General features: G+C 60.2%; 121 protein-coding genes and 1 pseudogene (1 of these 122 cut by a window edge). 75 read left to right on the plus strand and 47 right to left on the minus strand.

Going from position 1 to position 111,523, the window contains the following annotated elements:
- Positions 1-208 precede the first annotated feature (208 nt).
- From IE095_RS06805 to IE095_RS06815, 3 genes are all read right to left on the minus strand, one after another.
- Positions 209-796 carry a 7-cyano-7-deazaguanine synthase gene (locus IE095_RS06805; protein WP_189410894.1) on the minus strand — a complete coding sequence of 196 codons (588 nt, stop codon included), beginning with the start codon at positions 794-796 and terminating at the stop codon, positions 209-211.
- Positions 793-1,983 (minus strand): carbohydrate kinase family protein, encoded by a 1,191-nt coding sequence (locus IE095_RS06810; protein ID WP_189410895.1) that lies wholly within the window; start codon positions 1,981-1,983, stop codon positions 793-795. The genes IE095_RS06805 and IE095_RS06810 overlap by 4 nt, the downstream gene beginning before the upstream one ends.
- A gap of 365 nt (positions 1,984-2,348) precedes the next feature.
- Positions 2,349-3,107: an 8-oxoguanine DNA glycosylase gene (locus tag IE095_RS06815; RefSeq protein WP_189410896.1), complete on the minus strand. Its 759-nt coding sequence runs from the start codon at positions 3,105-3,107 to the stop codon at positions 2,349-2,351.
- Positions 3,108-3,127: 20 nt separating this feature from the next.
- On the opposite strand from IE095_RS06815, the gene IE095_RS18720 reads away from it, so the two are divergent.
- A complete protein-coding gene (locus tag IE095_RS18720) occupies positions 3,128-3,415 on the plus strand; it encodes a helix-turn-helix domain-containing protein (RefSeq protein WP_189410897.1) in 288 nt (95 codons plus the stop codon).
- 197 nt (positions 3,416-3,612) lie between these two features.
- The gene (locus IE095_RS18580; protein WP_189410898.1) at positions 3,613-4,188 is read left to right on the plus strand and encodes a VUT family protein; all 576 of its coding nucleotides are present in this window, start codon (positions 3,613-3,615) and stop codon (positions 4,186-4,188) included.
- 36 nt (positions 4,189-4,224) lie between these two features.
- Here the strand turns inward: IE095_RS18580 and IE095_RS06830 are convergent, their stop codons facing one another.
- Positions 4,225-5,205 carry a hypothetical protein gene (locus IE095_RS06830; protein WP_189410899.1) on the minus strand — a complete coding sequence of 327 codons (981 nt, stop codon included), beginning with the start codon at positions 5,203-5,205 and terminating at the stop codon, positions 4,225-4,227.
- A gap of 161 nt (positions 5,206-5,366) precedes the next feature.
- Positions 5,367-5,963, minus strand: a complete 597-nt coding sequence (locus IE095_RS06835; protein WP_189410900.1) for a hypothetical protein — start codon at positions 5,961-5,963, stop codon at positions 5,367-5,369.
- 794 nt (positions 5,964-6,757) lie between these two features.
- On the opposite strand from IE095_RS06835, the gene IE095_RS06840 reads away from it, so the two are divergent.
- Complete coding sequence (locus tag IE095_RS06840; protein ID WP_189410901.1) at positions 6,758-7,564, plus strand: DNA adenine methylase; 807 nt, start codon at positions 6,758-6,760, stop codon at positions 7,562-7,564.
- A 236-nt stretch (positions 7,565-7,800) separates the two neighbouring features.
- Positions 7,801-8,169, plus strand: coding sequence for a hypothetical protein (locus IE095_RS06845; protein WP_189410902.1), 369 nt, complete (start codon positions 7,801-7,803; stop codon positions 8,167-8,169).
- A gap of 498 nt (positions 8,170-8,667) precedes the next feature.
- Here the strand turns inward: IE095_RS06845 and IE095_RS06850 are convergent, their stop codons facing one another.
- On the minus strand, positions 8,668-9,258 hold the full coding sequence (locus IE095_RS06850) for an SMI1/KNR4 family protein (protein ID WP_189410903.1): 591 nt from the start codon (positions 9,256-9,258) through the stop codon (positions 8,668-8,670).
- Positions 9,259-9,381: 123 nt separating this feature from the next.
- Here IE095_RS06850 and IE095_RS06855 point away from each other — a divergent pair, with 123 nt between their 5' ends.
- The 3 genes from IE095_RS06855 (at position 9,382) to IE095_RS06865 (ending at position 16,932) form a co-directional block, all read left to right on the plus strand.
- Positions 9,382-9,585, plus strand: coding sequence for a hypothetical protein (locus tag IE095_RS06855; protein ID WP_189410904.1), 204 nt, complete (start codon positions 9,382-9,384; stop codon positions 9,583-9,585).
- Between the two features lie 290 nt (positions 9,586-9,875).
- Positions 9,876-12,212 (plus strand): calcium-binding protein, encoded by a 2,337-nt coding sequence (locus IE095_RS06860; protein ID WP_189410905.1) that lies wholly within the window; start codon positions 9,876-9,878, stop codon positions 12,210-12,212.
- A 565-nt stretch (positions 12,213-12,777) separates the two neighbouring features.
- On the plus strand, positions 12,778-16,932 hold the full coding sequence (locus tag IE095_RS06865) for a cadherin domain-containing protein (RefSeq protein ID WP_189410906.1): 4,155 nt from the start codon (positions 12,778-12,780) through the stop codon (positions 16,930-16,932).
- Between the two features lie 47 nt (positions 16,933-16,979).
- Here IE095_RS06865 and IE095_RS06870 read toward each other — a convergent pair whose 3' ends face one another.
- Positions 16,980-17,213, minus strand: a complete 234-nt coding sequence (locus tag IE095_RS06870) for a twin-arginine translocase TatA/TatE family subunit (RefSeq protein WP_373295399.1) — start codon at positions 17,211-17,213, stop codon at positions 16,980-16,982.
- On the opposite strand from IE095_RS06870, the gene IE095_RS18585 reads away from it, so the two are divergent.
- Entirely contained in the window at positions 17,206-17,334 is a 129-nt protein-coding gene (locus IE095_RS18585) for a hypothetical protein (RefSeq protein ID WP_268247714.1), read from the plus strand. The genes IE095_RS06870 and IE095_RS18585 overlap by 8 nt on opposite strands.
- 75 nt (positions 17,335-17,409) lie before the next feature.
- Here the strand turns inward: IE095_RS18585 and IE095_RS06875 are convergent, their stop codons facing one another.
- Both IE095_RS06875 and tatA read right to left on the minus strand, forming a co-directional pair.
- Positions 17,410-17,715, minus strand: a complete 306-nt coding sequence (locus IE095_RS06875; protein ID WP_229804595.1) for a YciI family protein — start codon at positions 17,713-17,715, stop codon at positions 17,410-17,412.
- 191 nt (positions 17,716-17,906) lie between these two features.
- Positions 17,907-18,107, minus strand: coding sequence for a twin-arginine translocase TatA/TatE family subunit (tatA, locus tag IE095_RS06880; protein ID WP_373295400.1), 201 nt, complete (start codon positions 18,105-18,107; stop codon positions 17,907-17,909).
- 163 nt (positions 18,108-18,270) lie between these two features.
- On the opposite strand from tatA, the gene IE095_RS06885 reads away from it, so the two are divergent.
- Together IE095_RS06885 and IE095_RS06890 are read left to right on the plus strand one after the other, a co-directional pair.
- Entirely contained in the window at positions 18,271-18,894 is a 624-nt protein-coding gene (locus IE095_RS06885) for an HAD family hydrolase (protein ID WP_189410908.1), read from the plus strand.
- On the plus strand, positions 18,894-19,793 hold the full coding sequence (locus tag IE095_RS06890) for an ornithine cyclodeaminase family protein (protein WP_189410909.1): 900 nt from the start codon (positions 18,894-18,896) through the stop codon (positions 19,791-19,793). Before IE095_RS06885 ends, IE095_RS06890 begins: the two co-directional genes overlap by 1 nt.
- Positions 19,794-19,809: 16 nt before the next feature.
- Here the strand turns inward: IE095_RS06890 and IE095_RS06895 are convergent, their stop codons facing one another.
- Positions 19,810-20,151: a TFIIB-type zinc ribbon-containing protein gene (locus IE095_RS06895; RefSeq protein WP_189410910.1), complete on the minus strand. Its 342-nt coding sequence runs from the start codon at positions 20,149-20,151 to the stop codon at positions 19,810-19,812.
- A gap of 229 nt (positions 20,152-20,380) precedes the next feature.
- Here IE095_RS06895 and IE095_RS06900 point away from each other — a divergent pair, with 229 nt between their 5' ends.
- The 3 genes from IE095_RS06900 (at position 20,381) to IE095_RS06910 (ending at position 24,898) form a co-directional block, all read left to right on the plus strand.
- Positions 20,381-21,586 (plus strand): M24 family metallopeptidase, encoded by a 1,206-nt coding sequence (locus tag IE095_RS06900; RefSeq protein ID WP_189410911.1) that lies wholly within the window; start codon positions 20,381-20,383, stop codon positions 21,584-21,586.
- 154 nt (positions 21,587-21,740) lie between these two features.
- Positions 21,741-23,888 (plus strand): esterase-like activity of phytase family protein, encoded by a 2,148-nt coding sequence (locus IE095_RS06905; RefSeq protein WP_189411232.1) that lies wholly within the window; start codon positions 21,741-21,743, stop codon positions 23,886-23,888.
- 176 nt (positions 23,889-24,064) lie between these two features.
- Entirely contained in the window at positions 24,065-24,898 is an 834-nt protein-coding gene (locus IE095_RS06910; protein WP_229804597.1) for a L,D-transpeptidase, read from the plus strand.
- 69 nt (positions 24,899-24,967) lie between these two features.
- Here IE095_RS06910 and IE095_RS06915 read toward each other — a convergent pair whose 3' ends face one another.
- Together IE095_RS06915 and IE095_RS06920 are read right to left on the minus strand one after the other, a co-directional pair.
- Complete coding sequence (locus IE095_RS06915) at positions 24,968-25,591, minus strand: YbjN domain-containing protein (protein WP_189410913.1); 624 nt, start codon at positions 25,589-25,591, stop codon at positions 24,968-24,970.
- A 65-nt stretch (positions 25,592-25,656) separates the two neighbouring features.
- Positions 25,657-25,992, minus strand: coding sequence for a cupin domain-containing protein (locus IE095_RS06920; protein ID WP_189410914.1), 336 nt, complete (start codon positions 25,990-25,992; stop codon positions 25,657-25,659).
- Between the two features lie 131 nt (positions 25,993-26,123).
- On the opposite strand from IE095_RS06920, the gene panB reads away from it, so the two are divergent.
- The 14 genes from panB to IE095_RS06985 all read left to right on the plus strand — a co-directional run bounded on the left by panB (position 26,124) and on the right by IE095_RS06985 (position 41,983).
- Positions 26,124-26,957 carry a 3-methyl-2-oxobutanoate hydroxymethyltransferase gene (gene panB, locus IE095_RS06925; protein WP_189410915.1) on the plus strand — a complete coding sequence of 278 codons (834 nt, stop codon included), beginning with the start codon at positions 26,124-26,126 and terminating at the stop codon, positions 26,955-26,957.
- Entirely contained in the window at positions 26,954-27,796 is an 843-nt protein-coding gene (gene panC, locus IE095_RS06930; RefSeq protein ID WP_189410916.1) for a pantoate--beta-alanine ligase, read from the plus strand. The genes panB and panC overlap by 4 nt, the downstream gene beginning before the upstream one ends.
- A 78-nt stretch (positions 27,797-27,874) precedes the next feature.
- A complete protein-coding gene (locus IE095_RS06935) occupies positions 27,875-28,948 on the plus strand; it encodes a coiled-coil domain-containing protein (RefSeq protein ID WP_189410917.1) in 1,074 nt (357 codons plus the stop codon).
- A complete protein-coding gene (locus IE095_RS18295) occupies positions 28,945-29,304 on the plus strand; it encodes a hypothetical protein (protein WP_229804599.1) in 360 nt (119 codons plus the stop codon). Before IE095_RS06935 ends, IE095_RS18295 begins: the two co-directional genes overlap by 4 nt.
- Positions 29,282-29,701, plus strand: coding sequence for a hypothetical protein (locus tag IE095_RS06940; RefSeq protein WP_229804601.1), 420 nt, complete (start codon positions 29,282-29,284; stop codon positions 29,699-29,701). Before IE095_RS18295 ends, IE095_RS06940 begins: the two co-directional genes overlap by 23 nt.
- A 161-nt stretch (positions 29,702-29,862) precedes the next feature.
- Complete coding sequence (locus tag IE095_RS06945) at positions 29,863-30,999, plus strand: hypothetical protein (protein WP_189410919.1); 1,137 nt, start codon at positions 29,863-29,865, stop codon at positions 30,997-30,999.
- A gap of 9 nt (positions 31,000-31,008) precedes the next feature.
- Positions 31,009-32,934 carry an AAA family ATPase gene (locus IE095_RS06950; protein WP_189410920.1) on the plus strand — a complete coding sequence of 642 codons (1,926 nt, stop codon included), beginning with the start codon at positions 31,009-31,011 and terminating at the stop codon, positions 32,932-32,934.
- Between the two features lie 68 nt (positions 32,935-33,002).
- A complete protein-coding gene (locus tag IE095_RS06955) occupies positions 33,003-34,502 on the plus strand; it encodes an AlbA family DNA-binding domain-containing protein (protein WP_189410921.1) in 1,500 nt (499 codons plus the stop codon).
- Positions 34,499-35,848, plus strand: a complete 1,350-nt coding sequence (locus tag IE095_RS06960; RefSeq protein ID WP_189410922.1) for a DUF6638 family protein — start codon at positions 34,499-34,501, stop codon at positions 35,846-35,848. Before IE095_RS06955 ends, IE095_RS06960 begins: the two co-directional genes overlap by 4 nt.
- A complete protein-coding gene (locus IE095_RS06965) occupies positions 35,845-36,123 on the plus strand; it encodes a hypothetical protein (RefSeq protein ID WP_189410923.1) in 279 nt (92 codons plus the stop codon). Before IE095_RS06960 ends, IE095_RS06965 begins: the two co-directional genes overlap by 4 nt.
- A gap of 16 nt (positions 36,124-36,139) precedes the next feature.
- Positions 36,140-36,805, plus strand: a complete 666-nt coding sequence (locus IE095_RS06970) for a DUF1523 family protein (protein WP_189410924.1) — start codon at positions 36,140-36,142, stop codon at positions 36,803-36,805.
- A 115-nt stretch (positions 36,806-36,920) separates the two neighbouring features.
- Positions 36,921-38,402, plus strand: coding sequence for a calcium-binding protein (locus IE095_RS06975; protein ID WP_189410925.1), 1,482 nt, complete (start codon positions 36,921-36,923; stop codon positions 38,400-38,402).
- A gap of 111 nt (positions 38,403-38,513) precedes the next feature.
- Complete coding sequence (gene deoC, locus IE095_RS06980; RefSeq protein WP_373295405.1) at positions 38,514-39,497, plus strand: deoxyribose-phosphate aldolase; 984 nt, start codon at positions 38,514-38,516, stop codon at positions 39,495-39,497.
- A 146-nt stretch (positions 39,498-39,643) separates the two neighbouring features.
- Positions 39,644-41,983, plus strand: a complete 2,340-nt coding sequence (locus tag IE095_RS06985; protein ID WP_189411233.1) for an aldehyde dehydrogenase family protein — start codon at positions 39,644-39,646, stop codon at positions 41,981-41,983.
- On the opposite strand, the gene IE095_RS06990 is transcribed toward IE095_RS06985, so the two are convergent.
- The 5 genes from IE095_RS06990 to IE095_RS07010 are packed head-to-tail and all read right to left on the minus strand — an operon-like array spanning position 41,984 to position 45,186.
- Complete coding sequence (locus IE095_RS06990) at positions 41,984-42,586, minus strand: pyridoxamine 5'-phosphate oxidase family protein (protein WP_189410927.1); 603 nt, start codon at positions 42,584-42,586, stop codon at positions 41,984-41,986.
- The gene (locus IE095_RS06995) at positions 42,586-42,915 is read right to left on the minus strand and encodes a TfoX/Sxy family protein (protein WP_189410928.1); all 330 of its coding nucleotides are present in this window, start codon (positions 42,913-42,915) and stop codon (positions 42,586-42,588) included. The genes IE095_RS06990 and IE095_RS06995 overlap by 1 nt, the downstream gene beginning before the upstream one ends.
- Positions 42,915-43,643, minus strand: a complete 729-nt coding sequence (locus IE095_RS07000) for a lysophospholipid acyltransferase family protein (protein WP_189410929.1) — start codon at positions 43,641-43,643, stop codon at positions 42,915-42,917. Before IE095_RS07000 ends, IE095_RS06995 begins: the two co-directional genes overlap by 1 nt.
- Entirely contained in the window at positions 43,640-44,515 is an 876-nt protein-coding gene (locus IE095_RS07005; protein WP_189411235.1) for a cell division protein FtsX, read from the minus strand. Before IE095_RS07005 ends, IE095_RS07000 begins: the two co-directional genes overlap by 4 nt.
- Positions 44,515-45,186 carry a cell division ATP-binding protein FtsE gene (locus IE095_RS07010; RefSeq protein ID WP_189411234.1) on the minus strand — a complete coding sequence of 224 codons (672 nt, stop codon included), beginning with the start codon at positions 45,184-45,186 and terminating at the stop codon, positions 44,515-44,517. The genes IE095_RS07005 and IE095_RS07010 overlap by 1 nt, the downstream gene beginning before the upstream one ends.
- Before the next feature lie 197 nt (positions 45,187-45,383).
- Here IE095_RS07010 and IE095_RS07015 point away from each other — a divergent pair, with 197 nt between their 5' ends.
- The gene (locus tag IE095_RS07015; protein ID WP_229804603.1) at positions 45,384-46,457 is read left to right on the plus strand and encodes a zinc-ribbon domain-containing protein; all 1,074 of its coding nucleotides are present in this window, start codon (positions 45,384-45,386) and stop codon (positions 46,455-46,457) included.
- A gap of 54 nt (positions 46,458-46,511) precedes the next feature.
- Here the strand turns inward: IE095_RS07015 and IE095_RS07020 are convergent, their stop codons facing one another.
- The 5 genes from IE095_RS07020 to rsmI form a co-directional block, all read right to left on the minus strand.
- Positions 46,512-49,040: a DUF4175 domain-containing protein gene (locus IE095_RS07020; RefSeq protein ID WP_189410931.1), complete on the minus strand. Its 2,529-nt coding sequence runs from the start codon at positions 49,038-49,040 to the stop codon at positions 46,512-46,514.
- Positions 49,041-49,077: 37 nt separating this feature from the next.
- Positions 49,078-50,343 carry a diaminopimelate decarboxylase gene (lysA, locus tag IE095_RS07025; protein ID WP_189410932.1) on the minus strand — a complete coding sequence of 422 codons (1,266 nt, stop codon included), beginning with the start codon at positions 50,341-50,343 and terminating at the stop codon, positions 49,078-49,080.
- 326 nt (positions 50,344-50,669) lie between these two features.
- Positions 50,670-51,611, minus strand: coding sequence for a glutathione synthase (gshB, locus tag IE095_RS07030; RefSeq protein WP_189410933.1), 942 nt, complete (start codon positions 51,609-51,611; stop codon positions 50,670-50,672).
- A 69-nt stretch (positions 51,612-51,680) separates the two neighbouring features.
- The gene (locus IE095_RS07035) at positions 51,681-52,046 is read right to left on the minus strand and encodes a YraN family protein (protein WP_373295401.1); all 366 of its coding nucleotides are present in this window, start codon (positions 52,044-52,046) and stop codon (positions 51,681-51,683) included.
- Positions 52,043-52,930: a 16S rRNA (cytidine(1402)-2'-O)-methyltransferase gene (gene rsmI, locus IE095_RS07040; protein ID WP_189410934.1), complete on the minus strand. Its 888-nt coding sequence runs from the start codon at positions 52,928-52,930 to the stop codon at positions 52,043-52,045. The genes IE095_RS07035 and rsmI overlap by 4 nt, the downstream gene beginning before the upstream one ends.
- A 73-nt stretch (positions 52,931-53,003) precedes the next feature.
- Between rsmI and IE095_RS07045 the strand changes: the two genes are divergently transcribed.
- From IE095_RS07045 to murJ, 3 genes are read left to right on the plus strand one after another with little or no spacing between them, the layout of a single operon-like run.
- A complete protein-coding gene (locus tag IE095_RS07045) occupies positions 53,004-54,176 on the plus strand; it encodes a penicillin-binding protein activator (protein ID WP_189410935.1) in 1,173 nt (390 codons plus the stop codon).
- Complete coding sequence (locus IE095_RS07050; RefSeq protein WP_373295402.1) at positions 54,136-56,931, plus strand: [protein-PII] uridylyltransferase; 2,796 nt, start codon at positions 54,136-54,138, stop codon at positions 56,929-56,931. Before IE095_RS07045 ends, IE095_RS07050 begins: the two co-directional genes overlap by 41 nt.
- Entirely contained in the window at positions 56,928-58,466 is a 1,539-nt protein-coding gene (murJ, locus tag IE095_RS07055; protein ID WP_189410936.1) for a murein biosynthesis integral membrane protein MurJ, read from the plus strand. The genes IE095_RS07050 and murJ overlap by 4 nt, the downstream gene beginning before the upstream one ends.
- On the opposite strand, the gene IE095_RS07060 is transcribed toward murJ, so the two are convergent.
- On the minus strand, positions 58,467-59,156 hold the full coding sequence (locus IE095_RS07060; protein ID WP_229804605.1) for a rhomboid family intramembrane serine protease: 690 nt from the start codon (positions 59,154-59,156) through the stop codon (positions 58,467-58,469).
- Between the two features lie 82 nt (positions 59,157-59,238).
- On the opposite strand from IE095_RS07060, the gene trpS reads away from it, so the two are divergent.
- From trpS to IE095_RS07085, 5 genes are all read left to right on the plus strand, one after another.
- Positions 59,239-60,261 (plus strand): tryptophan--tRNA ligase, encoded by a 1,023-nt coding sequence (gene trpS / locus IE095_RS07065; RefSeq protein WP_189410938.1) that lies wholly within the window; start codon positions 59,239-59,241, stop codon positions 60,259-60,261.
- A 157-nt stretch (positions 60,262-60,418) separates the two neighbouring features.
- On the plus strand, positions 60,419-60,823 hold the full coding sequence (locus IE095_RS07070) for a Link domain-containing protein (RefSeq protein ID WP_229804606.1): 405 nt from the start codon (positions 60,419-60,421) through the stop codon (positions 60,821-60,823).
- Positions 60,816-62,255 (plus strand): hypothetical protein, encoded by a 1,440-nt coding sequence (locus IE095_RS07075; protein ID WP_189410940.1) that lies wholly within the window; start codon positions 60,816-60,818, stop codon positions 62,253-62,255. The genes IE095_RS07070 and IE095_RS07075 overlap by 8 nt, the downstream gene beginning before the upstream one ends.
- 156 nt (positions 62,256-62,411) lie before the next feature.
- Entirely contained in the window at positions 62,412-63,494 is a 1,083-nt protein-coding gene (locus IE095_RS07080; RefSeq protein ID WP_189410941.1) for a hypothetical protein, read from the plus strand.
- Between the two features lie 245 nt (positions 63,495-63,739).
- Entirely contained in the window at positions 63,740-64,225 is a 486-nt protein-coding gene (locus IE095_RS07085) for a VOC family protein (protein WP_189410942.1), read from the plus strand.
- A gap of 104 nt (positions 64,226-64,329) precedes the next feature.
- Here the strand turns inward: IE095_RS07085 and IE095_RS18725 are convergent, their stop codons facing one another.
- The 14 genes from IE095_RS18725 to IE095_RS07155 form a co-directional block, all read right to left on the minus strand.
- The gene (locus IE095_RS18725; protein ID WP_189411238.1) at positions 64,330-64,710 is read right to left on the minus strand and encodes a DUF429 domain-containing protein; all 381 of its coding nucleotides are present in this window, start codon (positions 64,708-64,710) and stop codon (positions 64,330-64,332) included.
- Positions 64,646-65,131, minus strand: a complete 486-nt coding sequence (locus IE095_RS07095) for a hypothetical protein (RefSeq protein ID WP_189410943.1) — start codon at positions 65,129-65,131, stop codon at positions 64,646-64,648. The genes IE095_RS18725 and IE095_RS07095 overlap by 65 nt, the downstream gene beginning before the upstream one ends.
- Positions 65,132-65,908, minus strand: a complete 777-nt coding sequence (locus tag IE095_RS07100; RefSeq protein ID WP_189410944.1) for a succinate dehydrogenase iron-sulfur subunit — start codon at positions 65,906-65,908, stop codon at positions 65,132-65,134.
- Positions 65,909-65,975: 67 nt separating this feature from the next.
- The gene (locus IE095_RS07105) at positions 65,976-66,266 is read right to left on the minus strand and encodes a hypothetical protein (protein ID WP_189410945.1); all 291 of its coding nucleotides are present in this window, start codon (positions 66,264-66,266) and stop codon (positions 65,976-65,978) included.
- Positions 66,263-67,492: a glycosyltransferase 61 family protein gene (locus IE095_RS07110; RefSeq protein WP_189410946.1), complete on the minus strand. Its 1,230-nt coding sequence runs from the start codon at positions 67,490-67,492 to the stop codon at positions 66,263-66,265. The genes IE095_RS07105 and IE095_RS07110 overlap by 4 nt, the downstream gene beginning before the upstream one ends.
- A complete protein-coding gene (locus IE095_RS07115; RefSeq protein ID WP_189410947.1) occupies positions 67,489-67,812 on the minus strand; it encodes a hypothetical protein in 324 nt (107 codons plus the stop codon). The genes IE095_RS07110 and IE095_RS07115 overlap by 4 nt, the downstream gene beginning before the upstream one ends.
- The gene (locus IE095_RS07120; protein WP_189410948.1) at positions 67,809-69,110 is read right to left on the minus strand and encodes a glycosyltransferase 61 family protein; all 1,302 of its coding nucleotides are present in this window, start codon (positions 69,108-69,110) and stop codon (positions 67,809-67,811) included. The genes IE095_RS07115 and IE095_RS07120 overlap by 4 nt, the downstream gene beginning before the upstream one ends.
- Position 69,111: 1 nt before the next feature.
- Entirely contained in the window at positions 69,112-70,914 is a 1,803-nt protein-coding gene (sdhA, locus tag IE095_RS07125) for a succinate dehydrogenase flavoprotein subunit (protein WP_189410949.1), read from the minus strand.
- Between the two features lie 16 nt (positions 70,915-70,930).
- Positions 70,931-71,302, minus strand: a complete 372-nt coding sequence (gene sdhD / locus IE095_RS07130) for a succinate dehydrogenase, hydrophobic membrane anchor protein (protein WP_189410950.1) — start codon at positions 71,300-71,302, stop codon at positions 70,931-70,933.
- 9 nt (positions 71,303-71,311) lie between these two features.
- Positions 71,312-71,695, minus strand: a complete 384-nt coding sequence (gene sdhC, locus IE095_RS07135; RefSeq protein WP_189410951.1) for a succinate dehydrogenase, cytochrome b556 subunit — start codon at positions 71,693-71,695, stop codon at positions 71,312-71,314.
- 163 nt (positions 71,696-71,858) lie between these two features.
- A complete protein-coding gene (locus tag IE095_RS07140) occupies positions 71,859-72,860 on the minus strand; it encodes a glycosyltransferase family 2 protein (RefSeq protein WP_189410952.1) in 1,002 nt (333 codons plus the stop codon).
- Complete coding sequence (locus IE095_RS07145) at positions 72,857-73,060, minus strand: DUF1737 domain-containing protein (protein ID WP_189410953.1); 204 nt, start codon at positions 73,058-73,060, stop codon at positions 72,857-72,859. The genes IE095_RS07140 and IE095_RS07145 overlap by 4 nt, the downstream gene beginning before the upstream one ends.
- Complete coding sequence (locus tag IE095_RS07150) at positions 73,057-73,614, minus strand: NnrU family protein (RefSeq protein WP_189410954.1); 558 nt, start codon at positions 73,612-73,614, stop codon at positions 73,057-73,059. The genes IE095_RS07145 and IE095_RS07150 overlap by 4 nt, the downstream gene beginning before the upstream one ends.
- Before the next feature lie 51 nt (positions 73,615-73,665).
- Positions 73,666-74,499 carry an HpcH/HpaI aldolase/citrate lyase family protein gene (locus tag IE095_RS07155; protein WP_189410955.1) on the minus strand — a complete coding sequence of 278 codons (834 nt, stop codon included), beginning with the start codon at positions 74,497-74,499 and terminating at the stop codon, positions 73,666-73,668.
- A gap of 112 nt (positions 74,500-74,611) precedes the next feature.
- On the opposite strand from IE095_RS07155, the gene IE095_RS07160 reads away from it, so the two are divergent.
- Positions 74,612-74,935 (plus strand): hypothetical protein, encoded by a 324-nt coding sequence (locus IE095_RS07160; RefSeq protein WP_229804608.1) that lies wholly within the window; start codon positions 74,612-74,614, stop codon positions 74,933-74,935.
- Here the strand turns inward: IE095_RS07160 and IE095_RS07165 are convergent.
- Positions 74,932-75,678 (minus strand): sulfite exporter TauE/SafE family protein, encoded by a 747-nt coding sequence (locus IE095_RS07165; protein ID WP_189410956.1) that lies wholly within the window; start codon positions 75,676-75,678, stop codon positions 74,932-74,934. The genes IE095_RS07160 and IE095_RS07165 overlap by 4 nt on opposite strands.
- Positions 75,679-75,837: 159 nt before the next feature.
- Here IE095_RS07165 and mdh point away from each other — a divergent pair, with 159 nt between their 5' ends.
- Both mdh and IE095_RS07175 read left to right on the plus strand, forming a co-directional pair.
- Entirely contained in the window at positions 75,838-76,806 is a 969-nt protein-coding gene (gene mdh, locus IE095_RS07170) for a malate dehydrogenase (RefSeq protein WP_189410957.1), read from the plus strand.
- A gap of 9 nt (positions 76,807-76,815) precedes the next feature.
- On the plus strand, positions 76,816-77,760 hold the full coding sequence (locus tag IE095_RS07175; RefSeq protein WP_189410958.1) for a glycosyltransferase family 2 protein: 945 nt from the start codon (positions 76,816-76,818) through the stop codon (positions 77,758-77,760).
- A 33-nt stretch (positions 77,761-77,793) separates the two neighbouring features.
- On the opposite strand, the gene IE095_RS07180 is transcribed toward IE095_RS07175, so the two are convergent.
- Positions 77,794-78,201, minus strand: a complete 408-nt coding sequence (locus IE095_RS07180; protein WP_189410959.1) for a DUF4345 domain-containing protein — start codon at positions 78,199-78,201, stop codon at positions 77,794-77,796.
- Positions 78,202-78,303: 102 nt separating this feature from the next.
- Here IE095_RS07180 and IE095_RS07185 point away from each other — a divergent pair, with 102 nt between their 5' ends.
- From IE095_RS07185 to lpdA, 14 genes and pseudogenes are all read left to right on the plus strand, one after another.
- On the plus strand, positions 78,304-78,897 hold the full coding sequence (locus tag IE095_RS07185) for a TetR/AcrR family transcriptional regulator (RefSeq protein ID WP_189410960.1): 594 nt from the start codon (positions 78,304-78,306) through the stop codon (positions 78,895-78,897).
- 68 nt (positions 78,898-78,965) lie between these two features.
- Positions 78,966-80,171, plus strand: coding sequence for a hypothetical protein (locus IE095_RS07190; protein ID WP_189410961.1), 1,206 nt, complete (start codon positions 78,966-78,968; stop codon positions 80,169-80,171).
- Positions 80,172-80,252: 81 nt separating this feature from the next.
- Positions 80,253-81,110 (plus strand): putative nucleotide-diphospho-sugar transferase, encoded by an 858-nt coding sequence (locus IE095_RS07195; RefSeq protein ID WP_189410962.1) that lies wholly within the window; start codon positions 80,253-80,255, stop codon positions 81,108-81,110.
- A 151-nt stretch (positions 81,111-81,261) separates the two neighbouring features.
- Positions 81,262-82,455 carry an ADP-forming succinate--CoA ligase subunit beta gene (sucC, locus tag IE095_RS07200; protein ID WP_189411240.1) on the plus strand — a complete coding sequence of 398 codons (1,194 nt, stop codon included), beginning with the start codon at positions 81,262-81,264 and terminating at the stop codon, positions 82,453-82,455.
- A complete protein-coding gene (locus IE095_RS07205; protein ID WP_189410963.1) occupies positions 82,452-83,069 on the plus strand; it encodes a hypothetical protein in 618 nt (205 codons plus the stop codon). Before sucC ends, IE095_RS07205 begins: the two co-directional genes overlap by 4 nt.
- A gap of 41 nt (positions 83,070-83,110) precedes the next feature.
- Positions 83,111-83,611 carry a hypothetical protein gene (locus IE095_RS07210; protein ID WP_189410964.1) on the plus strand — a complete coding sequence of 167 codons (501 nt, stop codon included), beginning with the start codon at positions 83,111-83,113 and terminating at the stop codon, positions 83,609-83,611.
- A 41-nt stretch (positions 83,612-83,652) separates the two neighbouring features.
- Complete coding sequence (sucD, locus tag IE095_RS07215) at positions 83,653-84,537, plus strand: succinate--CoA ligase subunit alpha (protein ID WP_189410965.1); 885 nt, start codon at positions 83,653-83,655, stop codon at positions 84,535-84,537.
- A 58-nt stretch (positions 84,538-84,595) separates the two neighbouring features.
- Positions 84,596-85,045, plus strand: a complete 450-nt coding sequence (locus IE095_RS07220; RefSeq protein ID WP_189410966.1) for a DUF805 domain-containing protein — start codon at positions 84,596-84,598, stop codon at positions 85,043-85,045.
- Positions 85,042-87,999, plus strand: a complete 2,958-nt coding sequence (locus IE095_RS07225) for a 2-oxoglutarate dehydrogenase E1 component (RefSeq protein WP_189410967.1) — start codon at positions 85,042-85,044, stop codon at positions 87,997-87,999. The genes IE095_RS07220 and IE095_RS07225 overlap by 4 nt, the downstream gene beginning before the upstream one ends.
- Before the next feature lie 19 nt (positions 88,000-88,018).
- A pseudogene (gene odhB, locus IE095_RS07230) lies at positions 88,019-89,245 on the plus strand (2-oxoglutarate dehydrogenase complex dihydrolipoyllysine-residue succinyltransferase); the annotation flags it as partial.
- 66 nt (positions 89,246-89,311) lie between these two features.
- Positions 89,312-89,725, plus strand: a complete 414-nt coding sequence (locus IE095_RS07235; RefSeq protein ID WP_189410968.1) for a hypothetical protein — start codon at positions 89,312-89,314, stop codon at positions 89,723-89,725.
- Positions 89,722-90,114, plus strand: a complete 393-nt coding sequence (locus IE095_RS07240) for an MAPEG family protein (protein WP_189410969.1) — start codon at positions 89,722-89,724, stop codon at positions 90,112-90,114. The genes IE095_RS07235 and IE095_RS07240 overlap by 4 nt, the downstream gene beginning before the upstream one ends.
- Positions 90,114-90,506 carry an MAPEG family protein gene (locus tag IE095_RS07245; RefSeq protein WP_189410970.1) on the plus strand — a complete coding sequence of 131 codons (393 nt, stop codon included), beginning with the start codon at positions 90,114-90,116 and terminating at the stop codon, positions 90,504-90,506. Before IE095_RS07240 ends, IE095_RS07245 begins: the two co-directional genes overlap by 1 nt.
- Positions 90,507-90,523: 17 nt before the next feature.
- The gene (lpdA, locus tag IE095_RS07250) at positions 90,524-91,912 is read left to right on the plus strand and encodes a dihydrolipoyl dehydrogenase (RefSeq protein ID WP_189410971.1); all 1,389 of its coding nucleotides are present in this window, start codon (positions 90,524-90,526) and stop codon (positions 91,910-91,912) included.
- 222 nt (positions 91,913-92,134) lie between these two features.
- Here the strand turns inward: lpdA and IE095_RS07255 are convergent, their stop codons facing one another.
- Both IE095_RS07255 and IE095_RS07260 read right to left on the minus strand, forming a co-directional pair.
- Positions 92,135-92,461 (minus strand): type II toxin-antitoxin system RelE/ParE family toxin, encoded by a 327-nt coding sequence (locus tag IE095_RS07255; protein WP_189410972.1) that lies wholly within the window; start codon positions 92,459-92,461, stop codon positions 92,135-92,137.
- A complete protein-coding gene (locus IE095_RS07260; protein ID WP_229804611.1) occupies positions 92,458-92,709 on the minus strand; it encodes a type II toxin-antitoxin system ParD family antitoxin in 252 nt (83 codons plus the stop codon). The genes IE095_RS07255 and IE095_RS07260 overlap by 4 nt, the downstream gene beginning before the upstream one ends.
- Between IE095_RS07260 and IE095_RS07265 the strand changes: the two genes are divergently transcribed.
- The 14 genes from IE095_RS07265 (at position 92,710) to IE095_RS07330 (ending at position 99,126) form a co-directional block, all read left to right on the plus strand.
- Complete coding sequence (locus tag IE095_RS07265) at positions 92,710-93,318, plus strand: DUF4279 domain-containing protein (protein WP_189410974.1); 609 nt, start codon at positions 92,710-92,712, stop codon at positions 93,316-93,318.
- A 276-nt stretch (positions 93,319-93,594) separates the two neighbouring features.
- Positions 93,595-94,122 (plus strand): DUF4304 domain-containing protein, encoded by a 528-nt coding sequence (locus IE095_RS07270; RefSeq protein ID WP_189410975.1) that lies wholly within the window; start codon positions 93,595-93,597, stop codon positions 94,120-94,122.
- A 248-nt stretch (positions 94,123-94,370) separates the two neighbouring features.
- Entirely contained in the window at positions 94,371-94,571 is a 201-nt protein-coding gene (gene rpmC / locus IE095_RS07275) for a 50S ribosomal protein L29 (RefSeq protein ID WP_189411241.1), read from the plus strand.
- A gap of 10 nt (positions 94,572-94,581) precedes the next feature.
- Positions 94,582-94,821 (plus strand): 30S ribosomal protein S17, encoded by a 240-nt coding sequence (gene rpsQ / locus IE095_RS07280; protein ID WP_189410976.1) that lies wholly within the window; start codon positions 94,582-94,584, stop codon positions 94,819-94,821.
- A gap of 53 nt (positions 94,822-94,874) precedes the next feature.
- Positions 94,875-95,243, plus strand: a complete 369-nt coding sequence (rplN, locus tag IE095_RS07285; protein ID WP_013066055.1) for a 50S ribosomal protein L14 — start codon at positions 94,875-94,877, stop codon at positions 95,241-95,243.
- Complete coding sequence (gene rplX / locus IE095_RS07290; RefSeq protein WP_189410977.1) at positions 95,243-95,548, plus strand: 50S ribosomal protein L24; 306 nt, start codon at positions 95,243-95,245, stop codon at positions 95,546-95,548. The genes rplN and rplX overlap by 1 nt, the downstream gene beginning before the upstream one ends.
- The gene (gene rplE / locus IE095_RS07295; protein ID WP_189410978.1) at positions 95,548-96,108 is read left to right on the plus strand and encodes a 50S ribosomal protein L5; all 561 of its coding nucleotides are present in this window, start codon (positions 95,548-95,550) and stop codon (positions 96,106-96,108) included. Before rplX ends, rplE begins: the two co-directional genes overlap by 1 nt.
- A 17-nt stretch (positions 96,109-96,125) precedes the next feature.
- Complete coding sequence (rpsN, locus tag IE095_RS07300; protein WP_189410979.1) at positions 96,126-96,431, plus strand: 30S ribosomal protein S14; 306 nt, start codon at positions 96,126-96,128, stop codon at positions 96,429-96,431.
- Positions 96,432-96,446: 15 nt separating this feature from the next.
- The gene (gene rpsH, locus IE095_RS07305; protein WP_189410980.1) at positions 96,447-96,845 is read left to right on the plus strand and encodes a 30S ribosomal protein S8; all 399 of its coding nucleotides are present in this window, start codon (positions 96,447-96,449) and stop codon (positions 96,843-96,845) included.
- 14 nt (positions 96,846-96,859) lie between these two features.
- Positions 96,860-97,393, plus strand: coding sequence for a 50S ribosomal protein L6 (gene rplF, locus IE095_RS07310; protein WP_189410981.1), 534 nt, complete (start codon positions 96,860-96,862; stop codon positions 97,391-97,393).
- Positions 97,394-97,405: 12 nt separating this feature from the next.
- Entirely contained in the window at positions 97,406-97,765 is a 360-nt protein-coding gene (rplR, locus tag IE095_RS07315; protein WP_189410982.1) for a 50S ribosomal protein L18, read from the plus strand.
- Positions 97,766-97,775: 10 nt separating this feature from the next.
- On the plus strand, positions 97,776-98,360 hold the full coding sequence (gene rpsE, locus IE095_RS07320) for a 30S ribosomal protein S5 (RefSeq protein ID WP_189410983.1): 585 nt from the start codon (positions 97,776-97,778) through the stop codon (positions 98,358-98,360).
- 5 nt (positions 98,361-98,365) lie between these two features.
- Positions 98,366-98,557 (plus strand): 50S ribosomal protein L30, encoded by a 192-nt coding sequence (gene rpmD, locus IE095_RS07325; RefSeq protein WP_189410984.1) that lies wholly within the window; start codon positions 98,366-98,368, stop codon positions 98,555-98,557.
- A gap of 131 nt (positions 98,558-98,688) precedes the next feature.
- A complete protein-coding gene (locus tag IE095_RS07330; RefSeq protein WP_189410985.1) occupies positions 98,689-99,126 on the plus strand; it encodes a GFA family protein in 438 nt (145 codons plus the stop codon).
- Between the two features lie 113 nt (positions 99,127-99,239).
- On the opposite strand, the gene IE095_RS07335 is transcribed toward IE095_RS07330, so the two are convergent.
- On the minus strand, positions 99,240-99,446 hold the full coding sequence (locus IE095_RS07335) for a cold-shock protein (RefSeq protein ID WP_189410986.1): 207 nt from the start codon (positions 99,444-99,446) through the stop codon (positions 99,240-99,242).
- 303 nt (positions 99,447-99,749) lie between these two features.
- Here IE095_RS07335 and rplO point away from each other — a divergent pair, with 303 nt between their 5' ends.
- The 8 genes from rplO (at position 99,750) to IE095_RS07375 (ending at position 106,432) form a co-directional block, all read left to right on the plus strand.
- The gene (rplO, locus tag IE095_RS07340; RefSeq protein WP_189410987.1) at positions 99,750-100,229 is read left to right on the plus strand and encodes a 50S ribosomal protein L15; all 480 of its coding nucleotides are present in this window, start codon (positions 99,750-99,752) and stop codon (positions 100,227-100,229) included.
- A gap of 103 nt (positions 100,230-100,332) precedes the next feature.
- Entirely contained in the window at positions 100,333-101,694 is a 1,362-nt protein-coding gene (gene secY / locus IE095_RS07345) for a preprotein translocase subunit SecY (RefSeq protein ID WP_189410988.1), read from the plus strand.
- A 27-nt stretch (positions 101,695-101,721) separates the two neighbouring features.
- Positions 101,722-102,300, plus strand: a complete 579-nt coding sequence (locus IE095_RS07350) for an adenylate kinase (RefSeq protein ID WP_189410989.1) — start codon at positions 101,722-101,724, stop codon at positions 102,298-102,300.
- Between the two features lie 172 nt (positions 102,301-102,472).
- Positions 102,473-102,841 (plus strand): 30S ribosomal protein S13, encoded by a 369-nt coding sequence (gene rpsM / locus IE095_RS07355; protein ID WP_189410990.1) that lies wholly within the window; start codon positions 102,473-102,475, stop codon positions 102,839-102,841.
- Between the two features lie 12 nt (positions 102,842-102,853).
- Positions 102,854-103,243: a 30S ribosomal protein S11 gene (rpsK, locus tag IE095_RS07360; protein ID WP_189410991.1), complete on the plus strand. Its 390-nt coding sequence runs from the start codon at positions 102,854-102,856 to the stop codon at positions 103,241-103,243.
- A gap of 120 nt (positions 103,244-103,363) precedes the next feature.
- The gene (locus tag IE095_RS07365) at positions 103,364-104,380 is read left to right on the plus strand and encodes a DNA-directed RNA polymerase subunit alpha (RefSeq protein ID WP_189410992.1); all 1,017 of its coding nucleotides are present in this window, start codon (positions 103,364-103,366) and stop codon (positions 104,378-104,380) included.
- 141 nt (positions 104,381-104,521) lie between these two features.
- On the plus strand, positions 104,522-104,938 hold the full coding sequence (rplQ, locus tag IE095_RS07370; RefSeq protein WP_189410993.1) for a 50S ribosomal protein L17: 417 nt from the start codon (positions 104,522-104,524) through the stop codon (positions 104,936-104,938).
- Positions 104,939-105,061: 123 nt separating this feature from the next.
- Complete coding sequence (locus IE095_RS07375; protein ID WP_189410994.1) at positions 105,062-106,432, plus strand: trypsin-like peptidase domain-containing protein; 1,371 nt, start codon at positions 105,062-105,064, stop codon at positions 106,430-106,432.
- 135 nt (positions 106,433-106,567) lie between these two features.
- Here IE095_RS07375 and glpK read toward each other — a convergent pair whose 3' ends face one another.
- The 5 genes from glpK to IE095_RS07400 all read right to left on the minus strand — a co-directional run.
- Complete coding sequence (gene glpK, locus IE095_RS07380; protein WP_189410995.1) at positions 106,568-108,052, minus strand: glycerol kinase GlpK; 1,485 nt, start codon at positions 108,050-108,052, stop codon at positions 106,568-106,570.
- A 101-nt stretch (positions 108,053-108,153) separates the two neighbouring features.
- Positions 108,154-109,875: an ABC transporter substrate-binding protein gene (locus IE095_RS07385; protein ID WP_189410996.1), complete on the minus strand. Its 1,722-nt coding sequence runs from the start codon at positions 109,873-109,875 to the stop codon at positions 108,154-108,156.
- Between the two features lie 70 nt (positions 109,876-109,945).
- A complete protein-coding gene (locus IE095_RS07390; protein WP_308428882.1) occupies positions 109,946-110,227 on the minus strand; it encodes a DUF2160 domain-containing protein in 282 nt (93 codons plus the stop codon).
- A 119-nt stretch (positions 110,228-110,346) separates the two neighbouring features.
- Positions 110,347-111,150, minus strand: a complete 804-nt coding sequence (locus IE095_RS07395; protein WP_189411242.1) for a carbohydrate ABC transporter permease — start codon at positions 111,148-111,150, stop codon at positions 110,347-110,349.
- On the minus strand, positions 111,150-111,523 hold the final stretch of the coding sequence (locus tag IE095_RS07400; RefSeq protein ID WP_189410998.1) for a carbohydrate ABC transporter permease. The gene runs 502 nt beyond the window's last position; the window shows 374 of its 876 coding nt (coding positions 503-876); the start codon falls outside the window, past its right edge; the stop codon is at positions 111,150-111,152. The genes IE095_RS07395 and IE095_RS07400 overlap by 1 nt, the downstream gene beginning before the upstream one ends.

The raw sequence follows: 111,523 nt of genomic DNA on the forward strand, positions 1-111,523 counted from the left end.
GCACCGGCGAGGAAGAGCTGCTCCCGATCTCTGACAACAAAAGGCACCCGACAGAGCGGGTGCATTTTGGGGAGGTGACGCTGATCGGGCGGGTGGCGTGGTGGGGGCATACGAATAGAGAGTGAGCCCTGCCCCTCAAAGCGAAAAATGTACTCTTGATCAGCATTGACTCTTAAAGAGTTGGCAACGAAAGTCTAAAAAACTCAGATTATTCGTTCGGAAGTTCCGAAAATAGTTGAATGGTTTTGTTGCAGCCTCTGCAATTTCCACATGCCACTGTCGCGCGGTGACAGGAAAACGTCCAACCGAGGAGATCTCGAGGCACGCTGCTCTGCTTTACCAACGTAAGTGTGTCTATGGCTATAGCGGGCGCAGTAACTTGAAGTGATGGAAGTTCACACTGAAGAAGGTCTTGAATGCGGGAAAGGAAGGTCGGTGTTCCGTCTGCATGAACTGCATCCGTTGCGACAGTGCCGATCATTATCTCTTCGAGATCATTTCCTGCGTAACGCATCGCTGCCAAGGTTATGAGAAATTGATTGCGAAAAGGCCATGCCTCGGCGACCTTCGAATGGCTAGCAGCTGCCCGAGCCACCATGTCACCAGCGCCAAGCGCAGATATGTCGGCGGCTATCTGGTCTAATGGCAACCCAAGCCTGTCGGCAAGAAAGACAGCAGATCGTCGTTCTCCGGCTGCTGGAATCTGGCCGTAATCAACAAATGCTAGACGATCAGGTCGATAACTCCAAGCCAGAGCTGTTGACTCCACTCCACCAGAAAACAAGAGTACTTTCATGATCTAGCTGCCCACGCTACGTGATAAATTGCTGTTGAGAAGTCGTCGCAGATTTCCATTTCGGGAAACGTCGATAGCGAATGCGCTATGCTAGGAGATCCTTGCGAATATCCAACGATGGGCAATTTCGATCGAAATGCGTCAAATATCCAAAGCATGGTAGCCGTATCCAATTGATCGAGAAGCGCCAAAACCGCTGTTGGAGAAATCGAGGCTTTGCTCGCAGTTGATACGAACGGATCACCGCGTTCCATAGAGGAAGTCCCCGTTCTTGGCGAGATAGTTACGCCCATCCGGCGAAGAGCATCTCTTGCCTCATGAAACAACCAAGCACATGGCATCGACGACGTCGATCCCAATACGAGCACAGCGCCTGTGGTGCCGATTGGCGCAGGTAAGAAGTTCCCTTGAGACGAGGTTTCCGAGGTGCTCACGTGCCGAGTTTCCGCATATCGGGACACACAGCGAGACGCATGATCTGCCGCATCGGCGGGGCGGCGACCGTCACAAAGCCAGGCGCCCGAAAAAGCGGCTGTAAATATGTCTCCGGTGCCGATCTTATAAACTCGATCCGAACGATAGGCCGGAACAGTAGCCGTTAATTTGCCATTCTCGTAAACTCGACAGCCGTCGGCACCTGACTTGACGAGAATGACCGAAACATTGGAGCGAGCAGCGATTCGTTTGACCGCTTGCTCTTCGTCAGGCGCTCGAGAATAACTCAGCACTTCCTCTTGATTTAGGACGACAGCGAGCCGATCTGCGTGGGATCCGTTGGCTTCAAATGGAATAGGGTCTAAGCTTTGCGGGTCATACACGCAGGAATTTGCCGTGACGATTGCGTCTCCCTCCATCATTCCAAAGCGGAGCACAAACGCCGCATTGATTGTAATGGGCGGAGAAATCGAAATTTTGCCGGGGCTATAGATAGGCCGAGAAAGTGGGTGCATGTAGGAAAAATGGATTTGGTCGTTGCTGCTATAAGCAAAGTGCGTAATCCGAGGTGTGGCCATTATGGTTCGCGCCTCTTGCTGTAGATGAGGCGGGCAATAGTAGTGCCAACGAATTTCTTGTCCGGCATCAGCAAGGGCAATCGCCGCTCGGCCGCCGGAGCCAAGTATCTCCTCAACCTTGGGAAAACGGCAATTTTCTCCGTACAGACCGCCCGCCACATCAAGGGTTTTCATGCGTTCCTAACTTGGATAGTGATAGTCGACCCGGATATAGTCAGCACCTCTGCAACATATGCAACTCCGTTCAGCATGCATTCAATGACTTGAACCAGCACTTTTTTCCCGACCAATGACCCGACCTGCTCGTTCTCATTGTTACGAAGTTCAATCCGTGGCGGCGGACCTTGATTGTAGTGCAGCCTGAGGTGATCCCCTGTGGTAAGTTGAGCTACTAGGTCAGGAACGGGACCGAAAATCTTAGCTTCAAACACAATCTTGCACTTGGCGCCGTTTGATCGCGGATCGCGATCATCGTCGCTGATTACGGGATAGTTGCTCCCACCCATCACACATCTCCTGCATACGTGCATGAGCCGAGTTTAGCGCGGCACGTGTGATCTGACCAGTCTCGATCCTCCAGCGCGCATGTCGTCCCACATGATTGCATCCAAAACAGACGGAGGGTTGCCCAGAGCAGACGAGAACTCAAGAAACCGCTGTTCCAGGCGTGCATAGTCGCGCGGTAGACTGATTCCAAATTCAAACAGGCCCATGTACCAGCAGGCGCGGAGGATATGAATGTCGAGGATGGCCACCTCGTTCGATCTCCTCCAATTGCGGGTGATCCAACTTGCTGTTTTTGGGCCAATCCCAGGAAGGCGCGAAATCTTATCACGGAAATCTAAGTCAGACAGATCATCAAACTTGGTCGAAGAAAGTTGCTCAAGTGACGCCGACAAGCGAACAGCCTTCTGGTTTGGGAAACGATAGCGACGTTCATGCCCTTGAACAAGAATGGGTCCGCTCAACAAATCACGAAGGTGTTCCTTAGAAATGCGCTCGGAACTATCGAAGACACCATTTTCTCGCAGCAGCTGAAACGCTGCGGCATTCACTTCCATAGTTATTCCAAATCCGCCCAGGATGCAGAAGCCGATTTCCTCAAGAAGACTGCCACAGCTATCAGTGAAGTAGCCATGACCGGTGGCTTCACCTTCGGTGCATCGCATCTGCCAGTAAGCGGGCGTGAAAAACTGATCCACAGTACCGAAGGGGATGCCGGGAAGTATGTGAGCCCCCCCAACCTTCACCATAGCAGGCGACAAGACGTCGGAATTTTTCTCTTTCGCATCGAACATGCATAAAGTATGCATAAAGTATGCAGAATGGCAAGAAAAGAGTGAGCACCATTGGTGCTCGCATTAAAAGACACCGCCAAGACGAGGGGTTGGGACAAGCCGCTCTCGCCCTTCGCCTAGGGATCAGCCAGTCGGCGATCTCCCGCATAGAAAATGGAAGTATTTCAACAGGAAGAGCTCATGACCTGATCCGTGACTACTTGACGGAGGAAGATCGCAAGCATGGCTTGGACGAGATCTTGCAGAAGATATTTGCATCTCCCGAACTGCGAGATTTCGTTAGCAGAGTACTGCTAGAAGGGCACTAGGTCTGCATTTACTATGCACCTTCCATATCCATTCCGCGGTCGCAGTGCTGCATGTTGTCGGCAGCCAATCCGTCGAAGATCCATAAGGATTGGGTGAGAGAAACATCTGCTTGGAAAAGTGACAAATACGTGCCAGGAATGGTCTTGATCGCAAGCAGGAGCAGAACTTTGCACACCGGGAGGTTTGTTTAGCCGCCATGTCTCCAGGTCCCCTGAACATAGGAGCGCGCTCCTTTGGCGCGATTTTGTTCGTAGCGTTTGCGTCGACAATTCCTCTATCAAATTGGCTGATATCGAACGTGGGCACGACTTGCGTCCCCGATGGCCCATGTCTCATTCCTGTTGCACCAGGCATACTTGCTCCGAGCGGGGTGCTGACCATTGGAGCAGCTTTAGTTCTCAGGGATCTCATTCATAGGTATCTCGGCGCGAACTGGGCAATAGCTGCAATATTGGTCGGTGGTTGCGTGTCGTTGCTTACTGCGAGCCAAAATCTCGTAATAGCCTCTGTTGCCGCGTTCATGATTTCCGAAATGCTCGATTTTACCGTTTATGTGCCTCTCTCGCGGCGAAACCTTTCCCTTGCGATCCTAGTGAGCGGTGTAGTCGCAGCTATCGCGGACAGCGTAGTTTTCGTTTTACTGGCATTCGGATCTCTAGATCACGTGACGGGACAGATCATTGGAAAACTTTGGGCGTCAATAATTGTGGCAATGATCGTGTTTGCAGGAACTCGCCGAAGGGCTATCAGCAGAACAGACATCGGTGCCTAGAGCACAGCCCGGCGTTAAAGCTAAGCCTAGCTGGGTTCATATTAAGTCCCATACCGCTCGAATGCGTGGTCCACGCTCCCCAAAAGCCTGCTCGATCGACGCGCCCTCCACTAACTTGATCATCGATTTACGGAGAAGGTCTAGATCGATGAGATTCGCCAGCCGCCGTTTCCACATTACGTCTTCCAATTTAGTCATTGGATCATCGATTGATGAATAACTCTGATCATACAGACTGCCAGCTGCCGTGTAAGCATAGCGCAGCCAAGATAAACCATCGAAGATGTCTGCCCCAGCCATAAAGTAAAGAGCAGACATCGAGGGCTCCAACCCTCCAAATACATGGATAGGAATATGCAGATTCTCTGCGGTAAGGCAGTCTCGGAGTTCGCAGAGAAACTTCAGTCGTTCGCCCATTGAAGCGCCGATTTCTTTCTCAGTCACACCAATAATTGAGAATTCGGCCAGTTGCTTGGCGTATGGCGCGATTGCTGCAACGTCTAGGGAAGACTTCTTGCTAACCGGCTTCAGAAGGATGGTGACGGTAAGCCAAGGGAACTGCTTCGCCATTCCTTGTGCTCGCGCGATTTGCTCAGGCATAGGCATTTCGTGATCATAGGTGACCGCTACAAGTTCAGTTTTGCTGTCCCAATCAGCAAGAAGAGTATAGTAAAAATCCTCTGACCAACTCCGCGTACTGTCAGACTTAATGACGTCGGCAGCAACCCATTGTTGATTCCAAATTTCTTCATAGCCCCCGCTGTCTAACACTACCGCCGGGGACGGCGCTTCATCCAAGTGAGAGAACACGTCGTAGGGGATGTCAAGGCCAAGGCGATGATACAAGTCATACGCGCTGAGAAGGACTGGAGAGCAAATCTCTTTCAGGGTTTTATCTAAGAAGAGTTGCAGACGCTCTGGCGGACGCGCGCGACTTGAGTATGAAGGGATGAGGCAAGGCGTCTCGATGCTCCTGTTCCTCAATTTGATAGACCTTCGGCCCGCCCTGATTTTCATGCTAAACTCCCTTGGAAATCTCCGCTTTTGATCACTCAGCCAAGCGTTTTGCCGTTCATTGACTAGGGATGATGAAGAAAATTTGTTAGTCTCGCTGGTCTTCCATTCTATCGAATTCGTATGATGCGATCATGGCTTATACTTCAAAGGTGCGGTAAACTCTAAGGCGGCGTAGAATCTTCGAAACCTCTTTCTGCGGTTTCGACACTGCCGCCAGTCCCATTCAAACATAGGCCATACAACGACACCAGTACAACAATACAGCCAAGGGCCCCCATAACACTAAACATCGCCCGAAACACCTTGCCGTAAGTCCAGTGGCCATTGGGCGCTGCGTCTTTTGTCGAGCTAACCAGTTTTGCATCAACCGGTTCGTACGTGGCGATCACTCTCTCCGCCTTCTTTATGAGATCCGAGACCCGCTGATCCAGCTTAAAAAAGAGGAATGACAAGCCAGCAAGAATAAGGCCTAGGGCGGCAGTGGTGATTGAATTCATAGGAAAATTTTCGAATGCCTTCGCGATCCCTGTTATGAGGAGGCCAGAGAACACTACGTAGAAGTTGAACACGGTTATGCGTTGCTGTGCATGGAGATGGAAGTATTTCCAAGCATGATCGAGAGCTCTTCCATCATCCATGATCGCACGATCTCCTAGAATTTCCAGCCATTCTGCCCGGCGAATGGATCTCTGGTCAATCTTTACTTTGGCGGTACTGCTCGGCCCTACAAGTGTAGTCATGCCAACAGCGTACATCACCTTGAGGTGCCCCTAGGCTAGTAGACTAGGCTAGTAGACGTTTTGCTGCCTGCGGTGCCCTAAATTTGTCGACGCGCTGACAACTAACTTTGGATCAGGGCGACAACGACGTGACAATTGAGGCATCGGAAGCGCGCCAAGACAAGGCGTCTGGCGTTGTGGTAGGACTTCGATCGCAAGATCGAAATCTCACTCTATCACGGCATGCTCCTATGAGAGAAAACCCACCATTATCCTCCCGAGCTTGGGAGATGGTATCCTCTGCAGAGAAGTTACGCGACTTTGTTCGGCATGTCCGCGGACCAGAATCGATCTTCATCGATGCCGAGATTCCTTGGGGTTTCCATATCGCTCAGCCAATTCTCATGGCCCTTTCGATGGAGCTCGCGCTGAAGGCTTGGCGAATTCGAGAAGGTGCAACGAAACCGCAAATTAAGACGCACGATCTCCTGTCACTTTTTGAGGGTCTGAGCGAGGCCACGCAGCTACATTTGATACGAGCATGCCCTCGGTTTCTCGAGCAAGGTGCGGCGTGGCCCCCAACCTATACAAGGGACTTGAGGCGCATTCTGGAGATAAATCGCAATGTCTTTATCGAATGGCGCTATACGCACGAGCAGGATCATCTTGGCTTCGCCCCACTAGAGTTTGATGATGCCTTGTCAGTCGTTATTGCAGAGTATCGCAAACTCCCGCCCATCATACCCACTTCCTAAAAGTAAACTTGGCCCTCCATCTCCCACGACAAACCCCCGGCGTTCCTGCTACGTTCCTCATTCGCACGCGAGGAACAAATGCACCCACAACTTACCCCGATCTCCCCGATTTCCCCGGCCGCGCCATGGCTTGGTGGCAAACGAGCTCTTGCAAAGCGCATATGCGCCAAAATTGATGCCATTCCCTGCGAAACCTATGCCGAGCCCTTCGTCGGCATGGGCGGCATCTTCCTGCGCCGATCGGCGAAGCCGCGGGCGGAGGTGATCAACGACAAGGGTCGGGACGTCGCGAACTTCTTCCGGATCCTGCAGCGTCACTATGTCGCTTTTCTAGACATGCTGCGGTTTCAGATCACGGTCCGGGCGGAATTCAACCGTCTGGTCGCCACCGACCCAGAAACGCTGACCGACCTCGAGCGCGCCGCGCGGTTCTTGTACCTTCAGCGCTGCGCCTTTGGCGGCAAGGTGTCCGGCCGGAACTTTGGAGTTTCGGTCGGCCGGGCAGGGCGGTTCAACCTGACCAGCCTCGAGCCGATGCTCGAGGATCTGCATAGCCGCCTGGCGGGCGTCATCATTGAATGCTTGGACTACGGCGATTTCCTGACCCGTTACGACACGCCTCAAACCCTCTTCTACCTCGACCCGCCCTATTGGGGCTGCGAGACCGACTATGGCAAAGCGATGTTCGAGCGGGCGGATTTCATGCGGCTGAGCGGGTGTTTGCAGAGCCTTAAAGGCCGATTTATCCTCTCGATCAATGACGTGCCCGAGATCCGCGCGATCTTCGCCTGGGCCGCGATCGAGGAGGTCAACACGATCTACACGATCAACTCCAGTCTTGACGCGAGAGTGCCACGCGGCGAGCTTCTCATCAGTAGCATTTGAATCCCGGCTCGCTGTCTTCGCAAAATACACGAAGGTCTGAGCTGCTGCCCGGAAATTGCAAGAAAGTCTGCACTCGGACTTTTCAACTTTGGGGCATACTTGCGAAACCTTGGCAGCCGGAGCGAAATACATTGCCATCTATCGCGTCTAACTGTCAGAAAGGGCTTTTGACCCCTCGACACGAACTCTCTTGCCCATCAAGCTGGCGGTTGCGGCATTCAAAGAGGAGCAATGTGTTGCAGCCTTACACGTGCAAAAATGGTGAAGTCGTTCAGATCGCCATAGACGAGGATGATTCCTATGAGGCCAAGGTCTTCGGGCCCAATGGCGAGAAGATCGGCGGAATGGTGTTTCATTTGTATGAGGATTACGATACTTACCTCAAGTTGACTTGGATGTACCTCGACGTAAATAATCCTCGCTGGAAGCGCCAAGGGATCGGCCGTGAAATTTTATTGAGAGTTAAGGCTGCCTCCGACCTTCCGATCACAGCGAGTTCCAATGACGGTCAAAGGCGGGACGACGGTAGTCATCTGACCGGCGATGGTCCGGCTTTTGTTGCGAAGATGCGCCAAGATGGTATCATCGCGAACGATCATACTTAGCGACACTCGCTTGTCGGTCACAACCGGTCGGCCATCGCCAGCCACAACTCAAGAGGCCCACACGCTGAGCTTCTGATCAACCGGATGGCATAAAGAGTCCGATAATCCGTTGTATGTTGAGTGATCGAGATGGGCAGCTGCAGCTACGCCTTTCCTTTTGTATACAAAGACTTCTGCTGAACATGCAAATGGCGGAGCACCTTCCGACGCCATTTGCATGTTCGAGGTCTCAATTTGCCGAACCTCCTTTGGCACGCGCTGCGAACAGATGATCGTTATTGAATTAATTCAAATATTTAAACGTTTCGCGCCGCGAGCCTCCGACAACTAAGTTCGCTGTCCATAGGTGAGCCAATTGCCCCAACTAGAGCTGGCCTGCCGACTTAGAAAACGAGCGCTACACTTCGCCTAGATGGCCCAGAAAGGCCTTGTTTACATGATGTTTCCGCCTACTTCCACCATCGTCCGAGGCCTTCCGGCGTCCTGCGAGGCTTGGTGTCAAAGCACACGCACCAAGCTGCCATCCTGGGGCAGTTGGCGCTCAAGATCCGCATGGAACCGGTGAACTTTCGTGCAGTCCATGGCCGTCAGGCTGACGCCGTCGGCAGATTCCTTCGCGCAAAACGGTGGGTAGGCCAGAATAAGCTGCCCTTCGGGCAGATCGCCTTTTTCCTTGCGAAACTGGATCAACGGCTCAGCACTCAAGGTCGCAACAGGATCGGCCTCCACGGCTGCAAGAAACTGTTTCAGCGTCAGATTGGTGGCATGAACAGCACCGGTCTCGGCCTCCAGACGAAGGATTGTTCCGTCTGAGAGGAAAAACTGGTCACCAACGCAATCCTCGGCAAATGGCACCCAGTGGGCCGCGACAGAGGGATATAGAAGGTGGAAGGCATCTTTGCCATGCCAAACCTCTTCGAGAGAGTGCCAACGCGGGCTTTGGCAGAGGCCACGGACATGAAGCGCACCACCATACAGGATGAAGCCGTTGATCTGTTCCAGCAGCGCGCCCAAGTTGCTTGGCAAATGGTCCAGATTGGCTGAGCCATCCAATTCTGGCCCGATATAGGTAACGCCACTGAGGTCCATGTTTCACCTGCCAGGATCCGATCAAAGCAAAGGCTAGCTGGGTTGGCGGGTCGGCGCAAAGGCCAATGGGCATCGCGCCTTCAACTTTAAGGTCTCACAGTCCGCGACAGAGGGATATAGAAGGTGGAAGGCATCTTTGCCGTGCCAAACCTCTTCGAGAGAGTGCCAACGCGGGCTTTGGCAGAGGCCACGGACATGAAGCGCACCGGCGAGGAAGAGCTGCTCCCGATCTCTGACAACAAAAGGCACCCGACAGAGCGGGTGCATTTTGGGGAGGTGACGCTGATCGGGCGGGTGGCGTGGTGGGGGCATACGAATCGCGAATGACCCAAAAATGACGGTCTTGCACCGTTTGTCTTCCGCGAGTTTTGGGGCGTTCTGGCGTCAATCAAACCCCTACAGTGGCATTGTGGATAAGTCGGAAATCGGCTGAGCGGCTGTAGAATTTTTTTCTCTTGTTTTTCGCATTTTCATGAATCTGCCTCTTGCACCTCCCGCCCTGTGTTGCAACCTTATGTTGTATGTAGTCGCTTGAGTGCGCCCCGGAAGTGTGAAGACGGAGGTCGCTCAGGCAGTCACCCAACCTAACGGTCGTTCGGCCGAGAATGGGGGTAGCTATGTCGGAAACTTCACACCTGAATATCATCAACGTACAAATTTACGCCGAAGACCAAGCCGCTATCGACAAGGCAAATGGCACCTATGATGCCAATATAGCCTCGGATCCGAAGTACTATTTCTGGCACGGCGATCATCAAACCATTCCAGTCGGTATGTACGGAAAGCCCGAGCTTTTCGTCGACAAGATTGTTGCGGCTCTCCCGACGGTGAACTGCATCCGGGTCGGCTTTAACAAGAACAGCTTTAACGCAGACGGGAGCCTTCACGAGGACTTTGAAGCGTTCCTTGAGGCGGCTGCTGCCAAAGGGCTGCAGCTGATCCTCGTGCTGCAGGAAGGGGACGCGCAGCGCCTTGTGGGCACGGCGGAGACGCTTCGAGATGCCCTGACAGGCGAAGTTCTGGCCAACATGAAAGCCGGTTGGACCAAGATGATGCGCTGGATGGCCGAGCACAGCGATGTAAGGGATGCCGTCTACGGCTGGGAGCTCGTCAACGAACCTGCCACGTATATGAGCGCGATTGTGCGGCGCGACAACGCGAGCGCAGCGGAGAAGGCCGAGTTTGTCGGTCTGTATGTCAATCATATGAAGCAGCTGGCCGAGATCATCCAGCCGGAGGCTGACGAAAAGATCCTTGTCGATCTCTTTGGGTGGGCCGGGCAGAGTGAGATCTTGGCGGAAAAGCTTTTCGGGAACCAGTCGGCAATCGATCTGTTCAGGGCGGCGTTTGATGATGATCTTGTCTGGTCAGCACATTTCTATGCCGGTTGGCGCGAAACGGCCGAGGCCACAACGCCGTCTCAGATCATTGCCGAGTGGAAGAAAATGCTCGCGGCTTTGGGTGATGACGATGTTATCCTGACTGAGACGAATGCGCCGGGATCAGAGGTTTTCAATCCATACGCCGAGGGGCAAGACGTCACGGCCACAGCCTTAGCATTTGACTGGCTGGCCCAGAACGGGATCGGTATCGGATGGTTCCCAGGCGTCCAAACCGGGGCATCAAACCTGGCCACAATCTGGTCCAATGGCGCGATCAACTATCTTCACCAAGCCAGCTTGGCTGCAGCTCTCAACGCCTATTCCTACGGCGAGACCAATGATGCGGCAGGCAACGAGATCTATGATGGGCAAATTCGGCTCGTGGCTGCGAGACTAAGGAATGCGCCCACCGACGTGGACTATTCTAGCAGGTTGTTTGACCCCGTTGGCTATGCGGGCTTTGCCTTTGGTTCAGACGCATCTGACGCGATTGTTGGCAGCGGACTGGCGAACAACTTTCTTTATGGAGGGGCGGGCGGCGATACGATCACCGGTGCGGCAAATGACGACTTTCTATTCGGACAAAGTGGCAACGACACGTTGCACAGCAGAGCTGGGAATGACCATCTTTTCGGCGGTGCGGGCCGCGATGTCCTTCATGCCGAGGGTGGTTTCACCCGCATGTATGGCGGGCAAGGTTCCGACCATTTCATCTCGAGCGTCGAGGGGCATACTGAAATTGCAGACTTCAACCGTGTGGCTGGCGATTCATGGAGCTTGTCAGAAGGCGCAACGATCTGCAGCACCTATGCGGTTGATCTGAACGGCGATGGTCGGCGTGAACAGGTGGTAAACTTCTCAAATGGCGGGACGGTCACGATCTTTGTCGAGGGTGGATCTCCGAGCGCGAACAGACCGAGTGTCGACGCCGATTTCGAAAAGCTACCTTTGGGCTTGTTCGGCGGAGGTGCAGGCATCGTTTTTGGGATGGCCTCCGACGACAACCTCATAGCGGCGCAAGGACAAGCCACCCTCTTCGGTGGGGCGGGCGACGACTCCCTTATCGGTGGAACAGAAGCGGACGCTCTGTGGGGAGGCACACAGGATGATTTTATCAGCGGAAAGGCCCGCGGTGACCATCTGTTTGGCGATCAAGGGAATGATCTCCTCAGGGGTGACGGGGGTGCTGATACTCTCTATGGCGGTGGTGGAGCAGACCGTCTGCTTGGAGGTGCCGGGGCTGATAGGCTTTTTGGTGGGCAAGGTGCGGATATCTTGGATGGGAATGGGGGGGGCGACACGCTATCTGGCGGCTCTGGTGCTGACACCTTTGTTTTCTCGAAAGGTGGTGGCGCTGCCAGAGTTGTCGACTTCCAAACTGACGGAGGAGACAAGGTGGCTGTAGTCGGCTTTCCAGGGCTGAAGAGCCTTTCCGATGTACGAGAGAAGGGGACTGATACATCCGCAGGCTTTTTCTTGAAGCTGGGCGACGAGACCCTTTTGCTCCTCGGCGTGAAGGAAAAAGATCTGGCGGCAAGGAATTTCTTGTTCGGGGACAATGGCCTATTCTGAAGAGTGAGATACCCTGCAATGTTTGGACAGATTTCCGGCTGAGTTAGAGGACTCAGAAGGCCCTGTTTACATGATGCTTCCGCCTACTTCCACCATCGTCCGAGGCCTTCGGGCGTCCTGCGAGGTTTGGTGTCAAAGCGCAATCTGTCGCCCGCCCCGGCATGGTCGAGCGGCGTTGGCGTGGAGGTGGGGGCAGGTCAGGGGTGATTTCAGTAACCCGCCTGCGCGCAATAAGTTATTATGCACTTGCAGAAAAATACCCGATAATGTGACTAGTAAAATCGAATCGTGGATAATGTCCTCAAATTGGCGCAAGTATAAATCAATGATTGATTCAGATTACATTGATTCAATCTAGGGAGGAATCCCAGCCATCATAAAACCCAATTTGCTCCGTGTTTCTGATTTCTTTTGTCTTAATATCTGATTAACTGATTTGATCGAATCCGAGCCGAAGTGTCATGAGAAGAGTGTCGCGGTTGCAGCGATTTTTGCTGCAACTGCATTTTTTCCGCGATGCAGCGTGATTGGAAAGCGCATCGCCCCCAGCGTGAAAGGACAAGCTATGGCCACAATTACCGTTAATACCGAAAACCCGGTATCCGCGACGAACTTTCATACCATTCAGGCCGCTGTGACGGCCGCTGCGGTGAATGACACGATCCTTGTGTCGCCCGGCACCTATAACGAGAACGTCAACATCACCAAAAGCCTGACGCTGCTTTCCACCGGCGGGGCCGACGCGACCATCATCAACGGCAGCCAAGGCGGCGCGACGCAAGGCACCATCACTGTTGGCAACAACGTGAACAATGTGCGGATCGGCGATGCGGGCCAAGGCTTTACCGTCAATGGCATCGACGGGCCGAACCCAGGGACCACCTCGGCAGCCATTTATCTGAATGGCAACCACAACAACGTCACCATCGAGGGCAACACCGTCGTCGCCATGGGCGATGCCGGGCTTTATGGCACCGGTTCGAATGACAACATCACCGTGGACGGGAATACGTTTTCGGGCCAGACCTTCAACGGCCTTGCCCCCAGCGGCGGCAATCCGGCGCGGTCCTTGGTGCAGCTTGGCTCGAACGGCGGCACCAGCGACGACATTGATTTTGTGAACAACACGGTATCGGGCACCGCCGGGGGCGGGGCTTCGGGCAACTATCTGGTGCAGATTGACGCTGATGGCAGCGTGATCAGCGGCAACACTTTCACGGGCTTTACGACGGGTGTGAACGCGCAGGTGCGTATCCAGGAAGACGACACGGATGTCACCGGCAACACCTTTAGCCAGAGCGGCTCGGGTGCGATTGGCGTGGAGTTCAATCTGAGCGGCGGCGAAGATGAAGGCACCGTCACCGAAAACGCCTATCACTACAACGAAGGCAATGACACCTTCACCCTGGTGCGGGGCGACGATACGGTTGATGGCGGCGATGGCACCGACACCTTGCAACTGAGCAGCGGTGGTGGCGGGACGATCAATCTGGTCGATCTGGAATCGGGCTATGTCTTTTCCAACGTCACCGGCTTTGACACCGTTCTGAACATCGAAAACGTGCGGGGCAGCAGTGCCGATGACACGATCATCGGCGATGGCAACGACAACGTGATTTATGCGAGCGGCGGCACGGATGTCATCGACGGGCGCGGTGGGAATGACACATTCGACACCACGGCGACGAACAGCACCGTGGTTGTCATGCTGGAATTCGGCACGGCGACGAACGGCGTGGATGCGACGCTGGAAGGGATTGAGAACGTCACCACTGGCAATGGCGCGGATCTGGTGATCGGCGATGATGCGGCGAACGTTCTGAAAACTGGGGGCGGCAATGACGTCTCCAACGGGCGCGGCGGCGACGATTCGATGGACGGTGGCAGCGGCAATGATCGGCTGTTCGGCGAAGAAGGCGACGACACGATCACCGGCGGGTCGGGCAATGACCTGCAAGACGGTGGCGAGGGCGACGATCTGCTGATGGGTGGGTCGGGCGCGGACGAGATGGTGGGTGGCGAGGGCACTGACACCGTCGACTATTCTGCCTCGGGCAATGGGGTGAACGTCAATCTGGGCACGGGCGTCGGGTCGGGCGGCGACGCGCAGGGCGACAGCTATTCCGGCGTGGAAAATGTCATGGGCTCGGCCCACAGCGACACGATCACCGGCGACGAGGCCGACAACGAACTGTCGGGCGGCGCGGGCAATGACATGCTGAACGGCGGTGAGGGTGACGACACCATTGACCATGGCAACGGCAACGACGTCATTGATGGCGGCGATGGCGACGGCGATGTGGTGATCTTTGAGGGTGATTGGGCCGACTACACCATCACCCTGAACGACGGCACCTACACGATCACCGATGGCGTCTATACCGACACGGTGACGGGCGTTGAAAAATTCGTCTTCAATGGCGAAGAAATCGACGTCAGCGAAGACCCCTATGTCATCGTGACCGGCGAAGGGCCGGAGGTCGTTTCCATCGTCGAGGATGACGAAGACACCGATGATGGCTATGGCGAAGACGACGATGCCGAAACCATCGAAGTGGACGAAGATGCTGCCGAAGACACGGTGGTGGCGACGGTGACGGCAGATGATTCCAACCTGCCGATGGGCGATGAGTTGACCTTTGAACTGGTCGACGACATGGGCGATGCTTATGAGGGCCCGTTCGCCATCACCAAAACTGCCGATGGCACGGCGCAGATCACCCTGACCGGCGCTTTGGATTTCCTGACGGAAGACAGCTATGTGCTGACCGTCAAGATCACCGACACGCTGGGTCATGAGACGACGCAAGAGGTGACGATCAACGTTCTGGACATCAACGACGCGCCGACCGACATCGAGTTTGACGACGAAACCCCGTCGATCGACGAAAACGACGATGGGGCGGTGGTGACGGTTCTGGCGGGGGTCGATCAGAACCCGGCGGATACGCTGAGCTATAGTGTTGATGATACCCGGTTCGAGGTCGTTCTGGACGGCAGCGACTATGTTCTGAAGCTGAAGGACGGCCAAACGCTGGACCACGAAACCGAAGGCGAAGTGACGGTCGAAGTGACGGTGACCGACAGCAAGGGCGAGACCTATTCGGAAGATATCACGATCACGGTTGATGATGTGAACGAGGCCCCGACCGATGTCGAAGTCTCGCCAGAAGAGCCCTCGGTTGACGAAAACGACGATGGCGCGACGGTGGCCACGCTGGCGGCGGTTGACCCGGACGATGGCGACACCTTCACCTATTCGGTGGACGACGCCCGGTTCGAAGTGGTGATTGAGGGCGACAGCTATGTGCTAAAGCTGAAGTCGGGCGAGACGCTGGACTTTGAAACCGAAACCTCAGTTGACGTCGAAGTGACCGTGGAAGATGCGGGTGGGCTGACCTACAGCGAAACCGTGACGGTCAACGTGGATGATGTGAACGAGGTTCCGACCGACATCACCTTTGGTAACGATACGCCGGCGGTGGACGAAGCCTTGGATGGCGCTGAAATCACGACGTTGGAAATCAGCGATCCGGATGCGGGCGACAGCTTTACCTTTGAGGTGGATGACGACCGGTTCGAGGTGGTGGAAGACGAGGGCGAATTCGTTCTGCGTTTGAAATCCGGCCAGGTGTTGGACTACGAAGCCGCGACCACGGTGACGGTTGAGGTGACGGTGACCGACAGCGGCGGGCTGAGCCGTTCCGAAGAAATCACCATCACCGTGAATGCGGTGAACGAAGCGCCGGGTAATGGCGATCCGCTGGCGGATTGGACCCCGGCGACGGTGGAGACGGGCCGTCGCTCGGCTGTGCTGTTCCCCGAGGCCGTGGTGGTGGATCCGGAAGGTGACACCCTGACCTATACGCTGGAAACCGGACCGTCGGCGGGCACCTTGCTGCTGAACGGTGTGGCGATCACGGTGGGTCAGGTGCTGACCGAGGCCGAGTTCCATGCCATGACCTATCAGACACCGGCAGAAGGCGACTATTCAGCGCTGTTCACCGTGTCGGACGGCGAGAACGAGGTTGATCTAACCTTGGCGCTGGATGTGGGTGGGCCGGTTAGCGACGTCATTCTGGGCACCATTGCAGGGGAAATCCTGGATGGTGGGGCCGGCAATGACAATGTGAAGGGCGGTCTTGGCCGCGATCAGTTGATCGGCGGGGACGGCGACGATTCGCTGTTTGGTGGCAAAGGCATCGACAGCTTGGAAGGCGAAAAAGGCGGCGATATGTTGGCCGGTCGTCGGGGTGGTGATCTGCTGCAAGGCGGTGATGGCGACGATCTTATCTATGGTGGGGTCGGGGCCGATTTGCTGGAAGGCGGGCGCGGTAAGGACACGCTGCGTGGCGGTGATGAGGCCGACACGCTGGCGGGCGGCGGCGGCACGGATCGTCTGGTCGGTGGTGACGGGGCTGATGTCTTTGTCTTTGACATGATGGGCCTCGGCCATGCCGATACCATCGCGGACTTCCAAAGTGCGCGCGACTCGATCCATCTGTCACAGGCCACGTTTGCGGCCTTGGGTGGCACGGTGGGTGCTGGGGAGTTCCGTATTGGCAGTGCGGCGCAAGATGCGAACGATCATCTGGTCTATGAGCAGAGCACCGGGCGGCTGTTCTATGATGCCGATGGTTCTGGCGCGGGCGACAAAAAGCTGATTGCGACCCTGGAAGCGGGCACCGTGCTGACGGCGGATCATTTCGACATGATCTGACGAAGGCGACACAGAAACGAAGGGCCGGGCAATTTGCCCGGCCCTTTTTATGTGAAGGCCGAACCGTGGTGATGCTCTTGTATCAGATCTTTTCGATCAACCTGGGCGGCTGTGGGGGTGAGGGCTTCTGCTTTTGCGCCCTCTTGAAGACCTTTTTTGAAGGCACGAATGCCTATGCCGACCTCGCCCATCATGGACGAAACCTTGCCCCGGCCGAACAGGACAAGAACGACGGCGGCAATCAGCAAAAGTTGTGTGGGGCCCATCGGGTGCATGATCATTCTGCTGGTCGCGCGCTTGCGGCGATGGGCCTTTCTGGCAAAGGCACGGGGCTGGCGGAATGTGGGCGGCTTTCGTTGCCGACCGGAGATTGGCAATGTGTTGATCGAATGGAACCCCTAGCGGTTCTGTGATGGGCGTCTGGGGGCTGCGCGGAAAGGTTGTCTGTGTCTCGACGCAAGGAACCCGGCGCGGGCTTTAGTTGGCCAGTTGTGACGCTGTCCGTGCTGGCCGGAATTCGGTGATGGTGTATTGCGCCAAACCGTGTTGTTTGAAGGGATCGGCTTCCAATAGGCTTTCCAGCACCGTGCGGCTTTTGGCGGTGGCGATGATCACGCCGCCGGTTCGGGGAACCTTGGCCCCCGACGCAATAAAGCAGCCCGATGCGTAATGTTCTTCAAGAAAATCCAGATGCGGTTTGATCTGTGGTTCGACCTGATCCAGAGGCACCAGATAGTGAAGGTCGACGACGAACAAATTCTGTCCGGGCGGGATGAGAGGCATGGGATCTCGGATCTTTTGGCTTGGGTCATTTGCGCCGCCTTGGTTGCACCGAAGGGGTTGAATGTCCACTGGGCGCAGATAGTCCGCCTGGGGGCTTGAAACTGTCGAACGGGTTTGGCGGCGCTGGACTGCACGGCCTGTTCAGCCACTGTTGCTGTCAAAGCCCATCCGGTGCCTGGTCGGGGGTGGCCTTAGACTTTCTCTTTCTCGATCGCCAAGGTTGCGGGCTGTTCCGGGGTGCGGGTTTCCTCGCCGCCTTCCTTGATGCCCTTTTTGAAGGCGCTTATGCCTTTGCCGACCTCGCCCATCATGGACGAAACCTTGCCCCGGCCGAACAGGACAAGGACGACGGCGGCAATCAGCAAAAGTTGTGTGGGGCCCATCGGGTGCATGATCTTCTCTCCTGGCGCCGTGCCTTACGGCGATGGGCCTTTCTAGCAAAGGCGCGGGGCTGGTGGAATGTGGGCGGCTTTCGTTGCTGACAGGAGATTGGCGGTTGGGGGCTTGCGTGTCGGTGGCCGTGGCGCGCTAATGCGGAAAATGCAGGAGGCGGGATTGGCAGTTCAGGCAGTGGTTTTCGACATCGGCAATGTGTTGATCGAATGGAACCCCGAGCGGTTCTATGACGGGCGTCTGGGGGCGGCGCGGCGGCAAGAAATGTTTCAGGCGGTCGATCTTCATGGGATGAACGAGCTGGTCGATGCGGGCGGGCCGTTTCGGGAAACCATCTATGGCTGGGCAGAACGCTATCCGGCATGGCGCGAGGAAATTCGTTGGTGGTTTGACCATTGGATCGAGATGGCGAGCCCGCGGATTGAAGGGTCGATCCATCTGCTGCGGGCCTTGCGGGCCAAGGGGGTGCCGGTGTTCGCGCTGACGAATTTCGGGACGGACAGCTTTGCCTATGCGCAGACGCAGTATGATTTTCTGGGGGAGTTTGACCGGGCCTATGTGTCGGGGCGGATGAAGCTGACAAAGCCGGACCCGGCGATTTATGCGGCGGTGGAGGCGGATTGTGGGGTTCCGCCCGAGGCGTTGTTGTTCGCGGATGACCGGGCCGACAACATCGCGGCGGCAGCGGCGCGGGGTTGGCAGACGCATTTGTTCCGCGATTGGCAGGGCTGGGCCGGGCGGCTGGTGGCGGAAGGGTTGCTTTCGCGGGATGAGGCGGGTTTGTGATGCGGATCATCGGTTCTGAGGTTGAGGCGCATTTGTCCTGGGCGGGGCTGATGGATGCGCTGGAGGCAGGGCATCACCTGCCACGGGCCGAGATCAAGGACATGTTCCTGTATCGGGGGAAGGACACTTTGCTGGTGCGGGCGGCCTGGATTGATGGGCTGGGGCAGTTGGTGAAGGGGGCGACGGTGTTTCCGGGGAACGGGGCGCGGGGCCTGCCTGCGGTGAACGGGGGGGCGCTGCTGTATGACGATCAGACGGGGGAATTGCGGGCGGTGATTGATTTTCACCTGCTGACGAAATGGAAGACGGCGGGGGACAGTCTGCTGGCAGCGCGGCATCTGGCGCGAAGGGACAGTCGGCGGATTTTGCTGGTGGGGGCGGGGACGGTGGCGCGGTCGATGCGGGCGGCCTATGCGAGCCTGTTTCCGGACGCGCAGTTCAGTGTCTGGGCGCGGAATGTGGAGAGCGCGCGGGGAATGGATGCGGAGGTGGTGGCGGATCTGGAAGCGGGGGTGAGGGCGGCGGATGTGATCTGCACGGCGACGATGGCGACGGCGCCCCTGATCAAGGGGGAATGGTTGCAGGCGGGGCAGCATTTGGATCTGATCGGGGCCTATCGGCCGGATATGCGGGAGGTGGACGATCTGGCGTTGAAGCGGGCGAGCCTGTTTGTGGACAGCCGGGCGACGACGCTGGGGCATATCGGGGAATTGAAGGATCCCTTGGCGCGGGGGGTGATTGCGGAAAGCGATGTACGGGCCGATTATTATGATCTGGCGGCGGGGCTTTACCGGCGGTCGTCGGACGCAGAAATCACCATCGCGAAGAACGGCGGTGGGGCGCATCTGGATTTGATGACGGCAGGGTATATTCTGGGGGCGGCGGGTAGGGCGGGTTGAACCCGCCCTTTAAGCGTCAGAAATCAAAGATATCGCCAAGCCAGCTTTCGCGGCGTTTCTTATAGGGTTTGCCGCCGCGGTAGTGGTCGTCATCGTCGTCATAATCGCGGCGGCGGCGATCTTCTTCGCGCCGTTGTGGGGCATAGGGGTCTTGCGGCGGCTGTTGATAAACCGGGGCACTGGGCGGGGCGGGGGGGGCTGCGGGCACCGGCGCGATGGTGGGGCCACCGGCGCGTTCCAGGATCTTGTCCAACTCGCCCCGGTCCAGCCAGACGCCACGGCATTTGGGGCAATAGTCGATCTCGACCCCGTTGCGTTCGGTCATCACCAGTGTTTCGTTGTCGACAGGACAGCGCATCAGATCCTCCAGATTGCGTTTCGTTGCAGATGGGGTTTGGGGCGGGGGGCTGCAAGCGGGCGCGCGGAATTTCGCTTGCCCTTTGCCGCCCGCCCCGCCAGATTGCGGGCAAGCCGTGGCGATGGCGTCGCCACAGGGGGGAACCCCGATGCCTGCGGGAAACCGCTTTCGTCCTGCACGCCGGGATCTTTCGGGGTCCGGCGTGGCCCCATTTCTGAGGGGTCTGACGATGAACCGTCCTGAACAATACCGCTTTCACAACGGCGAAAAGGCCGCCTTGCCCTTTGCGGCCGAGGAATATGAGGACCGGTTGGCCGGTCTGCGCGACATTCTGGAGATGCACAGTCTGGATGCCATCGTGCTGACCTCGATGCACAATGTCGCCTATTATTCGGGGTTTCTGTATTGTTCGTTCGGGCGGCCCTATGCCTGTGTGGTGACACCCACCGAATGTGTGACGGTCAGCGCGGGGATTGATGCGGGGCAGCCTTGGCGGCGGTCTTTTGCGGACAACGTGACCTATACCGACTGGACGCGCGACAATTTCTGGCGGGTTGTGGCGGGGATCGTGGGGACGGGCCGTGCCGTGGGGGTGGAGGCGGACCATCTGACGATGGTGCAGGCCGAAAAGTTCAGCCATTTTCTGAAGCCCAAGCGCGGCATGGATATTGCGCCCGCGACGATGCAGCAGCGGATGATCAAATCCGAGGCGGAGATCGCGTTGATCAAGGCGGGGGCGGCGGTGGCGGATGTGGGGGGCTATGCCATCCGCGAGGTGATCCGCGAGGGCATCCGCGAGATTGACGTGGCGATGGCGGGGCGGGACGCGATGGAGGCGGAGATTGCGAAACGTTTCCCCGATGCGGAATACCGCGACACCTGGGTCTGGTTTCAGTCGGGGATCAACACGGATGGGGCGCATAATCCGGTGACGGGGCGGAAGCTGAAACGGGGGGATATTCTGTCGCTGAACTGCTTTCCGATGATCAGCGGTTATTACACGGCGCTGGAACGGACGCTGTTCGTGGGCGAAGTGGACGCAGCGAGCCTGAAGATCTGGGAGGCGAATGTGGCGGCGCATGAGTTCGGCATGGGTCTACTTCGGTCGGGCAATTCCTGTTCGGACATCACGGCCCAGATCAACGGGTTTCTGGCCGAACGCGACCTGCTGCAATATCGGACTTTTGGCTATGGGCATTCCTTTGGCCTGCTGTCGCATTTCTATGGGCGTGAGGCGGGGCTGGAGCTGCGGGAAGACATCGACACGGTGCTGGAGCCGGGAATGGTGATCAGCATGGAGCCGATGCTGACCATCCCACACGGCCAGCCAGGGGCGGGGGGCTATCGCGAGCATGATATTCTGGTGATTGGCGAGGATGGGGCCGAGGATATCACGACATATCCCTATGGGCCGGGATTCAATATCGTCGGTTGAGGCAAAAGCCGGGGGGCAGCCGCCCCCCGGACCCCCCGAGGTATCTTTGGCAAGATGAATAGGGGCCGTGGCTGTCACCCATTCGTCACGCCGCTGTCACGCCGATGAAACCAAAAGCGCGCAGGTGATCCTGAAATTCGTTCAGGAGACGACGATGCGCTTGCAGCTTATGACCTCGACCCTCGCCCTTTTGGCCGCGATGCCGGCCCATGCCGAGATGGTGTTCAACCGTGTCGCATCCATCGCCACGCCGCTGAACATGGCGGAGGGGGAAGATCAGGCGCGGGCGACGTCCGCCGAGATCATTTCGGTCAGCGAAGATGGCATGACGCTGATCTATACCGACAGCCCGCTGAAATCGGTGGGGTTGATTGATCTGACGGATCCGACGCAGCCCAAGCCCTTGGGCAATATCGCGATGGGGGGCGAGCCGACCACGGCGCAGATCATCGGGGGGATGGCGTTTGTCGGGGTCAACACCTCGGAAAGCAAGGCGAACCCTTCGGGCAAGCTGGTGACGGTCGATCTGGCCAGCCGGGCCTCGGTCGCGGAATGCGATCTGGGTGGGCAGCCGGATTCGGTGGCGAAAGCCAAGGACGGTTCGTTTCTGGCGGTGGCGATTGAGAACGAGCGCGATGAGGAATTGAACGACGGGGTGATCCCGCAGATGCCCGCCGGGTTTGTGGTGAAACTGCCGGTGAAGGACGGGGCGGTGGATTGCGCCGGTCTGGTGAAGATCGAATTGACCGGGCTGGCCGCGATTGGCGCCGAAGACCCGGAGCCGGAATATGTCGATATCAACAGCAAGGGGGAAATCGTCGTCACCTTGCAGGAAAACAACCATATCGTGGTGATTGGCACGGACAATGCGGTTTCGACCCATTTCAGCGCGGGTTCGGTTGTGCTGGAAGGCATCGACACGAAAAAGGACGGGGCCTTGCGCTTTGACGGCAAGGCCGAGGCTTTGCGCGAGCCCGATGGGGTGAAATGGCTGGGCGATGATCTGATCGTGGTGGCCAATGAGGGCGACTATGAGGGTGGGTCGCGCGGCTGGACCATTTTCGATGTCGCCGGAACGGTGGTTTATGAAAGCGGGGCCAGCTTTGAACAGGCCATCGTGGCGCTGGGCCATTACCCGGATGCGCGGAACAAGAAGGGGATCGAGCCGGAAAGCATCGAGATTGCCGAATTTGACGGTAAGCCCTTGGTCTTTGTGTCGTCCGAGCGCGCCTCGGTCATTGGGGTTTATGATGTGACGGACCCCGCGGCCCCGGTTCTGCTGCAAATTCTGCCCTCGGGTGTGTCGCCCGAAGGGATGGTGGCGATCCCGGCGCGGAACCTGCTGGTCAGCGCCAATGAGGTGGACCTGCGTGAGGACGGTTTGGCCCCGGCGCATGTGATGGTCTATGCGCGGTCGGAAGGGGTGGCCGCCTATCCGATGATCGAGGCGGATCAAGGCATCGGCTGGGGTGCGATGTCGGGGCTGGTGGCGGGGACGGAGCCGGGCCAGTTGTTCGCGGTGTCGGACAGCGTCTATGGCGCGACGCCGATGATTTACACCATCGACGCAGGCCAAACCCCGGCGAAGATCACCAAGGCGATGCTGGTGACGCGCGATGGGGTGGCCGCGCAAAAGCTGGATCTGGAAGGGATTGCGCTGGATGGTCAGGGCGGTTTCTGGCTGGCCAGCGAGGGGCGCAGTGACCGGCTGATCCCGCATGCGATTTACCATGTCGATGCCGAAGGGGCGATTGATCAGGAGATTGCCCTGCCGGAAGACCTGCTGCGCAACGAGGTGCGCTTTGGGTTTGAGGGGATCACGGTGGTCGGCGATACGCTGTGGCTGGCCGTGCAGCGCGAATGGAAGGACGATCCGGTGGGGATGGTGAAACTGCTGGCCTATAACACCAAGGAAGAAACCTGGGGGGCGGTGCATTATCCGCTGGATGCCCCGGCGGAAGGCTCTTGGGTGGGGCTGTCCGAGATCGTGGCTGCGGGCGATTGGGTCTATCTGATTGAACGCGACAATCAGGTGGCGGGGAAAGCGGCGGTCAAGAAGATCACCCGCGTCGCCCTGTCACAGATGGTTCCGGCGGAACTGGGCGGGGCGCTGCCGGTGGTGACGAAAGAGACGGTGCGTGATCTGCTGCCCGATCTGGATGTGCTGAAAGGCTATCGTGCCGAAAAGATCGAAGGACTGGCTGTGGACGGCGCTGGCAAGGCTTGGGTTGTGACGGACAATGACGGTGTGGCCGACAACTCGGGCGAGACGCTGTTCTGGTCGGTGGACATTCAGCCCTGATTTCAGGCCTTTCGAAGCAAACCCTCAAGCGTTTCAGCAACGCTTGGGGGTATTTTATGCTGTTTGGGGCGAATCTACTTGACCCTAGGGCCACCAAAGGCGCCTTTCAGCCCGATGCCCAATGTGCGGAGCCTGTCTTGCCTTCCTTGCTTATCCGATTCGCTGCTGTTCCCCTGATGTTGGCCCTGGCGGCCTGTGCGCCTGCCGTGAAAGAGCCTGAAGGCCCGCCGCCCCCCGTGCCGGGCTATGAGGCGATCCAGGATGGGGAGTTCCATATCAATCAGGTCGATCCGCATTACCTGCCGGAACATATGCGCCGCCAGTTGGTGCCGTGGAACGGGCCGCAGGGCGCGGGGTCGATTGTGGTCGATACGCATTCGCGGCGTCTGTACTATGTGATGGGTGACGGGACGGCGATGCGCTATGCGATTGCGGTGGGCCGTGAGGGGCTGGGGTTCCAGGGGGATGGGACGATCCAGCGGAAACAGGAATGGCCGAGCTGGACGCCGACGGCGAATATGGTGCGGTCGCGGCCGGATCTGTATGCGGCCTATGCTGGTGGTCTGCCGGGGGGGCTGATGAACCCCTTGGGGGCGCGGGCGTTGTATCTGTATCGCGGTGGGCGGGACACGATGTTCCGGATCCACGGGACGCAGGAAAATTCGTCGATTGGGCGGGCGACCTCGGCTGGTTGTATCCGGTTGTTCAACCAAGACATCATCGACCTGTTCGGGCGGGCTGACTATGGGACGCGGGTGCATGTGCGTTCGGCGGCGGAATCATTGGCCCTGGAAGGGCCGATGATCGAGGATGAGAACGGGCGCATGATGCCCTATAGCCCTGAAGCCGCCGCGGCGATTGAAGAGCGGCGTCTGGCGAAGGCCGAGGCTGAGCGTGAGGCTTTGCTGGAGGGGCAGCCTTTGCCCGAGGCGACGGTGGTGCCGGGAACGGCGGGTATGGTCGAGACGCCGACGCAGCCTGTTTCCTATTTTGACCGGCCGATGCAATAAGCAGGCTGCGACAGGCCTAAAAAAGCCCGCCATCCGTGTCGGATGGCGGGCTTTTGCATGGGCCGGACCCTACCAGTTGATCTGGGTCTTGAAGTCGCTGACGAGGCTTTCCCAAAGATAGATGTTGTCCTGGAAAGTGGCCGAGGTGATCCCGCCGCCATAAAGGTTAATGTCCATCGACAGCCAAGGATCCTGATTGTCGTCCAGATAGGCGCGGGTGTAGCGCTTTTTCGAATGCCAGTCGTTCATCACGTCCAGCCCGATGCCGTTTTCCAGATTGAAGCCGGAAGACAATTCGATGGAACTACAGGCTTGTCCGCTTTGGCAGCCGTAAAAATAGATCTGGTAGTTGACGCCTGCGATGGCGGATTCGATCTTGGGATTGCCCTCGCCATCATCGGTGAGCTTGGCTTTGTAGCCCCATTCCTGCAAAAGATCGGTGATCAACTGCGGGTCTTCGCCGGTGATGATGATTTCACCGCCACCCCCGGCCGGCGCGCCGGTCTGCTGTTGGGCGGGTGGGGCTTGTTCCGGCGGGGGCTGCTGCGTGCCCGGCGCGTTGCCGCCAGCCCCAAAGGGCGAGGTGCGGGTGCCGCCGCCATGAACGCTGCCGGTGGTCTGGGCCTTTGCCGTGTCAAAGGCCAGTGGCACCAGTGCAAGGCCCATGCCAATGGTGAGAATCCGAGCAAGCATGACCAATCTCCTTGAAAATTTCGCGCATGGTGCCAAGGCGCGGGCCTTGGGTCAACGGCTGGCGCTTACAACCTGATCACATAATCCTTGATCGTCGTTTCCAGCACCTCCCATGTGCCTTGAAAACCGGGGCGGATGATCATGCTGTCGCCTGCGCGCAGGGTGGTTTCCACCCCGGCGGCATCGGTAACGACCGAGACGCCTTGGGTGATAGAAAAATACTCCCATTCGTCATAGTGGACGCGCCATTTTCCCGGCGTGGATTGCCAGATGCCGCAGTACAGCCCATCGCTTTCCTCAAGGTTCCAAGTGGTGTGTACGGGGTCGCCTGCCAGAACCTTGGCCGGATCGGGGCGGGCCAGGTCGGGTTCCACGCCTTCGGGGGCCACGCGCAAGAGCATCGGTTTTCCTTTCGTTAGGTTGCCCAAGACTTTGCACCGGTGCCTTGGTCGGTCAAGCCGTGCTTTACGCTGGTGCAGCAATTCGCGCGCCGCTATAACGCCTGAACAATCCACCTGCCGAGGGGCCCCTGATGAGCGCATCTTCCCCCCAGCGTCCGGTTCTTCCCGCCGATATCATGGCGATGAAGGGTGGCGCGCCGATTGTCGTCCTGACCGCCTATACGACGCCCGTCGCCCGTCTGGTCGATCCGCATTGCGACATTGTGCTGGTGGGGGACAGTCTGGGCATGGTGCTGCATGGCCTGCCCTCGACCCTCGGGGTCACGATGGAGATGATGATCCTGCATGGTCAGGCGGTGATGCGGGGGCTGCATAAGGCGATGCCGGTCATCGACATGCCCTTTGGCAGCTATGAGGAAAGCCCGGCGCAGGCCTTTCGCAATGCGAGCCGCCTGATCGGGGAAACCGGGATTCCGGCGGTGAAGCTGGAGGGCGGGCAGCATATGGCCGAGACCATCGCTTTCCTGACGGCGCGGGGGGTTCCGGTGATGGCGCATATTGGTCTTACGCCGCAGGCGGTGAACACCTTGGGGGGCTATCGTGTGGTGGGCCGGGATGGCGAGGGTCAGCGTTTAATGGACGATGCCCGCGCGGTGGAGCAGGCCGGGGCCTTTGCGGTGGTTGTTGAAAAGGTACCCGAAGGGCTGGCGGGGCGTCTGACCGAGGCGCTGACGATTCCGACCATTGGCATCGGGGCAGGGGTGCGCTGCGACGGGCAGGTTCTGGTGGTGGATGACATGCTGGGGCTGTTCACCGATTTCCGTCCGAAATTCGTGAAACGCTATGCCGAGCTAGGGCAGGGGGCGTCAGAGGCGATTGCGTCTTACGCCGCCGATGTGCGGGCGCGGGTCTTTCCCGGCCCGGAACATGCCTTTCCCGACAGTTTGACGCCCAAAGCAAAATGACCGACATTCTGCGCGATCTGCCCAGCCTTCGCGGCCGCATCGCCCGCTGGCGGGCGAATGGCAAGACGGTGGGGGTGGTGCCCACCATGGGGGCGCTGCATCAGGGGCATCTGTCGCTGGCGCTTGCGGCGAAAGCCGCCTGTGATCGGGTGATTGTGACGATCTTTGTGAACCCGACGCAGTTCAACAACCCGGATGATCTGAAGAAATACCCAAGGACCGAAGAGGCCGATGCGGCGCTTTTGGCGTCTATTGGCGTGGATGTGGTCTTTGCCCCACCGGTGGAGGTGGTCTATCCGCCGGGCTTTGCCACGACGGTCAGCGTTTCGGGCGTGTCTGGCCCCTTGGAGGGCACGCACCGCCCCGGCCATTTTGAGGGCGTGGCGACGGTGGTGGCGAAACTGTTCGGCATGACAACGCCGGACAAGGCGTTCTTTGGGCAGAAGGACTGGCAGCAACTGGCGGTGATCCGGCGCATGACAGCGGATTTGAACATTCCGGTGCAGATCGTGCCCTGCGAAACCCTGCGCGATCCGGATGGGCTGGCCCTGTCGTCGCGCAATGCGCGGCTGTCGCCGGAGGCCCGTGCCAAGGCCCCGGTGCTGTATCGCGCGATGACGCGCGCGGCGCGTGCGGTGGCCGGTGGAGAGCCCGCCGCAGCGGCCCTGAAGGCGGCGAGCGCCGAGGTTCTGGCCGGTGGTTTCAGCGCCATCGACTATCTCGACCTTTGCGATGCCGATACGCTGGAACCTGTCAGCGATACGCGCCGCCCCGCCCGGCTTTTGGCGGCGGCCTGGCTGGATGGTGTGCGGTTGATCGACAACATTCCGGCAGGTTGATTTCGGGTGACGCGGCCCTTTCAATTTGCCAGACTTCACACCAAGTAAAGACCAATCACATTGACGGCGGAGGGATACATGGCCGATTTCGAAACGCAGATCCGGGAAAGCCAGGCGCAGGTCGCCGAGGCCCAGGCCAAGATCAGCGCCATCACCAGCCGCATTGAAGAGGCACGCAGCAAATTGGCGGCGGGTGAGGCGGCGATTGACGTGGAAAACGCGACGCTGGACGATGTGCACAAACACACCGACCTGATGAACGCCAACATCGCCGAGCTGATCATGGGCTTGGATGATGTGACGGCGGGCTTTTCCAAGGATTTCGACGAAATGCGGTCGAAAACCACGATGGAAAGCCTGATCGGCTGGTTTTCCTCGGCCAAGTCGGAATCGATGCGGCAGGAACGCCTGCGGGGGGCGTCGATTGACGACAAGCTGCAAGACCTGATCGCCAAGTCGGACGTGATCGTGAAACTGCTGCAAGGGCAGTTGGACATGCTGAATGTGCAGAAGGCGAGTGTCGAGAAAAACCTGACCGGCACCCTGACCGAACGGGAAACGACGGTGGCGGCGCTGGAGGAATCCCGGGCGCAGATCGCGGCGATGGATCCGAAGATCATCGAGTTGGAAAACAAGATCAGCGTTGAACAAGACGCGGGCAACCGGACCAAGCTGGAAAGCGAGTTGGCCGAACTGAACAAACAGCACAACGCGCTGGTGCAAGACGAACAGGTAAAACTGGCGAAAAGTCAGACGCTGGAGCGTTACATCGAAAAGGGCAAGACTTGGGTGGACAGCCTGCAAAACCAAGCGGCGACGCAGATGGTGCTGATCAACAAGCTGCAAACCGACACGAAGCAGCGGGTGGTTTTGTATGATGCTTTGACCGCGTCATTGAAGACGGCGCAGCAGCAGGACGTGGCGCACCGGATCAACGAGATCGGGGTGAAGACCGACCAAGAGGCGCAAGCGGCGATGGCGGCGATTGGGTCGGCGACGAACCAGCGGATGGCGGATATGCTGGAAGCGCATGAGGGCCATATGGTCTTTGCACGGGAAATTCTGGAGCAGAAGGCCAAGGCGGATGAGCGGTTCGCCCGGCGCTTTGCCACGATTGTCGAGAAGCATGACAAGAATGAGTATGGGGCGTGACTTTTGCTAACCAGTCCCGGCGCACGCTCGTGTTGGGGCTGGTTGCCCTGGGGTTTGGCTTTGGCCTTTTGATGCTGCTACCATTCGTTGGCGATGGGATGGGCGCACATGTGTTGGCGTGGCTGTCTCTTCTAGGCATGTTCGCGGGCAGCCTATTGTTGTTCGTCGGCTTTGGTCGATGGATACATCGCCTGATGTGGCAGTCCGCGATACGTCATTCGACTTTGCAGATGTTCGGTCGAACCCATGCTGACCGCATGCTCAACGGCGCGCTTTCTCCTTTCTGGAGATGGTGGCTTTGGATTACGCCAAGCGGTGAAGATAGGGACGCGTATGACATCGCAACCAACCCCTAAACGCCGGCGCTTCCTGCTTTGGCTGGGCCTGACAATCGCGGTCATGGCCGTTCACTTTGCTGCTGCGATTTATTTCGTTACACAAAGCCACGCCCCAGAGACGGTATGGCTTGACGCGGGATTTATCTTTCGTGCAGCCGCACTCATTACAATTTCTACTCTGATTTGCCTATTGTTGGTGTGGTATGGTGCCCCCCTCTACGTCCTCATCCTTTGGAAATATTTGGCCGCGATAGAATACCTAACCGGACTTCCTTGGGGTAGCCGTATCGGGCACAGCATTTTGCGCAATGCCTCTTTCTCTCGCGCCAAGCCGGGCACGCCTTACGCTTGGGTTTATGGTTTGGCTCGGCGTGCCTATGGTGATCAGGTACCGCAGGACAAACCGAATGCTTGAAACCTCACCTCATCCCCCCCTCCCATCCTCCCCCACAAGGGGGGAGGGGCCGCCTCGCGCCCTTGATCCCCGTCACCGCCCCCGCCATCCGGGCGCTTCCCTCCCCCCCTGTGGGGGAGGGTCAGGGTGGGGGGGCGGCAACCGCAGACAAAGGGGCCAAGATGCCTGATACCCCCCTCACCGACGATCATGCCCAGCTGTACGACAACCTTGTCGCACGGCGCTATTTTGACAAGTTTGAACGCATCACCGGCCATCTGGCCCGTGTCGCCGCCGAGTTGGAGACCGAAGGCCGCCTGACCCGCCTCGAATCCCGCGTTCTGGGGCATTACGTCACGCGGTTGGCGGCGACCTTTCGGGCCTTGTCCTACAAATACCTAATGACGGGGCGCACCGAGGGGCCGCTTCCCGGCAAGCTGACCTTTGACCGCCATGAAAGCGGTTTTCCCGTCGCTCAGGAACTTATGGTCATGGCGAACGATGCCCAGCAGGCCACCCGCCATCTGGCCGGGATGCCGTCGGAGACCGAGTTGAAGGACCGCATGATCCGCGCCATTGTCGGCGATCTGGAACTGCCCACCCGGTTGCAATTCACCCTGTCGCAGCGGCTTTATTACGAAACCCTCGCCATCCTGTCGCAGCCCGAAACCGACGCTTTGTTCTGGGCGCGGATTGACCCCGATGCACAATGGCTGGGCGATGCGGGGGAGCGGCGGCAATTCCTTGTCCATTGGGCGGTCTATGACACGCAGGTCAACTTGCCCGTGGTTTATCTGATGGAGTTGGAGGATTCGGGTCAAACGCCTCTGCCCCGTTCCAGCCGCTGGGCGCAGGTGCAGGCCCATCTGATGGCGCAGTCGGTGATGGGGCTGAAGCTGCTGACCATTGCGCAAGGTTTCGACAAGGATTTCGACGACCTGCACCCAAAACGCCTCCGGCGGGTCATTCTGGGGCCGATGCATTCCAACAGCTTTACCCTGCAATCCGGGCCGTTGGCGGATATCCTGCGTGACGCGCGGGGCAAGCCGGGCGAGGATTGGGCGCTGGTCTGGACGGTAGAAGAGTTGAACAGCGACCGCGAGGAAATGGTCAAGGATGGCTGGTTTTCATCCGTGCCCCGGCAGGTGTTCAAACTGCCGCCGGTGATGGGGGCCGACACGGGGGCGACGCGGGTGGAACAGATGATGATCCTGCCCGAAATGATTTATCAGGTGCTGGCTGAACGCAACCCGCCGGGTTTGCGCGAATACCGCAAGTTCGTGGTGGGCGCGGGCGGGCGTCTGATGCCGATACGCTAGGGGGATGGGATGACGGTTCGCGACACGATGGAATTGAAGGAAGAGGCGGTTCGGGCGCAGTATGAGGCGGCTTTGAACCTGCTGACCGGGTTTGACCATGCGCCCCGGCTGGCGAAACCTATTGCCGAGGCCCCTGCGGCGGAACTGTCCCCCGGCATTGCGGCGCGGCCGCGGTTCCGGTCCACCGTGCCCGGCATGGCGACCCGTTCGACGCAGCGGCCCGGCGGGGTGCGGATTGTGGATCGGATCGGCGCTTTGGGCGATGGGCTTTTGTCACCCACGCAATCCAACGTGCTGAACGCCCTGCGCCGCGCTTTGGCGATTGCCATGGCCATGGGCGAGACATTCGCCGGGGCCACGCCCTTGGCCGAGTTGAAGAAGGCCAATCTGGAAACCCGGCTGCCCGAGGCGCGGCGGGCGGAGTTTTCCGAACTGCTGGCGGCCGAGGCGCTGGTTTGCCTGCACGCCTTTGCCAACACCACCGCCTTTCTTTTGTCGCCGCATATGGGCAGTCAGACGGTGGAAATTGGCGCGGTGGAGGAGGTTCTGACCGACAATGCGCCGCTCGCCCTGCAAGGCGCGCTGTGGGAGCTGGATCAAGACATCGGGGCCTTGGCGCAAGATGACGCGCGGCTGGTGGCGACGGTGGCGGCCTTTGCCGAGGCGCTGATGGACCGTGCGGCCCAGCGGGCGGAAAGCCTGCCGAAGGCGGCGGCTTACGCGGCGGCCAGCTGGCGGGTCGAGGCGGATGATCTGACGTTTTCCGGCTTTAAACCCGCACGATCGGCCAAGGGCACGGCCCTGACCATGACTTTCAAGAAACCCACCGAAGTCGTCGGCAACCATATCGCCAAATATCAGGCCCTGCGCCTGTCAAAAATGCTGATGGCCTATGACTTTGAACGCAAGCTGAACCCTTTTGCCGAGCTGGGGGGCTTCATCTTTACCTTCATGGGCGATGGCAAACCGGGGACGGGCAAGACCACGCTGATCCAGATGATGGCGGGATTGCTGAACGATTACTGCAAGGTGGCGGGCTATGCCTTTCGCTATCAGAACTTTGGCATCGACCAGATTGACAGCTATCAGGGCAAATCGGGGCAGAATGCCAAGGCGTTCATCGACGCCATTCTTGACCCCGGCGTGATCGGCTTTGGCACTATCGACGACATCGACCAAGTCGCCGGCAAACGCGGCGACCGGCAGTCCAGCGCGGGGCAGCAAGAGGTGACGGCCGTCCTGATGGGGGCCTTTGCCGGGGCGAATACCGTGGTGCGGGGGAACTGCACCTTTGGGATGTTCTCGAACTATCCTGAGAATGTGGACGACGCCCTGCGGCAGCGGGCCGGGGCGCGTTTTCTGGTGGATGGGCCGCAAACGCGGGACGATTACATTGATATCCTGTCGCTTTTGCTGGGGAAGAACCATGCGATCCCCTTGGGCGACCACGATCTGTTTGCCGCGCAGGAAATCAAGAAAGCCGTCGCGGCGAGTTTTGAAGGGCATGGCGTGCCGCATGAGGATGGCTTGCGGAAGGTCTGGGATCAGGTGGTGGCCTCGGGGCCTTTGGATACGGTGGCCAAGATCGGGGCCTATCTGAAGGCGATCCAGCAGGCGGATGAGCGGTTCACGGGCCGGGCGGTGAAGAACATCACCGATGCGGTGAAGGTTCGGGCGATGGACTTTGAACTGCCGGATGAATGGATGGAACAGCCGGACCTGTTCCTGTTCAAGGGCTATGATGAGAAACTGGCGATGATCCGGGGGCTGATGCAGCCCATCACGGTGGAGATGGTGATCCAGGAGGTGAACCGCTACGCGGATTCGGAATTCCGCTATGCGGATAAGAGTGATGAGGTGGCGATTCAGGGGATGGTCCGGGATATGGGGCGGATGGACGAGGCGCGGAGAAGGTATGCGGAGGGGAAGGGGTGAGATGAGCGTTTCACCAACTCACTCGCCAAAACAAAACATCACGATGTCAATCTGATCGAGTACAGCCGATGACTAGACGAACCATCACGGATGAGGAAATCGGTCTGATCAAGGCAATGCTGCGCAGGGGCATGCGGAATCGAGACATTCAATTTTATTTCAACCGGCAAGATCGCCCAGTAAATTCTGGAAGGATCACTGGGATCAATGCCGGGGATTATGGCCCAGAGGTGCAAGCGGCGACAGAAGCCGCATTGGACACATTCCTTGCTGGCTTCGCGCCTGCCGAGGTGGGGGTGGTGATCGAAGCTGGCGCTCCGCGTGAACCGACGTTGGCTGAAAGGGCGTTCGCCCGCTTCGTGCAACGTGATGGCGGCTGGTTTCTCGCAGACGGGGAGACCTCGGATCAAGAGTGCAAGGCGCAGTTCGATCCTCGCCGCATGGAGCCAGTCGTTCGTGCGATTGCTGCAATGGCGAACAATCGGGGCGGCTTTGTTTTCATTGGCGTCCAAGACGCAGATTGCCGTGTAACAGAGATGCCTGACACTGCCTTCCAAGATACCGACATCGTCCGCATCACAGACAAGGTGAAAAGCCTTCTGGCGCCTACGCCAGCCTTTTCCAAGGATGTCATTGAGGTCGGCGGTCAAGCAGTCGGCTTCATTCATGTCGAGAAATATTCAACCCCGCCCGTGATCGTGTGCCGTGATGCAAACGGTCTTGAAGACGGAACGATCCTATTCCGCTATGCGGGGCAGTCTGGAAAGATCAAGTTCGGCGACTTGCTGGCCATGCTGCGCGAACGCGACAGGGCTGCAACGCAGACCTTGTTGGCAAGCGCAACCCGCCTCAGCGAAATTGGCGCGGATCGGGCATTGATCGTAGATACAGAAAGGGGCGAGTTGGACGCTGGAGCAAAACGTATAGTGATCGACCGCGCCTTGGCCAACCAGCTGGATTTCATTCGCGAAGGCGAGTTTCAAGAACGCGCCGGGGCACCAGCTTTGCGTCTTATCGGCGATGTTCACGCAGTAGACCCCGAGGGTCAGGTGGTCGAACGGATCGAGGGGCGGGCACTTGACGCCGACGCGGTTCTGTTTGCCTACCTCGGCCGTGAAGTTGTTCGCGAACCGCTCCAATACATCTGCTTGTCCGCAAAAGTACAAAGGCAATGGCTGCCCGTCTTTTACTTTGTCCGCCTTGCAGGCGGCGACATCGACGCTGCGATTGCGGCGCTAGATGCAACAAACGCGGTCTATCGCGTCTCAAAGCAAAACACGCTTGAACGATTAAGAGCACAGCGATCTGCATTTGAACGACCCGGCGGAGCTATCCTTGAAGTGGTGGCAGCCTTGCAGGCCGGGCATTTTGACGAACTCCGTCAGGCGTTCAACGACGGGCAGATCGTACGTGGCATTCGTGGCCTGCCTGATGGGTTTGATCCGACCGAGCCGCTTTTCGATCTAATTCGAGACATCTATCGGGATGCAGACGATAACGCGAATATCCGAAGTGGCGTTTTCAGTGCAGCCGCTCGCCTCGATGAATTGGAATTCGTAACCCCATGAAACGCCTCATCACCGCCGGTCTCATGTTCGGCAACCTTGTCGAAATCACCTCGCCCGCCCTCATTGAACGCTACAACCGCGCGCTCAGGCATTTGACGGGCAAGACGACCCAGCTTCAGGACTTCCACATCGACATCTCCGGCTTTTCCCCCGAAATCGGCGAAGAGCTGAACGACGACCGCTACCTGAACCCCAACGGCGCCAACCGGCAGTTCATTCTGCTGACCACGGCGCAAAAGGCGGCGCCTTTGCTCAACAGCCAGTTTTCCACCAGCCGGGGCATTCTGCGCCAGTTCATCGACCAGAACGAGGCGCAGTTGTTCGCCCTGACCGCCCGCGATGCCGTGGCGGGGGAGTTGCAGGGATCGGTCTTTGGCGTGGACAAGCCGGCGCAGCTTTTCGACATTCGCAAGATCGTGGTGCAGGCCGACACGATTGGGGGCCATGTGCGCGATGCGGAAAAGCTGGCGGCGCTGATCGAACGGTTTCGGAAAGAGCCGGATGGCTGGCGGGATGATCTGCTGATGGCGGAAATGATCACGCTGGCGAAGGTGACGGGGGACATTACCCGCGTGCCGATCAGTCTGCCGGAAATGGCGTTTGAGCAGGGTAATTTCTGGACCAGCCACTTTGGTGGCCTGTATATTTTCCGCAACGTGGCGGTGCCGGGGGTGATCTGCAACCGTCCGGAATCGGAACTGGGGCCGATGCCGATTTCGCCGGTGATGGATTTTGCCCAGCGGAATGAGATTGCGGCTTGGCTGGAGCGGAATGAGCTGGTCGAGCCGATCGTGAACGCGCGGGGCATGGATGCGGCGGCGGTGCTGCGGCAAAAGATGGATTTCATCGTGGTCGAGGCGGCAGAGGCCTTGGCGCTGGATCTGGGCGGGGCGACGCGGCAGGATCTGCGCAAGATTGCGACGCGGCTGGGGCCTGCGCTGCCGGATGAGTTCAAGGGCTTGGCGGCGCTGCTGGCTTGGGTGGAGCGGGCGGGGGAATGGCCGATGATTTCCAGCGAACATCCGGCCTATTTCTATACGCTGCGGTCGCGGGCACACCCGGACCGGGATTTGGTGAATATGCTGCTGGCGGAGCTGGCACCCTTGGACGTGCGGCAGTTGTTCATCACGCATAAGCAACGGTTCTATGAAGCCTATGCCGGATGGTCGGACCGGAAGCGGCAATTCGTGGTGGATTTTCTGGCGCGAGAGTATCAGGTGGACAAGCAGGGCGCGCGGGCGGCCTTGTTTGGGCCAGAGCCGGGGATGGATGCGAATGACCGCCCGCCGCCGAAACCGGCGGTCGATCTGGGGCGGCTGGTGGGGCCATGGGGGGCGATCCGATGATGGCATTCTTTCGGCTGGGGCTGCTGTATCTGGTCTTTGCGACGGTGATGTATTTCCTGCTGACCGTCTATTTCCGGTCCTTGCGGCGCGAGGCCTTGGAAAAGGAATGGGACGGCGACCCGGCACGCGAAGGGGCAAGTGCGGCGGAACGGGAGGCGTTCATCGAGGCGGGCGTGGCGGAATGGAAGCACAGTTTCCGGCGGCGGCTGATTTGGCTGGTTTATGTGATCCCGGTCCTTATCATCGGCGTTGTGATCTATTATGTGAACTGGTGAAACATCGGGGGCGACAATGGCCAGATACTTCCGCATTCTGAAATGGGTGATCCTGTCCCTGATGGCGCTGACCTTGGTGGCGTTTTTCCATTATGTGCTGCCGCAGCATGATGTGGTGCGGATCACCGATACCAGCACGCAGCGCATTGATATGGGCGAAAACTCGCTGTTCTGGGCGGCGGCGGATTTGGGGACGGATGCGACGCAGACAACGCGGGATGTGAAGTTCATTGCGACGATCCAGCCAAACGGTAAGCCGATGGTTTACCGGAACGAGGATACGGGCTGGATCTGGCCGCCCTATTTCAAATTCGACAGCTATAATGTGCAGGCCGAAGCGTCGGATCTGAAATCGACGGCGGAAGCGCCGAAATGGGTGATGATCACGCATTACGGCTGGCGGAACGAATGGTTCACGATTTTCCCGAATGCGGTGTCAGTCAAGGCCGTTGAGGGGCCGGATGTGACGGTGTTTCCTTGGGTGAACATCGTGATCCTGTCCGGGCTTTTGGCGATCCTGTTCATGCTGTGGCGGATGTGGGCGCAGTTCAAGGAACGCACGATTGACCCGACGATTGACGCGGTGGATGCCCGCGCCGATGCGATGGCGGACAGCGCAAGGGGCTTTGGCGGGCGGATTTCGGCCTGGCTGGGCACTTGGCGGGCGAAGCCGCGCAAGTAGCGACACGATGCTGGTTAGAGCCCTGTGGCATCGGTGATGCCGGTTCCAATCAGGAGCCTTGACCCAATTTTTCCTTGCTATAACGTTTTAGGATGGCGTTAAAGCTGGGGGCGGGATGGTCAGACTGACAACCGATGTGCGTGGGAAGCTGGCGGATGTTTGGGTGGGGTTGGATGCGGGCGAAACCGTGACCATCACCCTGAACGCCAAGGGGCAGTTGCAGAACAGTGTTGATGGGCTGGTGGCCGGGAACCTGCGGCAGCTTTATGTCTCGGTCCGGGGCGAAGGGGCGGCCCTTGTGACCGGGGGGCGCTATGCGGACAATCTGACTGGTGGTGTCGGCGATGACGTTTTGCGCGGCGGCGATGGGAATGACGTGCTCTATGGCGGTTATGCCAGCTTTTATTGGGACAATGGCCAACAACGCTATGTCCGACCCAATGCGGGGGCCGACAAGATTTTTGGCGGGGCGGGGGCCGATTTTCTGACCGGCGCAGCGGCGGCCACGCTTTATGGTGGGGCGGGCGACGACCTGATGGATTGTGTCGCCGCCGATGGCCCGAAGGGCGCTTTGTATGGTGGCAGGGGCAATGATGTTCTTTCCGCCAGCTTTGGCGATGTGGCCACGGCGTTTCATTTCGAGGGCGGGCAGGGAACCGATGCGCTGCTGCTTGATTTTCGCGGATCGGCGGCTGCGGGCTATCCGCAGGGGCCGCAGGTCGTGGATTTTGCGGCGGCGCGGGGCGGAGTTCTGCGGATCGGCGGTTTGGAGGCATCGGGCTTTGAACGGCTTATCTTTGCCGGAAGCGATCAGGCCGATCAGGTGAAAGGCGGGGCGCTGGGCGATATTCTGCGCGGCGAAGAAGGCGCGGATCACTTGCTGGGCGGCGGCGGGAACGATGTTTTCCTATGGAAGCATCAATCCTTTTCCGACAGTGATGGCGCCGATTATCTGGATGGGCAGGCAGGGCTGGATCAGCTTCGGATCGACTGGCGGTCGGCGGACGGGCTTTTGGTGACCCTGACCGCAGAGGGCGATGTGCAGTCCAGCATCCCGGGCTTCACCGCCAAAGGGATCGAGGCGCTGCGCATTCAGGGCGATGTTGGCCATGACACGATGATGGGCGCCCGCGGGAATGACACGTTCTGGGGCTCGCTGGGGGATGATCTGCTATCGGGTGGCGGGGGGGACGATCATCTGATCGTCGGGCTAGGCCATGACACCGTGATGGGGGGGCGCGGCGCGGATCTGTTCCTGTTCAACGGGCAAGAGACGACGACCATCAGTGACTTCGTCTCGGGGCAGGACAAGATCGTGCTGAACCCGATCTGGGGGGGCAAAGCGGGTGCTTTGGCGGCGGGGACATTTCGCTTGGGCAAGCTGGCGCAAGATGCGGATGACCGGCTGATCTATGACCGGGCGCGTGGGCAATTGTGGCTTGATGCGGATGGCAATCGCGCCGGGCAGGCGGTCTTGCTGGCCCAGTTAAAGGAAGGGGCGGCGCTGACGGGGGCGGATATCCGATTGCTGACGCATTGGGACGGTCTATATCCGCATATCCCCGATGCGTTGAAACCCATCTGGTCGATTTTCTGAATTGGGGCGATGTTTGACCGAAAGGTCAAAAAATATCAGCCGCGCGGCTTGCGAAATGCGGCGTCCCCGTGCAGTTTGGCTAGGTGAACGGGGGGGAAGCCCATGCAGACCATGACGGATAACCCGATGCGGACGCAATTGCCGCAAGTGGCCCATGCGCGGAACCCCGGCATGGCGCTGGATCTGGATTGGGTGGCGGCGGTGCAGGCCAACACCTCGGCCATCGAACGGCGGGCGGCGAGCTTGCCGGGGCGACGGTCGGTGAAAAAGGAATTTCAGGCGGCGTGGCTGTTGAAGGCGATCAGCCTGATCGACCTGACGACTTTGTCGGGCGATGATACGGTGGGCCGCGTCCAGCGGCTGTGCGCAAAAGCGCGGCAGCCGGTTCGGGCGGAAATGCTGGAGGCCCTGGGGATGCCGGGCCTGACGACAGGCGCGGTTTGTGTCTATCACGAGATGGTGGAAACCGCCGTGCGGGCGCTGGAGGGGACGAATATCCCGGTGGCGGCGGTCAGCACTGGGTTTCCGGCGGGGCTGTCGCCGTTTCATCTGCGGATCGCGGAAATTGGCGAGAGCGTGAAGGCAGGGGCGCGGGAAATCGACATCGTGATTTCGCGGCGTCATGCGCTGACGGGCAACTGGCAGGCGCTATATGGCGAAATGGCGGAAATGCGGGCGGCCTGCGGCGAGGCGCATGTGAAGGCTATTTTGGCGACGGGCGAACTGGGTTCGTTGCGGAACGTGGCGCGGGCGTCTTTGGTTTGCATGATGGCTGGGGCGGATTTCATCAAGACCTCGACCGGCAAGGAATCGGTGAACGCGACCTTGCCGGTGTCCTTGGTGATGATCCGGGCGATCCGGGAGTATGAGGCGCGGACGGGGTTCAAGGTGGGCTACAAACCGGCGGGTGGGATTGCCAAGGCCAAGGATGCCTTGGTTTACCTTTCGTTGATGAAGGACGAATTGGGCCATCCTTGGCTGCAACCGGACCTGTTCCGCTTTGGGGCCTCGTCGCTGTTGGGCGATATTGAGCGGCAGTTGGAACACCATCTGACGGGGCGTTATTCGGCGGGCTACCGCCATGCGATGGGGTAGGGCAATGCCCCCCCTCCCCATCCCTCCCCCACGGGGGGGGGGGGGAGGGGGGCACTTCGTTCCCGGCGAAGTGAGACGGAAATTCGGGGCCTCCCCTCCCCTCGTGGGAGGGGCCGGGGGAGGGGGCCAGACTTCGGAGAATGAGAATGAACATCCGCGAGATTTTCGACAGCATGGATTACGGCCCCGCCCCCGAAGGCAGCAGCGAAGCCTTGGCTTGGATCGCCAATCACAAGGGCCGCTTTGGCCATTGGGTGGGCGGGCGTTTCACCGCGCCGGGCGAAACCTTCGCCACCCGGAACCCGGCGAATGGCCAGGTTCTGGCCGAGGTGACGCAGGGCAGTGCGGCGGATGTGGATGCGGCAGTGAAGGCGGCGCGGGGCGCGCAGGCGAAATGGGCGCGGATGCCGGGCTTTGAGCGGGCGAAGGTGCTGTATGCGCTGGCGCGGTTGGTGCAGAAAAATGCGCGGCTGCTGGCGGTGCTGGAAACGCTGGACAACGGCAAGCCCATCCGCGAGGCCCGCGACATCGACATCCCGCTGGTCGCGCGGCATTTCTATTATCATGCTGGGCTGGCGCAGTTGCTGGACGCGGAACTGCCGGGGATGGAGGCTTTGGGCGTTTGTGGCGCGGTGATCCCGTGGAATTTTCCGCTACTGATGCTGGCCTGGAAAGTGGCCCCGGCCTTGGCAGCGGGGAATACCGTGGTGCTGAAACCCGCCGAATACACGCCGCTGACGGCGCTGTTGTTTGCGGAGTTGTCGGTGCAGGCGGGGCTGCCGAAAGGTGTTCTGAACATCGTCACGGGTGACGGGGCGACGGGGGCGGCCTTGGTGGACCACCCGGATGTGAACAAGATTGCCTTTACGGGCAGCACCAGCGTTGGCAAGAAAATCCGCGCGGCGACGGCGGGGACGGGCAAGGCGTTGACTTTGGAGCTGGGTGGGAAATCCCCCTATATCGTCTTTGACGATGCCGATCTGGATTCGGCCATCGAGGGCTTGGTGGATGCCATCTGGTTCAATCAGGGGCAGGTCTGCTGTGCCGGTTCGCGCCTGTTGGTACAGGAAGGCGTGGCGGAACGTTTCCATGAAAAACTGAAGCGGCGGATGGGTGATCTGCGGGTGGGCGATCCGCTGGACAAATGCATCGACGTGGGGGCGGTGGTCGATCCGGTGCAATTGGAGACGATCACCCGGCTGGTGGAGGCGAGTGACGGCGAGAAATTCCGCGCGCCCTGTGCGTTGCCCGAGGGCGGCTGTTTCTGTCCGCCGACACTGATCACCGGGCTTTCGGCGGCCAGCCCTCTGATGCAGGAAGAGATTTTTGGGCCCGTTCTGGTATCGATGACCTTCCGCACACCCGCCGAGGCGGTCGAACTGGCGAACAACACGCGCTATGGTCTGGCGGCGACGGTCTGGACCGAGAATGTGAACCTTGCGCTGGATATCGCGCCGAAAATCAAGGCGGGCGTCGTCTGGGTCAATGCGACCAACCTGTTCGATGCGGCGGCGGGCTTTGGTGGGGTGCGGGAAAGCGGTTTCGGGCGCGAAGGCGGATGGGAAGGCTTGCTGGCCTATCTGAAGCCTTCGGGTCAGACCAAACCGCTGAAACCGGTGGCCGCCGTGGCGGCCCCAAGCGAGCCGCTGGTCGAAGGCATCGACCGCACGGCCAAACTGTTCATCGGCGGCAAGCAGGCGCGGCCGGATGGGGGCTATTCGCAAGCCATCTATTCGGCGAAGGGCAAGCTGCTGGGGCAGGTGGGGATTGGGAACCGGAAGGACATTCGCAACGCGGTCGAGGCGGCGCATGCGGCGAAAGGCTGGGGCAAGGCCACGGGAGCTTTGCGGGGGCAGGTGCTTTATTATCTGGCGGAAAATCTTTCGGCGCGGGCCAGTGAATTTGCCGGGCGTTTGCGCGATCTGACGGGGCGTTCGGGCGAGGAGGAGGTGCAGACCGCCATCCGCCGCCTGTTCACCTATGCCGCCTGGGCCGACAAATACGATGGGGCGGCGAAATCCGTGCCCTTGCGCGGTGTCGCCTTGGCGATGAACGAACCCTGCGGCGTTGTTGGCATCATTGCGCCGGATGAATCCCCCGTGTTGGGCGCGATCAGCCTTTTGGCCCCCGCCATCGCGATGGGGAACACTTGTGTTCTGGTGCCCTCATCCGTGGCCCCACTCGCCATGACCGACTTCTATCAGGTGCTGGAAACCTCGGACGTTCCCGGCGGTGTCATCAACATCGTGACCGGACCGCATGGCGAACTGGCGAAAACGCTGGCCGGGCATATGGATGTCGATGCGGTCTGGTGCTTTGGGGCAGGGGCCTTGTCGAAAACGGTGGAAAGCGAAGCGGCGGGGAACGTGAAACGCACTTGGGTCAACCATGGGCAGGCCACCGATTGGGCCACAGCGGAAGGTCCCGCCTTCCTGCGCGCCGCGACCGAGGTCAAGACGATCTGGGTGCCTTACGGCGAGGGTTGATCACCACATGGTCGCGGCAGCGCGGACGGGCCAAGCGGCATCATAGGCGGCCCCGTCAATGCCGCCTTCGGTGATTTCGCGCAGCATGTCGCCCACTGTGGGCAGACCTTCCGCCCGGTTTTCACCGGACCAAAGCTGCGAGCGGATCAGGGCGCGGGCGCATTGGGAATAGGCTTCCTGAACGGTGATCAGGGCGACCGTCCGGGGCTGGGCAGCACCGCGGGCAAAGCTGGAAAGCAGTTCAGGATCGGCGGACAAAATTGCCCGCCCGTTCACCCGGATCACATTGTTTGATCCTTGCACAAAGAACATCAGGCTGACCCGCCCGTCCCGCACGATGTTGCGCAAGCTGTCGATCCGTTCGTTGCCCTTCCAATCGGGCAACGCCAGCGTCTGGGCATCCAGCACCCGCACGACAGGCCCATCATCGCCGCGCGGGCTGGCATCGGTGCCCTCGGGCCCCACGGTGGTCAGCACGCAAAAATGCGCGCGTTCCACAAAGGTGCGATAGGCGGGGGTCAGGAAGGGCGTGACCTTGACGGTCGCGGCTTGGCCCGGCTGGCCGTAGAGCGCTTCCAAAGCCTCAACCGAACGGATTTCCATCACTTTGCCTTTTTGGGTTTCGGTTTGGGGGCAGGCAGGTCTGCGGCGACGGCCCGCAAGACCTTCGCCATCAGATCGCCATCGTCCAAGGCGGCGTCGATCAGCAGATGCGGCTTGGCACCGGGGTAGGGCGGCCCCATCGCGTTGTTTTCCAACAGGGCCAAGGCCCCCGGTGTCGGCTTGACGAAAAGGGTATCGTCACAGATCAGGGCCACAACTTTGCCATCCAGATAGATCGCGTATTCACCGAACATCTTGCGCAGCGAAAGCGGGCCAGCGCCTGAGATCTGATCCAGAATGCCTTCGGCCACCTGTGCGGATGTGCCCATTAAACCCCCTTGAAGCCCGCCTCGGCCATCAGCCGATCCGAGGCCCCTTCGACCTGAGCTTCCACGGTTTTCGTGAAATTTTCATGATCCAGCCCGGGTTCGATCACTGGCAGGAATTCGATCACCGCCGTACCGCGTTTGCGCAAAAGGCTGCGCTTGGGCCAGAAGACACCAACATTCGTCGCCACCGGCACGCAGGGCTGGCCCAACTGCCCATAAATCACAGCCGCCCCGATCTTGTAGGGGGCCTTGACCCCCGGCGCGATGCGGGTGCCTTGCGGATAGATCACCAACTGGCTGGGCAGGTCGCCCCCGGCTTTGGCATCGGCCACCATCTTAAGGATCGCAGCACCCTTTTTGCCCCGGTCCACCGGAATGCAGCCGACCCTCAGGGCAAACCAGCCCAGAACCGGCGCATAGACCAGTTCTTTCTTCATCACAAAGCGGGGGCGGGGCACGGCGGCAAAGATCAGCAGGATGTCAAAGAAGGACTGGTGTTTCGCGGCCAGCATCACCGCGCCTTGGGGTATCGGCCCGCGGATTTCGGATTTCAGGCCGACCAGAAGGCGGGCGGAAAAGATGACCCAGCGGCAGAAAAGCTTGCAGGCGGCCATGGCCCCATTGGGCGAAAGCAGTGCCCAAGGCAGGAAGATCAGCCCGATCAATGCCATCGCCAGATACATCTGGACAACAAAAATCAGCGACAGAATCCATTGTAGAAGGATCATGGCAGGCCTCTTAACCGATTGAACGCCGCCAAGCGCGTGGCGACATAGGCGACCACGGCCGCCGCAATGGGCAGGGCCAAGGGATAGGCCCATTCGATACCTTGAAAGCCGAGGCCTGTGAGGAACCCGCCTTCGGTTTCAGCCCCCGGCAGCAGGGCCACCGCCAGCATTCCGAAAATCGCGCCCAAACCGGCGCCCAACAGCGCCCGGAGGGTAAAGCGCCGCACAAAGGCGCGGGCGATATAGGCATCGCGCGCACCCACCAGCCGCAAGACGCGGATCACTTGGGCATTGGCGGAAAGGGCGGCATGGGCGGCCAAGGTGATCATCGCGGCCATCGCGCCGCCAATCAGCAGGATCGACACCTGCCCCAGCAGACGCAGCCGCCCGGCGGCCACGACCAAGGGTTGCCGCCAGCGGCCATGATCGTCCAGCACCGCGCCGGGTGCCTCGGCGGACAGGCGTTGCCGCAAGCCTTCGGCATCAAAGCCTTGTCCGGCAGAGGTCACCTCGATCAGGCGCGGCAAGGGCAGGTCTTCGACCGGAAGATCGGCCCCGAACCACGGGGCCAGCAGTTTTTGTTGTTCATCGTCGGTGAGTGCCCGCGCCTCGGCAACCCCGGGGGTCGTCGCCAGCACGTTCAGAACCGCCTGGGTCTGAAACTCCATCTGGTCGGGCGGGGCCGCGATGCGGATGGTCGCGGTGTTCGACAAGGCCTCTTGCCAGCGTTCGGCCAAGCGGCCTGCGGCCAGCGACAGCGCCAGCGCAAAGACCGCCAGAAAGACCATGACCCCGGCGGTGAAGGAGGTTAGCCAGGCGGTATGCCCGGTCTGCGGCACGATGCGGTCGGTCGGCCCATCCTTGCGCGCCATCACAGATCGGCCCCCGCCGCTTGCAGCCGTTTGTCACGGATGCGCAGAACGCGCGCATTCACCTGTTGCTTGGCCGCGCGGATCAGGTTCATGTCATGCGTCGCCACGAGGATGGTCTTTCCCATGCGGTTCAATTCCACCAGCAGGGCGAGCAGGCGCTGGGACATGTCCCAGTCAAGGTTCCCGGTCGGTTCATCCGCCAGCAAGACATCGGGCGAGGTGATGACCGCCCGCGCCAAGGCGGCCCTTTGCCTTTCGCCACCTGAAAGCGTGGGGGGCAGGGCATCGGCCAGACCGCCCAGTCCAACCCAGGCCAAAAGTGCGGATAGATCGTCCAGCTCGTTCCCCCGCCCTGCGACGGTCAGCGGCAAGGCGACATTTGTGGCCAGGGGAAGATGATCAAGAAACTGGCAATCCTGATGGACAACGCCCATCCGCCGACGGGCTATGGCTAATTCGTCCCTTTTCATGTCTTTGACATTACGATCAAATATCGTGACGCGGCCCGTTGTCGGTTTGAGCTCGCCATAGCAGAGTTTCAGGAATGTCGACTTCCCCGTGCCCGAGGGGCCGGTCAAAAAGTAGAAGCTGCCCGCAGCAAGGGTCAGGTTGACGTCCGTCAACAGCGGCTCGGGGCCGTAGGCATAGCTGACTTGTTCCAGCGCGATCACGGGGCGGGTGTTCCTGACATGGAAAACGGCCCGAAAGGCCGCCTGTGCCGTTGCATCCTTGCCCAATCCTTGCGGCGGATTCAATCGCATGATGCGGATAAGTCTGGCAAAGTCTTCAAGGATTTGGTTAGGATGGGTAAAACAAACGATTGAGGCTGGTCGAAAAGGGCCGGTCGGACGGGGTGGGGGCAACGACAATGCGACTGATATGCCCGAATTGCGAGGCGCAATACGAAGTCGCCGACAATGCGATCCCGGTCGGTGGCCGGGATGTGCAATGTTCGAATTGCAGCAACACGTGGTATCAAATGCCCTTGGGGGCCAATGGAACGGCGCCGGCGGGGCGGGCGATGGCGGCACCGGCGAAGGCTGCGGTGACGGCCAAAGCGGAACCCGTAAAGCGCGAAGCGGCGCAGACCCCGACCTCGGAGCCGGTGGCGGAAAAGCCAAAGGCCCCGCGGAAGCCAAAGGCCGAGCCGCCTGCCGTCGCAGAGGCTGCTGCGGCAGAAACGCCGCCTGCGACAGAGGAGCTGGCACCACCTAAAATCGACAAAGGCGTTCTGGACGTTCTGCGCGAAGAGGCTGAACGGGAAGCCGCCAAGCGCAAGGCCGATGCCGAGGCGGCCGAGGCGCAGGCCCGGGCGGCTGAAGCAGAGGCTAAGGCGGCGGCGGATGCCTTGGCGGCTGCGGTGGCCGCGACAGCGGCCAGTGCAGCGCCGACCCTCGCGGTTGTGCCGGACCCGGTCGAGGCGGTGGAAGGGGAAACGCCAGCCGCGGCACCCTCGTCGGCGGTCGCCAAATTGCAGGCGGCGATTGCCAGCAAACCGAGCCAGATCGAAGACAAGGCCGACAATCAAGCCAAGGAAACGGCGACCGATGCGGCGATTGCCGCCGCAGTGGCCGCTTCGTTGCATGATGATCCCGCTGCGGCCAGCCGCCAAGGCAAAGGGCGTGAATTGCTGCCCGATATTGAAGAGATCAAGTCGAGCCTGCGATCGGCCAGCGATGACGGGGCTGAAGATGCCGATGGCGAAGAGGCCGACCCAGAAGTGGTGGCTGAGCGGCGTCAAGGTTTCCGGCGTGGTTTCATGACGATGCTGCTGCTTGGTATTCTTCTGACATCGGCCTACGTTTCGGCCCCGCGTATTGTCGCGCTGATCCCGGCCAGTGAAGGCGCGATGAGCGGCTATGTCGCGGCTGTCGATTCGGCGCGCTTATGGTTGGATCGCTTGATCCGTCAGGCGACGACCAGTTTGGAAGGCGATTCCTAGTCTGGCCCATATTCTTTGTTTAAGAGCCCCGCCTTTTGGGCGGGGTTTTGTGTTTTAGAACAGGTCAAGCAGCCGCTTTAGATAGTCGCGTTCCTGATCGGGCCTTGCCTGTTCGCCTGAACGGCGACGGATTTCATCCAGCAGCTCCTGCGCGCGGCGATAGATGTCGTCGCCCTGAACCATGTTTCGGTCCGAACCGATCCGCGCGCCTTCGTCACGTTCCCGGCCCAGCGGATCCAACGCGCTGTTCGGGTCAGCCCGACCCTGCGGCTCGCCTTCGCCATTTTCCACGGGATCGTTCTGCGCCATAGCATTGCCAAGCTGCCGCAAGCCGTCGCGGAGGGATTCCATCGCTTCGGCCTGACGGTCCAGCGCGCCGGACAGATCGCCGCGCCGCAGGGCCTCTTCGGCGTCATCCATCGCGCGGCCAGCTTCTTCCAACTGCCGCCGGGCCGCGTCGCCCTCTTCTGTGCCCTGACCGGGAAGAACATCGTCCCGCAGCCCGCTCATCCGGTCACGCAATTCCTGCTGCCGTTCGGCCAGCGACCGGTCGTCACGGCCCTCACCCTCGCCATCCTGCCCGCTTTGCGGCTGCCCCGGGCGTTCGCCGTTCTGGCCCTGCTGGTCTTCCTGACCTTGGTTGCCTTCCTCGCCTTGCGGCCCCTGCTGCAATTCGCGGAACGAATCGTCCGACAAATCTTGCTGATCCCGCAAAGTGTCTTGCAGATCGCGCATCGCCTCGCCGCCCGGACCCTGCGGACCACCTTGCCCTTGGCCTTCGGTGAATTGCAGGTTTTCCATCAGGTCGCGAAGGGCCTCCATGATTTCGGCGGCATCCGCCGTCCGCCCCTCTTCAAGCGCCTTCTTCAGCTCTTCCATCATCTGCTGAATTTGATCTTGGGTGACCGTATTGCCTTGCTGACCGGGCGATTGCTGCATTTCCGAAGGATCGCGCGGCTTGTTCGCCAGTTCCTGCATGTACTCCTTCATCGCCTGATCCAGCTCACGCATCAGCTCGTCGATTTCCGACTGATCCGCCCCGCGCTTGATCGCCTCGTCCAGCCGGTCCTGCGCCCTTTGCAGACGTTCCAAGGCGGATTGCAGGTCCCCCTCTTCCACCATCAGCGCGATTTCCCACAATTCCGCCGCCAGTTCGTCGCGCTTTTCCGGCGTCATATCGGATTTGACCGCGTCCAGCTTGCGCAGGAACACCCGCAGCCGCAGCGCCGCCTTGTCGTTGCGGATCAGGGTCTCCGGCTTGTAGGTCACGGCCCGCAAGATCTGCATCGCCCTTGGCCCGTTGGCCCGGTTCCACAAAAGATCGCGGCGCATTTCCACCAAGGCGGCGGCGAGCGGGTCAAAAAAGCGTTTCCCCGTCAGCACGGCGCTGAAGGGTTCGCTTTGCCCAATCTGCCCCGCGGCATCTGTCACGGAAAGCGAGACGGTGACCGGCAGGTTTGCAAAGGGATGGGTCGAAAAATCGTCCATCAGGGCTTCTTCAAAATCGGTCCGCTTGCCCGAAATCGGCATCGGCAGGTCGATGACCAAGGGTTCGCGTGCCTCGGGTTCGATGGCCAGACCAAAGCGGCGGTCCATTGCCGCCATGTCGGGCGCAATGGTCGCCGTGCCGCTGGTGACGCCATAATCATCCTGCGCCTTGAAGGGCAGGCGCATCTGGCCATTGCGTTCGCGGGTGATCTCGCCCGCCTGTTGCACGCTGGGCATTCCGTCGGGCTGGGCAGACACTTGCCACTCGCGCCCGTTATCGCCTGCAATGCGGATCACCCCGCTTTGCCGCACCTCAAATTCCTGCGCGGCTTCGCTGGCAGGTGGCGGGTTCAGCGCGGCGGAGACGGTTTCTGTCAGCGTCAGATCGCCCGGCTCGCCATAAAGCCGGACCTGCACCTTGGTGCCGACCGGGAGTTCCACATCGCCGGCGGGAATGTCATTCAGATAAAGCGACGGCTTGCCGGTATAGCCGGGGGGGCTGGCCCAGCCTTCCCATGCGGGCCCGGCCATGCCCGCGACGGCGGGGCCGATGCCCAGGGGTGGCACATTCGCGGCGCGCCAGAGGGAACCAAAGATCAGCGCCACGGCCAGCAGGGTCAGCGCCATATAGCGCAGACCGAACGGGTCACGGCTGGCCAAATTCAGGTCGGGCTGCACGGGTTTTGCCCCTGCGGCCACCCGTGCCATGCGGGCGCGGTGCGCCTGCCAGACGGCGACCGAAGCCGCATCATTGCGCCCGATGATCTGATCATCGGTCAGGGCGGCCAAGGGACGGCCGGGCAGGGCACTGTCGAGCCGGGCCAGGGCGTCGCTGCGGGCAGGCTTGCGGAACATGCGCCAGCCGCGCCAAAGGGCCCAGAGGCTGCCCAGCATGGCCAGCACGACACCGGACCAGAAAACTTCCAGTGGCATCTGATCTTGCAGCCCGAAGGCCAGCGGGGCCAGGGCTGTAAACAGGATCGACCAAAGCGGCCAGAAGGCCCGCGCGAAACGTTCCGCCCAAAGCCCCACCCAGGTCAGCCGCAGGGGCCAACGGATGTCGGGCAACATCGGGTCAGGGCTTTTCTCGCGCATTCGCCTGCCTTTTCCGGGCCTTAACGCCCTTGTCGTCTTACAGCCATTCGGGAAGCTTATCGCGGTTCAACATCTCGTCATAGGTCGGACGTTCCCGGATGACGGCGAATTGATCCCCTTTCACCAGCACTTCCGGGATCAGGGGCCGTGAATTGTATTCCGACGACATCACCGCACCATAGGCCCCGGCCGAACGGAAGGCGATCAGATCACCCGGCCCGGCGGGCGGCAGGCTGCGCTGTTTGGCAAAGGTATCGCCGGTTTCGCAGACCGGCCCCACCACGTCATAATCCTGCTGTTCGGTGCCCGCTGCCGGTTCCAGGACCGGCACAATGTCATGATGCGCGCCATACATTGAGGGGCGGACCAAATCGTTCATCGCGGCGTCAAGAATCAGGAAATCGCGGCCTTCGCCCTGTTTCAGATAGATGACGCTGCTGACGAGCAAACCGGCGTTGCCGGAAATCAGGCGGCCCGGTTCAATCTCAATCTCGCAGCCCAGATGGCCCACGGTGCGCTTGATCAGCGCGCCATAGTCCGAGGGCAGGGGCGGGGCCTCGTTCGAACGGGTGTAGGGGATGCCCAGACCGCCGCCCAGATCCAGCCGGTCAATTTGATGGCCCGCCGCACGCAGGGCCAGCGTCAAGTCGGCGACCTTGTTATAAGCGGCCTCAAACGGTTCCAGATCGGTCAGCTGGCTGCCGATATGCACGTCGATGCCGACGATTTGCAGGCCGGGCAGGCGGGCGGCTTCGGCGTAAACCTCCAAGGCGCGGGCGATGGGGATGCCGAATTTGTTTTCCTTTTTGCCGGTGGCGATTTTCTCATGGGTTTTCGCGTCCACGTCCGGGTTCACGCGGATGGTGATTGGGGCCTTGACGCCTAGGCTGCTGGCCATTTCGGACAGCGCCCGCATTTCAGGTTCGGATTCGACGTTGAACTGGCGGATGCCGCCCTCCAGCGCCAGCCGCATTTCGGCGCGCGTCTTGCCGACGCCCGAAAACACGATCTTGTCCCCCGGCACACCGGCGGCCTTGGCGCGCAGATATTCGCCTTGCGAGACCACATCCATCCCTGCGCCCAAGTCGGCCAGAACCTTGAGGACGGCGACATTGGACAAGGATTTGATCGCAAAGCACACCTGATGCGGCAGGGGGGAAAGCGCCTCGGTAAACAGGTGATAATGCCGCGTCAGGGTCGCTGTCGAATAGACATAGAACGGGGTTCCGACACGGGCTGCGATCTCGGTCAGGGGCACATCCTCGGCATGAAGCACGCCGTTGCGGTAAAGAAAGTGATCCATGCGAAACCCCTGTTTTCCCGCCCTATAACACCCCCCGCTTTCTCGGACCAGAGACCGCTGAACAGCGCCCCCCACCCCTAACCCCTCCCCACAAGGGGGAGGGGAACGTGCCCACTGTCACAGGCACCCCCTTATGATCAACGCGCCCCCCCTCCCCCTTGTGGGGAGGGGACGGGGGTGGGGGCTTTGCCAAAGGTCAAGGCCATAGGGGTAAAAATGGCAAAAATGTGGCAGTTTCTCAATTTCATATATATTTCAATTAGATAATCAGAATTTCACGCGTGAAAGGGGCCAGTCTGGACGCAGAAAAGCCCCCTAGCCCAGCCTCACCCCCGCTTCGCCTCGATCACTTCCCAGATCTTGGCCGCGGTGTTCGTGCCGTCAAAGCGCTCCAATTCCTGAATCCCGGTGGGCGAGGTCACGTTGATTTCGGTCAGCCAATCGCCGATCACGTCGATGCCGACGAAAATCTGGCCCTTTTCGCGCAGAACCGGCCCGATCCGCGCGCAAATCTCTAGGTCTCGCGCCGTCAGCCCCACCTTTTCCGGACGCCCCCCGGCGTGCATGTTCGACCGGGTTTCCCCCGCCTGCGGCACCCGATTGATGGCCCCCACAGCCTCACCATTCACCAGAATCACCCGCTTGTCGCCCTTTTCCACGGCGGCCAGGAATTTCTGCACGATCAAGGGTTCGCGGTTGATGCCGGTGAACAGCTCGTAAAGCGAGGCGAGGTTCCTGTCGTTCGGATCGAGCCGGAACACCCCCGCGCCGCCATTGCCATAGAGCGGTTTCAGGATGATGTCGCCATGCCGCGCCTTGAAGTCGCGGATGGTTTGCAGATCGCGCGCAATGGCGGTGGGCGGCGTCAGATCGGGGAAGCGCAACACCAACAGTTTTTCGGGCGAATTGCGCACCCAGAAAGGGTCATTCACCACCAGAACCTTGGGCTGGATCATTTCGAGCAGATGGGTGGTGGTGATATAGGACATGTCAAAGGGCGGATCCTGCCGCAGCCAGACCACGTCCATCTCGGCCAGATCAACCTCGGTCTCTGGCCCATAGCTGACATGGTTTCCAACCTCACGCCGCAGGGTGATTGGGAAGCCCCGCGCCATCACCCGGCCTTCGACAAAGGCCAGTTTGTCGGCTGTGTAAAAGAACAGCGAATGCCCCCGCGCCTGCGCCTCAAGCCCGATGCGGAAGGTGCTGTCCCCGTTGATGTTGACCGACCCGATCGGGTCCATCTGCAACGCCACTTTCAAAGCCATGTCCGTCCTCACGATCAAACGGCCTTCTTGATGGCGCGTTTGTTGGCGACATGCAATGAACCCTGTGGTTCAGGCGGCGAAGGCGTTTTCCAGAATTTCGATGCGGCCCTGCCCATCGACCAGGGCCACGTCAAAGCGCGAGGGCGTCAATTGCCCCGCCGGTTCACCCGCCAGAAATTCCGAAGCGGCGGCATAGATCCGCCCCATCTGGCGTGTGGTCAGATGTTCGGCGGCCAGGGCGTGGGTGGCGCTTTGCTTCACCTCAATGAAGATGACCTCGGCCCCGTTGCGGGCGACGATGTCAATTTCGCCCGCGGTGCCGCGCCAGCGCTGCGCCGCTACCGAACGCCCCGAACGTTCATAAAACTGCACAACAGCGGATTCCGCCGCGACCCCGGCCTGATAGGCCCTTTGCCCCCGCAATTGCCATGTCATTCGCTGCGCCCTTTCGCCAAAGCCGCCTTGTAGACCTGCCCGCGTGGCAGACCCGTTTCCGCCGTCACCTGCGCCACGGCGTCCTTGACAGATAGGCTGACCAAAGCCCGGTCCAAAGCCCCGTCAAGATCAACGAGCGTGTCGCCTGGCTCCATCCGATCCACCAGAACCACGATTTCACCCTTAACATCCCGATCCGCGAAGGCCGCCGTCACCTGGCCGACCGGCCCGCGCGTCACCTCTTCGAATCTTTTGGTCAGTTCCCGGCATACCACGACGTTCCTGTTTTGCCCCCATTCTTCGCACATCTCGGTTAACAGACGGTGGATGCGTTTGGGTGATTCGAAGAGGATCAGCGTGGCGGGGATTTTGCCCATCTCTTGCAGGAAGCTGCGGCGCGCGCCCTGTTTGTCCGGGGGAAAACCCGCAAAGAGAAAGCGGTCGCTGGGCAGGCCCGAGAGGGTGAGGGCGGCCAGAACGGCGGAGGGGCCGGGGGCGGTGTGGACGGGGAGACCCTCGGCAATGGCGGCGCGGCCGAGTTGAAAGCCGGGGTCGGAGACAAGGGGGGTTCCGGCGTCGGAGGCGTAGGCCACAACCTTGCCCGCCTTGAGGTCGCCAATCAGGCGGGGAACGATCTGGGGGGCATTGTGGTCGTGATAGGCAAGGACCGGCCGACCGTTCAGGGGCACGCCGTGGATCTCCATCAGGTGCCGCAGGGTGCGGGTGTCTTCGGCGGCAAGCACATCGGCGGTGGCCAGAATATCCAAGGCGCGCAAGGTGATATCCCGGGCGGCGCCAATGGGCGTGGCCACGAAATACAGGCCCGGCGGTGGGCGCTGGGGGTTCAGCTTTGTTTCGTCCATTGGTCCCAATCGCCCTGTCATGCGTTTACTTTGGTCGGCGTTCCGCCTAGTTTGCGGGCCGACAACACCGCCCTTCCAAAGATAAGGACGCCCGATGTTCCCGTTTTTGACCAAGCTCCGCAAGTCTGCGGCCCGGCTTTTCCTGACCTTTGGCCTGATGGGCCTTGCGGCGGCCTGCACGCCGACCGCTGGCCCCGGCCCTGTCACGGGCAAAGGCGGTGCCGTGACGGTGGCGCTTTTGGTGCCTTCGGGTTCGGGCAATGCCTCGGATGAGGCTTTGGCTGTGGCGATGCAAAACGCCGCGCGGTTGGCGATGGCCGATCTGGGTGGGGTGAAGATTGATCTGAAGGTCTATTCGACATCGAGCACCGAGGCGGGGGCCGCCGATGCCGCAACGCGGGCGGTGGCCGAGGGGGCACAGATCATTCTGGGGCCGCTGCGGTCAGGCGAATCGAATGCAGCGGCGAAGGCCGTGGCGGCGAATGGGGTGAATGTTCTGTCTTTCTCGAACAACCCGTCGATTGCCGGGGGGAACCTGTTCGTGCTGGGGACGACGTTCCAGTCGAGCGCCAACCGGCTGGCCAGCTATGCGGCGCGGCAGGGCATCGGCAAGGTCATGATCGTGCATGACAAAAGCGCGAGCGGCGAGGCCGGGCGCGTGGCGATCCAGTCGGGTATTCAGCGGGCTGGGATCAGCGCGGTGGGCACCGGCAGCTATGAATTTTCGCAGAACGGCATCGTGCAAGCGGTGCCTGAACTGGCCAAGACCGCCAAGGCGGGCGGGGCGCAGGCGGTGTTCCTGACCGCCGAATCGGCGGGGGCCTTGCCCTTAGTGTCGCAGCTTTTGCGCGACAACGGGCTGAACCCGGCCGAGGTGCGGTTCATCGGGATCACGCGTTGGGATGTGCCGCCGCAGACGGCAGCACTGCCCAGCCTGCAGGGCGGTTGGTTCGCGCTGCCCGATCCGGGGCGGATGCAGCAGTTCCAGACCCGCTATGCAGCAGCCTATGGTCAGCCGCCGTTGGCGCTGTCGGAGCTGGCCTATGACGGGATGGCGGCGATTGGGGCCTTGGCCGGGCGGAGCAATGGCGGGCCAATTGATGCGGCCTCGTTGACGCAGGGGGCGGGTTTTGCCGGTGTGGCGGGGGTCTTCCGGCTGCGGGGCGATGGGACGAATGAAAGGGGTCTGGCTGTGGCGCAGATCCAGAACAACCAGGTGACCGTGATTGACCCCGCGCCCAACAGCTTTGGCGGTGCCGGGTTCTGACCCGGCCCGCGCCGTTAACCCGGACAGCCTGATCCTGCCCGCCGCCGAGATCATCGATCCGGCGGCGTTGATCCGGGCGATTGACATGGATCTGGGCAAGGGGGGCAGTGCCCGCCCTGTGATTGTGCAGCATCTGAATGCGGCGCGACAGGCGGGGAATGCGGCCCTGGCGGCGGCCTTTATGAAAGACCCAAGGCGGGCGCGGCGGATGGTGCGGTCGCAGGCGCATCTGACGGATGGGCTGGTGCAGATCGCCCTGCATGCGGTGATCATCCATATCCATCCTTTGCCAAGTGCGACGGCGGGGGAGCGGCTGTCGGTGCTGGCTGTGGGGGGCTATGGCCGGGCGGAAATGGCGCCGCAGTCGGATGTGGATCTGCTGTTCCTGACGCCTTGGAAGCTGACGCCTTGGGCGGAATCGGTGATTGAAAGCCTGCTCTATATCCTGTGGGATCTGAAGCTGAAGGTGGGGCATTCCAGCCGGACGGTGAAGGATTGCCTGCGTCTGGGGCGGGAAGACATCACAATCAGGACGGCGCTGTTGGAGCATCGCTATATTGCGGGCGACCGGGCCTTGGAAAAGGAGCTGGACGACAAGCTTTGGTCGGAATTGTTCCGCAACACGGGGAAAGATTTCATCGAGGCAAAGCTGGCCGAGCGGGGAGAGCGGCACAAGCGGCAGGGGGGACAGCGCTATGTGCTGGAGCCGAATGTCAAGGAAGGCAAGGGCGGGCTGCGCGACCTGCAAACGCTGTATTGGATCGGGAAATACCTGAACCGGGTGCCGGATTCGGCGGGCTTGGTGGGGGTGGGTCTGCTGACCGCCGAGGAATATGCGACATTCGAGAGGGCCGAGGATTTTCTTTGGGCGGTGCGCTGCCATCTGCATCTGATTGCGGGGCGGGCGATGGACCAGCTGACCTTTGACTTGCAGGTCGAGGTCGCCGAACGGATGGGTTATCGCGATGCCGGGGGGCGGCGGGCGGTGGAAATCTTTATGCAGGACTATTTCCGCCATGCGACGCGTGTGGGGGAATTGACGCGGGTTTTCCTGACGGAACTGGAAGCGCGGCATGCGAAACCCGAGGCGCGGCTGTCGGGGTTTTTCCGGCGAACAAAGAAGGTGGCAAAGGGCTTTGTGCTGGTGCAGGGCCGGATTGATGTGAAGGATCCGCAGGCCTTTCTGGCGGACAAGCTGAACCTTTTGCGGGTGTTTGAGGAAGCCTTGCGTTCGGGCTATTTGCTGCACCCGAACATCATGCGTCTGATTGCGGCCAATCTGGATCTGTTTGACGAGGAATTGCGCGACAGTGCCGAGGCGCAGGAAATCTTTCTGAACCTGCTGTTAAAGCATGGGAACCCGGAACGGGCCCTGCGGCGGATGAATGAATTGGGGGTTCTGGGGGCGTTCATCCCGGAATTCGAACCCATCGTCGCCATGATGCAGTTCAACGTCTATCACCATTATACGGTGGACGAACACATCATCCAGACGATCAGCACGCTGGCGCAGATTGAACGGGAAGAGCTGCCCGAGGAATTGCCGGTGGCGACGGGCATCCTGAAGGCGGGGGTGAATCGGAGGGTGCTGTATGTGGCGCTGCTGACGCATGACATCGGCAAGGGGCGGCCTGAGGATCATTCGATCATCGGGGCGCAGATCTCGCGCCGGGTGGCGCTGCGTCTGGGGCTTTCGGAGGAAGAGACGGACACGGTGGAATGGCTGGTGCGCTATCACCTGCTGATGTCCGATGTGGCGCAAAAGCGGGATATTTCCGACCCGCGGACGGTGCGGGATTTCGCGCGGGCGGTGACGTCGAAGGAGCGGTTGGACCTTTTGACGGTGCTGACGGTCTGCGACATTCGCGGGGTGGGACCGGGGACGTGGAACAACTGGAAGGCCATGCTGCTGCGGCAGCTTTACATGGACACGAAGGCGACGCTGGAAGGCGGGCTGGAAAGTGTCACCCGCGAACAGCGCGAGGATGAAGCGAAACGCCTATTGGGGGCGGCCTTGGGTGATTGGGGCGATGCGGCCTTGGTTGCGGAAATGGGGCGACACTATCCGCCCTATTGGCAGGGGCTGACGACCGACACGCAGGCGGTCTTTGCGCGGCTTTTGGACAATCTGCCGGAAAACGAAATCCGGATCGACCTGCACCCGGAGCCTGCGCGCGATGCGACAAGGGCCGCTTTTGCGCTGGTGGACCATCCGGGCATTTTCTCGCGGTTGGCAGGGGCCTTGGCCTTGGTGGGCGCAAACGTGGTGGATGCGAAAACCTATACGTCGAAGGATGGCTATGCGACGGCGGTGTTCTGGGTGCAGGACAGCGAGGGGAAACCCTATGAACTGGCCCGTCTGCCACGCCTGCGGCAGATGATCGAAAAGACGCTGAAGGGCGAGGTGGTGGCGCGTGAGGCGCTGAAGGACCGGGACAAGGTGAAAAAGCGGGAACGCGAGTTCCGCTTTCCGACGCATGTCAGTTTCGACAATGAGGGGTCGGAGATTTACACGATCATCGAGGTGGACACGCGTGATCGGCCCGGTCTGCTGTATGATCTGACGCGGACCTTGGCTGCGAACAACATCTATATCGCCAGCGCGGTGATTGCGACCTATGGGGCGCAGGTGGTGGACACCTTCTATGTGAAGGACATGTTCGGGCTGAAGATGCACCAGAAGCATCGGCAAGAGGCGTTGGAGAAAAAGCTGCGGCAGGCGATTGCCGAGGGCGCGGAACGGGCCAGCGCATGAGCAGCGGGCGGATGATCCGCAACATCCTGACCTTGGGCGGCTGGACGCTGGTGTCGCGCGGGGCGGGGCTGTTCCGCGAATTGATGATGGCGGCCTATCTGGGGGCGGGGCCGGTGGCCGATGCCTTTAACGTGGCCTTTTCCCTGCCGAACATGTTCCGCCGGTTCTTTGCGGAAGGGGCGTTCAATCAGGCCTTTGTGCCGCTTTATGCGAAAAAGCTGCAAGCGGGTGAGGATGCGGAAGAATTCGCGCAGAACGCCTTTGCGGGGATGACGGGGTTCCTGATTGTCTTTTCCGTGCTGGGCACCTTGGCGATGCCTTGGCTGGTTTGGGCGATGGCGGCGGGTTTTGTTGGCGATGCGCGGTTTGATCTGGCGGTGGACTTTGGGCGCATCACGTTCTGCTATATCGGCTTTATCTCGCTGTTTGCGCTGCTTTCGGGGATTTTGAACGCGCATGGGCGGTTTGCGGAAAGCGGCTTTGTGCCGGTGCTGATGAATGTCGTGTTCATCGCGGCGATACTTTTGGCGGCGCAGATGGGTTGGGACATGGGGCTGACGCTGGCCTGGACCGTGCCCCTGACGGGCGTCGCGCAACTGGGCTGGACGCTTTATGCCGCGCGGCAGATGGGGTTTCGGCCCCGGTTGATGTGGCCGCGCATGACGCCCGATTTCCGGCATCTGCTGGTGATCATGGGGCCCGCCTTGCTGGCGGGCGGGGTGGTGCAGATCAATCTGCTGGTGTCGCGGCAGGTGGCCTCGGGCACCGAGGGCGCGATTTCGTGGTTGGTCTATGCGGATCGGCTGTATCAACTGCCCTTGGGCGTGGTGGCGATTGCGGTGGGGACGGTGCTTTTGCCCGAACTGTCGCGCCGCCTGCGCGCAGGCGATGCAGAGGGGGGGCGCGAGGCCTTTAACCGGGGCACGGAATTTGCGTTGTTCCTGACGCTGCCTGCGGCGGTGGCGCTGGTGGTGCTGGCCTATCCGATCACGCAAGTCCTGTATCAGCGCGGCGCTTTCGGGGCCGAGGATACGGCGGCGACGGCGCTGGCCTTGGCGATCTATGGAGCGGGGCTTCCGGCCTTTGTGCTGCACAAGGTTTTGCAGCCTTTGTATTACGCGCGAGAGGATACCAAGCGCCCCTTCCGCTATGCGGTCTGGTCGATGGTGGCGAATGCGGGGCTGGCCTTTGGCCTTATGCCGCTGGTCGGCTTTTCGGCGGCGGCCTGGGCCACGACGATTGCCGGTTGGACCATGGTTCTGCAACTGTGGTGTGGGGCAAAGGGCATGGGGCCGGAGGCCGCTTTTGATGCCCGTTTCAAAGCGCGGCTTTGGCGGATCGTGCTGGCCGCGCTGGGGATGGGGGCCGTGCTTTATGCGGCGACCTATGGTCTATCGCAGGCGCTGACATCGCCCGGTTTGCGCTATGCGGCGCTGGGCGGCTTGGTGGCGTTGGGCATTGTCAGCTATTTCGTGTTGGGCTTTGTGCTGCGGGCCTATCGGCTGTCAGAATTGAAGGGGTTGCGGCGGGGCTAGTTACCGCCGCCGCATCCGCCGCAGCGCGCCTTGCCAGCCACCGGGCACCAGAATTGCCGTCAGGGCAAAGCCGATGCCAAAGCCCACCAGATCGGCGACCCAATCCCATTGCCATTCAAACAGCAGGCGGAACAGGATCTGAATCCCCATCAGGAAACCGATCATCAGAAAGGCCGATTGCTGCGGCCCGTTGCGAATGACGAGGCGTGACCAAAGGGCAAAGGTAAAGGCGCCCACCAGACCGAACACACCGGGCGAGGCCCCGACGAGTGCGAGGTCGGTAAAGGGCAGGATGCCATATACCATTGCCGCCCCGATGCTGGCCCCCAGAAACACGACCAGAACAAAGACGGGGCGCATCACCTCGGCCACCCACTTGCCCAAGGCCAGCGTCAGGGCCACCGAAAAGGCGGTGTCGATGAAACCGTAATGCACCAAGGGATAGCCCAAGGCGCGCTGCCCGACCTCATCCCACCATTGTCCCGTCGCCAGCGCTTGGCGCAGGATTTCGGGGGCAAAGGCCAGTTTGTCAAAGGCCAGCACCCGCCAGCCAATCGCCTCACGTCCGCCGGCAAGGCCGTTTTCGCCCAGTTGCAGGGTCAGCTCCATCGCGATCATCGGCAGGCAGATGACCCAAACGACCCAAGGCAGGGCATTAAAGGGCGCTTCACCGGAACCTTGCTGCATCATTCCCTTTCCACCCCCGCCATTGACGCGGGGCACGGGCCAAGGTTAAGCCCTGCCTCGGACCTTTTCCAGTCAGGAACACCCGATGACCGCCTTCACCCCCCGTATCTTTTCCGGCATTCAGCCTTCGGGAGGCTTGACCCTTGGCAATTATCTTGGCGCGCTGAAACGTTTTGTTGAAAAGCAGGACGAAGGCACGACGCCCACGATCTATTGCCTTGTGGACATGCACGCGATCACGGTCTGGCAAGACCCCGAAAAGCTGCGCCATGCGACGCGTGAGGCGGCGGCGGGTTTTCTTGCGGCGGGGATTGATCCGAAAAAATCGATCCTGTTCAATCAGAGCCAAGTCTCGGCCCATGCGGAACTGGGCTGGATTTTCAACTGTGTGGCGCGGATGGGCTGGATGGGGCGGATGACCCAGTGGAAGGACAAGGCGGGCAAGAACAGCGAGAATGCCTCGCTGGGCCTGTTCGCCTATCCGGCGCTGATGGCGGCCGATATTCTGGCCTATAAGGCGACGGCTGTGCCGGTGGGCGAGGATCAGAAGCAGCATCTGGAACTGACCCGCGACATCGCGGCCAAGTTCAACAATGACTATGGCGTGGATTTCTTTCCCATGACCGAACCCTTGATCGAAGGGGCGGCGACGCGGGTGATGTCCTTGCGCGATGGGACGAAGAAGATGTCGAAATCGGACCCCTCGGATCAAAGCCGGATCAACCTGACGGATGACGCCGACGCGATTGCCGCCAAGATCCGCAAGGCCAAGACCGACCCGGAGCCTTTGCCGGAAACGCTGGACGGTCTGCGCGACCGGCCCGAGGCGCGGAATTTGGTGAACATCTATGCGGCTTTGTCGGGGATGACAGCGGCAGGCGTGGTGGCGGAATATGCGGGGGCGCAGTTTGGCACGTTCAAACCAGCTTTGGCTGATCTGGCGGTTGCCAAGCTGTCGCCAATCACCGGGGAAATGACGCGGCTGATGCAAGATCCGGCCGAGATTGACCGCATTCTGGGCGAAGGGGCCGATCAGGCCGAGGCGATTGCGCGGCCGGTGCTGGACGATGTTTACCGGATCACCGGCATGATCCGGTCGCGCCGGTGATCCGGCGGGCGGCACGGGCGGGATTGCGCTTTTTCAAAGCTACTACCAGAAAAGTAAGTCCTCTTCCAAGCGGTTGATTGCATGCACTTCTGCATGTAGCGGTTGTTTGAGGAGTTGCGCGTCTGCGCTGCACGTCGTGGCCTCTATGTTGGAAAAAATGAAATCAAAGCTTAAAATAGCTATATTCTTGATGATAATTTTGCTTTTGGGTTTATTTTTTCCAATTTATGTATCTGGCGTTCAGTTAATGGGGGATCACGCCAATGAGGGAGAAATTTGCGCACCATTCAAAGGCGAAGGATATTGTGATGCAAGTTGGCTTGATGATGGCGCCATTAGATTTACAGTGTTAAAATCCTTCTCTTCGCAGTGTTGCAAGATTCAAAGATACAATTTAAGCGACGGCAGGATTGATTTTGACGTTCTTGCATGTGATCCCTTGGTAGTGGGGCAAATTTCTTGCTCTAAATATGATAAAATGCCCCAGTATGGGGAGAGTTTCTCGGTTGATGGAAGAATCTTGACTATCTACAAAAATGTTGATGAGGGTAAAGATGACTGACTTCGCGGTAATTGTAACGTGGCCACAGTATCCAATTGCCACAAGCGCAGGTCATGTGAGCGGCCTTGGACATGCAGGTGTCGTGCTGGTAAACGGTGCCTCGGGAGAGACAAAATACTTTGAGTACGGTCGCTACGATAAGGATGAGAACGGTAATCCGATTGGAGCTGTGCGCTCAGTTGGTGTGTCAAATTTGAGTATAGTAGACGGAGCAATAACACAGGCCAGCTTTGAAAAAATGATGCTAAATTTGTCCCATTCGAGTGGAAAGAACACTCTCGCCAGCGGTAGTATTTTACCTCTTTCAGAAGGTGGATTTAACTCAGCTCTCGAGTTCGCCAAACTTGCTAAAGCTGATCCGACGGGCGTTTTGGGCGATTATGCTCTCGTTCTAGACGAAAACACTTGCTACTCCTTTGCCAAAGCGGTTGCTGCTGCCGGCGGCTCTTGGGTGGAGTGGAAGGACGGATTTTTTATATTTGACAATGTTCCGGCGGCTGCAATTGTTGAGTTGCAGGCGAGTGCCGGTGCGTTTGTAATTGGTGGCCCGAATGATTCAAGAATTTATATTGGCATTTCTTCTTCAATCCTGAGACTCGAAGAAGACAAATGCTTCCTCGCTGCCACACCGATCTCGATGTGGGACGGCACGACGAAGCCGATTGAGCTGGTCGAAGCCGGGGACATTGTTGTGTCTTACGACAAGGACGGGCATTTGAAACCCGGTCGGGTCAAGCGCACGATGATCAATCGAGCGAAACAGATATTGGATGTCCATGGCCTGATGGTCACGCCAGGCCATGCCACCCTTTGCGGCGACGGGCGCTATGCCGGGCAGCATGTGCCCATCCTCGACATTCTGCGGTCTGACGGGGCGCTGGTTCTGCAAGACGGCTCTAAAATTCGCGCGGGCACTGGCTGCCGTCTGGGCACGATGGGGGACCGGATGATCACAGCTATCATCGGCGTGCCGCAGCCGGGCGGCTTGGTGCGTATCGCCGAAATTGGTCAGATTCGGGCAGGCACTCGGTTCATCAAGGAAGATGGCGAAGATGTCGCGGTCCTAGACATGATTCTAGAACATGGTGGTCACCTGACCGAGGAGGGAATGATCCAGACCGACCCCAACGGCCCCAAGATGCCGTTCCGCTGGACCTTCACCGCCACTCTGCCCAAGCCGGAAGATTATGTCCTTCAGCGTTCGGCGACGCATTTGCAGGACATCTATAAGGCCGGGGAGTGGGAGTCATTTAGGCCCTCCATGCCTCGGCCCCGCGCGGAAGCTAAGGTCGAAGATTGTTCCGACATCGCTGCGGCTCCGGCTAATGTCCCCTTGGCGATGCGCAATCATCCGGAGGCCCCGCAAGTGAACAGACGCTATCGCCGCGTAGCAAAGGCAAACGCACGAAAGGCGCAGGTCCTTTTACATTAGAACTGCAGTCAATGCATTTATGGAGCGGGATAAAACAACTTGCGCGCTGGTGTTTGGTCTGGCTCCTGCGTTTAGTACAAATGGAGGGCGAAAGGTGGAGTTCGACAAAAGCGTTCTGTCATTTTCCAGCATCACCGGCATGATCCGGTCGCGCCGGTGATCCGGCGGGCGGCACGGGCGGGGCTGTTTGTTCTGCTGGTGCTGTCTTTGGGCCTGACGGGCCTTGCTGCGCTGCGGATCAGCCGGGATCCCTTGATCCGCCCCTTTGTCGATGCCGGGGCGGATCAGATTGCCGCCGCGATGGAACAGGCGATGGCGCAAGAAGCCACGCCCGAACGCCTGACGCTGGTGATGACACGGCTGTTGGCCGAGGAGCCGCGCAATTGGTTGGCCATTCAGGCGGTGGAGGCAGTGGCCGAAGAACGGCGGATTGCCTTGCCCGAGGCGCTGGTCGTGCAGCGCGCGGCGATGTGGGAGGCGGACAGCAGCTATCTGGTTCAGGCGGGGCAATGTGCGACCTGCGTTTGGGATGCGGGAACCTGCACGATTTCAACCGCTTTGATCTGCAATGCGCCGATCCAACTGACGCCGATTGGCGATGTGGTGGGGCTGACCAAGGCGGGCAGTGCTTGGGCCACGGGCGGGGATGTGGATGAGATTGATCTGGGGCTGTCGATCATCGGTCTGGGGGCGACGGCGGCGGTGCTGGCTTCTGGCGGGACATCCTTCACGCTGAAGGCCGGGGCGGGGATGGTGAAGCTGGCGCGCAAGATGGGTATCCTGTCGCCGCGTCTGGTGGGAATGATTGGCGATGTGATCCGCCGGGGGGTGGATTGGCAGATGGTCGGGCGGATGGATTTTTCCGACCCCGCAAAACTGATCCGCGCGGATGTTGTGGCCCCCTTGGCGAGTGTCGCCAGCGATCTGGGGCGGATGGGCGCGCGGCTTCCGATGGGGGAGACGCTGCATCTGGTGCGCTATGTCGATGATGCGGCGGAGGCCCGCCGGTTGGCCAATGCGGCCGAGGCTTTGGGACCAAAGACGATTGGGGCGGTCGAGGTGTTGGGAAAATCGCGCTTTCTGCGGGCGACGGTGCGGCTGTCGGATGTTGCTGTGCAGGTGGGGGTGGGGCTCGTGGGTCTGCTTTTGTCTTTGGGCGGCGTGCTGGGCGGTTTGGCGCAATCGGCCAGCCTGCGGGTTCTGCGGCGGCTGGCGCGCGATCCGGTGGCCTCGCGCTGATCCCCCTGTCACGCGCCCGATTCAATCGCAGTGCAATCTGGGCGGGACGAATCGGGCCGCCTGTCCCCCATGACCGTCTTGCGCCCTGCTGACCCGGCGCGCGCAAGCATGGCCCGTCCCTGCCCCCGGCCCCTTCCCCTTGGGTGCCGGGGGTCTTTTCTTTCGCGCACCTTGGCTGTGCAGGCTTGGGCCTATGGCGAAAGCCGGTTTCGTCTTAGATTGGGCGGGGCAAACGGAGTCGCGAAATGACCACGAAACCTATTCATCCGGGCACCCGTGTCGGGCATGTCCATCTGAAAGTCGCCGATCTGGAGCGGGCTTTGGGGTTCTATTGCGGGGTGCTGGGGTTTGAACTGGTGCAGCGCTATGGCAAGCAAGCGGCCTTTGTTTCGGCGGGGGGCTATCACCACCATATTGGGCTGAACACCTGGGATTCGGCGGGGGGCACACCGCCGCCGCCCGGCCATACGGGGCTTTATCACACGGCGATTCTGTATCCGGATCGCGCTGCCTTGGCCGATGCTTTGAAGCGGGTGGTCGATGCTGGCTATGCGCTGACCGGGGCTGCGGACCATGGGGTGAGCGAGGCTTTGTATCTGGATGACCCGGATGGCAACGGGGTGGAGCTGTATTGGGACCGGGCGCCAGAGGCATGGCCGCGCGAGGCGGATGGGTCTTTGGCGATGGTGAACAAGCGTCTGGATGTGGCGAAATTGTTGAGCGAGGCCTGAGGGCGACCTTAGGGGGCATCGAGCCCCCCTGCTGTCGGCTGCTGTGCAGCGGGGGCCTGCCCCCCGGCTTCGCCTCCCCCCGGGATATTTTTGAAGAAAAGATGCTAGGGGAAAAGGCTGGGGTCGGCGATCCAGCCTTCCAGCGGATCCATGTTCGAGAGATTGGGCCTGTGGCGATGGGCCCAAGCGGCTTGGGCGGCGCAGAGCAGCGCGTCGAGGGCGTCGGCGGTGGGATCCTCGGCGAGTTGGGCGGGGGCTTGGGTGCGAAAGCCAAAGCGGGCTTGGCCTTGGGGTGCGGTGAGGGCGGCGAGGATGGCTTGGCGGTTGGCGCGCTGATCTGAGTTCTGCTTGGCGCGCGAGTCAGATTTGTAGGGCGCGCGGCTGCCCAGAAGGGCGCGGGCGGCGACGCCGGGGTAGGCTTCATAGGCGGTGCGCGTTGGGTCGCCGTGATGCAGGCCGGGGATGTTGAGCCCGGCCTGTAGCAGTCGGGGCGCCTTCGTAGAACATCAGGGCGACGGGGACGCCGTAGAGCTTTTGCGGGCTGGCAGCGCCCGTGCCGCGTTCAAAGACACGGGAATGTTCGCGGTCGCCCATCGGGCGGTCACGTTTGTAGTCTTCAAGCGCTGCGCGGAAGGCCGGGCGGGTCAGGCCTGAAACATGGGCAACGGTGACCGCCCAAGTGTTTGGCCAGCCGATGTTTTCGACAAAGCGGCGGGATTGGGCGAAGGGGAAATCAAAGCCCGCGATCCAAGGGCCGGGTTGCCCAAGGAAGATTTCAAAGGCGGCAAAGTCGGGCAGGGCGATGATCCTGTTGAAAACCAGCGCATCGCCCAAGGTGCATTCCGCCACGGTGATCGGTTTGCGCGGCGTCGGGCGTGAGGTGAAATCGACGCCAAAGACGCGCAATCAGACCACCCGTTCGACCATCTGCTTCTTGATCTCGGCAATCGCCTTGGCCGGGTTCAACCCTTTCGGGCAGGTCTTGGCGCAGTTCATGATCGTGTGGCAGCGATAGAGTTTGAACGGATCTTCCAGCTGGTCCAGCCGTTCGGGCGTGGCCTCATCCCGGCTGTCGATGATCCAGCGATAGGCGTGCAGCAGGGCGGCGGGGCCAAGGTAGCGGTCCGAGTTCCACCAGTAGGACGGGCAGGACGTGCTGCAACAGGCGCACATCACGCATTCATAAAGCCCATCCAGTTTCGCGCGGTCATCAATCGACTGCTTCCATTCCTTGGCCGGGCGGTTCGTCTTTGTTTCCAGCCAGGGCATGATCGAGGCGTGTTGCGCATAGAAATGCGTGAGGTCGGGGATCAGATCCTTGACCACCGCCATATGCGGCAGGGGATAGATTTTCACATCACCCTTGATTTCATCCAGACCATAGATGCAGGCCAAAGTGTTGCTGCCATCGATGTTCATCGCGCAGGAACCACAGATGCCTTCGCGGCAGGAACGGCGGAAGGTCAGTGTTGGATCAATCTCGTTCTTGATCTTGATCAGCGCATCCAGAACCATCGGGCCGCATTGGTCCATATCAAGGAAATAGGTGTCCACGCGCGGGTTTTCGCCATCGTCGGGCGACCAGCGATAGATCTGGAATTTGCGGATATTCTTGCCCTCTGGCTTGGGCCAGGTCTTTCCGGTGCGGATTTTTGAATTCTTGGGTAGGGTGAACTGAACCATTGTTACCTTCCTTCGGATGCATTGACTGCGCGACGCGGCGCGGCCGAAAATTTGAGTGCCTTGCACGTCATCCCCGCCACCCCCTTTGCAGATAGAGGGGCGTACGGGGCAATTCGCCGGATTTGCTGACGACGCAGGTTTCAAACACCTGCGAGGGATCGCGGCCCGTCAGAAAATCGCTGTTGATCTCTAAACGATAGGCCGTGACCGGGCCGTTCGAACCTGCGCCAATCGCAATTTCACCGCGGGGGCCAGCGGCCAGGCGCGCCCGTTCCATGCATTGTTGTTCGGCCAGCTCGACGCTGATCGGCCCGCAGCTGAGCAAGAGGAGCGGAAAGAGGAGGAAGACCTTGTTCATGCAAGCGCCTCCAGTAAGTCGCCATGCCCTGCCTGTTGCAACAAAGGGGTGATCCTGGCACGGGTCGCTGCAAGGTCAAGTGGGCGACCGGCGGGGTCCATGCCGTCGGGCCGGATGCGGGCCAGCCAAAGTTGCAGATCGGCGCGTTCGACTTGGGCAAAGGCCTGATGGTTCCATATGGTGCCAAGGTTGACGCCCAAGGCTGCAAAGCACGCTAGAACAGCGCCGACATCCAGCAGTGAGACCGCCTTTTGTGACAGAACGATGCCCCCGGGGCGCATCATTTCGATCCGCTGGGATGTTGCCTCGATATAGTCGAGCTTTTGCACGCGCGGGCACAGAACAGGACGCGCCAGACGGGCCTTGGGGGTGCGGTTAAGAACGGTTATCCCCTGATCCAAGCGGCCAAGCATCTGGCGTCCATGAAGGGCCGAGCCCTCGGCGAAGACAATGTGCCGCGCGCCGAGATAGGCGGAAAGCTGGTCGCGCAGGCTGGCGGTCGCCGGGTTCAGAAGTGTGACGCCAGCGTCTTGCAGAACTGTGACCAAGTAACTTTCCCCAGCAAAACCGCCGGAGCCGGCCGCAAGCATACCTTGTCGGGTGACGTAAAGCAGATCGGCTTGCAGGGGTTGAAGTGCGGCCAGTTTGGCCAAGCGCGCCAGACGGGCCAACCAGGCAGGGTGCGGGCGGACGGTCTGGTTCAGATGCTCGGCCTGCGGCCAGACGTGCAGGTTTTCGGCCAAAAAGGGGCGATCCACAAGGCGGACCCTTGCACGGTCCAAACCATAGTGGGCAAGCACCGGCCAGACATGGGCGGGAATATCGTCCAAGGTCCAGCCGGGAAAGGTTTGGAACAGCACCGGAGCCTTGGGCAAGGCGGCTGCGGCAAAGCCGATGCGGGGGGCGTATTCGGCGACCAAGTGGCCGAAGTGCGGGTTGAGATTGCCGCCCCAAATCGCGGCACCCGCCAGCCGTTCCGGTTTGGCCGTTGAAAGGGTGGGCCTGCGGTCGATCGGCTGATCGCGGCGGAAATGGCGGGCCAGACTGGGTGCGTCCCAATCGGGCCAATCGGGGCCGCCATCAAAGAGCGATTCGTAAAGATAGCTTTCACGCGGCGGGTGGATCAGAATATCGCGATAGATCATGGGGCGACGTGGATCGCCCGGCGCAAAGCCTTTGGCCGCCGGTTTGGCCCGGAAGGGCCAGGTGTCGAGCCAGGCGATCACAGGGCAACCCGGCTGATGGGGGGCAATCCGGCGGCGCGCATGCAGGACACGGCGCCGGGGTTCTGGGCGAGGCGGAATACCAGATCGACCGTGGCACTGCCCGCATAAACACCCATGTCGCGCAACAGCATCTGCGTATCGGCAGCGCTGGCGTTGTCGACAATGCAGCGGGTGGCGATATCTGCCTCGGGGCCGGTCAGATAATCATCGACAATGGGGCGAACCACCGTTTCCGCGCCGCGCCGCCCGGCTTTGTCAGCCAGATTGGCGGGGGAGCAGGCGGCCAATAAAAGGCAGGCGGCAAGGCTTGGACGGATCATGCTTTGGCCTCCATTTCATCCAGAAGATGGGTCAGACCTTCGGCCGCAAATTCGGCACGGATGGCCTTTAATGTCGGATCGCGCAACACATGCTCTTGCTCGGGGCGGTCCAGCCGGGCAAGCCAAAGGCGTGCATCCTGTTCAACGGCTTGGGCATAGGCTTGGCTGTCCCAACCCGTGCGAAGGTCGAGGCCTGCCTGATCCAGTGCATCGAAGAGCACGTCGAGATCATAAAAGGACAAGCCGCGTGGATGGATGTCGCGGCCTGCGCGATGCACCATCGAGACCAGCCTGCGGGTAACTTTGTGATACTGGATGCCCTGTGTCCGGGCCGCGAGTTCGGACCGGCCAAGGTCGTGGTCCAAGCGCCGGTTCAATACGTGGATCTTTTGCGGTAGGCGACCGAGCAACTGTCGGCCATGCAGCGCAGAACCTTCGGCGAAGATCAGTGTGTTGGCGCCCATGACCGCTTCCATCTGGGCGCGAAGCGGTAGGGCGGTCGGGTCCATCAATTGCACGCCAAGCGTCGTCAGTTGTTCAGCCAGATAGGATTCCCCGGCATTCGCGCCACTGCCCGCGGCGATCATCCCCAAGCGGCCGACATAGAGACAATCCGAGGGCATGGGATTTAACCCCATTTGCGCCACCCGCTTTTCCAGCAGGTTCAGATAGGCCGGGGTCGGCGGGGGGCCATAAAGCCTTTCGGCCTGCGGCATGACATGCAGTTTCGGCACGCGGAGGGGTTCTGTGATCACATGCACCTGTTCGCGGGGCACGCCAAACCAATCGATCAGATCCCAGACATAGCCTGGCAGATTGTCGCGGTTCAGACGTTCGGTGGTGATGAACAGATAGGGAAGGTCTGGCCAACGCTGGCGGGACCACAAAAGCCGGGTCAGATGTTCACAGACCAGATGGCCGAATTGCGGATAAAGCACACCGCCCCAGACGGCAGGACCGGGGAAGTCGGGAATTTGACCTTGCGGCATGGCGGGGGCAACATCAACGCGCTTATGTTTGCGGCGCACCAGCCGGGGCCAGGTCTGGCGATCGAAGTTCGGCCAGATCGGGCCACCATTGACGATGGTGGTGCGTGTCTTGTCCTGGCTGCCGGGCACGATCACCACATTGGCAAAGAAACGGCCCTGAGCCGGAGATCCCGGATGCCGTTGCCCGGCCCTTCGGCCGCGCTTGGGTGTGGCCCTCGCCGGGGCCGCCTTGGATGCTGGGGCCTTGCCTAGCCCCAGCTTGCGCAGGGCACGGGCCAGCAGACCAAGGGCGGGCCGGGCCTTTGGCATGTCAGTAGACCCTCGCCTTGGGCGCAATTTTCTTCAGGTCAATGCCGCCATCTTCGGCCTTGGTCAGCGGGTCCAGATGCACAGGACGGCTGGAGAGGGTGACTTTTGGCCCGTCGACATGGGCAAGGCTATGCACCCGCCAGTTCACGTCATCGCGGTTCGGGTAATCCTCATGCGCATGGGCACCACGGCTTTCCTTGCGGGCCTCGGCGGCGACGATGGTGGCCATTGCGTTCGGCATCAGGTTGGCCAATTCCAGCGTTTCCATGAGATCGCTGTTCCAGATCAGGCTGCGGTCGGTGACTTTCAGGTCATCCATCTTGCCCGCAATCGCCGTCATCTTCACAACGCCTTCGGCCAGGGTCTTGTCGGTCCGGAACACCGCCGCATCGGCCTGCATGGTTTTCTGCATTTCCAGCCGCAGATCGGCGGTTGGGACCGCGCCGTTCGCATGGCGCAAGCCGTCAAAGCGGGCCAGCGAACGTTCCACCTCGGCCTTGTTCACCGGGGCCAAAGCCTCTTTCCGGTTCACCACTTCGCCTGCCTTGATCGCGGCAGCGCGGCCAAAGACCACAAGGTCGATCAGGCTGTTTGACCCCAGACGGTTTGCACCATGCACCGAGGCGCAGCCTGCCTCACCCACAGCCATCAGGCCGGGGAAGATCGCATCCGGGTTGCCCGGTTGCGGGTTCAACACCTCGCCCCAATAGTTCGTCGGGATACCGCCCATGTTGTAATGCACCGTCGGCAGAACCGGGATCGGCTCTTTTGTCAGGTCGACGCCCGCGAAAATCCGGGCGCTTTCGCTGATGCCGGGAAGCCGCAGGTCCAGCGTTTCCTTGGGCAGATGGTTCAGGTGCAGGTGGATATGATCCTTGTTCGGCCCAACGCCCCGCCCTTCGCGGATTTCAATCGTCATGCAGCGGGAAACCACGTCGCGGCTGGCCAGATCCTTATAGGTCGGCGCATAGCGTTCCATGAAACGCTCGCCTTCGCTGTTGGTCAGATAGCCACCTTCGCCCCGCGCCCCTTCGGTGATCAGACAGCCCGAGCCGTAAATCCCCGTCGGATGGAACTGCACGAATTCCATATCCTGCAAGGACAGACCGGCCCGCGCCACCATGCCGCCGCCATCGCCGGTGCAGGTGTGGGCGCTGGTCGCAGAAAAATAGGCGCGGCCATAGCCGCCTGTGGCCAGAACGACCATCTTGGCATTGAAGACATGGATGGTGCCATCATCCAGCTTCCACGCCACAATCCCGGTGCAGCGGCCATCGGTGATGATCAGATCCAGCGCGAAATATTCGATGAAGAATTCCGCGTTGTTTTTCAGGCTTTGCCCATACAGCGTGTGCAGAATTGCATGGCCCGTCCGGTCAGCGGCGGCGCAGGTGCGTTGCACGGGGGGGCCTTCGCCGTATTCGGTGGTATGGCCGCCAAAGGGGCGCTGATAGATCTTGCCCTCTTCCGTCCGGGAAAACGGCACGCCGTAATGTTCCAGCTCGTATACCGCTTTGGGCGCTTCGCGGGCCAGATATTCCATGGCGTCGGTGTCGCCCAGCCAGTCGCTGCCTTTCACCGTGTCATACATGTGCCATTGCCAAGAATCCGGCCCCATGTTGCCAAGGCTGGCCGCAATGCCACCCTGTGCTGCGACGGTATGCGAACGGGTCGGGAAAACCTTGGTCACGCAGGCGGTGCGCAGGCCCTGTTCGGCCATGCCCAGGGTGGCGCGCAGGCCAGCGCCCCCGGCCCCCACCACCACGACGTCATAGTCATGCGTCTCGTACGGATAAGCGGTCATGATGTTCTTCCGGTGGTTACAGGGCCAGTTTCGCCAGCGCGAAAAGACCAATGGCGGTGGTCACATAGGACAGGCAGGTGACAAAGATGATCGCCATCTTGCCCTTGGTGCCGTGCAGATAGTCCTCGATCATCGTCTGGGAACCCTTGGCGAAGTGCCGCATGGCGACAAACAGGGTCAGCCCTGTCAGGATCGCCGGGAAAGGGCGGCTGAAGGTTTCGACGACGCCGGCATGATCTTGGCCCAACGCGGTGCCAAAGACGTAAAGAAAGGTTGGCACAAGAAAGGCCAAGGCCACGGCAGAGACGGTCATCGACCAATGGTGCAGGGTGCCGGTGTGGCCAGCCCCTTTGCCCATGGCGCGTTTGCGGTCGGTCAAATAGCGCATGATGGCCCCCTAGATGATCAGGATGGTGGCGATGGTCAGCACGACCGAGCCAATCAGGCAGGCCCAGCCAAGCTTTTCAGCGGTGGGAACGTCCAGCCCATGGCCCGCATCGTAATAAAGATGCCGAAGGCCAGCGAGGTAATGATACCAGACCGCCCAAAGGCTGCCAGTAAAGATCAGATCGCCGAACCAGGATGTGACCACAGCATTCGCCAAGGCGAAATGTTCCGGCGAATGGGCGGCGGCGAAAAGCCACCAGACAGCCAGGAAAACCCCGACGATCATGCCATTGCCCGTCACACGGGTCAGGATCGAAGTCAGCATGGGAATATGCCAACGGTAAATCTGCAAATGTGGGGAAAGGGGGCGTTCCACCCGTTTCGCTTGCGCCATGAACCTGTTCCTTCATCGCGGGCCCATGACCCCCGCGCGGGGCCGGGCGACTGGCTCAACACTCCATAGCGCATTTTTCGCCGCTGTCACGCGCTGCGATGCCGCAAATGTTGGGTAGGGGGAAGATTCTACTGTCTTGTGATCACAGATTTTCGCCGTGTGATCACAAAATCCGCTTGCCAGCGCTATCACGGCGAAGGCCGGGCATGAGCTTGCGTCGCAGCCTTCGCAGCAGCCGTTGAAAGCCAAATGCGCGGCTTAATGCACGACCTGAGCGCAAGGCGGCTGCCAGATCGGCCGGAGGGGTCAACGGGGTCAGCAAGCCTTTGGCCAGATCGTGTTGCAACCGGGCGCGGTCTGGCATGGCTTCGTTCAAAATAACTGTATCGGGGACGCCTTGCTGCATCATTCGCAACCATCGCCGATAGCGGTGCGAAAGCTGCTTTTGCGGATTTTGGGCAATGTCTGCGACAGCCGACTCGCCCAGACGCCGGGCGGAGGTCAAAAACTCCTCCGCGTCACGAAAGGGGAAATGCAGGATGCGCAATGCGCTTTGCATGGCTTCGCAGGGCGGGTCCATCGTGGCCCTATGCGCGCCCTTGGTCAGGTGTTTCAGCGTGGCGACCTGAAAAACCACTTTGGGGTTGGTTGCGTAATATTCAAAGGGCAGGGAGACCACGGTTTCGGGACTTTCCATCCCCTCTGGTGCGGGGGTGGTTACGCGGCTTTCAAACATCGGTGCAGCCCGCCAGCCATGGTCGGCCAGATCCTCACGCGCGAAGATCACGTTTTGACGTGGCACCTCTAGCAAACGGTTGTCCTTTTGGCCCAGCAGATACGATTTCAGCGTTTCGCCGGGCGGTGGGATGTAGAATTCATCGGCGTCATTGGCGATGTGCCAGACATGGCCATATTTGCCCCGTGCCTTGCGGATCAGGTCGCGTGTCCAGATCGCCTGTTGCACGACCGGATCTGTACGGCGGCTGATATCTATGGGCATTTCCCGCGCGAGACGCCGCAAAACCTGCGTGGTGCCGTCGGTTGAGGCGTGGTCAATCACAACGAAACGATCCACCCCCTGCCGCCGATGCCAACGCAGGTTTTGTTCGATGATGTCGGCCTCGTCCCGGACAAGGATCGACATGATCAGGAAGGGTTGTTTCACTGTTCGCCCAGTTTCAGGTCGGGATGGTAATCGCCGGGAACCTCTTTGGTCACCGCCTGACCGCAGCGCATCACGCCGCGCAGGCTGTCAAAGGCATAGGTGGGCGAGCCTTGCAATTCCCAGCCCTTTGAAAGGGCTAGGCTGACCTTGTGGCAAAAGGCGGAAGTGTCGTCGTCAGACAGAAAGCGGTAAAGTTTCATGGATAGGTTCCGACAAAGGGTGAATGGCCCAACCAGATGTGGACATAGGCGATTGCGCCATACAACGCCAGCGTGCCGACAAGGTTCATGGCGTCGCCCTTGATGCCGCGCCCGTTTGTGGGCGGTGCCCAAGGGGCGGAACGGTTGATGATAACCATCGTGACCAAGGCCCAAAGGCCGATACCGCCGAACAGGACAATCGAGGCGCGGTCGCCGTTGACCAGAAGATGGGCCAGCGACCAGATCACCGTGCCCCAAAGCATCGGATGGCGCATTTTTGGGTAAAGCAGGCCCTTGGTGCCGCCGACCCCGAACAGAAAGACGGAAACCAACATCAGCGTGTTGTTCAGATGGCCCATGCCGGGCAGGGGCACATAGACGGACACCCATTCCGTCCAACGATAGCCCAGAACCATCAGCACAAGGCCCGCCAGCAACAGCAGCGTCACAAGCCCCTTGCCGCCGTCGCCCATCGTGGCCCTTTTCTCGGGGGCAACGCGTTTGAAAAGATGCGCCCCCCACCACAGGGCCAGCCCCGCCAGAATTAACACCATGCCCAAATCCATGCCTTGCACCCCTGCTTGGTTTTCGCGGGCACGATGCCGTCAACGGCCTGCCGCTGCAATGGTTTTGGCAAGTTCCAAAAGGCGCGTTGCCTCGGTGACATGCAGGGATTCGACGATCCGACCCTGATGCACGGCAACGGCCTGACCCTGCGCCATGGCCTGATCATGGGCGGCGATCAGGGCTTGGGCCTCGGCTAGTTCGGTGTCCGAGGGGCCAAAGACGGCATTGGCGGTGGCGATCTGGGCGGGATGGATCAGGGTTTTGCCATCGAAACCCAAGGTCCGCCCCTGTTCGCATTCGGCCTGCAACGCCGCCGGATCGTCCAGCGCGTTTAGCACACCGTCGAGAACCACTTTTCCCGCAGCGCGTGCCGCCAGCACGGCCAGCCCAAGGCTGGGCAGCAGCGCCAGACGGTCAGGCGTGGCGCGGGCGCGCAGGTCTTTCAGCAGGTCGTTGGTGCCGACGATCAGGCCCTGAACCTGTGGATGGGCCGCAATGCTGGCGGCGTTGAGGATGCCCAAGGGCGTTTCCAGCATGGGCCAAAGCGGTGCGTCGATGCCATCCAGATCGGCGGCATGGTTCACCTTGGGAAGGACCAGCGCATCGGCGATCCCGGCCAAGGTGCAGTCCTCCGCAAAACCCGGCGTTCCGCGCCCATTGACCCGCACCATCCGGAAGCGCGGGCCATAGCCGCCCTGTTCGAGTGCGGCACGCAGGGCCGCGCGCGCCGCATCCTTGGCGGCGGGGGCCACCGCATCCTCCAGATCAAAGATCAGGGCGTCGCAGGGCAAGGACCGCGCTTTTTCCAAGGCGCGGGCGTTGCTGGTGGGCAGGTAAAGGGCAGAACGGAAGGGGCGATTCGCAGGTGTCATTCGGCGAACATGGCCCGCCGCCCCCTGCAACGCCAGAGGTTCGGCGCGTTAACCTTGTCTTGGTGATCCGGGCGCAATCTGGAGGGGTTCTTATCCGCTGAAAGGCCATGCCATGATGCCCGTTCCGCAGTTCTTGTTTGCCCTGTCATTGGGCTTTGGTGGTGTAATCTGGGCGGTGCAGGCCAGCCATGCGCAATCTGCCCCGCCCTGTGCGCCCCGCGCCACGGTGGTCGAGGCCCTGTCCGAGCGCTATGGCGAAAGCCGCCAAAGCATCGGCATGTCAGCCGACAACATGGTGGTCGAGGTCTATGCCAGCCGAGAGACCGGAAGCTGGTCATTGGTCATCACCCGGCCCGATGGCCTGTCCTGCCTTGCCGTCACCGGCAACGGGTTTGAGGTGTTGGCCGAGGCGGCGCAAAAGGGCGACCCAGCCTAAAGCCCACTGACGCCTTTCCAGATCAAATGCAGGGAAACCGCCAGCAAGGCCCAGGTGATGATCTTGAAGAACAGTTGTTCCGGCAGAATTTTGACCATCCGCACGCCCAGAAACACCGCAAGGATCGAGGGAACAGCCAGTATGGCTGCGACCTTCAGATTGGCCGGGTTCAATTGGCCCAGTGCGTAATAAGGGATCAACTTGATCGCGTTGATAAAGGTGAAAGCCACCGTCGTCGTCCCCGCGAACATGGCCTTGTCCATCTTCAAGGGCAGCGTATAGACCTGATAGGGCGGCGCGCCCGAATGGCTGACAAAGCTGGTAAACCCCGTTACTGCCCCCCAGAACAGCCCCGGCCCCACTTTGGCCGGTTTGGCCGGAACATCGCCGCTGCGGCGGATCAGCAGGTTCAGCGCAAAGGCCACGCCGATCAGCCCGACGACCAGTGTTACCGCCGCCTCGGACACAAGGCCCGCTGTGGCCCAGCCCAGACCGATGCCAAAGGTCGCCCCTGTGACCACGATCACCAGCACCCGGCGGTTAAAGCTGTGGCGATAGGCGTACAGCCCGAACATGTCGGACACCACATAGATCGGCAGCAGCAGGCCTGCCGCCGTCACTGGCGAAACCGCCACCGCCAGAATCGGCACGCCCAGCATGCCCACGATGGGCACGCCCCCTTTGCTGGCCCCCACCAGCATGGCCGCCAGCACCGCCAGCGCCCAGAACAACATGCCTTCCATCGGGAATCCTTCCTGCGCTTTGCGCCATTGCCGCTTTGTTAGCGTTAAACCTTGGGAAACGGCAAGATCGCCCCATCGCTGCGCTGCGGCAGGCTTGCGCGGCGGGGATTCAGACGCTAGGCATCCGGGCGACCTTACAACCTGACCAAGGGGACAATCATGGCCAGACCGAAGATCGCACTCATCGGCGCGGGACAGATTGGCGGCACGCTCGCCCATCTCGCGGCACGGAAGGAACTGGGCGACATCGTCCTGTTCGACATTCCCGATTTCGAAGGCACGGCCAAGGGCAAGGCGCTGGATATCGCGCAGTCCGGCCCGATTGGCGGTTTTGACGCCAGCATCACCGGCACCTCGGATTTCGCTGATCTGGCGGGCGTGGATGTCTGCATCGTCACGGCCGGCGTGCCCCGCAAACCGGGGATGAGCCGCGATGACCTGCTGGGCATCAACCTGAAAGTCATGAAATCGGTGGGCGAGGGCATCAAGAAGCACGCGCCGAACGCCTTTGTGATCTGCGTGACGAACCCGCTGGATGCGATGGTCTGGGCTTTGCGCGAATTCTCGGGCCTGCCGCAGAACAAGGTGGTGGGGATGGCGGGCGTGTTGGACGCAGGCCGTTTCCAGCATTTCTTGTCGTTGGAATTTGGCGTGTCGATGCGCGACGTGTCGGCCTTTGTGCTGGGCGGCCATGGCGATACGATGGTTCCGCTGACCCGCTATTCGACCGTGGCGGGCATTCCTTTGCCCGATCTGGTGGCGATGGGCTGGACGACGCAGGAAAAGCTGGACGCCATCGTTCAGCGCACCCGTGACGGCGGTGCCGAGATTGTTGGCCTGCTGAAAACCGGTTCGGCGTTTTATGCGCCCGCCGCCAGCGCCATCGAAATGGCCGAAGCCTATCTGCGCGACCAAAAGCGTCTTCTGCCCTGTGCTGCCTATGTGAAGGGCGCTTATGGGTTGGACGGGCTTTATGTCGGCGTTCCGGTGGTGATCGGGGCTGGCGGGGTGGAGCGCGTGGTTGAGATCAAGCTGAACGCCGACGAGAACGCCATGTTCCAGAAATCGGTGGATTCGGTGAAGGGTCTTGTCGCCGCCTGCAAGGGCATTGATCCGTCGCTGGCTTAGGTCTGAAACATGATTAGAAAGGTCCTTTTTTCAACGCAAAAGAATGAAGGGCCTTTCTTGCTGGAATGGGTGGCCTATCACAAGGCAATCGGTTTCACGGATCTGGTTATTGTTTCGAACGACTGCTCGGACGGGTCTGATCATCTTTTGGACGCTTTAGCCGCTGCCAAGGTCGTTCATCATATTCGGCAAGAAGTCCCAGCGGGTGTCGCACCCCAGTTCAACGCGCGGGATATCGTTCTGCGTGAGCAGCTTTTCAGAGCTGGAGATTGGGTTATCTGGCTCGATCTGGATGAATTTTTTGTTCCGGATGATCGCTTCAAGTCTATGGCACCCTTGACGTACTGGCTGCAAAAAGCCGGGGCCGAGGCTTTGGCTTTGAACTGGCGGATCATGGGGGACAGCGGACAAGTTGGCCTGCCTGAACGCTTTGTCTCGCGGGCGTTTCAAGGAACATCCCGCGCGGCCCACGTGGTCAATCAGACGGTAAAAACCTTTTTCCGCTGGTCGGAAAAGGTTCAAAATCTTCATTTACACCGTCCACTTTGGAACCCAGATTTGCCTGCACCTAAGGTCCTGTTGGGCAACGGCAAGCCGTCCGACAACAGCTTTATTTTTGAATTGCATCGCAATGGCAGCCCCGAAAGCCGGGTGGATTTCGCCGGCCAAAGGTATGTTTTGGGACAAATCAACCATTACTCGATACGGACCCGAGACCTTTTCCAGCTGAAAGCCCAGCGGGGGCGCGGGGCGGCGGCGGCGAATGGCCCTTCACGGCACAACCAAGAATTTTACGATCAGAACAATACGAACGATACGACCAACGATCGTATACTCGCTCGACTGCCCGCCACCGACGCGATGCTGGCGCGTCTGCTGGACCTGCCCGGCGTGGCGCAGGCCCATCAGGCGACCGTGGCGCATGTGTTGGCGCAGATCAGGGCCTTGGACTAGAACCGGTGTCCGCTCGGTTCTAGCCCGTTTCCCTCACCAATGGCGGTAGCGGCGGTTGTGCAGGATCACGCCCAAGGCCAGCGCGCCGATGGCCAGTTCGGCGACCATCGCCGTGGTGATTTCCGGCCCCGCCCAGCCGGTGGCGAAAGCCGAATACAGACGGGCCAGCCCATAGGCGCTGAAATAGACGGCCGCCACGATCAGCGCAGTGGGCCGCCAGTCCGCCTTAAATAGCGCCCCCAGCAGGAACAGGGCCACCACCAGCAGGACGGCCCCCGAGGCGCGGATTTCGCTGAACAGGTTCACATCGCCGCCAAGGTCGATGCCGGTCGATCTGTAAAAGCCTTGCGTCAGGAAGGTGATGGAAAACCCAATGGCCAGGCTGATCAGCCCCGCCAGCAGAAAAATAGCGCGGGTCAGGAAAAGGGCAGGGTCACGCATCGCAGGTTTCCTTTCAGGTTGTCTTTGGGCAAGGTAAAGGGGCCGCGGATCGCGGTCTTGACATTGTGTCAAGTTGTTTGGATTTAAGGATGACTTGACATCGTGTCAATAGAGGCGAAGCCGACCCGTGAACGCATTCTGGATGCCGCCCTTGATCTGCTGACCGCGGGGCAGGGTGTTCGGATGGGCGATGTGGCGAAACAGGCAGGGATCAGTCGTCAGGCGCTGTATCTGCATTTCGGCACGCGCACCGAATTGCTGGTGGCAACGACGCTGCATCTGGACCAGATCAAGGGGCGTGATGCCCGTCTGGCCCCGGTGCGGGCGGCAGAAACGGGTTTGGAACGGCTGCGGCTGTGGGTGCAGGCTTGGTGCGCCTTTGTCCCTGAAATCCACGGGCTGGCGCGGGCGCTGATGGATCAGTCGGTGACTGATGCCGAAGCGGCCTTAGCCTGGGCCGCCCGTATGGAGGATATGCGACAGGGCTGTCAGGCGGCGTTGGCGATGCTGGCACGGGATGGATCCTTGCGGGCAGGGATGCCTGTGGATCAGGCGACCGACCTTTTGTGGATGTTGCTGTCGGTGCAGAACTGGGAAGCCTTGGTGCAGGTACGGGGCTGGTCGCAGGTTGATTATGCCCAGCAGATGGAACGCCAAGCGCTGGAAATGCTGACGGGGCGGGTGGGGAATCCCTGACCTGCCAAGGGCTTGTTCCAAGGCCCGGCAAGGCGCATCCTGTCTGCAACCCTTAACAGGAGCCGCCCATGCGCCGCCTTGCAACATCCCTGATCGCCCTGACCCTTGCCAGCCCCGCGCTGGCCGACACGGATTATTCCGCGCTGATCGCGGAAAAGGGTCTTGCGGCAGCCGCGGCTGAAATCTCTTCCAACGGCGCGCTCACCCCAGCGGACCGGTTTGCCTTGGGCGGCGTTCGATTCCTTCGTTCGGTCGAGGGGGTCTTGCAGGCCCGCTGGCAATCCGGTGTCACCGACGACATGCGGATGCTGCCCATCTTTCGCCTGCCCATCGAAGAAAACCCAAATCCCGAGCCATTCAAACCTGCGATGGTCTCGGAAACATTTGCGCGCTTCTTGATCGGCATGGGCGCTGCCAACAAGGCCCTCTCAGGTATACCCGATGATGCCGATTTCGGCGTGACCCTCCGCTTTGACGACATCTGGTTTGACATCAACACCAACAGCGCCCGCGATCCCGGCGAATCCCTGCTGGATGTGGCTGGCCCCATGCTGATGGGTTGGGAATGGGCCGAGCGCGACCCCGCCACCCCCGGTCCCGTCGTGCGCTTTGATGCCGCCGATGCCGCTTGGCTTTCGGCCTATACCCATGTTCTGGCCGGGGTCAGCGAGGTGATCCTGGCCTATGACCCCACGGAATCCATCGACAAGGTGCTGAAAACGCGCGCCCAGTTGCAGGCGCTGAACATGACCGCCAGCGCCGCGCCGCCCTTTTACGACGACAGTTTCGGCCAGTTTGCGGACTATGCCTATGCCGTCATTGACGCGCTGGATCAGGAACCCGACGCCGAGGGTCTGAAGCGCGCTCATGGGCATTTCCTAGCCATGGTCAGCGAAAACCGCCGCTTCTGGCAATTGGTCGAGGCCGAGACGGACAACGACTCCGAATGGCTGCCCAATGCCCGTCAGCAATCGGCTTTTGGCATCGACCTGCCGCCTGAAACGGGGGCCATGTGGATGGCCGTGCTTGATGAGATGGAGGCGACCCTGAAGGGTGATCTGCTGGTGCCCTATTGGCGGCTGGGCGATGAAGCGGGCATCAACATCGGCCGCATGTTCACCGAACCCGCGCGCATTGATCTGGCCGGTTGGATCCAAGGGGCCGATGCCCTGCCCTATATGGAAAAGGGTCGGTTGATCACCGGTGAAAGCTGGGGCCGGTTCGAACAGATGATGGGTGGGCAGGCGATGCTTTTGTCGCTTTGGTTGAATTGATAAGGCGCGGGTGACGCCACGGCTGGCTTGCCCGAGTAAAATAGTTGTGATCTATCCCGGCAATCCATTTTGGAGATTGCTGTGAGTCGTTTGACCAAAGGATTTGTTTACGCCACCACTGGCGCGGACTACACCGCCTTGGCCCGGCGGTCAGCGCGCAATCTGCGGCAGGCTCATCCCAACGTCCAAATCGACCTCTATACCGATCAACACGTGACCGACGCGGTCTTTAACCGAATTTACCCGGTGCAGGATAATTGGTTTCGGCCAAAGATGGAGGCACTGCTGCGCTCGCGCTTTGATGTTACCGTTCTGCTTGATTCCGATACGATCCCTTTGGCCCATATCGACGAGCTTTTTCGCGCTGTCGAAGGTTGCGATTTGGCCGCCTGCCTTTCCACCGGCCGGCCGCTGGCCATGTATTTGGATCAACCCGAAATTCCGCGCAGCTTTCCCTATCTGAATGCGGGTGTCATGGTCGTTCGCCGCAATCGGCGCACCCAAGCCCTGATCCGGGAATGGCGCGACATGGTTCGCCGCAACGATCTGCCTAAGGATCAGCCTCCGCTGCGCTGGCTGCTCTATCATCGTCGGATCCGTTTTCAGGTTCTGCCGATGGAATATAACCTGGTCAATCTTGATTTGCTGGACCAGTGGCAGTCGCATTTCGGCGCGCCGCGCCTGTTGCATGTGCAGAAGCTCCACGACGCCGATCCCGGCGATCCCGAAACACCCTTCCATCTTGGGCAGGTCTTGGGCGAAGCCCGCCGTGACACTGTGCGTTATCGGCAGGCCCGTGAAGCGCATCGCCGCGCCAACTTTGTGCCGCCGTCCTCGGTCACCGGCACCCCAACAGCATTGGCGAGGCGGATGCTGTTTCGTCTGCAATCCCTTTGGGAAATGGCCCGTTGCACCCTTGCCCGGCGACTCGGTCGCTGACCATCTGCAAATTTGTGATCACACTTTTTCGGCGTGTGATCACAAAATTCACTTTCTTGGCATGGGAAGCGCATTTTCGGCGTTTCCTGTTTTGAAACCGTCATCGAATGTGGCAATACCCGGCCAAACCTAACCCGTCCGGGAGATGACGATGAACATCCACGAATATCAGGCCAAGGCTCTGCTGCGCAGCTATGGCGTGCCTGTCTCGGACGGGCGGATTGTCCAGCGCGCCGAAGAGGCCAAGACGGCAGCCGGTGAACTGGACGGGCCGCTTTGGGTCGTCAAGTCGCAGATCCATGCGGGTGGTCGCGGCAAGGGCAAGTTTGTCGAAGCCGAGGCCGGCGAAAAAGGCGGCGTCCGTCTGGCCAAGTCGAAAGAAGAAGCGGAAACCATGGTCAAGCAGATGCTGGGCCGCACCTTGGTGACGCACCAGACCGGGCCGCAGGGCAAGCAGGTCAACCGCATCTACATCGAAGACGGCACCGACATTGCGCGCGAATTGTATCTGGCTTTGCTGGTGGATCGCGCCTCCAGCCGGATTTCCTTTGTCGCCTCGACCGAAGGCGGGATGGACATCGAAGAAGTCGCCCACAACACCCCGGAAAAGATCGTGTCCTTCTCGGTCGATCCGGCCTCGGGCCTGTCGGATTTCCACGGCCGCCGGGTGGCTTTTGCCTTGGGTCTGGAAGGCAATCAGGTCAAGCAATGCGTGGCGCTGATCAAGCAGCTTTACAAAGCCTTTGTCGAAAAAGACATGGAAATGCTGGAGATCAACCCGCTGGTTGTCACCACCGATGGCAATCTGAAATGTCTGGATGCCAAGGTCGGCTTTGACAATAATGCGCTGTATCGTCAGCCCGATATTCTGGCGCTGCGGGACGAGACGGAAGAAGACCCGAAAGAACTCGCGGCTTCGAAATTCGACCTGAACTACATCGCGCTGGATGGCGACATCGGCTGCATGGTGAACGGCGCGGGTCTGGCGATGGCGACGATGGACATCATCAAGCTCTATGGCGCGGAACCGGCGAACTTTCTGGACGTGGGCGGCGGAGCGACCAAAGAAAAGGTGACCGAGGCGTTCAAGATCATCACCTCGGACCCGAACGTCAAAGGCATTCTGGTCAACATCTTCGGCGGCATCATGCGCTGCGACATCATCGCCGAAGGCATCATTGCGGCGGTGAAAGAAGTGGGGCTGAAGGTTCCGCTGGTGGTGCGGCTTGAGGGGACGAATGTCGATCTGGGCAAGGACATCATCCGCAATTCCGGGCTGAACGTGATTGCCGGGGATGATTTGAGCGACGCAGCCCAGAAGATTGTAAAGGCGGTGCGGGGATGAAAGTTTCTGCATATTTCGTCATTGCCGCAACCTGCCTATTGGCGGGTTGCGTGACGCCTGACCCGGAACAAAAGGCTGCGCTTGAGGCCAACAAGAAAGCGATTGGTCTGGCGATCACTCAAGATTATTTTCCGCTGGCCGCAAGAGTTGGTGAAGTTTGCCTGGACCGTGCCGAAGGGAAGGACGCAAGGGCTGACTTCCTTACTCAGCAAGGCTTTAGGTACTTGGAGTTTCTTGGTGATGCTAACGGTTATCGCAAAGACTTTGCATCGGGCGACCAAAAAGCCACTGTAGAGATCGTCTTGCGACAGTCGGGGTGCGAAATCGTTCTACCCCCAGAAATAGATTTGGACCTCGCAGCACACCGCAATCTAACGGTCTCAGCTTTCACCAAGCGTGGCTATTCAGTTTCCGCCAAAACGAACACACCCAGCGCGGGATCGGCTCTGGCGTCAGCCGCTATGGGCGCGGCCCTAGGTGTAAACCGCAATGAGGGAGCCTTCCAGACGGCAGTAAAGGGCGACGTCGAGGTCCAGTTTTCGGCCGTGCTGCTCCAGTCTAGAACGGGCGCTTTCCTTAGGGAAAAAATACTCCGTCGTTCTCCCGCGCAATGAGCAGAGCGCGTTTAGGTGCGCTTCCAATTCAAAGGTCCAACATGACCCGCCTCGCCTTTCTTACCCTCCTCCTTGCCAGTCCTGCCTTCGCGCAGGACAATGCCATTCTGGTTCACATGACCCGCGATCTGGGCAAGCCTGAAAAAGCCCTGCGTGCCGCCTATGCCGCTTGCATCGCGGGGAATGGGCAGGTGGAGGCGACGGCCCAGCCCTTTACCGAAAACGGTTGGACCCGCAGCGATGACACTGAAATGGGCCTGATCACCTTGACCCCGGCGGAAGGCGACCTCTACGTGACCCTCGCCGCCGATGGCACTTTTTGCGATGTCGCCAGCGAAAGCCAGGGCACGGATGCGGCGCTGTCCTCGATTCAAATCTTGTCCGGCGCTGCCGGTCTGCCCGTCGAAATGCTGGAAACCGGCAGCGAATGTCTGGCCGCCAGCATCGGTATGGGCATGGTCGAAATAACATCATCCGGCAACGATCCCGTTTGCCTTTCCGAATCCACCAGCGCGGCGCGCTTCTTCTTCACCCCGTCCTGACAGCGCCCCCGCGCGACACAGACAGCAGAGAAAGACAAACCATGTCCATCCTCGTCAACAACAACACCCGCGTCATCTGTCAGGGCTTTACCGGCAGCCAAGGCACCTTCCATTCGGAGCAGGCGATTGCTTACGGCACGAAAATGGTCGGCGGGGTGACCCCCGGCAAGGGCGGCAGCGAACATCTGGGCCTGCCGGTTTTCAACTCGGTGCATGAGGCTGTGGCGCGCACCCAAGCGAATGCCAGCGTAATCTATGTCCCGCCGCCCTTTGCTGCGGATTCGATCTTGGAAGCCATCGACGCCGACATTGAACTGATCATCTGCATCACCGAAGGCATCCCGGTACTGGACATGATGAAGGTGAAGCGCGCTTTGGAGGGTTCGAAATCCCGCCTGATCGGGCCGAACTGCCCCGGCGTGATCACCCCCGGCGAATGCAAGATCGGCATCATGCCGGGCCATATCCACAAGCGCGGCAAGGTGGGCGTTGTGTCCCGTTCCGGCACGCTGACCTATGAGGCGGTGAAGCAAACCTCGGACCTGGGCCTTGGCCAGTCGACCGCCGTGGGCATCGGCGGCGACCCGATCAAGGGGACGGAACATCTGGACGTGCTGGAAATGTTCCTGGCCGACCCGGAAACCGAAGCGCTGATCATGATCGGCGAAATCGGCGGTTCGGCCGAAGAAGAGGCCGCACAATTCCTGGCGGATGAGAAAAAGCGCGGCCGCTGGAAGCCTACCGCTGGCTTCATCGCAGGCCGGACGGCACCCAAAGGCCGCCGGATGGGCCATGCCGGGGCGATTGTCGCGGGCGGCAAGGGCGATGCGGAAAGCAAGATCGAGGCGATGAAAATGGCCGGAATCGTGGTGGCCGACAGCCCGGCGCATCTGGGCGAAGCGGTGATGAAGGCGATCAAGGGGTAAGGTGGGGTTTTCCACCATCCAATCAGCGGCGGGGTGAACCCCGCCCTACGGAAATATGATGAACGCAATCGACGCCATCAGGACGGGGTTCGCCAAGTCCTTCCAATTCTCGGGCCGCGCCGGCCGGGCCGAGTTTTGGTGGTTTTATTGTCTTTGCTCAATCCTAATTCGTGCGATCAGTGCTTACACCCAACACGAGATTTGGCAAAGCCCCAGACTTTTGGTCGCCATTTATCTTACTTTTGCGTGGGTTGCAGCAGGCGTGCGCCGCATACATGATATTGGCAGGTCGGCCCATCTTTTCGCTGTTGGCGCCGTTGCTTCTGTTCTGCTTGCGCCAATGGCGCTCAATCTGTCGCGTGACAATCCGATCGATGCATCAGCCGCGCAGTGGCTTTGTTTCGTTCTTATGTGGGCGATCACATTTTACCTTTACTGGTACCTGATCTCCCCCTCCCAACCCGGCCCGAACAAATACGGTCCCAACCCTCACGAGGTCCCATCATGACCGACCAATCCCCCAATTCCGCCTTCCGTGCCGGTTCGTTCCTGGATGGAGCGAATGCTGATTATGTGGATCAACTGGCCGCCAGGCACGCCGCCGATCCCGCCAGTGTCGATGCTGGCTGGGCCGAGTTTTTCAAGGCGCTGGGCGACAGTGAGCTGGACGCCAAGCGGCAGGCGCAAGGCCCAAGCTGGGCCCGCGCCGATTGGCCACCCCAGCCGGTGGATGACCTGACCGCCGCCCTGACGGGCGAATGGCCCGTCATGCCCACCAAGGACGCGAAAGCCGCTGGCGCGAAGATTGCCGCCAAGGCCGCCGAACAGGGCGTGGCCCTGTCCCAAGACCAGATCACCCGCGCCGTGCTGGACAGCATCCGCGCCATCATGATCATCCGCGCCTACCGCATCCGGGGCCATCTGGCCGCGAACCTTGACCCGCTGGGCCTGCAACAGCAGAACGCCCATCCCGAACTTGATCCGGCCTCCTATGGTTTCACCGATGCCGACATGGACCGTCCCATCTTTATCGACAATGTTCTGGGTCTCCAGCATGCCTCCATGCGCCAGATCGTCGATATCGTGAAGCGCACCTATTGCGGCACCTTTGCCCTGCAATACATGCATATTTCCGACCCGGAACAATCCGCTTGGCTGAAGGAGCGGATCGAAGGCTACGGCAAGGAAATTCAGTTCACCCGCGAAGGCCGCCGCGCGATCCTGAACAAGCTGGTCGAGGCGGAAGGTTATGAAAAGTTCCTGCATGTCAAATACATGGGGACCAAGCGTTTCGGTCTGGACGGCGGCGAAAGCCTGATCCCGGCGATGGAACAGATCATCAAGCGCGGCGGCGCTTTGGGGGTCAAAGACATCGTCATCGGCATGCCGCACCGCGGGCGTCTGAACATCCTTGCCAACGTGATGCAGAAGCCCTACCGAGCGATTTTCCACGAATTTCAGGGCGGCAGCTACAAGCCCGAGGATGTCGATGGTTCGGGCGATGTGAAATATCACCTTGGCGCGTCCAGTGACCGCAGCTTTGACGGCAACACCGTCCACCTGTCGCTGACCGCGAACCCCAGCCACCTAGAGGCGGTGAATCCTGTGGTTCTGGGCAAGGTCCGCGCCAAGCAGGATCAGCACAACGACCCAGACCGCGTGTCGGTTCTGCCGATCCTGCTGCACGGCGATGCCGCCTTTGCGGGGCAGGGTGTTGTGGCGGAATGCTTTGGCCTGTCTGGCCTGCGCGGTCACCGCACTGGCGGCACCATGCATATCGTGGTGAACAACCAGATCGGCTTTACCACCGCGCCTTCCTTCTCGCGCAGCAGCCCCTATCCCACCGACATCGCCCTGATGGTCGAGGCCCCGATTTTCCACGTGAACGGTGACGACCCCGAGGCTGTGGTTCACGCCGCCAAAGTGGCCATCGAATTCCGCCAAAAGTTCCACAAAGACGTGGTTCTGGACATCTTCTGCTATCGCCGCTTTGGCCATAACGAAGGCGACGAGCCGATGTTCACCAATCCGGGCATGTACACCCGGATCAAAAAGCAGAAATCGACGCTGCAACTGTATACCGAACGTCTGGTCGCTGACGGGCTGATCCCCGAAGGCGAGATTGAGGATATGAAGGCCGCCTTCCAGGCCCGCCTGAATGAGGAATTCGAGGCGGGTAAGAACTATAAACCCAACAAGGCCGACTGGCTGGATGGGCGCTGGTCGGGCATGGACCGCGAGAAAGAATATCAGCGCGGCGAAACCTCCATCGCGCCGGAAACCTTGGCCGAGGTGGGGGCAGCCCTGACCCGCGTGCCGCAGGGCTTTGACATCCACAAGACGGTGACACGCCAGTTGGAAGCCAAAAGCCAGATGTTCGCCAATGGCAAAGGCTTTGACTGGGCGACCGCCGAGGCGCTGGCCTTTGGTTCCTTGGTCACCGAAGGCTTCCCCGTGCGTCTGGCGGGGCAGGATTGCACCCGTGGCACGTTCAGCCAACGCCATTCGGCCTTTGTCGATCAGACCACCGAAGAGCGCCACTATCCGCTGAACCATATTCGGCCCGGTCAGGCGAAATACGATGTCATCGATTCGATGCTGTCGGAATATGCCGTGCTGGGCTTCGAATACGGCTATTCGCTGGCCGAACCCAAGGCGTTGGTGATGTGGGAAGCGCAGTTTGGCGATTTCGCCAATGGCGCGCAGATCATGTTCGACCAGTTCGTCAACTCGGGCGAGTCAAAATGGCTGCGCATGTCCGGCCTCGTCTGCCTTCTGCCGCATGGCTATGAAGGGCAGGGGCCGGAACATTCCTCGGCCCGTCTGGAACGCTTCTTGCAACTGTCGGCTGAGGACAATTGGATCGTCGCCAACGTCTCCACCCCGGCCAACTATTTTCACATTCTGCGCCGTCAGATGCACCGGAATTTCCGCAAGCCGCTGATCCTGATGACGCCGAAATCGCTGCTGCGCCATCCGATGTGCGTCAGTGAAACGGCGGATTTCACCACCGGCTCCAGCTTCCATCGCGTGCTGTGGGACGATGCGCAAAAGGGCAATTCGACGACCACCCTGAAAGCCGATGACAAGATCCGCCGCGTGGTGATCTGTTCGGGCAAGGTCTATTTCGATCTGCTGGCGGAACGCGACAAGCGCGGCATCGACGACGTCTATCTGATGCGTCTGGAACAGTTCTACCCCTTCCCGGCGATGACCTTGCAGCGCGAATTGACCCGTTTCAAAGACGCGGAAATCGTCTGGTGTCAGGAAGAGCCGAAAAACCAGGGCGCTTGGTCCTTTGTCGAACCCAACCTTGAATGGGTGCTGGGCAAGATCGGGGCGAAACATGGCCGTGCAACCTTTTCGGGCCGCAGCGCCAGCGCGTCCCCGGCGACGGGTCTGGCCTCGCGCCACAAGATGGAACAAGAGGCGCTGGTGAATGCCGCGCTGACTATCGAATAAACGGAATGCGCCAAGGCGCGGAGGATTGAAAATGACCGATGTGATGGTGCCCTCCTTGGGTGAAAGCGTGTCCGAGGCAACCGTTTCGACCTGGTTCAAGAAACCGGGCGATGCGGTGGCGGTGGACGAAATGCTGTGCGAACTGGAAACTGATAAGGTTTCGGTCGAGGTTCCCAGCCCCGTCGCCGGGGTTCTGGCCGAAATTCTGGCGCCCGAAGGCACGACCGTTGCGGCCAGCGCCCGTTTGGCGATTGTGACCGAAGGCGCGACGGCAACCGCCAAAGCCCCGGAACCCAAGGCCGAAGCCGCCGCTGCGGTGAATTCGCCCGGCGCTGGCCCGGAAACCCTGACCCCGCGCAAGGATGTCGAAGACGCCCCCGCCGCGAAAAAGGCCATGGCCGAGGCTGGTCTTTCGCGCGATCAAGTGCAGGGTTCGGGCCGCGATGGCCGCGTGATGAAGGAAGACGTGGCGAAAGCCGTGGCCGCTCCCGCCGCCGCCCCGGCCCCCGCTGCCGTGCCGCGCGCCCCGGTGCCTGCGGATGATGCGGCGCGTGAGGAACGGGTGAAAATGACCCGCCTGCGCGCGACGATTGCCCGCCGCCTGAAAGACGCGCAGAATACAGCGGCGATGCTGACGACCTATAACGAGGTCGACATGTCGGGCATCATGGGATTGCGCAACGAATACAAGGACGTGTTCGAGAAAAAGCACGGCGTGAAACTGGGCTTCATGTCGTTCTTCGTAAAGGCCTGCACCCATGCCCTGAAAGAAATCCCGGAAGTGAACGCCGAGATTGACGGGCAGGACATCGTTTACAAGAACTACGTCCACATGGGCGTGGCGGTTGGAACGCCGTCGGGCCTTGTGGTGCCGGTGGTGCGCGACGCCGACCAGATGGGCTTTGCCGCGATTGAGAAAAAGATCGCCGAACTGGGCCTGCGGGCGCGGGATGGCAAGCTGTCGATGGCCGAAATGCAGGGCGGTTCGTTCACGATTTCCAACGGCGGGGTTTACGGCTCGCTGATGTCCTCGCCCATCCTGAACCCGCCGCAATCGGGGATTCTGGGGATGCACAAGATTCAGGACCGCCCGGTGGTGGTGAACGGCCAGATCGTGATCCGCCCGATGATGTATCTGGCTTTGTCCTACGACCACCGGATCGTCGACGGCAAAGGGGCGGTGACCTTCCTTGTGCGGGTGAAAGAGGCGCTGGAGGATCCGCGTCGGCTGTTGATGGATATCTAAACGAGAAAAGTCGGCGCGCCAAAACTGCGCGCCGACTGCCATCAAAGGGTTGCGCAGGAGATTGAAATGTGGATCGAAAGCTACAGCTCTTGGGGCGCCATACTAATTTTGACGTTTGGCTTTGGTTGGGCTCTACAGCGAATTTCTGATTATGTTTTTGAAATGAAAATTCGACTAGAGCGCCTCTCCCTAACCTACATGAAAATTGAAGTCGACCTTGCTGCTATACAGGACAGCCTTTTGGTTATTAGCGAGAAGCAAGGTGAACAGACTTATAATCGTGTCCTTAAAATTAAGAATCGGAAGCCACACATACTAAAGCACCTAGCCGAAAATGGACCGCACTCATCAGAAATTTTGCGAGGCCTTCAGTTCCCCGACCCAAATGCTGATCCAGCCTTTTGGCATGTAGATCGCCTTAAAAAGCTTGGCTTGGTTGATGCCGAAAATTTTGATGTTGAGGAAAATAAAGGCCCATGACCCCCGAACTCCTCTCCCTCACCGCCCTCGCTGTCCTCCACTACGTCACCATCATCGTGGCGCAGCAGTTCCTCAACCGCGATGCCGGGCATGAGGCCAATGTTGGCACCCGCGAAAACCTCGAAGAAAAGCTCTCCGAAACCACCCTGCGCCTGCGCCGCGCCACGGCGAATTTCGTTGAAAACATCGGTCCCTTCATCATCGCCATTCTGGTCATCACCTTGGCCCAGAAGACCTCCACCTTCACCGCCATCCTCGCGTGGACCTATGTCGCCCTGCGCGCCCTCTATGTCGTCGCCTATGCCCGCGCCTGGGTGCCGCAGCGCAGTTTCATCTGGCTGACCAGCACGCTTTGCACCCTTGCCCTGTTGGTGATCGGAATCCTCTGATGCCCGTCGAACTGACCGCCCTTGCCCTCGCCCTTCTTCTCCAAGGCCTGCAATTCGTGCTGTTCGCTTTGCCCGCGAACCTTGAACTTGGCACCAAATACACCACCGGCCCGCGCGACGCGCCGCACAAGCCGCTGTCCCTCAAAACCGCCCGCCTGCAACGCGCCATGAACAACCATTTTGAGGCGCTTATCCTGTTCGCCCCCGCCGCCCTGGTGGTGGCCGTGACCAACCAATCCAGCCCGGTCACGCAAATCTGCGCGGGCCTCTATCTGGGGGCGCGCATCCTTTATATCCCCGCCTATGTCTTTGCCCTTGTGCCCCTGCGCTCTGCGATCTGGTGCATCGGCTTTTTCGCCACAATGGTCATGGTCGTGGCGACCCTGATCTGACCAAAAGGAAATGACCCATGTCTGACTTTGACACCATCATCATCGGCGCTGGCCCCGGCGGCTATGTCGCCGCCATCCGCGCGGCGCAACTGGGCCAGAAGGTGGCCGTGGTTGAGGGGCGCGAGACTTTGGGCGGCACCTGCCTGAACGTCGGCTGCATCCCCTCCAAAGCCCTGCTGAATGCCACACATCACCTGCATGAGGTGCATGAGAATTTCGAAAAGATGGGTCTGATGGGGGCCAAGCCCACCGTCGATTGGGCCAAGATGCAGGCCTATAAGCAGGACGTCGTGAACGGCAACACCAAGGGCATCGAGTTTCTGTTCAAGAAGAACAAGGTCACCTGGCTGAAAGGCTGGGCCACAATCCCGGCAGCGGGTCAGGTCAAGGTGGGCGAGGATGTCCACACCGCGAAAAACATCGTGATTGCGACGGGTTCGGAACCGGCCAGCCTGCCGGGCGTGACGGTGGATGAAAAGACCATCGTCACCTCGACCGGCGCGCTGACTCTGGGGGCGATCCCCAAGTCGCTGGTGGTGATCGGTGGCGGGGTGATCGGGCTGGAAATGGGCTCGGTCTATGCCCGTCTGGGGGCCGAGGTGACGGTGATCGAATATCTGGATTCGATTGCAGCGGGGTCGGATGGCGAAGTGGCCAAGGCCTTTCAGAAGATCCTTGCGAAACAGGGGATGAAGTTCATCCTTGGCGCCGCTGTGCAGGGGGCTGAGGTGACGAAAAAGGGTGCAACCGTCACCTACAACCTGCGCAAAGACGACAGCACGGCGACGGTGGATGCCGAGATTGTCTTGCTTTCAACCGGGCGGAAACCCTTTACCGATGGCTTGGGTCTGGCCGCCTTGGGCGTGGAACTGCATCCGCGCGGGCAGGTGAAAGTGGACGACCATTTCCGCACCAACATCGCGGGCCTTTATGCCATCGGCGATGCGATCCCCGGCCCGATGCTGGCGCATAAGGCCGAGGATGAGGGCATGGCCGTCGCCGAGGTGATCGCCGGCAAGGCGGGGCATGTGAACTATGCCGTCATTCCGGGGGTGATTTATACGACCCCGGAAGTGGCCTCGGTCGGCCAGACCGAGGAACAGTTGAAAGCCGAAGGCCGCGCCTACAAGGTCGGCAAGTTCCCCTTCATGGGCAACGCGCGGGCGAAAGCCGTGTTTCAGGCGGAAGGGTTCGTCAAGCTGCTGGCCGATGCCACGACGGACCGCATCCTTGGTGCACATATCATCGGGCCGGGCGCAGGCGATCTGATCCACGAGGTTTGCGTGGCGATGGAATTCGGCGCATCGGCCCAGGATCTGGCCCTGACCTGCCACGCGCATCCCACCTATTCCGAAGCAGTGCGCGAGGCTGCGCTGGCTTGCGGGGATGGGGCGATCCACGCTTAGAAGGTGGCCGCAGCTGCGTTCGGCCCTGCCAAGATCGTTGTTGTCCGCGCATTCGCGGATGGCTTTCGAGGTGGGGCCGGGGGGGCTTGGGGGCGGAAAACGATCCGGTTCAAGGATCTCTGGACCCCGTTTCACGCGTGAAACCCGTTCTACTCTATTGATTTACCTACAATATTCAAATTATTGAATATATTTCAGCGCAAGATGCAGATAAGCCTAACCTTACCCTTCCAGATCATCGAGATAGGTCAGTGCTGTAAAATTGCGCCGCTGATGGATGATGCGAAGTATGACAACGGCCCCGCCCACATCAGAAACGGGTGCGAAAAAGATCAGGTGCTTTTCATAGGCCAGAGACCGCATTCCCTTGCCCAAGGGCTCGCGCGGACGACCACAGTCTGGATCGGCCGCAATGCGGCGGAATGCGATGGCAAATCCACGATAATAGGCTCGCCACTGTCCTTCACTCCAATTTTGGATCGTCCAGTCGCGGACTTCGTCCAAATCTCGCCGGGCGCGGCTTGAAAATTCTAGCGCTGGTGCCTTCATCGAAAGGCGTCAGGCTCATAAGCCTCGATGTCGAAAGGCGCGTGATCGCCCGCCTCTGCTTCGGCCAAAGCCAGTTCAAGTTCGGCCTTGAACGCTTGAAACGCCAGCGCGCCATCCTTTTCCATCAGGCTGCGCATCCCCGCCCGGACAACCTCGGACAGGTTGGCGTAAGCGCCGGATTGAATCTGGGCTTCGGCGTAGTCTTGCATCGGTTTGGTCAAGTGGATGTTTGGCATGATGGCCTCCATATGGCAGATCGTAGCAGATACGGACATATTGGCAAGGAGAGGGATGGGCAGATTGCCCATCCTACGAAAGGCTGGCCCGAAGCCGTGCCGTTTGGCAGTGCAAAGAACGGGCAATCCCTTCCCATGTGCATCGGAGTCCGTTTCGGATTACACTTTTCCGGGATTGCCGTGAATCAGAACAGCCGGAGCACTTTAGTGGCAGAATTGAGTATGACCGCCGCTTCCTTCAGGATTCTTGGGGATGATCTGGTGCCTGAGGAGCTCACTATACTTTTGGGGAAGAACCCAAGTGACGCATATCGAAAAGGTGAGGAGTTGCCTACGCCCCTTGGCAATAGGAGAGCCGCGCGAACAGGTTACTGGGGGATTGCGGTTGCGAGGAAAGAACCGGCTGATCTGGACGCTCAGATTGCCGAGATTTTGGACGGCATGACAGATGACCTTGGCGTTTGGCAAGAACTGGCCAACCGTTTTCAATTGGAGATATTCTGTGGTCTATTCCTTAAAGAGTTCAACGAAGGCTTGTCGATTTCTGCCGCAACCACCGCTTTGCTTGGCGCGCGTGGTATCTCGTTGGATTTCGACATCTATTACAAAGGCGACGATTGATTATTACAAAGGCGACGATTGATCGCCCGCCTTCCCGCTTGTCATCGCTCGCCTAGGACCGCATCCAGTATTCCGGGGGGGCAGGTGAGCAGGTCTGTCATTGACGCATCAGGTTCAGGGAAACCCTTCCGAAGAGCCGTCTGTTAATTGAAGGAAGTATGGGCGCGACGAAGGGGCATGCTACGATTCACTGTGAGATGGTCGCGAGTTTGCCGATATGGTGGGTTGGCACCCACCCTACAGACCGCTCTCTCACGACCGCAACGGAATAAGGTCATGGCAAAGACAACCGCTTCCATTGAGCTTGGCGATCTGCTGCTTTTGCTCAAGCCCTTCATGGCTGACGAAAAATTCAAGAAGAACGGCAACTACTTCCGTCGTGTGACAGATGATGGTCTGACGCAGGTTGTCCAGTTCCAAAAGTCTTCGTTTGGGAGCGCCGATGAGGGGCAATTTGCTGTCAACCTGGGCGTCGCCATTCCAGAAGTTCACAGACATTTTCAGCCTGAGAGACCAATCGACAAAGTGAGTGATGTTGATTGTCACATCCAAGCCCGCCTTGGGATGCTTGCGACTGGAGGGCAGGACGTTTGGTGGCCTACCCAAGGCGCCGCCGGTTTGCGGTCTGAAATGGAAGCCATCCTCGCGAAGACTGGACTTCCGTTTCTTGCAAGCTTTTCCCGGCGGGATCAAATCCTTGCGCATATTCGCCAGTGTGACGTCGTTGTTCCCTACATTCCGTACCACCCAAGCGTCATAGAGGCCATCATACTGAATGCCCGAGGGCAACCAGATGCCTCCTAGAACGTGCGGCTTGAAGGCATCGCAAAGGCTGAACTTGCAAATGACGGCCGAATGGCAAACTATCTGCGCGAACTGGCAAAAGAACTGAAATTTCCCGGTTTTGTCTTGCCAACCCCACCCCCTTCCCCTATGTGACCGCATCCGCGATTCCGGGCCTGCCCGCGAATCGTTGGTTTGTCATTGATCCATCAGGTCCACGGTGACCCTTTTCAAGGGGCCGTCTGATGATTGAAAAAGGAAAAGGCGCGATGAACGCCACGGAACTGAAGACCAAGACGCCCGACCAGCTGCGTGACAGCCTGGTTGCGCTGAAGAAAGAAGCGTTCAACCTGCGCTTCCAGCAAGCCACCGGTCAGCTTGAAAACACCGCCCGTATGCGTGCCGTCCGTCGTGACGTGGCCCGTATCAAAACCGTGCTGGCCCAAAAAGCCACCGAAGCTGCGAACTGAGGGGAAAGCCATGCCGAAACGTATCCTGCAAGGCACCGTGACCTCGGACAAGAACGAGCAAACGATCACCGTTCTGGTCGAGCGCCGCTTTAAGCACCCGCTGCTGCAAAAGACGGTGCGGAAGTCGAAGAAATACCGGGCCCATGACCCGGAGAACAAGTTCAAGGTTGGTGACGCCGTCCGTATCCAGGAATGCGCCCCCATCTCGAAAACGAAACGTTGGACGGTTGTGCTGGAAGCTTCGGCTTAAGGCACTTCTGAACGAAACCCTGGGGCTGGTCCCCAAAGGTCGGGAGTAACACTATGATCCAGATGCAGACCAATCTGGATGTTGCTGACAACTCCGGCGCTCGCCGGGTTCAGTGCATCAAGGTTCTGGGCGGTTCGCACCGCCGTTATGCTTCTGTGGGCGACATCATTGTGGTGTCGGTCAAGGAAGCTATTCCGAAAGGCCGTGTCAAAAAGGGCGACGTGCGTAAAGCCGTTGTCGTTCGCACTGCCAAAGAAGTTCGCCGTGAAGACGGCACCGCCATCCGCTTTGACCGCAACGCTGCCGTGATCCTGAACAACCAGGGTGAACCGGTGGGCACGCGTATCTTTGGGCCGGTCGTGCGTGAGCTGCGGGCGAAGAACTTCATGAAAATCATCTCGCTCGCTCCGGAGGTGCTGTAATGGCCGCCAAGCTGAAAAAAGGTGACAAGGTCGTTGTCCTGACGGGCAAAGACAAAGGCAAGCAGGGCGAGATTTCGTCGGTGTCGCCGAAAGACAACAAAGCTGTTGTCGATGGCGTGAACATCGCGATCCGTCACACGAAGCAATCGGCCACGTCGCAAGGCGGCCGTCTGCCGAAAGCGATGCCGATCGACCTGTCGAACCTGGCAATCCTGGACAAGAACGGCAAAGCGACTCGCGTTGGCTTCCGCATGGAAGGTGACAAGAAGGTGCGCTACGCCAAGACGACCGGCGAGGTGATCTGATGTTGGACGCAGCAACCTATACGCCGCGCCTGAAAGCGCAGTACAAGGCAAGCATCCGTGCGGCCTTGAAGGCCGAGTTCGGTTACAAGAACGAGATGCAGATTCCCAAGCTGGACAAGATTGTCCTGAACATGGGTGTCGGCGAAGCGGTGAAAGACACGAAGAAGGTGAAGACTGCGGCTGAGCAGTTGACGCTGATCGCGGGTCAGAAAGCCGTGATCACGAAGGCCAAGAATTCGATCGCGGGTTTCCGCGTGCGGGAAGAAATGCCGCTGGGCTGCAAAGTCACGCTGCGTGGGGACCGGATGTACGAATTCCTGGACCGTCTGATCAACATCGCGCTGCCGCGGGTCCGTGACTTCCGTGGCGTGAAGGGCACGTCGTTTGACGGCCGTGGCAACTATGCGATGGGCCTGAAAGAACAGATCGTTTTCCCGGAAATCGACTTCGACAAGATCGACGACGTTTTGGGGATGGACATCATCATCTGCACCACCGCGAGAACCGACGCGGAAGCCAAGGCGCTGTTGAAGCAATTCAACATGCCGTTCATGGCCTGAGCGCGGGAGAAAGAGATATGGCGAAAAAATCCATGATCGAGCGCGAGCTGAAGCGGGCGCACCTGGTGAAGGTGTATTCCGCAAAGCGCGCCGCGTTGAAAGAAGTCGCGCGGAACAAAGATCTGCCGATGGAGCAGCGTTTCAAGGCCCAGCTGAAGCTGGCTGGCCTGCCGCGCAATTCTTCGGCAACCCGCATTCACAACCGTTGCCAGCTGACGGGGCGTCCGCACGCCTATTACCGCAAGCTGAAACTCTCGCGCATCATGCTGCGTGACCTGGCCTCGTTTGGTCAGATCCCGGGCATGGTCAAGTCGAGCTGGTAAGGGGAGGGAGAACAGATGTCTGTGAACGATCCTCTCGGCGATATGCTGACCCGTATCCGGAACGCGCAGATGCGCGGCAAGTCCACCGTGTCGACCCCGGCTTCGAAGCTGCGGGCCTGGGTGTTGGATGTGCTGAGCGCAGAAGGCTATATCCGGGGCTATGAGCGGAAAGACACTGCGAATGGCCAGGGTGAACTGGTGATCAGCCTGAAATACTATGAAGGTACGCCCGTCATCCGCACCATCCAGCGTGTGTCCAAACCGGGCCGTCGCGTCTATATGGGCGTGAACGAGATCCCGACGGTCCGCAATGGTCTGGGTGTTTCCATTGTTTCGACGCCGAAAGGTGTCATGTCCGATGCAGCTGCACGGTCCGCCAATGTTGGCGGCGAAGTGCTCTGCACCGTGTTCTAAGGGGGGCCTGCGATATGTCTCGTATCGGTAAAAAGCCCGTCTCGCTGGTGAAGGGCGTTTCCGCCTCGATCAGCGGCCAGACCATCGAAGTGAAGGGGCCGAAAGGCACCCGGAGCTTTACGGCGACCGACGATGTGACCCTGTCGATGGAAAACGACGCGGTCAAGGTCACCCCGCGCGGCACGTCCAAACGGGCGCGTCAGCAGTGGGGCATGACCCGGTCGATGGTGGAAAACCTGGTGACCGGTGTGACCACGGGTTTCAAGAAAGAGCTGGAAATTCAAGGTGTGGGTTACCGCGCCGCGATGGCTGGCAATGTTCTGAAACTTTCGCTGGGCTACAGCCACGAAGTGAACTTTGAGACGCCGAAGGGGGTGACCATCACCGCTCCGAAGCAGACCGAGATCGTCGTGGAAGGCATCGACCAACAGCTGGTCGGCCAAGTGGCCGCGAACATCCGCGAGTGGAAAAAGCCGGAGCCCTATAAGGGCAAGGGCATCCGCTATAAGGATGAGTATATCTTCCGCAAGGAAGGCAAGAAGAAGTAAAGGGCGAGAGAGATGGCAAGTACGAAAAGAGAGCTGTTCCTCAAGCGCCGTTTGCGCGTTCGGAACAAGTTGAAGAAAATGTCGGCAGGCCGCGCACGCCTGTCGGTGCACCGTTCGTCCAAGAACATCAGCGTTCAGCTGATCGACGACGTTCGTGGCGTGACGCTGGCCGCGGCCTCGACTCTGGAAAAAGAGTTCGGCTTGGTTGGCAAGAACAACGTGGAAGCGGCCACCAAGATTGGGGCCGCTATCGCGGAGCGGGCGAAGAAGGCCGGTGTCGAAGAATGCTATTTCGACCGCGGTGGTTTCCTCTTTCACGGGAAGATCAAGGCTTTGGCCGATGCTGCCCGTGAAGGCGGCCTGAAGTTCTAAGGAGACGATGATGGCAGAACGTGAACAACGCCGGGATCGGGGCGAGCGCAAGGGCGATGATCGCCGCGACCGCGCCGAGGAAACTCCGGAATTCGCCGATCGTCTCGTGGCGATCAATCGGGTGTCGAAAACCGTGAAAGGCGGCAAACGCTTTGGCTTTGCAGCTTTGGTGGTTGTCGGCGACCAGCGTGGCCGTGTGGGCTTTGGCAAGGGCAAGGCGAAAGAGGTGCCCGAGGCGATCCGCAAGGCAACGGAACAGGCCAAGCGCCAGCTGATCCGCGTGCCGTTGAAAGACGCGCGGACGCTGCACCACGACATGGAAGGCCGCCACGGCGCCGGGAAAGTCGTGATGCGGGCTGCGGTTGCGGGGACCGGCATCATCGCCGGTGGTCCGATGCGCGCCGTGTTCGAGATGTTGGGGTTGCAAGACGTGGTGGCGAAATCCATCGGGTCGCAAAACCCCTACAACATGATCCGGGCGACCATCGATGGTCTGACCAAGGAAACCAGCCCTCGTCAGGTCGCGGCACGCCGCGGCAAGAAAGTGGCCGAAATCCTGAAGAAGCCGGAAACGGCTGAAGCTGTGGAGGCCTGAGCATCATGGCGAAGAAAACCATCGTTGTGAAACAGATCCGTTCGGCCGCGCGCCGTCCGGCTGTGCAGACCGCCACGCTGAAAGGCCTGGGCCTGAACAAGATGAACCGCACCCGCGAACTGGAAGATACGCCTTCCGTGCGCGGCATGGTCCACTCGATCCGCCACCTCGTCGAGATCATCGAAGAGCGCGGCTAATCGGGATGATGGGCCGATGGCCCATCCCACATATTGCGAACGCCCTGCCGAAAGGTGGGGCGTTTTGCGTTTGCGGGTTGGCATGTTATCCTTGGGGCGTCGCAGAGGAGGCGATGAACAGGGAGGCGAAGATGGCCGAATTGTCCGGGGGCTGCGCGCATGTGCATGTGACGGCGCTGCATGGGCCGATTGATAACCACATCTGTCACTGCAATGTCTGCAAAGGGGTGACGGGGCAGCAGACAACGCATGTGGCGTTTTTCAACTATGGCGATCTGACGGTGGATCATCCGGAAAAGCTGGCGCGGCAGCCGTTCAACAAGGACAATCCGAATGGGCCGTTGGAGCTGTGCACCTGCGCCGATTGCGGGGCGGCGATTATGCTGGACGACAAGCAGAAGCGCATCCGCGTGGCGGTGCCGAATGTGATGGGCTATGACGTGGCGGGTTTTCCGGCGGCGAGTTACCACGCGTTTTATGACGCGTCGAAGGGCTATGCGAAGCCGGACGATGGGCGGCCAGTCTATGAGGGGCTGCGGCCGGAGTTTGTTTGGCCGAAGGGGGGGTGAGGGGCGGTGTGGAGTCGGGGCGAGCCCAGACCTGCGCCAGATCGCGCCCCCCCCCCAATGCAAAACGGGGGCGACTGGCGTCGCCCCCGTTTCAAAGTCCGTCCGGTCGAGGCTTAGGCCAGCGACAGGTTCACAGCCGATTCGCGGCCGTTGCGGTCGGCTTCGACGTCGAAGGTGACGGCTTGGCCGTCATTCAGCTGGCGGATGCCGGCGCGTTCCAGAGCGGTGATGTGGACGAAAACGTCCTTGCTGCCGCCGGTCGGGGCGATAAAGCCGAAGCCTTTGGTGGTGTTGAACCATTTCACGGTGCCAGTGGCCATCGTGTTGTCTCCTGTAAAATGCCACCCACAGGATTGCGGTGGCCCGGCCAGTGTCGTCAGAGTCGCAACTGAAGCCGTGAGGAGACAGGAGGTCGAAAGAAGAATCTAAGCAAGGCTCATGTAGGTGGATTGGCTGCGATAAACAAGGCGCATTCGGTGGGGGACTTCGCGCAAGGAGTGGCTTGAAGGCTGTGGGGCTTTCCCCTATACGCCCCCGGTGGCCTTGCGTCACAGAATCATCAAAAAATGCCGTGTTGGCCCCATCCGTCGCAGGTAGGGTCGTTCCGGCCAAGGAGTTGCGACATGAAACTGCATGAACTTTCCGACAATCCCGGCGCCGCCAAAAAGCAAAAACGCGTGGCGCGCGGTCCGGGCTCGGGCAAGGGCAAAACCGCTGGCCGCGGGATCAAGGGTCAGAAATCGCGTTCGGGCGTCGCTTTGGGCGGCTATGAAGGCGGTCAGATGCCGTTGTATCGCCGCCTGCCGAAGCGCGGCTTTAACAAGCCGAACCGCAAGGAATATGCGGTGGTGAACCTGGGCCTGATCCAGAAATTCATCGACGCAGGCAAGCTGGACGCGAAAGTGGAAATCACGGATGCGATCCTGGTGTCCTCGGGCCTGACCTCGCATCCGCGCGATGGTGTGCGGGTTCTGGGCAAGGGCGAACTGACGTCGAAAATTACGCTGAACGTGACGGGTGCTTCGGCTGGGGCCATCGAAATGGTGGAAAAAGCCGGTGGCAAGCTGACCGTGAAGGCACCGCTGGCGCCGAAGGGCGAATAACGCTTGTGAGCGGGCTTTTGACCGCTTACATGAACTAAAGTTTTCCTGCGCCGCCAACCGGAAGACCGGCTTGGCGGCGCTGTCATGAAAGAGACGTTGCATCATGGCTTCAGCTGCCGAACAAATGGCCGCAAACCTCAGCTGGGGGGCGCTTGGCAAAGCGACCGAGCTGAAACAGCGCATCTGGTTCACCATTGGTCTTTTGATCATCTATCGGTTGGGGACGTATATCCCGGTGCCGGGGATTGATGGCACGGCGCTGCGGAACTTCGTGGCGGATGTGAGCGGCGGCTTGGGGGGCATGCTGGCCATGTTCACCGGGGGTGCGCTGACGCGGATGGGGATCTTTGCGCTGGGGATCATGCCCTATATCAGCGCGTCGATCATCGTGCAGTTGCTGACATCGATGATCCCGGCCTGGGAGAACCTAAAGAAAGAGGGCGAACAGGGGCGGAAAAAGATCAACCAGTACACGCGCTATGGCACGGTGCTGCTGGGGACGTTCCAAGCTTACGGCTTGGCCGTGGGGATGGAAGCGCAGGGTCTGGCGCATGATCCGGGGATTTTCTTTATCGCGGGTGTGATGATCACGCTGGTCGGGGGCACGATGTTCCTGATGTGGCTGGGTGAGCAGATCACGGCGCGGGGCATCGGCAACGGCATTTCGCTGATCATCTTTGTGGGGATCGTGGCGGAAATTCCGGCGGCTTTGGTGCAGTTCCTGAGCCAAGGGCGTTCGGGGGCGATTTCGCCGGCGGTGATCGTGGGCGTCTTTGTGATGGTGGTCGTGGTGATGGCCTTTGTGGTCTTTATGGAGCGGGCGCTGCGGAAGATTCACATCCAATATCCGCGCCGTCAGGTGGGGATGAAGTTCTATGATGCGAACTCGTCGAATCTGCCGATCAAGGTGAACCCGGCAGGGGTTATCCCGGCGATCTTTGCGTCGTCCTTGCTGCTGCTGCCGACGACGATTGCGACCTTTTCGGACACGACGACAAGCCCGATCCTGTCGACGATCATGGCCTATCTGGGGCCGGGGCAGATCTTGCATCTGGCGTTCTTTGCCGGGCTGATCATCTTCTTCTCGTATTTCTACACGCACAACGTCAGCTTCAAGACCGAAGAAGTGGCGGACAACCTGCAAAAGCAAAGCGGGTTCGTGCCGGGGATCAAGCCGGGCAAGAAGACCGAAGAATATCTGCGCTATGTGGTGGACCGGGTTCTGGTGGTGGGTTCGGGCTATCTGGCGCTGGTCTGTCTGCTGCCGGAAATTCTGCGGACCGAACTGGGCATTCCGTTCTACTTTGGTGGGACTTCCGTTCTGATCGTGGTGAGTGTGACGATGGACACGATCAACCAGGTTCAGTCGCATATGCTGGCGCATCAGTATGAAGGTCTGATCGAACGGTCGCAATTGCGGGGACGGAAGCGGACGACGGGCAGCAAGACGCCGACACGGCGCTAGCAACGACAGGGACGAGGATAGGTCGTGGTGAACATCATTCTGCTGGGTCCGCCCGGCGCAGGGAAGGGGACGCAGGCGAAGAAACTGGTGGACGAACGGGCGATGGTCCAATTGTCCACCGGGGACATGCTGCGGGAAGCGAAATCGAGCGGCACCGAAATGGGCCGCAGGGTGGCCGAGGTGATGGACAAGGGCCATCTGGTGACCGATGAGATCGTGATTGGCCTGATCGAGGAAAAACTGGCCCAGGGCGGGTCGGGCTTTATCTTTGACGGCTTTCCCCGGACGCTGAAACAGGCGGATGCCCTGGGCGAACTGCTGGCCCGCAAAGGGCAAAAGCTGGATGCCGTGATCGAACTGGTGGTGGATGACGAGGCTTTGGTGGCACGGATCGTGCGGCGGGCCGAAGAATCGGCGGCGGCTGGGCAGCCCGTGCGGGCGGATGACAATCCGGAAGTCTTTGCGGGGCGTCTGCGGGAATATTACAAGAAAACCGCGCCGCTGACGGGCTATTACTATGCCAAGGGTGACCTGCGGCAGGTGGACGGCATGGCCTCGATGGCAGAAGTCGGCGAGGCCATTGCGAAAGTTCTTGACAGAACCTGAAAGCAACGCGCGGACGCTTGACGCATGGGGGAAAACCCCTTAATGCACGGCGTCCCGCAAGGGAATCGCCCCTCACATCGTGAACTGGCGGAAGAAGCGCAACGGGCCTGCCCGTTGCAGTTGTGAAAAAAGGTTCCGGCATCACGGAACCGCAACATGAAGGAATACACGCGTGGCACGTATTGCTGGCGTTAACATCCCGACGGCGAAGCGGGTTCCCATCGCCCTTCAGTATATTGCTGGTATCGGTCCGCATAACGCCGAACTGATCTGCGAATCGGTCGGTATCGACCGGGCCCGTCGGGTCAACCAGTTGTCGGATGCCGAAGTCCTGGCGATCCGCGAATATATTGACGCAAACCTGACCGTCGAAGGCGACCTGCGCCGCGAAGTCAGCATGAACGTCAAGCGTCTGATGGACCTGGGCTGCTATCGCGGTCTGCGTCATCGCCGCAACCTGCCTGTCCGCGGTCAGCGCACGCATACCAACGCACGGACCCGCAAAGGCCCGGCGAAGGCTATTGCCGGCAAGAAGAAATAAGGGGACGGGACAATGGCACGCGATAAAACTCGGACCAAAAAGAAAGAACGCAAGAACATTGCCGCTGGCGTGGCACATGTGAATTCGTCGTTCAACAACACGAAAATCCTGATCTCGGACGTTCAGGGCAATGCCATTTCCTGGTCGTCGGCCGGGACCATGGGCTTTAAGGGTTCGCGGAAATCGACCCCCTATGCCGCCCAGATGGCCGCCGAAGACGCTGGCCGCAAGGCCCAGGAACATGGCGTGAAAACGCTGGAAGTTGAAGTTCAAGGCCCGGGTTCGGGCCGTGAATCGGCGCTGCGCGCGCTGGCGGCTGTTGGTTTCAACATCTCGTCCATCCGCGACGTGACGCCTTTGGCGCACAACGGCTGCCGTCCGCCCAAGCGTCGGCGCGTCTGATTTGACTGTATTGACCCGGGCCCTGCGGCAATCCGCATGGCCCGGTTTTCGCTATTTCTGAACCTCGGACGTCACTTACCTAGTGGACATGGGGCAGGTGACAAGAATGGAGGCTGAAGCATGATCCATAAGAACTGGGCCGAACTGATCAAGCCGTCGCAACTGGTGGTGAAACCGGGGCCGGACGCCGCACGGACGGCAACGGTCATTGCCGAACCGCTGGAGCGGGGCTTCGGCCTGACGCTGGGCAACGCGCTGCGTCGCGTGCTGATGGGCAGCCTGCAAGGCGCTGCGATCACCAGCGTGCAGATTGACAACGTTCTGCATGAATTTTCCAGCGTGGCGGGCGTTCGTGAAGACGTGACCGACATCGTGCTGAACCTGAAGGGCGTTTCGCTGAAGATGGAAGTCGAAGGGCCGAAGCGCCTGTCGATTTCGGCGAAAGGTCCGGGCGTTGTGACGGCGGGCGACATCAGCGAAACGAACGGGATCGAGGTTCTGAACAAGGACCATGTGATCTGCCATCTGGACGATGGGGCGGATGTGTTCATGGAACTGACGGTTTCGACCGGCAAGGGCTATGTCAGCGCTGAAAAGAACCGTCCGGAAGATGCGCCGATTGGGTTGATGCCGATCGATGCGATCTATTCGCCGGTGAAAAAGGTAAGCTATGAAGTGCAGCCGACCCGTGAGGGGCAGGTGCTGGACTATGACAAGCTGACGATGAAGATCGAAACGAATGGCGCGCTGACGCCGGAGGATGCTGTGGCCTATGCGGCGCGGATTCTTCAGGATCAGCTGGCTGTGTTCGTGAACTTTGACGAGCCGGAAGCGGCGCATCGGCATGACGCGGACGACGGGTTGGAGTTCAACCCGCTGCTGCTGAAGAAGGTGGACGAGCTGGAACTGTCGGTGCGTTCGGCAAACTGCCTGAAGAACGACAACATCGTTTATATCGGCGATCTGATCCAGAAGACCGAAGCGGAAATGCTGCGGACGCCGAACTTTGGGCGGAAGTCGCTGAACGAGATCAAAGAAGTGCTGTCGGGCATGGGTCTGCATCTGGGTATGGATGTGGAAAACTGGCCGCCGGAAAACATCGAAGATCTGGCGAAGCGGTTCGAAGACCAGTTTTGAGAATAGGTAGGATGGGCAATCTGCCCATCTTCCACCAAATGCCCGGATGACCGGGGAACAACCGGGCCAAAAGCCCCAAGGTGAGCGGGACCAATCGTAGGCCCGCCGGACAAAGCAAAACGACGTTGATAGGAGATACCCATGCGTCACTCGAGCGGTTACCGCCGTCTGAACCGGACCCACGAACACCGCAAGGCGCTGTTCGCGAACATGGCGGGTTCGTTGATTGAACACGAGCAGATCAAGACGACCTTGCCGAAAGCCAAGGAACTGCGTCCGATCATCGAAAAGCTGATCACGCTGGCGAAACGCGGCGATCTGCATGCGCGGCGTCAGGCTGCGGCGCAGCTGAAGCAAGACCAGTATGTGGCCCGTCTGTTCGAAATCCTGGGGCCGCGTTACAAGGACCGTCAGGGCGGCTACGTGCGCGTTCTGAAAGCCGGTTTCCGTTATGGTGACATGGCGCCGATGGCGATCATCGAATTCGTGGACCGCGACACCAGCGCCAAGGGCGCGGCCGACAAGGCGCGTGTGGCGGCTGAAGAAGTCGAAGGCTGATTGCTTTCGCAAGATTGTGAAAAGGCCCGGGTTTAGCCCGGGCCTTTTGCATTGGGGCGGGGTTGCGCGGGGCAGGGGGGCAGCCCATATCTGGGCGCAAATTCCAGCCGAGAGGTCTGTTCGATGCGTCTTGTCCTCGCGTTTTGTCTGTCGCTGTGGCCGCTGCCTCTGCTGGCGCAAGAGGTGCCGGAAAGTCAGGGGCAGATCACCCTGTCCTTTGCGCCGGTGGTGAAGATGGCAGCACCAGCGGTGGTGAACATCTATGCGACGGTGGTGGTGCAGGATCGGGGGCCCTTTGCGGGCGATCCGTTCTTTCAAGATTTCTTTGGCAATATGCAGGGCTCGGCCCGGTTGGAAAACGCGCTGGGGTCGGGGGTGATTGTCGGGGCGGATGGGGTGGTGGTGTCGAACTATCACGTGATCGAAAACGCGACGGAAATCCGGGTGGTTCTGACCGACAAGCGGGAGTTTCAGGCCGAGGTTCTGCTGGCGGACAAGGACAGTGATCTGGCGGTGCTGAAACTGGCGGGGGCGGCGGATCTGCCGGTCTTGCCGTTGCGGGACAGTGATACGCTGGAGGTGGGCGATCTGGTGCTGGCCATCGGGAACCCGTTCGGGGTGGGGCAAACGGTGTCGTCGGGGATCATTTCGGCGACGGCGCGGTCAGGATTGTCGATTGGGTCGGGTCGGGGGCTGTTCTTGCAGACGGACGCGGCGATCAATCCGGGCAATTCGGGTGGGGCCTTGGTGGATATGCAGGGGCAATTGGTGGGGATCAACACGGCGATCCTGTCGCGGGGGGGCGGGTCGAACGGGATCGGCTTTGCAATTCCGTCGAACCTGCTGCGGAGCTTTATCGACCAAGCGCAGGCGGGGGAAAGCCGGTTCCAGCGGCCTTGGGCGGGGATGACAGGGCAGCCGGTGGATGCGGCGCTGGCGGATGCTTTAGGGATGGTGCGGCCCGAGGGGATGGTGATTTCGGAACTGCATCCGGAAAGCCCTTTTGCCAAGGCGGGGCTGCGGCCGGGCGATGTGATCGTGTCCCTGAACAATCAGCCGGTGGGCAGCCCGCAAGAGGCGATTTTCCACATGTCGGCGGCGGGAATCGGGGCGATGGTGGATGTGGGCTATGTGCGGGAAGGCGCGGCGTTAGTCGCGTCGCTGACGCTGATCGCGCCGCCGGATGTGCCTGCGGCGGAACCGGCCACGGTGATGGGGGATGTCGCCTTGCAGGGGCTGACGGTGGCGCGGGTGAACCCGCGCGTGGCGGCGGATTTTGATCTGGAGGCGACGGCAGAGGGGGTGGTGGTGATCGCGCTTGAAAGCTATGCGGCGCGGTCGGGGTTGCGGCCGGGGGATGTGATCGTGGCGATCAACGGCCTGCCGGTCGGCAGCCCGCAGGAGGTGCTGGCGGCGGCGGGACTGTCCAGCCGCCGGTGGGTGATTGATGTGGTGCGCGGCGGACAGCCGTTGCGGATCGGGTTTCGGTTTTAGGGCGGACAAATTCTTTGGCCGCGGTTGATTGATGCGCGAAGGGCCGTGTCCGGCCTTGGGGGGCGGCGGGCGCGGTCCGGCTGGTCGCCGGACGGGGCGTGTGATCAGCCTCAGTCCAACAAGCCGAGCAAGACGTCAAAATGCCATCGTGGCCTGCACGGCGCGTTGCCAGCGGGTATAACGGGCGTCGCGGGTGCTTTCGTCCATCTGCGGCGTGAAACGGCGGTCGAGGGCCCAGCTTTGGCTGAACTCCTCGGGTCCGCCACAAACCCCGCTTTGCATCCCCGCCAGCCAAGCCGCCCCAAGGGCGGTGGTTTCCGTGACCTTGGGTCGGTCCACCGGGGCGCCCAGAATGTCGGACAGGAATTGCATCGTCCAATCGCTGGCGGTCATGCCGCCATCCACCCGCAACACCGCCTGCGCGCCGCCCGCCCAATCGGCCTGCATGGCGGCCCAAAGATCGCGGGTCTGAAAACCCACGCTTTCTAGGGCGGCTTTCGCAAATTCGGCGGGGCCGGAATTGCGGGTCAGGCCGAACACGGCCCCCCGGCAATCGGGTTGCCAATAGGGCGCGCCAAGGCCGGTGAAGGCGGGGACTAGGACAAGATCTTGGGCAGGGTCGGCCGCATCGGCAAGGCCCTGGGTTTCCCCCGCCGCGCGGATCACCTTTAACCCGTCGCGCAGCCATTGAACGACGGCCCCGGCGATGAAGATCGACCCTTCCAGCGCATAGGTGGGCTGGCCTTTCAGTTGATAGGCGATGGTGGTCAGCAAGCGGTTTTGTGAGGCGACGCGGGTTGTGCCAGTGTTGAGCAAAGCAAAGCAGCCCGTGCCGTAGGTGGCCTTCAGCATCCCCGGCGCGAAACAGGCTTGGCCGACGGTCGCCGCCTGCTGATCGCCCGCGACCCCGCGAATGGGGATGGCGCGGCCGAACAGATCGGGGCGGGTCAGGCCGAAATCATCGGCGCTGTCGCGGACCTGCGGCAGCATGGACAGGGGCACGCCCAGAGCCTTGCAAAGGTCGGCATCCCATGCGCCCCGGTCGATGTTGTAAAGCATGGTGCGGGCGGCGTTGGTGGCGTCGGTGGCATGGACGGTGCCAGCCGTCAGTTTCCAGATCAGCCAGGAATCCACGGTGCCAAAGGCGAGTTCACCGCGTTCGGCGCGGGCGCGGGCTCCGGCCACGTTGTCCAGAATCCAGCCAACCTTGGTGCCCGAGAAATAGGGGTCGAGCAAAAGCCCGGTGCGTTCGGTGACCATCGGCGCTAGGCCCTGTTCGGCCAGACGGGCGCAGATGGCGGCGGTGCGGCGGTCTTGCCAGACGATGGCGTTATAGACAGGCTCGCCCGTGGCGCGGTCCCAGACGACCGTGGTTTCGCGCTGGTTGGTGATGCCGATGCAGGCGATGTCGGCCGCCGTCAGCCCCGCCTTTTCCAGCGCGGCGCGGGTGGTGGCGGCGACAGTGGCCCAAAGATCGGAAGGGTCATGTTCGACCCAGCCGGATTGGGGGAAATGCTGGGGGAATTCTTCCTGCGCGCTGGCGATGACCTTAAGGCCCGCGTCAAAGACGATGGCGCGTGAGGATGTGGTCCCCTGATCAATGGCTAGGATATGGCCCATCGTCCCCCCGAAATTCTGCCTGTGAACAGGCCCGCTTTAGGGCGCATTCAAAGACAGAAAAGCGGGCGAGGGAAGCCCCCCGCCCGCAAATCGCCCTTGGCTTACTGCCAGGACTTGATCAGCTCGTCATAGGAAACCGTTTCGCCCTGCGGCTTTTCGTTTTCCAGTTTCGCGACCGGGGCACCGGGGGCATCCAGCCAGACTTGCGGGTCTTGCTCTTCGTTCAGTTTCGGGCCGATGTCGCCCTGAACGCCGGCGCGTTCCAGACGTTCGAGAACCTTTTCCTGCTCCATGCACAGCGAATCGAGCGCTTCTTGCGGGGTTTTCGCCCCGGCCATAGCGTCGCCGATGTTCTGCCACCAGAGTTGGGCCAGTTTCGGATAGTCTGGGATGTTGGTCCCCGTGGGCGACCACTGAACGCGGGCCGGGCTGCGGTAGAATTCGACCAGCCCGCCGAGTTTCGGGGCGCGTTCGGTGAAGGACGCGTGCTGAATCGTCGATTCCCGAGCAAAGGTCAGGCCAACATGGCTTTTCTTCACATCGACGGTTTTCGAGGTAACGAACTGGGCATAAAGCCAAGCCGCCTGTGCGCGATCGACCGGGGTCGATTTCATCAGCGTCCAGGAACCCACGTCCTGATAGCCGATCTTGGTGCCCTCTTTCCAATAAGCACCGTGGGGTGACGGTGCCATGCGCCATTTCGGCGTGCCGTCTTCGTTCATGACCGGAAGGCCGGGTTTGACCATGTCGGCGGTAAAGGCGGTGTACCAGAACATTTGCTGGGCAATGTTGCCCTGCGCTGGAACGGGGCCTGCCTCACCGAAGGTCATGCCTTGTGCCTCGGGCGGGGTGAACTTTTGCAGCCATTCGATGGCTTTGGTCACCGCATAGACCGCCGCCGCATCATTGGTGGCCCCGCCACGCGCGACGCAAGAGCCGACAGGACGGGAGTTTTCATCGACGCGAATGCCCCATTCATCGACGGGAACGCCGTTCGGTTCGCCCACGTCGCCCATGCCGGCCATGGACATCCAGGCATCGGTGTAACGCCAGCCAAGGCTGGGGTCTTTCTTGCCATAGTCCATGTTGCCAAAGACGCCCGTTTCCGGCCCGCCCGCATAGGACATATCGCGCCCGGTGAAGAATTCGGCGATGTCCTCATAGGCCGACCAGTTGACCGGAACGCCAAGATCATAGCCGTATTTGGCTTTGAAATCGTCTTTGGTTTTCTGATCGTTGAACCAGTCGTAGCGGAACCAATAAAGGTTGGCGAACTGCTGGTCGGGCAGTTGGTAAAGCTGGCCATCGGGGGCGGTGGTGAATTTCGCCCCGATGAAGTCGGCCAGATCCAGGCCGGGGTTGGTGACGGAAGCGCCTTCGCCGGCCATCCATTCGGTCAGGCTGCGGGCCTGTTGATAGCGCCAATGGGTGCCGATGAGGTCAGAGTCGTTGATATAGGCGTCATAAATGTTTTCGCCCGACTGCATTTGCGTTTGCAGCTTTTCAACGACATCGCCTTCGCCGATCAGGTCATGGGTGATCTTGATGCCGGTGATGGCGGTAAAGGCCGGGGCCAGCACCTTGGATTCATATTCGTGGGTGGTGATGGTTTCGGATACGACCTTGATCTCCATGCCTTGGAAAGGCTGGGCCGCGTCGATGAACCATTGCATTTCGGCCTCTTGCCCCGCCCGGTCAAGGCTGGACTGATCGCCGATTTCGGCATCGAGGAAGGCTTTCGCCGCCTCCATGTCGGCCCAGGCAGGCAGGCCGAAGGCCATCATCGCAAGCGCGATGGCGGTGGATGTGTGACGCAATCTCATTGGTTCTCCTCCCAAATGTTGCATTCGTTTTCGGGGGTATGGTCGCGCCCCAGTCGCGTCTTGGTCCTGATCACACCCAGCGAAAGACTGCTGCGGAAAAGATCAGGCAAAGGATCAGGCCGAACCAGACAGGTGGGCCAAAGACAGCCAGCCAAGCGGTCGCCAAGAACGCCGAGCCGAGAAGGGAAATGAACAAGCGGTCGCCGCGCGTGGTTTCAATGCGCAGGATGCCGGTGCGGGGTGTTTCGGGATAGTTGATCGCGAGCACGGTCATGGTGACGAGCAGGCAAGCGATGATCCAGAAGAAGAGGGCGGTGACAAGGGTCCAGGCCATCCAACCGCCTTGGATCATGGGGTCGGTGAAGCTGATCCCGTCGTCGGAGCGGGGGGCGACGGCGAAGAGGGCCGCGAGGATGGCGAGCATCAGGGCGGCGAGGCCGATGATGGCGGTGCGGTTGATGGGACGTGTCATCACACCCTCCCCAGGGCGAAGCCCTTGGCGATGTAGTTGCGGACGAAGTAGATCACCAAAGCACCCGGGATGATGGTCAATATTCCGGCGGCGGCCAGAACGCCCCAATCCATGCCCGAGGCTGAAACGGTACGGGTCATGATGGCGGCGATGGGTTTGGCGTCGGTGGTGGTGAGGGTGCGCGCGAGCAGCAGTTCGACCCATGAGAACATGAAGCAGAAGAAGGCGGCGACGCCGATGCCGGAGGCGATCAGGGGCATGAAGATTTTGACAAAGAAGCGCGGCCAAGAATAACCGTCGATATAGGCGGTTTCGTCGATCTCTTTCGGAACGCCGCGCATGAAGCCCTCCAAGATCCAGACCGCCAGCGGCACGTTGAACAGGCAATGCGCCAAGGCGACGGCGATATGCGTGTCGATCAGGCCAAAGGCGGAATAGAACTGAAAGAAGGGCAGGGCGAACACGGCCGGGGGGGCCATGCGGTTGGTCAAGAGCCAAAAGAACAGATGCTTGTCGCCCATGAAGCGATAGCGGCTGAAGGCATAGGCGGCGGGCAGGGCCACCGTGATCGAAATCAGCGTGTTCAGCCCCACATAGATCAGGCTGTTGACGTAACCCATATACCAGGACGGATCGGTCAGGATCGTCTGGTAATTGCGAAAGGTCAGGTCGGCTGGCCAAAGGGTGAAGGTGGAGGTGATTTCGGTGTTGGTCTTCAGGCTCATCATCAAGAGCCAATAGATCGGCAGCAGCAGGAAGATCAGATAGGCCAGCATCACAAAGGCGGATGGTTTCACGCGCATCATTTGCCCCCCTCGGCCCGGTCAAGGTTGGTCATCACGGTGTAGAAGGCCCAAGAGACCAGCAGGATGACGAGGTAGTAAAGGATCGAATAGGCGGCTGCCGGGCCAAGGTCGAATTGGCCTGTCGCCATTTTGGCAAGGTCAACCGACAGGAAGGTGGTGGAATTGCCGGGGCCGCCGCCTGTGACGACGAAAGGCTCGGTATAGATCATGAAACTGTCCATGAAGCGCAGCAGGATGGCGATCATCAAGACGCCGGCCATTTTCGGCAGCTCGATATAGCGAAAGACGCTCCAACGGCTGGCTTGGTCGATCTTGGCGGCTTGGTAATAGGCCTGTGGGATGGATTGCAGACCGGCATAGGCCAGCAGGG

The organism is Neogemmobacter tilapiae, from assembly GCF_014652215.1.
In the GTDB taxonomy this organism is placed as follows: domain Bacteria; phylum Pseudomonadota; class Alphaproteobacteria; order Rhodobacterales; family Rhodobacteraceae; genus Neogemmobacter; species Neogemmobacter tilapiae.

Bases quoted from the DNA above. Each gene is read 5' to 3' on its own strand.
- IE095_RS06805 (WP_189410894.1), bottom strand. From the start codon at position 796: ATGAAAGTACTCTTGTTTTCTGGTGGAGTGGAGTCAACAGCTCTGGCT.
- IE095_RS06810 (WP_189410895.1), bottom strand. From the start codon at position 1,983: ATGAAAACCCTTGATGTGGCGGGCGGTCTGTACGGAGAAAATTGCCGT.
- IE095_RS06815 (WP_189410896.1), bottom strand. From the start codon at position 3,107: ATGTTCGATGCGAAAGAGAAAAATTCCGACGTCTTGTCGCCTGCTATG.
- IE095_RS18720 (WP_189410897.1), top strand. From the start codon at position 3,128: ATGCAGAATGGCAAGAAAAGAGTGAGCACCATTGGTGCTCGCATTAAA.
- IE095_RS18580 (WP_189410898.1), top strand. From the start codon at position 3,613: ATGTCTCCAGGTCCCCTGAACATAGGAGCGCGCTCCTTTGGCGCGATT.
- IE095_RS06830 (WP_189410899.1), bottom strand. From the start codon at position 5,205: ATGAAAATCAGGGCGGGCCGAAGGTCTATCAAATTGAGGAACAGGAGC.
- IE095_RS06840 (WP_189410901.1), top strand. From the start codon at position 6,758: ATGCACCCACAACTTACCCCGATCTCCCCGATTTCCCCGGCCGCGCCA.
- IE095_RS06850 (WP_189410903.1), bottom strand. From the start codon at position 9,258: ATGGACCTCAGTGGCGTTACCTATATCGGGCCAGAATTGGATGGCTCA.
- IE095_RS06860 (WP_189410905.1), top strand. From the start codon at position 9,876: ATGTCGGAAACTTCACACCTGAATATCATCAACGTACAAATTTACGCC.
- IE095_RS06865 (WP_189410906.1), top strand. From the start codon at position 12,778: ATGGCCACAATTACCGTTAATACCGAAAACCCGGTATCCGCGACGAAC.
- IE095_RS18585 (WP_268247714.1), top strand. From the start codon at position 17,206: ATGATCATTCTGCTGGTCGCGCGCTTGCGGCGATGGGCCTTTCTGGCA.
- IE095_RS06870 (WP_373295399.1), bottom strand. From the start codon at position 17,213: ATGATCATGCACCCGATGGGCCCCACACAACTTTTGCTGATTGCCGCC.
- IE095_RS06875 (WP_229804595.1), bottom strand. From the start codon at position 17,715: ATGCCTCTCATCCCGCCCGGACAGAATTTGTTCGTCGTCGACCTTCAC.
- tatA (WP_373295400.1), bottom strand. From the start codon at position 18,107: ATGCACCCGATGGGCCCCACACAACTTTTGCTGATTGCCGCCGTCGTC.
- IE095_RS06890 (WP_189410909.1), top strand. From the start codon at position 18,894: ATGCGGATCATCGGTTCTGAGGTTGAGGCGCATTTGTCCTGGGCGGGG.
- IE095_RS06895 (WP_189410910.1), bottom strand. From the start codon at position 20,151: ATGCGCTGTCCTGTCGACAACGAAACACTGGTGATGACCGAACGCAAC.
- IE095_RS06900 (WP_189410911.1), top strand. From the start codon at position 20,381: ATGAACCGTCCTGAACAATACCGCTTTCACAACGGCGAAAAGGCCGCC.
- IE095_RS06905 (WP_189411232.1), top strand. From the start codon at position 21,741: ATGCGCTTGCAGCTTATGACCTCGACCCTCGCCCTTTTGGCCGCGATG.
- IE095_RS06910 (WP_229804597.1), top strand. From the start codon at position 24,065: ATGTTGGCCCTGGCGGCCTGTGCGCCTGCCGTGAAAGAGCCTGAAGGC.
- IE095_RS06915 (WP_189410913.1), bottom strand. From the start codon at position 25,591: ATGCTTGCTCGGATTCTCACCATTGGCATGGGCCTTGCACTGGTGCCA.
- IE095_RS06920 (WP_189410914.1), bottom strand. From the start codon at position 25,992: ATGCTCTTGCGCGTGGCCCCCGAAGGCGTGGAACCCGACCTGGCCCGC.
- panB (WP_189410915.1), top strand. From the start codon at position 26,124: ATGAGCGCATCTTCCCCCCAGCGTCCGGTTCTTCCCGCCGATATCATG.
- panC (WP_189410916.1), top strand. From the start codon at position 26,954: ATGACCGACATTCTGCGCGATCTGCCCAGCCTTCGCGGCCGCATCGCC.
- IE095_RS06935 (WP_189410917.1), top strand. From the start codon at position 27,875: ATGGCCGATTTCGAAACGCAGATCCGGGAAAGCCAGGCGCAGGTCGCC.
- IE095_RS06940 (WP_229804601.1), top strand. From the start codon at position 29,282: ATGACATCGCAACCAACCCCTAAACGCCGGCGCTTCCTGCTTTGGCTG.
- IE095_RS06945 (WP_189410919.1), top strand. From the start codon at position 29,863: ATGCCTGATACCCCCCTCACCGACGATCATGCCCAGCTGTACGACAAC.
- IE095_RS06950 (WP_189410920.1), top strand. From the start codon at position 31,009: ATGACGGTTCGCGACACGATGGAATTGAAGGAAGAGGCGGTTCGGGCG.
- IE095_RS06955 (WP_189410921.1), top strand. From the start codon at position 33,003: ATGACTAGACGAACCATCACGGATGAGGAAATCGGTCTGATCAAGGCA.
- IE095_RS06960 (WP_189410922.1), top strand. From the start codon at position 34,499: ATGAAACGCCTCATCACCGCCGGTCTCATGTTCGGCAACCTTGTCGAA.
- IE095_RS06965 (WP_189410923.1), top strand. From the start codon at position 35,845: ATGATGGCATTCTTTCGGCTGGGGCTGCTGTATCTGGTCTTTGCGACG.
- IE095_RS06970 (WP_189410924.1), top strand. From the start codon at position 36,140: ATGGCCAGATACTTCCGCATTCTGAAATGGGTGATCCTGTCCCTGATG.
- IE095_RS06975 (WP_189410925.1), top strand. From the start codon at position 36,921: ATGGTCAGACTGACAACCGATGTGCGTGGGAAGCTGGCGGATGTTTGG.
- deoC (WP_373295405.1), top strand. From the start codon at position 38,514: ATGACGGATAACCCGATGCGGACGCAATTGCCGCAAGTGGCCCATGCG.
- IE095_RS06985 (WP_189411233.1), top strand. From the start codon at position 39,644: ATGAACATCCGCGAGATTTTCGACAGCATGGATTACGGCCCCGCCCCC.
- IE095_RS06990 (WP_189410927.1), bottom strand. From the start codon at position 42,586: ATGGAAATCCGTTCGGTTGAGGCTTTGGAAGCGCTCTACGGCCAGCCG.
- IE095_RS06995 (WP_189410928.1), bottom strand. From the start codon at position 42,915: ATGGGCACATCCGCACAGGTGGCCGAAGGCATTCTGGATCAGATCTCA.
- IE095_RS07000 (WP_189410929.1), bottom strand. From the start codon at position 43,643: ATGATCCTTCTACAATGGATTCTGTCGCTGATTTTTGTTGTCCAGATG.
- IE095_RS07005 (WP_189411235.1), bottom strand. From the start codon at position 44,515: ATGGCGCGCAAGGATGGGCCGACCGACCGCATCGTGCCGCAGACCGGG.
- IE095_RS07015 (WP_229804603.1), top strand. From the start codon at position 45,384: ATGCGACTGATATGCCCGAATTGCGAGGCGCAATACGAAGTCGCCGAC.
- IE095_RS07020 (WP_189410931.1), bottom strand. From the start codon at position 49,040: ATGCGCGAGAAAAGCCCTGACCCGATGTTGCCCGACATCCGTTGGCCC.
- lysA (WP_189410932.1), bottom strand. From the start codon at position 50,343: ATGGATCACTTTCTTTACCGCAACGGCGTGCTTCATGCCGAGGATGTG.
- gshB (WP_189410933.1), bottom strand. From the start codon at position 51,611: ATGGCTTTGAAAGTGGCGTTGCAGATGGACCCGATCGGGTCGGTCAAC.
- IE095_RS07035 (WP_373295401.1), bottom strand. From the start codon at position 52,046: ATGACATGGCAATTGCGGGGGCAAAGGGCCTATCAGGCCGGGGTCGCG.
- rsmI (WP_189410934.1), bottom strand. From the start codon at position 52,930: ATGACAGGGCGATTGGGACCAATGGACGAAACAAAGCTGAACCCCCAG.
- IE095_RS07045 (WP_189410935.1), top strand. From the start codon at position 53,004: ATGTTCCCGTTTTTGACCAAGCTCCGCAAGTCTGCGGCCCGGCTTTTC.
- murJ (WP_189410936.1), top strand. From the start codon at position 56,928: ATGAGCAGCGGGCGGATGATCCGCAACATCCTGACCTTGGGCGGCTGG.
- IE095_RS07060 (WP_229804605.1), bottom strand. From the start codon at position 59,156: ATGATGCAGCAAGGTTCCGGTGAAGCGCCCTTTAATGCCCTGCCTTGG.
- trpS (WP_189410938.1), top strand. From the start codon at position 59,239: ATGACCGCCTTCACCCCCCGTATCTTTTCCGGCATTCAGCCTTCGGGA.
- IE095_RS07070 (WP_229804606.1), top strand. From the start codon at position 60,419: ATGAAATCAAAGCTTAAAATAGCTATATTCTTGATGATAATTTTGCTT.
- IE095_RS07075 (WP_189410940.1), top strand. From the start codon at position 60,816: ATGACTGACTTCGCGGTAATTGTAACGTGGCCACAGTATCCAATTGCC.
- IE095_RS07085 (WP_189410942.1), top strand. From the start codon at position 63,740: ATGACCACGAAACCTATTCATCCGGGCACCCGTGTCGGGCATGTCCAT.
- IE095_RS07100 (WP_189410944.1), bottom strand. From the start codon at position 65,908: ATGGTTCAGTTCACCCTACCCAAGAATTCAAAAATCCGCACCGGAAAG.
- IE095_RS07105 (WP_189410945.1), bottom strand. From the start codon at position 66,266: ATGAACAAGGTCTTCCTCCTCTTTCCGCTCCTCTTGCTCAGCTGCGGG.
- IE095_RS07115 (WP_189410947.1), bottom strand. From the start codon at position 67,812: ATGATCCGTCCAAGCCTTGCCGCCTGCCTTTTATTGGCCGCCTGCTCC.
- IE095_RS07120 (WP_189410948.1), bottom strand. From the start codon at position 69,110: ATGCCAAAGGCCCGGCCCGCCCTTGGTCTGCTGGCCCGTGCCCTGCGC.
- sdhA (WP_189410949.1), bottom strand. From the start codon at position 70,914: ATGACCGCTTATCCGTACGAGACGCATGACTATGACGTCGTGGTGGTG.
- sdhD (WP_189410950.1), bottom strand. From the start codon at position 71,302: ATGCGCTATTTGACCGACCGCAAACGCGCCATGGGCAAAGGGGCTGGC.
- sdhC (WP_189410951.1), bottom strand. From the start codon at position 71,695: ATGGCGCAAGCGAAACGGGTGGAACGCCCCCTTTCCCCACATTTGCAG.
- IE095_RS07145 (WP_189410953.1), bottom strand. From the start codon at position 73,060: ATGAAACTTTACCGCTTTCTGTCTGACGACGACACTTCCGCCTTTTGC.
- IE095_RS07150 (WP_189410954.1), bottom strand. From the start codon at position 73,614: ATGGTGTTAATTCTGGCGGGGCTGGCCCTGTGGTGGGGGGCGCATCTT.
- IE095_RS07155 (WP_189410955.1), bottom strand. From the start codon at position 74,499: ATGACACCTGCGAATCGCCCCTTCCGTTCTGCCCTTTACCTGCCCACC.
- IE095_RS07160 (WP_229804608.1), top strand. From the start codon at position 74,612: ATGATGCCCGTTCCGCAGTTCTTGTTTGCCCTGTCATTGGGCTTTGGT.
- IE095_RS07165 (WP_189410956.1), bottom strand. From the start codon at position 75,678: ATGGAAGGCATGTTGTTCTGGGCGCTGGCGGTGCTGGCGGCCATGCTG.
- mdh (WP_189410957.1), top strand. From the start codon at position 75,838: ATGGCCAGACCGAAGATCGCACTCATCGGCGCGGGACAGATTGGCGGC.
- IE095_RS07175 (WP_189410958.1), top strand. From the start codon at position 76,816: ATGATTAGAAAGGTCCTTTTTTCAACGCAAAAGAATGAAGGGCCTTTC.
- IE095_RS07180 (WP_189410959.1), bottom strand. From the start codon at position 78,201: ATGCGTGACCCTGCCCTTTTCCTGACCCGCGCTATTTTTCTGCTGGCG.
- IE095_RS07190 (WP_189410961.1), top strand. From the start codon at position 78,966: ATGCGCCGCCTTGCAACATCCCTGATCGCCCTGACCCTTGCCAGCCCC.
- sucC (WP_189411240.1), top strand. From the start codon at position 81,262: ATGAACATCCACGAATATCAGGCCAAGGCTCTGCTGCGCAGCTATGGC.
- IE095_RS07205 (WP_189410963.1), top strand. From the start codon at position 82,452: ATGAAAGTTTCTGCATATTTCGTCATTGCCGCAACCTGCCTATTGGCG.
- IE095_RS07210 (WP_189410964.1), top strand. From the start codon at position 83,111: ATGACCCGCCTCGCCTTTCTTACCCTCCTCCTTGCCAGTCCTGCCTTC.
- sucD (WP_189410965.1), top strand. From the start codon at position 83,653: ATGTCCATCCTCGTCAACAACAACACCCGCGTCATCTGTCAGGGCTTT.
- IE095_RS07220 (WP_189410966.1), top strand. From the start codon at position 84,596: ATGAACGCAATCGACGCCATCAGGACGGGGTTCGCCAAGTCCTTCCAA.
- IE095_RS07225 (WP_189410967.1), top strand. From the start codon at position 85,042: ATGACCGACCAATCCCCCAATTCCGCCTTCCGTGCCGGTTCGTTCCTG.
- IE095_RS07235 (WP_189410968.1), top strand. From the start codon at position 89,312: ATGTGGATCGAAAGCTACAGCTCTTGGGGCGCCATACTAATTTTGACG.
- IE095_RS07240 (WP_189410969.1), top strand. From the start codon at position 89,722: ATGACCCCCGAACTCCTCTCCCTCACCGCCCTCGCTGTCCTCCACTAC.
- IE095_RS07245 (WP_189410970.1), top strand. From the start codon at position 90,114: ATGCCCGTCGAACTGACCGCCCTTGCCCTCGCCCTTCTTCTCCAAGGC.
- lpdA (WP_189410971.1), top strand. From the start codon at position 90,524: ATGTCTGACTTTGACACCATCATCATCGGCGCTGGCCCCGGCGGCTAT.
- IE095_RS07255 (WP_189410972.1), bottom strand. From the start codon at position 92,461: ATGAAGGCACCAGCGCTAGAATTTTCAAGCCGCGCCCGGCGAGATTTG.
- IE095_RS07260 (WP_229804611.1), bottom strand. From the start codon at position 92,709: ATGGAGGCCATCATGCCAAACATCCACTTGACCAAACCGATGCAAGAC.
- IE095_RS07265 (WP_189410974.1), top strand. From the start codon at position 92,710: ATGGCAGATCGTAGCAGATACGGACATATTGGCAAGGAGAGGGATGGG.
- IE095_RS07270 (WP_189410975.1), top strand. From the start codon at position 93,595: ATGGCAAAGACAACCGCTTCCATTGAGCTTGGCGATCTGCTGCTTTTG.
- rpmC (WP_189411241.1), top strand. From the start codon at position 94,371: ATGAACGCCACGGAACTGAAGACCAAGACGCCCGACCAGCTGCGTGAC.
- rpsQ (WP_189410976.1), top strand. From the start codon at position 94,582: ATGCCGAAACGTATCCTGCAAGGCACCGTGACCTCGGACAAGAACGAG.
- rplN (WP_013066055.1), top strand. From the start codon at position 94,875: ATGATCCAGATGCAGACCAATCTGGATGTTGCTGACAACTCCGGCGCT.
- rplX (WP_189410977.1), top strand. From the start codon at position 95,243: ATGGCCGCCAAGCTGAAAAAAGGTGACAAGGTCGTTGTCCTGACGGGC.
- rplE (WP_189410978.1), top strand. From the start codon at position 95,548: ATGTTGGACGCAGCAACCTATACGCCGCGCCTGAAAGCGCAGTACAAG.
- rpsN (WP_189410979.1), top strand. From the start codon at position 96,126: ATGGCGAAAAAATCCATGATCGAGCGCGAGCTGAAGCGGGCGCACCTG.
- rpsH (WP_189410980.1), top strand. From the start codon at position 96,447: ATGTCTGTGAACGATCCTCTCGGCGATATGCTGACCCGTATCCGGAAC.
- rplF (WP_189410981.1), top strand. From the start codon at position 96,860: ATGTCTCGTATCGGTAAAAAGCCCGTCTCGCTGGTGAAGGGCGTTTCC.
- rplR (WP_189410982.1), top strand. From the start codon at position 97,406: ATGGCAAGTACGAAAAGAGAGCTGTTCCTCAAGCGCCGTTTGCGCGTT.
- rpsE (WP_189410983.1), top strand. From the start codon at position 97,776: ATGGCAGAACGTGAACAACGCCGGGATCGGGGCGAGCGCAAGGGCGAT.
- rpmD (WP_189410984.1), top strand. From the start codon at position 98,366: ATGGCGAAGAAAACCATCGTTGTGAAACAGATCCGTTCGGCCGCGCGC.
- IE095_RS07330 (WP_189410985.1), top strand. From the start codon at position 98,689: ATGGCCGAATTGTCCGGGGGCTGCGCGCATGTGCATGTGACGGCGCTG.
- IE095_RS07335 (WP_189410986.1), bottom strand. From the start codon at position 99,446: ATGGCCACTGGCACCGTGAAATGGTTCAACACCACCAAAGGCTTCGGC.
- rplO (WP_189410987.1), top strand. From the start codon at position 99,750: ATGAAACTGCATGAACTTTCCGACAATCCCGGCGCCGCCAAAAAGCAA.
- secY (WP_189410988.1), top strand. From the start codon at position 100,333: ATGGCTTCAGCTGCCGAACAAATGGCCGCAAACCTCAGCTGGGGGGCG.
- rpsK (WP_189410991.1), top strand. From the start codon at position 102,854: ATGGCACGCGATAAAACTCGGACCAAAAAGAAAGAACGCAAGAACATT.
- IE095_RS07365 (WP_189410992.1), top strand. From the start codon at position 103,364: ATGATCCATAAGAACTGGGCCGAACTGATCAAGCCGTCGCAACTGGTG.
- rplQ (WP_189410993.1), top strand. From the start codon at position 104,522: ATGCGTCACTCGAGCGGTTACCGCCGTCTGAACCGGACCCACGAACAC.
- IE095_RS07375 (WP_189410994.1), top strand. From the start codon at position 105,062: ATGCGTCTTGTCCTCGCGTTTTGTCTGTCGCTGTGGCCGCTGCCTCTG.
- glpK (WP_189410995.1), bottom strand. From the start codon at position 108,052: ATGGGCCATATCCTAGCCATTGATCAGGGGACCACATCCTCACGCGCC.
- IE095_RS07385 (WP_189410996.1), bottom strand. From the start codon at position 109,875: ATGAGATTGCGTCACACATCCACCGCCATCGCGCTTGCGATGATGGCC.
- IE095_RS07390 (WP_308428882.1), bottom strand. From the start codon at position 110,227: ATGATCCAAGGCGGTTGGATGGCCTGGACCCTTGTCACCGCCCTCTTC.
- IE095_RS07395 (WP_189411242.1), bottom strand. From the start codon at position 111,150: ATGCGCGTGAAACCATCCGCCTTTGTGATGCTGGCCTATCTGATCTTC.